This window comes from Bradyrhizobium sp. CCBAU 45394, assembly GCF_028128655.1.
Classification (GTDB): Bacteria; Pseudomonadota; Alphaproteobacteria; order Rhizobiales; family Xanthobacteraceae; genus Bradyrhizobium; species Bradyrhizobium diazoefficiens.
The window spans coordinates 168,170-280,064 of record NZ_LBIX01000175.1 but is presented as its reverse complement, the minus strand read 5'-3'; the positions used below and the strand labels follow the sequence as shown (position 1 = coordinate 280,064).

Annotated in this window: 109 protein-coding genes and 1 riboswitch (2 of these 110 cut by a window edge); of the genes, 59 read left to right on the top strand and 50 right to left on the bottom strand. The window is 65.2% G+C overall.

What is annotated here, in order from left to right:
* The 6 genes in view from soxB to soxX are tightly spaced (at most 44 nt apart) and all read right to left on the bottom strand, a layout consistent with a single transcriptional unit that may run on beyond the window.
* A protein-coding gene (gene soxB / locus WN73_RS36615) for a thiosulfohydrolase SoxB (protein WP_028172675.1) crosses the window boundary here: on the bottom strand, positions 1-1,633 show its 5' portion. It extends 119 nt beyond the left edge of the window; the window shows 1,633 of its 1,752 coding nt (coding positions 1-1,633); it begins with the start codon at positions 1,631-1,633; the stop codon falls past the left edge of the window.
* 44 nt (positions 1,634-1,677) lie between these two features.
* Entirely contained in the window at positions 1,678-1,983 is a 306-nt protein-coding gene (locus WN73_RS36610; RefSeq protein WP_271557096.1) for a hypothetical protein, read from the bottom strand.
* A complete protein-coding gene (soxA, locus tag WN73_RS36605) occupies positions 1,980-2,843 on the bottom strand; it encodes a sulfur oxidation c-type cytochrome SoxA (RefSeq protein WP_271557094.1) in 864 nt (287 codons plus the stop codon). Before soxA ends, WN73_RS36610 begins: the two co-directional genes overlap by 4 nt.
* On the bottom strand, positions 2,843-3,154 hold the full coding sequence (gene soxZ / locus WN73_RS36600; protein ID WP_011083832.1) for a thiosulfate oxidation carrier complex protein SoxZ: 312 nt from the start codon (positions 3,152-3,154) through the stop codon (positions 2,843-2,845). Before soxZ ends, soxA begins: the two co-directional genes overlap by 1 nt.
* A 10-nt stretch (positions 3,155-3,164) precedes the next feature.
* Positions 3,165-3,656 carry a thiosulfate oxidation carrier protein SoxY gene (gene soxY / locus WN73_RS36595; RefSeq protein WP_011083833.1) on the bottom strand — a complete coding sequence of 164 codons (492 nt, stop codon included), beginning with the start codon at positions 3,654-3,656 and terminating at the stop codon, positions 3,165-3,167.
* Between the two features lie 25 nt (positions 3,657-3,681).
* Positions 3,682-4,035 carry a sulfur oxidation c-type cytochrome SoxX gene (gene soxX / locus WN73_RS36590; RefSeq protein WP_028172677.1) on the bottom strand — a complete coding sequence of 118 codons (354 nt, stop codon included), beginning with the start codon at positions 4,033-4,035 and terminating at the stop codon, positions 3,682-3,684.
* A 261-nt stretch (positions 4,036-4,296) separates the two neighbouring features.
* Between soxX and WN73_RS36585 the strand changes: the two genes are divergently transcribed.
* Positions 4,297-4,968 carry a DUF938 domain-containing protein gene (locus tag WN73_RS36585; RefSeq protein ID WP_038965227.1) on the top strand — a complete coding sequence of 224 codons (672 nt, stop codon included), beginning with the start codon at positions 4,297-4,299 and terminating at the stop codon, positions 4,966-4,968.
* A 251-nt stretch (positions 4,969-5,219) separates the two neighbouring features.
* Here the strand turns inward: WN73_RS36585 and WN73_RS36580 are convergent, their stop codons facing one another.
* Positions 5,220-7,289 (bottom strand): prolyl oligopeptidase family serine peptidase, encoded by a 2,070-nt coding sequence (locus WN73_RS36580; RefSeq protein ID WP_271557091.1) that lies wholly within the window; start codon positions 7,287-7,289, stop codon positions 5,220-5,222.
* 197 nt (positions 7,290-7,486) lie between these two features.
* Here WN73_RS36580 and WN73_RS36575 point away from each other — a divergent pair, with 197 nt between their 5' ends.
* On the top strand, positions 7,487-8,734 hold the full coding sequence (locus tag WN73_RS36575) for an MFS transporter (protein ID WP_271557089.1): 1,248 nt from the start codon (positions 7,487-7,489) through the stop codon (positions 8,732-8,734).
* Between the two features lie 220 nt (positions 8,735-8,954).
* Positions 8,955-10,199 (top strand): MFS transporter, encoded by a 1,245-nt coding sequence (locus tag WN73_RS36570; protein WP_271557087.1) that lies wholly within the window; start codon positions 8,955-8,957, stop codon positions 10,197-10,199.
* Between the two features lie 74 nt (positions 10,200-10,273).
* On the opposite strand, the gene WN73_RS36565 is transcribed toward WN73_RS36570, so the two are convergent.
* Positions 10,274-10,768, bottom strand: coding sequence for a VOC family protein (locus WN73_RS36565; protein ID WP_011083839.1), 495 nt, complete (start codon positions 10,766-10,768; stop codon positions 10,274-10,276).
* A 90-nt stretch (positions 10,769-10,858) separates the two neighbouring features.
* Positions 10,859-11,404: a carboxymuconolactone decarboxylase family protein gene (locus WN73_RS36560; protein ID WP_271557085.1), complete on the bottom strand. Its 546-nt coding sequence runs from the start codon at positions 11,402-11,404 to the stop codon at positions 10,859-10,861.
* Between the two features lie 137 nt (positions 11,405-11,541).
* Here WN73_RS36560 and WN73_RS36555 point away from each other — a divergent pair, with 137 nt between their 5' ends.
* Positions 11,542-12,756 carry an acyl-CoA dehydrogenase family protein gene (locus WN73_RS36555; protein ID WP_161532974.1) on the top strand — a complete coding sequence of 405 codons (1,215 nt, stop codon included), beginning with the start codon at positions 11,542-11,544 and terminating at the stop codon, positions 12,754-12,756.
* 123 nt (positions 12,757-12,879) lie between these two features.
* The gene (locus WN73_RS36550) at positions 12,880-14,019 is read left to right on the top strand and encodes an acyl-CoA dehydrogenase family protein (RefSeq protein WP_060909439.1); all 1,140 of its coding nucleotides are present in this window, start codon (positions 12,880-12,882) and stop codon (positions 14,017-14,019) included.
* A gap of 276 nt (positions 14,020-14,295) precedes the next feature.
* On the opposite strand, the gene WN73_RS36545 is transcribed toward WN73_RS36550, so the two are convergent.
* From WN73_RS36545 to WN73_RS36500, 10 genes are all read right to left on the bottom strand, one after another.
* The gene (locus WN73_RS36545; protein ID WP_011083843.1) at positions 14,296-15,333 is read right to left on the bottom strand and encodes an amino acid ABC transporter substrate-binding protein; all 1,038 of its coding nucleotides are present in this window, start codon (positions 15,331-15,333) and stop codon (positions 14,296-14,298) included.
* Between the two features lie 57 nt (positions 15,334-15,390).
* Positions 15,391-15,984: a L,D-transpeptidase gene (locus WN73_RS36540; RefSeq protein ID WP_011083844.1), complete on the bottom strand. Its 594-nt coding sequence runs from the start codon at positions 15,982-15,984 to the stop codon at positions 15,391-15,393.
* 365 nt (positions 15,985-16,349) lie between these two features.
* Positions 16,350-17,324, bottom strand: coding sequence for a hypothetical protein (locus tag WN73_RS36535; protein WP_271557081.1), 975 nt, complete (start codon positions 17,322-17,324; stop codon positions 16,350-16,352).
* Between the two features lie 103 nt (positions 17,325-17,427).
* Positions 17,428-17,991 (bottom strand): thioredoxin family protein, encoded by a 564-nt coding sequence (locus WN73_RS36530; protein WP_271557079.1) that lies wholly within the window; start codon positions 17,989-17,991, stop codon positions 17,428-17,430.
* 30 nt (positions 17,992-18,021) lie between these two features.
* A complete protein-coding gene (locus tag WN73_RS36525) occupies positions 18,022-18,720 on the bottom strand; it encodes a cytochrome c biogenesis CcdA family protein (RefSeq protein ID WP_011083847.1) in 699 nt (232 codons plus the stop codon).
* Positions 18,721-19,205: 485 nt separating this feature from the next.
* The gene (locus WN73_RS36520; RefSeq protein WP_011083848.1) at positions 19,206-19,817 is read right to left on the bottom strand and encodes a sigma-70 family RNA polymerase sigma factor; all 612 of its coding nucleotides are present in this window, start codon (positions 19,815-19,817) and stop codon (positions 19,206-19,208) included.
* 447 nt (positions 19,818-20,264) lie between these two features.
* Positions 20,265-21,002, bottom strand: coding sequence for a response regulator (locus WN73_RS36515; protein WP_011083849.1), 738 nt, complete (start codon positions 21,000-21,002; stop codon positions 20,265-20,267).
* Between the two features lie 10 nt (positions 21,003-21,012).
* On the bottom strand, positions 21,013-22,758 hold the full coding sequence (locus tag WN73_RS36510; protein ID WP_011083850.1) for an ATP-binding response regulator: 1,746 nt from the start codon (positions 22,756-22,758) through the stop codon (positions 21,013-21,015).
* Positions 22,728-24,806, bottom strand: coding sequence for a sensor histidine kinase (locus WN73_RS36505; protein ID WP_271557074.1), 2,079 nt, complete (start codon positions 24,804-24,806; stop codon positions 22,728-22,730). The genes WN73_RS36510 and WN73_RS36505 overlap by 31 nt, the downstream gene beginning before the upstream one ends.
* A 6-nt stretch (positions 24,807-24,812) precedes the next feature.
* Complete coding sequence (locus tag WN73_RS36500; protein ID WP_333925636.1) at positions 24,813-25,808, bottom strand: TRAP transporter substrate-binding protein; 996 nt, start codon at positions 25,806-25,808, stop codon at positions 24,813-24,815.
* Between the two features lie 186 nt (positions 25,809-25,994).
* Here WN73_RS36500 and ugpB point away from each other — a divergent pair, with 186 nt between their 5' ends.
* The 12 genes from ugpB to WN73_RS36440 all read left to right on the top strand — a co-directional run bounded on the left by ugpB (position 25,995) and on the right by WN73_RS36440 (position 38,785).
* Positions 25,995-27,335, top strand: coding sequence for a sn-glycerol-3-phosphate ABC transporter substrate-binding protein UgpB (gene ugpB, locus WN73_RS36495; RefSeq protein WP_028172691.1), 1,341 nt, complete (start codon positions 25,995-25,997; stop codon positions 27,333-27,335).
* A 205-nt stretch (positions 27,336-27,540) separates the two neighbouring features.
* Complete coding sequence (locus WN73_RS36490) at positions 27,541-28,572, top strand: M4 family metallopeptidase (protein ID WP_161532981.1); 1,032 nt, start codon at positions 27,541-27,543, stop codon at positions 28,570-28,572.
* Positions 28,573-28,598: 26 nt separating this feature from the next.
* On the top strand, positions 28,599-28,874 hold the full coding sequence (locus WN73_RS36485; protein WP_060909434.1) for a protealysin inhibitor emfourin: 276 nt from the start codon (positions 28,599-28,601) through the stop codon (positions 28,872-28,874).
* A gap of 24 nt (positions 28,875-28,898) precedes the next feature.
* A complete protein-coding gene (locus WN73_RS36480; protein ID WP_271557212.1) occupies positions 28,899-29,906 on the top strand; it encodes an aminoglycoside phosphotransferase family protein in 1,008 nt (335 codons plus the stop codon).
* 406 nt (positions 29,907-30,312) lie between these two features.
* Positions 30,313-31,935, top strand: a complete 1,623-nt coding sequence (locus WN73_RS36475; protein WP_271557068.1) for an ABC transporter substrate-binding protein — start codon at positions 30,313-30,315, stop codon at positions 31,933-31,935.
* Between the two features lie 269 nt (positions 31,936-32,204).
* Positions 32,205-33,218, top strand: coding sequence for an ABC transporter permease (locus WN73_RS36470; protein ID WP_271557067.1), 1,014 nt, complete (start codon positions 32,205-32,207; stop codon positions 33,216-33,218).
* Between the two features lie 3 nt (positions 33,219-33,221).
* A complete protein-coding gene (locus WN73_RS36465) occupies positions 33,222-34,121 on the top strand; it encodes an ABC transporter permease (RefSeq protein WP_271557065.1) in 900 nt (299 codons plus the stop codon).
* Positions 34,122-34,231: 110 nt separating this feature from the next.
* A complete protein-coding gene (locus WN73_RS36460; protein ID WP_028172696.1) occupies positions 34,232-36,067 on the top strand; it encodes a dipeptide ABC transporter ATP-binding protein in 1,836 nt (611 codons plus the stop codon).
* Between the two features lie 15 nt (positions 36,068-36,082).
* Complete coding sequence (locus WN73_RS36455; RefSeq protein ID WP_028172697.1) at positions 36,083-36,262, top strand: DUF4089 domain-containing protein; 180 nt, start codon at positions 36,083-36,085, stop codon at positions 36,260-36,262.
* 7 nt (positions 36,263-36,269) lie between these two features.
* On the top strand, positions 36,270-37,664 hold the full coding sequence (locus WN73_RS36450) for an AtzE family amidohydrolase (RefSeq protein WP_028172698.1): 1,395 nt from the start codon (positions 36,270-36,272) through the stop codon (positions 37,662-37,664).
* A 1-nt stretch (position 37,665) separates the two neighbouring features.
* On the top strand, positions 37,666-38,058 hold the full coding sequence (gene hpxZ, locus WN73_RS36445; RefSeq protein ID WP_028172699.1) for an oxalurate catabolism protein HpxZ: 393 nt from the start codon (positions 37,666-37,668) through the stop codon (positions 38,056-38,058).
* Positions 38,059-38,062: 4 nt separating this feature from the next.
* The gene (locus WN73_RS36440) at positions 38,063-38,785 is read left to right on the top strand and encodes a GntR family transcriptional regulator (RefSeq protein ID WP_028172700.1); all 723 of its coding nucleotides are present in this window, start codon (positions 38,063-38,065) and stop codon (positions 38,783-38,785) included.
* A gap of 114 nt (positions 38,786-38,899) precedes the next feature.
* On the opposite strand, the gene atzF is transcribed toward WN73_RS36440, so the two are convergent.
* Both atzF and WN73_RS36430 read right to left on the bottom strand, forming a co-directional pair.
* On the bottom strand, positions 38,900-40,708 hold the full coding sequence (gene atzF, locus WN73_RS36435; RefSeq protein ID WP_028172701.1) for an allophanate hydrolase: 1,809 nt from the start codon (positions 40,706-40,708) through the stop codon (positions 38,900-38,902).
* A gap of 217 nt (positions 40,709-40,925) precedes the next feature.
* Complete coding sequence (locus WN73_RS36430; protein ID WP_074076513.1) at positions 40,926-41,441, bottom strand: MarR family winged helix-turn-helix transcriptional regulator; 516 nt, start codon at positions 41,439-41,441, stop codon at positions 40,926-40,928.
* A gap of 147 nt (positions 41,442-41,588) precedes the next feature.
* Between WN73_RS36430 and WN73_RS36425 the strand changes: the two genes are divergently transcribed.
* A complete protein-coding gene (locus WN73_RS36425) occupies positions 41,589-43,445 on the top strand; it encodes a feruloyl-CoA synthase (protein ID WP_028172703.1) in 1,857 nt (618 codons plus the stop codon).
* 409 nt (positions 43,446-43,854) lie between these two features.
* On the opposite strand, the gene WN73_RS36420 is transcribed toward WN73_RS36425, so the two are convergent.
* On the bottom strand, positions 43,855-44,361 hold the full coding sequence (locus tag WN73_RS36420; RefSeq protein WP_028172704.1) for a MarR family winged helix-turn-helix transcriptional regulator: 507 nt from the start codon (positions 44,359-44,361) through the stop codon (positions 43,855-43,857).
* Positions 44,362-44,444: 83 nt separating this feature from the next.
* Here WN73_RS36420 and WN73_RS36415 point away from each other — a divergent pair, with 83 nt between their 5' ends.
* The 3 genes from WN73_RS36415 to WN73_RS36405 are packed head-to-tail and all read left to right on the top strand — an operon-like array spanning position 44,445 to position 47,253.
* Positions 44,445-45,653, top strand: a complete 1,209-nt coding sequence (locus tag WN73_RS36415) for a cytochrome P450 (protein ID WP_028172705.1) — start codon at positions 44,445-44,447, stop codon at positions 45,651-45,653.
* Between the two features lie 12 nt (positions 45,654-45,665).
* A complete protein-coding gene (locus WN73_RS36410) occupies positions 45,666-45,989 on the top strand; it encodes a 2Fe-2S iron-sulfur cluster-binding protein (RefSeq protein WP_028172706.1) in 324 nt (107 codons plus the stop codon).
* A gap of 52 nt (positions 45,990-46,041) precedes the next feature.
* Positions 46,042-47,253 carry an ABC transporter substrate-binding protein gene (locus WN73_RS36405; RefSeq protein ID WP_028172707.1) on the top strand — a complete coding sequence of 404 codons (1,212 nt, stop codon included), beginning with the start codon at positions 46,042-46,044 and terminating at the stop codon, positions 47,251-47,253.
* 290 nt (positions 47,254-47,543) lie between these two features.
* Here the strand turns inward: WN73_RS36405 and WN73_RS36400 are convergent, their stop codons facing one another.
* A complete protein-coding gene (locus WN73_RS36400) occupies positions 47,544-48,809 on the bottom strand; it encodes an NAD(P)/FAD-dependent oxidoreductase (protein WP_028172708.1) in 1,266 nt (421 codons plus the stop codon).
* A 300-nt stretch (positions 48,810-49,109) separates the two neighbouring features.
* Between WN73_RS36400 and WN73_RS36395 the strand changes: the two genes are divergently transcribed.
* Positions 49,110-50,282, top strand: coding sequence for an ABC transporter substrate-binding protein (locus tag WN73_RS36395; protein ID WP_028172709.1), 1,173 nt, complete (start codon positions 49,110-49,112; stop codon positions 50,280-50,282).
* A 301-nt stretch (positions 50,283-50,583) separates the two neighbouring features.
* Here WN73_RS36395 and WN73_RS36390 read toward each other — a convergent pair whose 3' ends face one another.
* The 9 genes from WN73_RS36390 to WN73_RS36350 all read right to left on the bottom strand — a co-directional run bounded on the left by WN73_RS36390 (position 50,584) and on the right by WN73_RS36350 (position 59,592).
* Positions 50,584-52,455 (bottom strand): bifunctional sugar phosphate isomerase/epimerase/4-hydroxyphenylpyruvate dioxygenase family protein, encoded by a 1,872-nt coding sequence (locus WN73_RS36390; RefSeq protein WP_271557051.1) that lies wholly within the window; start codon positions 52,453-52,455, stop codon positions 50,584-50,586.
* A complete protein-coding gene (locus tag WN73_RS36385; protein WP_271557049.1) occupies positions 52,452-53,189 on the bottom strand; it encodes an ABC transporter ATP-binding protein in 738 nt (245 codons plus the stop codon). The genes WN73_RS36390 and WN73_RS36385 overlap by 4 nt, the downstream gene beginning before the upstream one ends.
* A gap of 11 nt (positions 53,190-53,200) precedes the next feature.
* Positions 53,201-53,944, bottom strand: coding sequence for an ABC transporter ATP-binding protein (locus WN73_RS36380; RefSeq protein ID WP_025576614.1), 744 nt, complete (start codon positions 53,942-53,944; stop codon positions 53,201-53,203).
* Positions 53,941-54,939, bottom strand: coding sequence for a branched-chain amino acid ABC transporter permease (locus WN73_RS36375; RefSeq protein ID WP_011083876.1), 999 nt, complete (start codon positions 54,937-54,939; stop codon positions 53,941-53,943). The genes WN73_RS36380 and WN73_RS36375 overlap by 4 nt, the downstream gene beginning before the upstream one ends.
* Complete coding sequence (locus WN73_RS36370) at positions 54,936-55,811, bottom strand: branched-chain amino acid ABC transporter permease (protein ID WP_011083877.1); 876 nt, start codon at positions 55,809-55,811, stop codon at positions 54,936-54,938. The genes WN73_RS36375 and WN73_RS36370 overlap by 4 nt, the downstream gene beginning before the upstream one ends.
* A gap of 202 nt (positions 55,812-56,013) precedes the next feature.
* On the bottom strand, positions 56,014-57,144 hold the full coding sequence (locus tag WN73_RS36365) for an ABC transporter substrate-binding protein (protein ID WP_271557044.1): 1,131 nt from the start codon (positions 57,142-57,144) through the stop codon (positions 56,014-56,016).
* A gap of 60 nt (positions 57,145-57,204) precedes the next feature.
* A complete protein-coding gene (locus tag WN73_RS36360) occupies positions 57,205-58,083 on the bottom strand; it encodes a shikimate dehydrogenase (protein ID WP_011083879.1) in 879 nt (292 codons plus the stop codon).
* A gap of 144 nt (positions 58,084-58,227) precedes the next feature.
* Positions 58,228-59,166 (bottom strand): LysR family transcriptional regulator, encoded by a 939-nt coding sequence (locus WN73_RS36355; RefSeq protein ID WP_011083880.1) that lies wholly within the window; start codon positions 59,164-59,166, stop codon positions 58,228-58,230.
* A gap of 249 nt (positions 59,167-59,415) precedes the next feature.
* Positions 59,416-59,592 carry a hypothetical protein gene (locus WN73_RS36350; RefSeq protein ID WP_165448134.1) on the bottom strand — a complete coding sequence of 59 codons (177 nt, stop codon included), beginning with the start codon at positions 59,590-59,592 and terminating at the stop codon, positions 59,416-59,418.
* Between the two features lie 166 nt (positions 59,593-59,758).
* Here WN73_RS36350 and WN73_RS36345 point away from each other — a divergent pair, with 166 nt between their 5' ends.
* From WN73_RS36345 to WN73_RS36315, 7 genes are all read left to right on the top strand, one after another.
* Positions 59,759-60,487 carry a helix-turn-helix transcriptional regulator gene (locus WN73_RS36345; protein WP_011083882.1) on the top strand — a complete coding sequence of 243 codons (729 nt, stop codon included), beginning with the start codon at positions 59,759-59,761 and terminating at the stop codon, positions 60,485-60,487.
* Between the two features lie 83 nt (positions 60,488-60,570).
* The gene (locus tag WN73_RS36340) at positions 60,571-61,230 is read left to right on the top strand and encodes an acyl-homoserine-lactone synthase (RefSeq protein WP_271557041.1); all 660 of its coding nucleotides are present in this window, start codon (positions 60,571-60,573) and stop codon (positions 61,228-61,230) included.
* A 1-nt stretch (position 61,231) separates the two neighbouring features.
* Positions 61,232-61,450, top strand: a complete 219-nt coding sequence (locus WN73_RS36335; protein ID WP_060909418.1) for a hypothetical protein — start codon at positions 61,232-61,234, stop codon at positions 61,448-61,450.
* Between the two features lie 312 nt (positions 61,451-61,762).
* Positions 61,763-62,680 carry a branched-chain amino acid ABC transporter permease gene (locus WN73_RS36330; protein ID WP_011083884.1) on the top strand — a complete coding sequence of 306 codons (918 nt, stop codon included), beginning with the start codon at positions 61,763-61,765 and terminating at the stop codon, positions 62,678-62,680.
* Positions 62,677-63,621, top strand: coding sequence for a branched-chain amino acid ABC transporter permease (locus tag WN73_RS36325; RefSeq protein ID WP_011083885.1), 945 nt, complete (start codon positions 62,677-62,679; stop codon positions 63,619-63,621). Before WN73_RS36330 ends, WN73_RS36325 begins: the two co-directional genes overlap by 4 nt.
* A complete protein-coding gene (locus WN73_RS36320; RefSeq protein ID WP_271557037.1) occupies positions 63,614-64,381 on the top strand; it encodes an ABC transporter ATP-binding protein in 768 nt (255 codons plus the stop codon). The genes WN73_RS36325 and WN73_RS36320 overlap by 8 nt, the downstream gene beginning before the upstream one ends.
* Positions 64,374-65,087, top strand: coding sequence for an ABC transporter ATP-binding protein (locus WN73_RS36315; RefSeq protein ID WP_271557035.1), 714 nt, complete (start codon positions 64,374-64,376; stop codon positions 65,085-65,087). Before WN73_RS36320 ends, WN73_RS36315 begins: the two co-directional genes overlap by 8 nt.
* 192 nt (positions 65,088-65,279) lie before the next feature.
* Here the strand turns inward: WN73_RS36315 and WN73_RS36310 are convergent, their stop codons facing one another.
* From WN73_RS36310 to WN73_RS36300, 3 genes are all read right to left on the bottom strand, one after another.
* The gene (locus WN73_RS36310) at positions 65,280-65,693 is read right to left on the bottom strand and encodes a hypothetical protein (protein WP_271557033.1); all 414 of its coding nucleotides are present in this window, start codon (positions 65,691-65,693) and stop codon (positions 65,280-65,282) included.
* Between the two features lie 332 nt (positions 65,694-66,025).
* Entirely contained in the window at positions 66,026-67,462 is a 1,437-nt protein-coding gene (locus WN73_RS36305; RefSeq protein ID WP_271557031.1) for a glutamine synthetase family protein, read from the bottom strand.
* Between the two features lie 136 nt (positions 67,463-67,598).
* On the bottom strand, positions 67,599-68,957 hold the full coding sequence (locus WN73_RS36300; protein ID WP_271557029.1) for an aromatic ring-hydroxylating dioxygenase subunit alpha: 1,359 nt from the start codon (positions 68,955-68,957) through the stop codon (positions 67,599-67,601).
* A gap of 115 nt (positions 68,958-69,072) precedes the next feature.
* Here WN73_RS36300 and WN73_RS36295 point away from each other — a divergent pair, with 115 nt between their 5' ends.
* Together WN73_RS36295 and WN73_RS36290 are read left to right on the top strand one after the other, a co-directional pair.
* Positions 69,073-69,858: an IclR family transcriptional regulator domain-containing protein gene (locus tag WN73_RS36295; RefSeq protein WP_011083891.1), complete on the top strand. Its 786-nt coding sequence runs from the start codon at positions 69,073-69,075 to the stop codon at positions 69,856-69,858.
* Between the two features lie 71 nt (positions 69,859-69,929).
* Positions 69,930-70,262, top strand: a complete 333-nt coding sequence (locus WN73_RS36290) for a PRC-barrel domain-containing protein (protein ID WP_028172723.1) — start codon at positions 69,930-69,932, stop codon at positions 70,260-70,262.
* 91 nt (positions 70,263-70,353) lie between these two features.
* Here the strand turns inward: WN73_RS36290 and WN73_RS36285 are convergent, their stop codons facing one another.
* The 4 genes from WN73_RS36285 to WN73_RS36270 form a co-directional block, all read right to left on the bottom strand.
* Positions 70,354-70,863 carry a VOC family protein gene (locus tag WN73_RS36285; protein ID WP_333925646.1) on the bottom strand — a complete coding sequence of 170 codons (510 nt, stop codon included), beginning with the start codon at positions 70,861-70,863 and terminating at the stop codon, positions 70,354-70,356.
* A gap of 13 nt (positions 70,864-70,876) precedes the next feature.
* Positions 70,877-71,722: a helix-turn-helix domain-containing protein gene (locus WN73_RS36280; protein ID WP_271557026.1), complete on the bottom strand. Its 846-nt coding sequence runs from the start codon at positions 71,720-71,722 to the stop codon at positions 70,877-70,879.
* Positions 71,723-71,780: 58 nt separating this feature from the next.
* Positions 71,781-72,173: a group II truncated hemoglobin gene (locus WN73_RS36275; protein WP_161533006.1), complete on the bottom strand. Its 393-nt coding sequence runs from the start codon at positions 72,171-72,173 to the stop codon at positions 71,781-71,783.
* 266 nt (positions 72,174-72,439) lie between these two features.
* Positions 72,440-73,348, bottom strand: a complete 909-nt coding sequence (locus WN73_RS36270) for a helix-turn-helix transcriptional regulator (protein ID WP_011083896.1) — start codon at positions 73,346-73,348, stop codon at positions 72,440-72,442.
* Between the two features lie 121 nt (positions 73,349-73,469).
* Between WN73_RS36270 and WN73_RS36265 the strand changes: the two genes are divergently transcribed.
* The 5 genes from WN73_RS36265 to boxB all read left to right on the top strand — a co-directional run bounded on the left by WN73_RS36265 (position 73,470) and on the right by boxB (position 79,766).
* Entirely contained in the window at positions 73,470-75,011 is a 1,542-nt protein-coding gene (locus WN73_RS36265) for a benzoate-CoA ligase family protein (protein ID WP_011083897.1), read from the top strand.
* Positions 75,012-75,141: 130 nt separating this feature from the next.
* Positions 75,142-75,960 carry an alpha/beta fold hydrolase gene (locus WN73_RS36260; protein WP_171463734.1) on the top strand — a complete coding sequence of 273 codons (819 nt, stop codon included), beginning with the start codon at positions 75,142-75,144 and terminating at the stop codon, positions 75,958-75,960.
* 21 nt (positions 75,961-75,981) lie between these two features.
* On the top strand, positions 75,982-76,500 hold the full coding sequence (locus WN73_RS36255; protein ID WP_271557023.1) for a DUF309 domain-containing protein: 519 nt from the start codon (positions 75,982-75,984) through the stop codon (positions 76,498-76,500).
* A 111-nt stretch (positions 76,501-76,611) separates the two neighbouring features.
* A complete protein-coding gene (boxC, locus tag WN73_RS36250; protein ID WP_271557022.1) occupies positions 76,612-78,300 on the top strand; it encodes a 2,3-epoxybenzoyl-CoA dihydrolase in 1,689 nt (562 codons plus the stop codon).
* A 14-nt stretch (positions 78,301-78,314) separates the two neighbouring features.
* Positions 78,315-79,766 (top strand): benzoyl-CoA 2,3-epoxidase subunit BoxB, encoded by a 1,452-nt coding sequence (gene boxB / locus WN73_RS36245; protein WP_011083901.1) that lies wholly within the window; start codon positions 78,315-78,317, stop codon positions 79,764-79,766.
* 196 nt (positions 79,767-79,962) lie between these two features.
* Here the strand turns inward: boxB and WN73_RS36240 are convergent, their stop codons facing one another.
* Positions 79,963-80,763 carry an SDR family NAD(P)-dependent oxidoreductase gene (locus tag WN73_RS36240; protein ID WP_060909410.1) on the bottom strand — a complete coding sequence of 267 codons (801 nt, stop codon included), beginning with the start codon at positions 80,761-80,763 and terminating at the stop codon, positions 79,963-79,965.
* A gap of 122 nt (positions 80,764-80,885) precedes the next feature.
* Positions 80,886-81,944: a polysaccharide deacetylase family protein gene (locus tag WN73_RS36235; protein ID WP_271557017.1), complete on the bottom strand. Its 1,059-nt coding sequence runs from the start codon at positions 81,942-81,944 to the stop codon at positions 80,886-80,888.
* Positions 81,945-82,109: 165 nt separating this feature from the next.
* Here WN73_RS36235 and WN73_RS36230 point away from each other — a divergent pair, with 165 nt between their 5' ends.
* From WN73_RS36230 to phoB, 14 genes are all read left to right on the top strand, one after another.
* Positions 82,110-83,504, top strand: coding sequence for an OmpA family protein (locus tag WN73_RS36230; protein WP_011083904.1), 1,395 nt, complete (start codon positions 82,110-82,112; stop codon positions 83,502-83,504).
* Between the two features lie 2 nt (positions 83,505-83,506).
* Positions 83,507-83,803 carry a hypothetical protein gene (locus WN73_RS36225; protein ID WP_028172731.1) on the top strand — a complete coding sequence of 99 codons (297 nt, stop codon included), beginning with the start codon at positions 83,507-83,509 and terminating at the stop codon, positions 83,801-83,803.
* Between the two features lie 202 nt (positions 83,804-84,005).
* On the top strand, positions 84,006-84,596 hold the full coding sequence (locus tag WN73_RS36220) for a TetR/AcrR family transcriptional regulator (RefSeq protein ID WP_028172732.1): 591 nt from the start codon (positions 84,006-84,008) through the stop codon (positions 84,594-84,596).
* A complete protein-coding gene (locus tag WN73_RS36215; protein WP_028172733.1) occupies positions 84,593-85,525 on the top strand; it encodes a haloalkane dehalogenase in 933 nt (310 codons plus the stop codon). Before WN73_RS36220 ends, WN73_RS36215 begins: the two co-directional genes overlap by 4 nt.
* A 10-nt stretch (positions 85,526-85,535) precedes the next feature.
* Positions 85,536-85,763, top strand: coding sequence for a SelT/SelW/SelH family protein (locus tag WN73_RS36210; protein ID WP_028172734.1), 228 nt, complete (start codon positions 85,536-85,538; stop codon positions 85,761-85,763).
* 17 nt (positions 85,764-85,780) lie between these two features.
* Positions 85,781-86,212 carry a GNAT family N-acetyltransferase gene (locus WN73_RS36205; RefSeq protein ID WP_028172735.1) on the top strand — a complete coding sequence of 144 codons (432 nt, stop codon included), beginning with the start codon at positions 85,781-85,783 and terminating at the stop codon, positions 86,210-86,212.
* 422 nt (positions 86,213-86,634) lie between these two features.
* The gene (locus WN73_RS36200) at positions 86,635-87,690 is read left to right on the top strand and encodes a lysylphosphatidylglycerol synthase domain-containing protein (protein ID WP_011083909.1); all 1,056 of its coding nucleotides are present in this window, start codon (positions 86,635-86,637) and stop codon (positions 87,688-87,690) included.
* A 73-nt stretch (positions 87,691-87,763) separates the two neighbouring features.
* Positions 87,764-89,062 (top strand): ATP-binding protein, encoded by a 1,299-nt coding sequence (locus tag WN73_RS36195; RefSeq protein ID WP_028172736.1) that lies wholly within the window; start codon positions 87,764-87,766, stop codon positions 89,060-89,062.
* 144 nt (positions 89,063-89,206) lie between these two features.
* Positions 89,207-90,220, top strand: coding sequence for a phosphate ABC transporter substrate-binding protein PstS (gene pstS, locus WN73_RS36190; protein ID WP_028172737.1), 1,014 nt, complete (start codon positions 89,207-89,209; stop codon positions 90,218-90,220).
* A 129-nt stretch (positions 90,221-90,349) separates the two neighbouring features.
* Positions 90,350-91,339 carry a phosphate ABC transporter permease subunit PstC gene (gene pstC, locus WN73_RS36185; RefSeq protein WP_028172738.1) on the top strand — a complete coding sequence of 330 codons (990 nt, stop codon included), beginning with the start codon at positions 90,350-90,352 and terminating at the stop codon, positions 91,337-91,339.
* Between the two features lie 4 nt (positions 91,340-91,343).
* Positions 91,344-92,189 carry a phosphate ABC transporter permease PstA gene (gene pstA, locus WN73_RS36180; RefSeq protein WP_011083913.1) on the top strand — a complete coding sequence of 282 codons (846 nt, stop codon included), beginning with the start codon at positions 91,344-91,346 and terminating at the stop codon, positions 92,187-92,189.
* Entirely contained in the window at positions 92,186-93,007 is an 822-nt protein-coding gene (pstB, locus tag WN73_RS36175) for a phosphate ABC transporter ATP-binding protein PstB (RefSeq protein ID WP_011083914.1), read from the top strand. Before pstA ends, pstB begins: the two co-directional genes overlap by 4 nt.
* Before the next feature lie 11 nt (positions 93,008-93,018).
* Positions 93,019-93,735, top strand: coding sequence for a phosphate signaling complex protein PhoU (gene phoU, locus WN73_RS36170; RefSeq protein ID WP_011083915.1), 717 nt, complete (start codon positions 93,019-93,021; stop codon positions 93,733-93,735).
* A 22-nt stretch (positions 93,736-93,757) separates the two neighbouring features.
* The gene (gene phoB / locus WN73_RS36165; RefSeq protein ID WP_008143479.1) at positions 93,758-94,465 is read left to right on the top strand and encodes a phosphate regulon transcriptional regulator PhoB; all 708 of its coding nucleotides are present in this window, start codon (positions 93,758-93,760) and stop codon (positions 94,463-94,465) included.
* A gap of 233 nt (positions 94,466-94,698) precedes the next feature.
* Here the strand turns inward: phoB and WN73_RS36160 are convergent, their stop codons facing one another.
* A complete protein-coding gene (locus WN73_RS36160; protein WP_011083916.1) occupies positions 94,699-95,208 on the bottom strand; it encodes a GcrA family cell cycle regulator in 510 nt (169 codons plus the stop codon).
* 454 nt (positions 95,209-95,662) lie between these two features.
* Here WN73_RS36160 and WN73_RS36155 point away from each other — a divergent pair, with 454 nt between their 5' ends.
* From WN73_RS36155 to WN73_RS36145, 3 genes are all read left to right on the top strand, one after another.
* A complete protein-coding gene (locus WN73_RS36155) occupies positions 95,663-96,871 on the top strand; it encodes an aspartate aminotransferase family protein (RefSeq protein WP_028172739.1) in 1,209 nt (402 codons plus the stop codon).
* Positions 96,871-97,794, top strand: a complete 924-nt coding sequence (gene argF / locus WN73_RS36150) for an ornithine carbamoyltransferase (RefSeq protein WP_011083918.1) — start codon at positions 96,871-96,873, stop codon at positions 97,792-97,794. Before WN73_RS36155 ends, argF begins: the two co-directional genes overlap by 1 nt.
* A 158-nt stretch (positions 97,795-97,952) precedes the next feature.
* On the top strand, positions 97,953-98,960 hold the full coding sequence (locus tag WN73_RS36145; protein ID WP_028172740.1) for an Hsp33 family molecular chaperone: 1,008 nt from the start codon (positions 97,953-97,955) through the stop codon (positions 98,958-98,960).
* 218 nt (positions 98,961-99,178) lie between these two features.
* On the opposite strand, the gene apaG is transcribed toward WN73_RS36145, so the two are convergent.
* Positions 99,179-99,571 carry a Co2+/Mg2+ efflux protein ApaG gene (apaG, locus tag WN73_RS36140; RefSeq protein WP_028172741.1) on the bottom strand — a complete coding sequence of 131 codons (393 nt, stop codon included), beginning with the start codon at positions 99,569-99,571 and terminating at the stop codon, positions 99,179-99,181.
* 196 nt (positions 99,572-99,767) lie between these two features.
* Here apaG and WN73_RS36135 point away from each other — a divergent pair, with 196 nt between their 5' ends.
* Genes WN73_RS36135 through WN73_RS36125 form a run of 3 tightly spaced genes read left to right on the top strand, consistent with a single transcriptional unit; the run spans position 99,768 to position 102,799 of the window.
* Positions 99,768-101,015: an OpgC domain-containing protein gene (locus WN73_RS36135; RefSeq protein ID WP_011083921.1), complete on the top strand. Its 1,248-nt coding sequence runs from the start codon at positions 99,768-99,770 to the stop codon at positions 101,013-101,015.
* The gene (locus tag WN73_RS36130; protein ID WP_028172742.1) at positions 101,015-101,794 is read left to right on the top strand and encodes an SGNH/GDSL hydrolase family protein; all 780 of its coding nucleotides are present in this window, start codon (positions 101,015-101,017) and stop codon (positions 101,792-101,794) included. The genes WN73_RS36135 and WN73_RS36130 overlap by 1 nt, the downstream gene beginning before the upstream one ends.
* A 12-nt stretch (positions 101,795-101,806) precedes the next feature.
* The gene (locus WN73_RS36125) at positions 101,807-102,799 is read left to right on the top strand and encodes an SGNH/GDSL hydrolase family protein (protein WP_028172743.1); all 993 of its coding nucleotides are present in this window, start codon (positions 101,807-101,809) and stop codon (positions 102,797-102,799) included.
* 126 nt (positions 102,800-102,925) lie between these two features.
* Here the strand turns inward: WN73_RS36125 and WN73_RS36120 are convergent, their stop codons facing one another.
* Positions 102,926-104,113, bottom strand: coding sequence for an O-succinylhomoserine sulfhydrylase (locus tag WN73_RS36120; RefSeq protein WP_028172744.1), 1,188 nt, complete (start codon positions 104,111-104,113; stop codon positions 102,926-102,928).
* Positions 104,114-104,187: 74 nt separating this feature from the next.
* Positions 104,188-104,267: riboswitch (SAM riboswitch) on the bottom strand.
* An 80-nt stretch (positions 104,268-104,347) separates the two neighbouring features.
* On the opposite strand from WN73_RS36120, the gene WN73_RS36115 reads away from it, so the two are divergent.
* From WN73_RS36115 to WN73_RS36105, 3 genes are all read left to right on the top strand, one after another.
* Positions 104,348-105,484, top strand: coding sequence for a 2'-deoxycytidine 5'-triphosphate deaminase (locus WN73_RS36115; protein ID WP_011083925.1), 1,137 nt, complete (start codon positions 104,348-104,350; stop codon positions 105,482-105,484).
* Positions 105,485-105,676: 192 nt separating this feature from the next.
* Complete coding sequence (locus WN73_RS36110; RefSeq protein ID WP_271556994.1) at positions 105,677-106,729, top strand: hypothetical protein; 1,053 nt, start codon at positions 105,677-105,679, stop codon at positions 106,727-106,729.
* 347 nt (positions 106,730-107,076) lie between these two features.
* On the top strand, positions 107,077-108,522 hold the full coding sequence (locus WN73_RS36105; RefSeq protein WP_028172747.1) for an MATE family efflux transporter: 1,446 nt from the start codon (positions 107,077-107,079) through the stop codon (positions 108,520-108,522).
* On the opposite strand, the gene WN73_RS36100 is transcribed toward WN73_RS36105, so the two are convergent.
* The 6 genes from WN73_RS36100 to WN73_RS36075 all read right to left on the bottom strand — a co-directional run.
* Entirely contained in the window at positions 108,519-109,019 is a 501-nt protein-coding gene (locus WN73_RS36100) for a hypothetical protein (RefSeq protein WP_028172748.1), read from the bottom strand. The two genes, WN73_RS36105 and WN73_RS36100, sit on opposite strands and share 4 nt — an antisense overlap.
* A gap of 113 nt (positions 109,020-109,132) precedes the next feature.
* On the bottom strand, positions 109,133-109,534 hold the full coding sequence (locus WN73_RS36095; RefSeq protein ID WP_028172749.1) for an SRPBCC family protein: 402 nt from the start codon (positions 109,532-109,534) through the stop codon (positions 109,133-109,135).
* Between the two features lie 124 nt (positions 109,535-109,658).
* Entirely contained in the window at positions 109,659-110,018 is a 360-nt protein-coding gene (locus WN73_RS36090; RefSeq protein ID WP_028172750.1) for a VOC family protein, read from the bottom strand.
* 103 nt (positions 110,019-110,121) lie between these two features.
* On the bottom strand, positions 110,122-110,481 hold the full coding sequence (locus tag WN73_RS36085; RefSeq protein ID WP_039186574.1) for a hypothetical protein: 360 nt from the start codon (positions 110,479-110,481) through the stop codon (positions 110,122-110,124).
* Between the two features lie 130 nt (positions 110,482-110,611).
* Positions 110,612-111,451, bottom strand: a complete 840-nt coding sequence (locus WN73_RS36080) for a helix-turn-helix transcriptional regulator (protein ID WP_028172751.1) — start codon at positions 111,449-111,451, stop codon at positions 110,612-110,614.
* A 10-nt stretch (positions 111,452-111,461) separates the two neighbouring features.
* On the bottom strand, positions 111,462-111,895 hold the 3' portion of the coding sequence (locus WN73_RS36075; RefSeq protein ID WP_028172752.1) for a methylated-DNA--[protein]-cysteine S-methyltransferase. It continues 145 nt past the right edge of the window; the window shows 434 of its 579 coding nt (coding positions 146-579); its start codon lies beyond the right edge, outside the window — the gene reads right to left on this strand; the stop codon is at positions 111,462-111,464.

The window sequence follows — 111,895 nt, the reverse complement described above, 5'->3', positions numbered from 1 at the left end:
GTGCGCCCTGCTGGCCGTTGACCGAGGCCCAGCCCGCGACCTTGTAGCGGTGGTTGGCGCTGATCGCCTTGCCGTTGTTGAGCTTCAGCTCAGAGATGCGGCCGCCGATCGCACCCGCCGGCGTGCAGGTGTAGCTGAGGCCGCCGGCGCGCACCATGTCGCCGCCCTGCTGGTAATAGGGATCGGCGTTGAAGAGATTGTCGCAGATGTCCTCCAGCACGTCCTTGATCTGGGCGCCGGTCATTTCCTGCACATAGGTCTCGGGATAGCTGATCGCGGTTTCCGCGAGCACGTCCTCCATGGTCAGCGCCTGGCCGGACAGCGCGGTGACGCCCCAGCGGAAGCCCGGCGACAGCGCGATCTCGGCGTCGAGCTCGCTGCGCAACGCGGTGCAGATCAGCTCGTCGACCGGGCCGGAGAAATTGCCGCGGCGATAGAGCAGGCGGTCGAGCGTTGCGATCTTCTCCGACCAGTCGGCCACGTGCGGCGCGCGAACCCGGCCGATCAGCTCGGCCATCGCCGGATCAGGCTTCAGCAGCTCGGAATAGACCGGCAGCAGGTGATATTTGACGCCACTGACCTTGCCCTTGTCGAGCGCGAGATCGAGCACGCCCAGAAATTTCCCGTTGGAGCCGGCATTGGTGACGAGTGTCGTGCCGCCGGCGTTCGTCACGGGAATCGGCTGCGGCACGGCGTCGTGGGTGTGGCCGCCGAGGATGACGTCGATGCCGGTGACGCGGCTCGCGAGCTTGAGGTCGACGTCCATGCCGTTGTGCGACAGCAGGATGACGGCATCGACCTTCTCGGCGGTGCGCAAGGCATCGACATGCTTCTGGAGCTCTTCCTCGCGGATGCCGAAGGTCCAGTCCGGCGTGAACCGCTTTGGATGCGCGATCGGCACGTAAGGGAAGGCCTGGCCGACGATCGCGATGCGATGACCGCCGAGCTCCTTGATCACGGAGGGCTTGAAGACGCGCCCCGTCGCCTTGTCGAAGGCGCGGGCGTCGTTGAACGCGGCTTCCTCGGTCAGGAACACGTTCTGCGCCAGGAACTCGCCCTTGAAGCGCTCGAGATTGTCGCGCAGCGCCTGCTCGCCATAGGTGAATTCCCAATGCCCGGTCATCGCCTCGATGCCGAGCAGATTGGCGACCTCGACCATGTCGCGGCCCTGCATGACGTTGGCAAGCCCCGTGCCCTGCCAGAGATCGCCGCCGTCGACGAGCAGCGAATCTCTTTCGCCGACATCGCCGCGCAAGCGATCGACCAGCGTCTTCAGATGGGCAAAGCCACCGAGCTTGCCGAAGCGCGCCGCAGACTTCTCGAACTCGAAGCAGGTGAAGGCATAGGCATCGGCGCTGTCGGGCCGGATTCCGAACCGCTCGAGAAAGGCGCGGCCGACCAGATGCGGCGGCCGTCCCGCCATCTCCCCGATTCCGATATTGACGCTGGGCTCGCGGAAGTAGACCGGGTTGAGCTGCGCATGCGTGTCGGTGATGTGCAGGATCCGGGCATGGCCGAAACGTTCGAGGTCGTAAATGCTCGCCGCTTCAGTGCCGCGCGCAAGCCGCGGCAGGCCGAGCGATGCTGCGGCAACGCCTGCACTCTTCAGGAAATCACGGCGGCGGATCGCCATCCAGAATCCTCCGCGCCTCATCGGCAGTTCAACTGAGGTCCAGTCTAGCGGATTTCCATCGCCTTCCAGGCCTCTTTTTCGGACGTGGCCTGGAAGATCGACGCCTTCGCCAGCGCCTCGGACTCCTTGGCTGCGGCCAGGGCGCGGTCGAAATCGCCGCCATCGGCTGCCTTCTTCGCCGCCGCCAGCGTCGAGACGGTCACGGTCCACTGATTGCGCATGCCGGCTGCCTCCTTGGAGGCGGCTTCGGCGGCGGCATAGGCCGCCTTGTAATCCGCCTCATTCGCCGCGCGCGCCGTTGGCGCGAGGCTAAGGGCGAGCAGCATGGCGAGAGGAAGTGACCGCTTCATGGCCGCGCTCCCGGTCCTGATATCGGCAGTCCGTTGGCGACGTAGGACAGGAAATATTCGACGTCGCGATATTCATCCGCCTGCGGCTCCAGCGGAACCGCCCGGGTCTGGCTGTTGCAGGTGACGAAGCGGCGGCTGGTCGTGCCCATGCCGCTCCATTCGGAGCGGTAGATCGGCATCGCGTTCAAAATGCCGAGCGCAGGCGCCAGGATCTCGGCGCGGATGCGCTCGCCCGGGCTCTGCACATGGCAGCTGGCGCAGGAGAAATTCATCTGGCCGCGCCGCGTGTAGAAATAGCGCTTGCCGTTCTCGAACGCGGCGAGCGCGCGGGGATCGTCCGGGATCTTGATGTCCATCGGCTTGCCGCGCGAGGTGAAGGCCATGTAGGCGGTCAGCGAGGCCATCTCGTCCTTGACGTAGGAATAGGGCGCCTCGCCATTGGCCTCGCGGCAGCGGTTGAGCGCGAGCTCCAGCGTGACGACCTTGCCCTCCTTCTCATCGAAGTAGGGATAGTTCTGGCGGATGCCGATGCCGCCATTCGGGAAGCAGTCGGCATAGGTCTTGCCGTTCTTGAACGGGGTGGCGAACATCTCCTTGCCGGCGTCGAGCGCGAACTCGTAGGGCGGGAATTCCTCCTTCTCCTGCCACTGCCGCTTCATGTCCTCGTTCATGGAATAAGGGCCGTTGACGAAATCCTCGTGCTTCACGGTCGGAAACTTCTGGAAGAAGAAGTTCTGGAACGCTTTTGCGTCGGCAACTGGATCGACCTTGTCGGCCGCGATCACGCGCGGCGAGGTGAGGGCGACCGCGACGAGCGCGGCGCTGAGCGAACCAAGCAGGAGGGCGGAGCGGGCCTTCATCACGCGATCTTCGCGGTGGTCGTATCCGACCCGCCCTTGTTGTCGGTCCAGGAGATCTTGATGTCGTCGCCCTTCTTGGCGCCCTTGAAGCTGAACTTCACATAGGGGTCCTTGGAGATGGCGGTGCCCCAATCGGCGACGAAGACGTCCTTGCCGTTACATTCGAACTTCAGCTGCTGGATGAAATGCGCGGGGATCACCTCGCCCTTGGCGTCCTTGACCAGGCCGGTGTCCATGGGGTGCTGGATCAGCGCCTGCACCTCGGTGATGTCGCCGTTTGCGGTCGCGCGCACGCGAATGCTGGATGCCATGTCGATCTCCTTAGCCGCCGCAGCCGCCGACGGTGACTTTGACTTCCTTGGTCGCGCTGTAGAGCTTGCCGTCGGCTTCCACGATCGCGGTCACGTTGGTGGTCTTCGCCATCTTCAGCCGGTTGGCGACAGCAGGGATCGTGCCGTCGGGAATCTTGTAGGACGCGGCGAGCGCGTTCGGGTTCTCGGCCACGAAGAACGAGATCGAGGTCACCTTCTCCAGCGTCGTCGTCACCGAGATCGGAACCACGCCGCCATTCTCGGCGATCTCCGGCGCATCCAGCTTGACCTTGTCGGAGGGCTCGGCGGTCTTGCCGTAGAGCGCCTTGATCGCGTCCGCTTCGTTCTTCAGCTTGAACGCTTCTTCCGGATATTTGTCGTTGGCCGCGGCGTACGCGGGCGCCACGCCGAACGGCAGATTGCCGAGGCCGAGCAGCGCGACGGAGGCTGCGCCCTGAAGGATCAGGCGCCGCGTCGCAAGGGGGCCGGTGGTCGTGGTCATCTGAGCTCTCCTGGCGTGCCTGAAGTCACAGGGTTTGCAGGAAATCAACGATTGCGCTGATCTCCTGGTCGGTCAAAATCCGGTTCCGGCCGAACGGCGGCATCATGGTCTGCGGATTGCGTTTGGTCTCGTCGAAGATGATCGCGGCCAGCTCGTTGCGATCAGGGTATTTCGCCTTGAGGTCCTTCAGCTCCGGGCCGATCGTTCCCGGCAGGTCGCCGCCCTTGATGACGTGACAGGTCAGGCAATTGCCTTTGCCACGGTCGAAGGCGAGCTTCTGGCCCTCGGCCACGGCGGATTGCGCCCGCGCCGGGCTGGCGAGGCCGGCGGCGAAGGCCAGCAAAAGGAGCAGGGCAGGCATCCGGGAAAAGGCGGTCAAGGCGTCATTCCGAGGCGTTATGGCGATGCACTCGATCGCGGAAATAGCAGCGTTCCAAAGCACAAAGGGCATCACCTGACAATCAGGACTATGCACGCGGCAAAATGGAGTTAATATCTTCCGCATTGCAACTAAAGAGATTATTTGTTCGGCCGATTTGGCCGCGAGAGTAAGGTCCGTGAGCGCGGGCCGGCTGTTTCGAGGGCGTTTGGGCGCTCCTGCTGTTTTCATCGTGTTCTCGTTTTTTCAAGGGGACGTCACTTGGCTGAATATGTCGTCGAATTTGGCAGGGACGGCGGACGGGTCGAGCCCGATGGGCGGCTCGATGCACCGGCATTCCATCGCAATCACGAGCCGCTCCGGGCGGCTCTGGAAAAGCACCTTGCCGGCTGTTCCGGAAACGTTGTCGAGGTCGGCAGCGGAACCGGCCAGCACGTGGTCCATTTCGCCCGCCATACGCCCGACCTGGTCTGGTGGCCGAGCGACCTCAACCAGCGGCACGTGAAGAGCATCGAGGCCTGGCGCGTCCATTCGGGCCTGCCAAACATCCGCTCGCCGTTGCGGATCGATCTCTCCGATCCCGGCTGGTGTCCGGAAATGCGAAGCGGGCAGGGGCCGACGAACCTCGCCGCCGTGTTCTGCGCCAACGTCATCCATATCGCGCCATGGACCGTGGCCGAAGGCCTGTTCGCCGGCGCCGGTCGCTATTTGAGGGCCGACGGCAAGCTGTTCCTCTACGGCCCGTTCAAGCGCGACGGCAAGCATACCGCGCTCAGCAACGCCGTGTTCGACACCTCATTGCGCGAAGGCAATCCCGACTGGGGCGTGCGCGACATCGGCGATGTCGAGACGCTCGCGCGAGGCGCCGGCCTTGGTCTCGTCGATACGATCGAGATGCCGGCGAACAATCTGACGCTGGTGTTTGCGCGCTAGGTTGGCGCTTCTGACTTGGGTTCGGGTGCACGCCACAGCGGCGGTGCGCTCCCTCCCCCCTTGTGGGGGAGGGCGGGGGAGAGGGGTGGCCCAGGAAACGGTCTATCCATCTGCGACCGTGCCGCGCGTGCAAGTCGAGAGAGTCCCCGTGTGATACCCCTCTCCCTGCCCCTCCCCCGCAAGGGGGGAGGGAATGAGAGAGTGGTGCCCGCCTCACATCGTGATGGTGAGAGTTCGAAGAGGCAGCGCAATCACGCCTCCCCATCCTTCCATCCGATCTTGTCCCTGAGGAATCGAAAGCCCAGCACCTCAAAACCGGCGCGCTCCTTGTTGTCCTTGCCGTAGCCGTGACCGCCGGCTGCCGGCTCGTAGAACCAGGCCTCATAGCCCATCGCCTGGAGCTTTGCCGCCATCTTGCGGGCGTGGCCGGGATGGACGCGGTCGTCGCGCCGCGTGGTGGCGATCAGGATCGGCGGATAGGCCTGGCCGGGCTTTGCGTTGTGATAGGCGGAGTAGGTCTTCAGCCACTCCCATTCGTCGGGCTTGTCGGGGTCGCCATATTCCGCGATCCAACTCGCGCCTGCGAGCAGCTTGGTGTAGCGGCGCATGTCGATCAGCGGGATGGTGCAGAACAGCGCGCCGAAGCGTTCGGGGTAGCGCACCAGCATGTTGGTGATGAGGATGCCGCCGTTCGATCCGCCCTGCGCTGCGATGCGCTTCGCGCTTGTCACGCCGCGGCGGACGAAATCGGCGGCAACGGCGGCGAAATCGTCATGCGACAGCTTCTTGCCGGCGAGCCGGCCGGCATCGTGCCAGCGCGTGCCGAATTCGCCGCCGCCGCGCAGATTCGCCTGCACCGTGGTGCCGCCGCGCTCCAGCCACAGCTTGCCGAGCGATGGATTGTAATACGGCTTCACCGCGACGGCGAAGCCGCCATAGGCGCTCATATAGACCGGCGCATCGCCGGTCTCCTTGGCAGGACCGGTCTGCACATAGGGAATGCGCTCGCCGTCGATCGAGATCGCCTCGTGTTGCGTCACCACGAGGCCGTCGGCGGTGAACGTCTTCGGCGCCTGCTTCAGCACGGTCGGGCTTGCGACGCCGCGCTCCAACAGCAGCAGCGAGGGCGGCGTGAGCGGATCCTGCACGTTGGCGAGCAGGTCGCCATTGCTCTCGGAGGGATGACGGTCGAGCGGCCAGATATCGACGACACCGATCTGCGGGAGGCCGGGAAGCGTGGCGCGGCTCCAGCCCGCGGCGGACGGCGTGCAGATCTCGAATTGCGGCTTGAGCTCGTCGAGGATCGACAGCACCAGCTTGCTGCCCGCCCAGAACAGGCCCTGCAATGCGCGCCGCGGGCCGGGCTCGAACAGGACCGCGAAATCGCGGCTGCCGGCGAGGAACGCCGAGAGCGAGATGCCGAGCACGGTGTCGGTGGCAAAGGTTCGGCCTCCGGCCGACCAGTCCTTGCGCAGCTTCATCGCGAACCAGTCGCCATGCGCCTGCATCCAGACGCCGGTCGGCAGGTCGAGCTTCGTCGTCGCACCGGTCGCATCGCGCAGCCAGATCGCGTGATTGAAGAAGTCGATCTGATCGACGATCCAGACCCGCGGCACCGATCCGGTGTCGTCGGCCATGCCGGAGACCGCCATGTGATCGGCGGTGGTCTCGATGATCACCTGCGCCTGATCGGCAGGCTGGCCACGCCGCCACAGGCGAACGGTCCGCGCATATCCGGAGCTCGTCGCCATGCCCTCGCCATGCGCGCTCGACAGCAGCAGCGTGTCCTGATCGAGCCAGTCAACGCCGCCCTTGGCTTCCGGCAGCGTAAAGCCGTCCGCCACGAAGCTCTTCGTGTCGAGGTCGAATTCCCGCAAGGTGACGGCGTCGCTGCCGCCGCGCGACAGGCTCAGAATCGCCCGCGAGCTTGCCGGCATCGTGACGATCGAGCTCAGCAGCCAATCCTCGCCCTCCTTTGCCGCGAGCTGGTCGATGTCCAGCACGATCTCCCACGCCGGGCTTGCTTTGCGAAACTCCGCCAGATTGGTTCGCCGCCACAGGCCGCGCGGGTTGGTGGCGTCCTTCCAGAGGTTGTGCAGATCGCTGCCGCGCCGGCTGACATAGGGGATGTTGTCGGGACGATCGTAGATCGCCGCGAGGATATCGCGGTCGCGCGCGAAGGCCGCTCCGCCGAATGCGTCGAGCGTCAGGCTGTTCTGCCGCTCCACGAAATCGAGCGCGTGCTTGCCTTCGATCTCCTCCAGCCAGAGCCAGGGATCGTCGTCGGGAGCGCTGAGCGTAGGCCTGTCGTCGACCGTCATGAACGAAACTCCCAAAAGTCGCGGCGGATAGGATTTGATCGAGCGCAAGCCGTCAAGAGCGCAGCCCGCTATCATCTGCCCGATTGCGTCAGAGGCATGGCCTGCGCCCGTTTGCGCCGGTTGCCCGCCCTCCCGCGCCGCTCCATAGTGCCGGGAATCAACAAAGCCCTTGTGAGCCCGTTGGGGCGGAAATGCCGATGCTTGACGTGACTTCAGCCAATCAGATCGCCGCCGACGCCCGCGTGCGTGCCAATGTGGTGCGCCTTGCTGCCGCGCAGGCGCTGACCGGCGCCAACTCGGCTGTGATCTTCGCCACCGGCGCGATCGTCGGCGCCACGCTCGCGCCCGACATGTCGTTCGCGACCGTGCCGATCTCGATGTATGTGGTGGGCCTTGCCGCCGGCACGCTGCCGACCGGCGCGATCTCGCGCCGCTTCGGCCGCCGCGCCGCCTTCGTCATCGGTACCGGTCTGGGCGCGCTCACCGGCCTGCTCGGCTCGTTCGCCATCCTGCACGGCTCGTTCGCGCTGTTCTGCATCGCGACCTTTCTCGGTGGCCTCTATGGCTCGGTGGCGCAGTCCTATCGCTTCGCCGCCGCCGATGGCGCCAGCGCGGTCTACCGGCCCAAGGCGGTATCCTGGGTGATGGCGGGCGGCGTGTTCGCCGGCGTGCTCGGTCCGCAGCTCGTGCAGTGGACCATGGATGTCTGGCAGCCCTATCTGTTCGCCTTCAGCTTCCTGGTGCAGGCTGCGGTGGCGCTGGTCGCCATGGGCATCGTCGCCGGCGTCGACATGCCGAAGCCGGCGCCGGCCGATCTGCATGGCGGCCGGCCGCTGCTCACGATCGTGACCCAGCCGCGCTTCATCGCGGCGGCGCTATGCGGCGTCATCTCCTATCCCATGATGAATCTGGTGATGACCTCGGCGCCGCTCGCCATGAAGCTGTGCGGCCTCAGCGTTTCCGATTCCAATTTCGGCATTCAATGGCACATCGTCGCCATGTACGGGCCGAGCTTCTTCACCGGCGCGCTGATCGCGCGCTTCGGCGCACCGAAGATCGTCGCCGCCGGCCTGCTGCTCGAGGCCGGCGCGGCCACCATCGGTCTCTCCGGCCTCACGGCGATGCATTTCTGGGCCACGCTGATCGTGCTCGGCGTGGGGTGGAATTTCTCCTTCATCGGCGCCTCCGCCCTGGTCTTGGAGACGCACCGGCCGCAGGAGCGCAACAAGGTGCAGGCCTTCAACGATTTCCTGGTGTTCGGCATGATGGCGATCGGCTCGTTCTCGTCAGGGCAATTGCTCGCCAATTACGGCTGGTCCGCGGTGAACATGGTGGTGTTCCCGCCGGTCGTGCTGGGGCTTGCCGTGCTCTCGCTCGTCTCCTGGGCGCGCCGCCGCAAGGCGCGGCTGGACGCCGCCATGGGCGAGTTCCCGGACGCGGTCTGATGGCGGGAGGCTGTCAGCAACGTTGATACTTCGATCCAGGTCGAAGTGATTTTTGGGAGCCGCGTTGTTACATGATGCTCGTCATGAACAGGCTCGTCAGGCCAGCAACGTCCTTCATTTTCTGCCGTCATTCCGGGGCACCCGAAGGGTGAACCCGGAATCTCGAGATTCCGGGTTCGATGCTTTGCATCGCCCCGGAATGACGGCGAGGAGCAAAGAAATGCTCGACAATCCCCGCCACGCAGCTCCGATCGACGAATCCTCCCTCCGCTATGAAGGCTGGCGCATCGTCGCGGTCTGCTTCCTGCTCGCGACCTTCGGCTGGGGGCTCGGCTTCTATGGCCAGAGCGTCTATGTCGCCGAGCTCCAGCGCGCGCGGGGCTGGCCCGCCTCGCTGATCTCCGCAGGGACGACGTTCTTCTATCTGTTCGGCGCGCTGCTCGTCGTCTTCGTCGGCGAGGCTGTCCGAAAATACGGCCCGCGTCTCTGCCTGATCGCGGGCACGCTGGCGATGGCCGCCGCGGCGGTCGCGATCGGCGCGGTGCGCGAGCCCTGGCAGCTTTATCTCGCCGACGCCGTGCTCGCCTTCGGCTGGGCCGGCACCAGTCTCGCCATGATCACCAACACGATCAGCCTATGGTTCGACCACAAGCGCGGCATGGCGATCAGCCTCGCGCTGAACGGCGCCAGCTTCGGCGGCATCGTCGGCGTGCCGCTGCTGGTGACCATGATCAGCCATGTTGGATTCGCGACGGCGATGTACGCCACATCAGGCGCCATGCTGGTGCTGCTCGTGCCGGTGATCCTGCTCGCCGTCGGCCGGCCGCCCGAGCACCATGGCTGGCATGCGGCAGCGAAGGCAAAGCCGCAATCGTCGGCGCAAATCCGCGCGCACGCGCTGCGCGACGTCGGCTTCCTCACGGTGACGATTGCCTTCGCGCTGGTGCTTTTCGCGCAAGTCGGCTTCATCGTGCACCTGATCTCGTTCCTCGACCCCGTGATCGGCCGCGAGCGCGCTGCGGTAGCCGTCGCCGTGCTGACGGCCATGGCGGTGGTCGGCCGCGTGCTGTTCTCGATGGTGATCGACCGGCTCAACCAGCGCCTCGCCTCGGCGCTGTCGTTCCTCAGCCAGGCCGCGGCGCTCCTCGTCGTCATCAACCTGCACAACGACTACGTGCTGATCGCGGCCTGTGCCGTGTTCGGCTTCTCGGTCGGCAACCTCATCACGCTGCCCTCGCTGATCGTGCAACAGGAGTTCGATTCCGCCGCGTTCGGCGTGCTGATCAGCCTGAACACCGCGATCAACCAGGTGACCTACGCGTTCGGCCCCGGCGTGGTCGGCTTCCTGCGCGATTTCTCCGGCGGCTATGCGCTGCCGTTCTATCTGTGTATCGCGCTGGAGGTGGCGGCGGCGGCGCTGATCATGGTGCGGGGGAAGCCTCGTAGGGTGGGCAAAGGCGCATAGCGCCGTGCCCACCATCTTCTCAACGAGTGCCGCGAGAATTGGTGGGCACGCTTCGCTTTGCCCACCCTACGACATCACGCCTCCCGCTGCCGCAACAACGCCTCGACATCCAGCCGCTTCGTAATCATCGCAAGCTTGCCATCCGGCCCGAACGGCCATTGCTCCCTCGGCCGATCCCAGTACAGCTCGACGCCGTTCTGGTCGGGATCGCGCAGGTAAAGCGCCTCGCTGACGCCGTGGTCGCTCGCGCCGTCGAGCGCAATGCCGGCCGAAAGCACCCGGTGCAGCGCATCCGCCAGCGCGGGGCGCGTCGGGTAGAGGATCGCGGTGTGAAAGAGCCCGGTCGTGCCCGGCGGCGGCGGCGAGCCGCCCTTGCTCTCCCAGGTGTTGAGCCCGATGTGGTGATGATAGCCGCCGGCCGAGATGAAGGCCGCGCCCGAGCCCATGCGCTGCATCAATTCGAAGCCGAGCACGCCGCAATAGAAGCCGAGCGCGCGATCGAGATCGGCGACCTTGAGGTGAACGTGGCCGATCCGGGTGCCGGCATGGACGGCTGGGTTCTGCGACATGGCAATGCTCCGTTGATCAACCCCACATAGGCCGCGCCCCGGGACAGTGCCACTGGCCTATCCCGAAACCCAGCGTTTCCGGACGGGAAACTAAGACAGCTCCGGCACCTCGCCCTCCGGCAGCCCGAACTCGAACGCGTTCAGCGTCATCGACACCATTGTGTAGTAGCCGCACAGCCCGATCACCTCGACCACGCCGCGTTCGCCGAGCAACTTCACCGCCTCATCATAGAGGCCCTTCTCGACGCCGCGGCCCTCATGCAGCGACTTCGCGACGTCGTAGATCATCCTGGCCTTGGGGTCGTCGAACTCAGGCGTGCGGCGGTCGCGGATCGCGTCGATGATTTTTGGATCCATGCCGCCTGCAAGCGCGAGGCGCTTGTGCGCGTACCATTCGTAATGCGCGGTCCAGTGCCGCGCCGTCACCAGGATCGCGATCTCCGAGAGCTTGGCAGGGAATATCGTGTCGAAGCGCAGGACTTCGCCGAGCCGCGTCGCGTGACGGGCCATCTCCGGGCTGTTGAGCCAGGCCATCATCGGTGCCGGCGGCTTGCCGCGCTTGCCGGCAATCGACTCGTCATAGGTCTGCCGCTGGCTCTCGTTCATTTCGCCAGGCGAAAGAAGTGTCAGGCGCATTCTCGTTTCCTCTTTGTTTTCAAGCACCGTCGTGGTCGCGACTATAGCCGAATGCGCCTGCGGAAGTGGTTGAATTCCACGGTGCGATGGCCCAGAGTCGCGCCCAACAAGTCGATTTTGATTGATGGAAACGACCAATGACTGACTCTAAAACCAGCGATTCTGAAACGGCCGATCTCGAAACATTCCGCAACGAGACGCGCGCCTGGCTTGAAGCCAACTGCCCGCCGGAAATGCGCAGGCCCGCAACGTCGGACGCCGACGTGTTCTGGGGCGGGCGCAACGCAAAGTTCTCGTCCGAGCCGCAGCGCATCTGGTTCGAGCGCATGCGCGACAAGGGCTGGACCGTGCCCGACTGGCCGAAGGAATATGGCGGCGGCGGATTGAGCGCTGCCGAGCACAAGGTGCTGCGCGCGGAGATGGCCAAGATGGGCGCGCGTCCACCGCTGTCGAGCTTCGGCATCTGGATGCTCGGGCCGGCGCTGCTGAAATACGGCAACGAGGCGCAGAAGAAGGAGCACCTGCCAAAGATCGCGGCGGGCCTGATCCGCTGGTGCCAGGGCTATTCCGAGCCGAACGCCGGCTCCGATCTCGCTTCGCTCCAGACCCGCGCCGAGAGCGACGGCGATGATTTCGTCATCACCGGCTCGAAGATCTGGACCTCCTACGCCAACTATGCCGACTGGATCTTCTGCCTCATCCGCACCGATCCCGCCGCTAAGAAGCACGACGGCATCAGCTTCATCCTGTTCGACATGACCTCGAAGGGCGTGACGACCAAGCCGATCCTCCTGATCTCCGGCTACTCGCCGTTCTGCGAGACCTTCTTCGACGGCGTCCGCGTGCCGAAATCGCATGTGGTCGGCACCGTCAACCGCGGCTGGGACGTCGCGAAATATCTGCTCCAGCACGAGCGCGCGATGATCTCGGGCATGGGCGAGCGCGGCGTCGGCCGTCCGCTCGGCCAGATCGCAGCCGATTCCGTCGGCAGCGATGCGCAAGGTCGCCTCGACGATGCGATGCTGCGCGGCAAGATCGCGAGCTTCGATGTCGATGAAGCCGCGCTCGCCGCCTGCGCCGAACGCGCGGTCGATCTCGCCAAGGCGGGGCAGGCGCATCCGGCGTTCTCGTCCGCGATGAAATATTACGGCACCGAGCTCAACAAGCGCCGCTACGAGATCCTGATGTCGGCCGGCGGCGTCGATGCGCTGGAATGGGAGAGCGAACGCTCCAAGCAGGGCGCCCGTCCGCGCGCCTGGCTGCGCACCAAGGCCAACTCGATCGAGGGCGGCACGTCCGAAGTGATGCTCGGCATCGTCGCCAAGCGCATCCTCGATCTGCCGGGGGCCTAACTCCGCCGTCGTTCCGGGGCGGTCCGCAGGACCGAACCCGGAACCTCGAGATTCCGGGTTCGCGTCTTCGACGCGCCCCGGAATGACACCAACAGATTTACAAAGACGCTAGAGACTGAAGCCATGGCCCTCGTCCTCACCGAAGAACAATCGATGCTCCGCGACTCTGCGCGCGGGCTGATCAGCGACAAGGCGCCGGTGTCGCACCTGCGTCACTTGCGCGACTCCAGGGATCCGACCGGCTTCTCCAAGGAGTTCTGGCATTCCTTTGCCGAGATGGGCTTTGCCGGCCTGCTGGTGCCGGAAGAGTTCGGCGGCTCCGGCCTCGGCTTCGTCGAGGCCGGCGTCGTGATGGAGGAGATCGGCCGCACCTTGATGCCGTCGCCCTTCCTCGCCACCAGCGTGGTCGCAGCCTCGGCGTTGAACCGCGGCGGCAATGCCGCGCAGAAGTCGGAATATTTGCCGAAGATTTCCAACGGCTCGCTGCTGGCGACGCTCGCGATCGACGAGGGCGCCAAGCATCGCCCGCTCCGGACCAGCCTCCAGGCCGTGCGTGCCGGCAACGGATTCAAGCTCTCCGGTGCCAAGGCCCTGGTCGTCGACGGTCACGTCGCCGATCTCCTCATCGTCGCCGCACGCACCGCGGGCTCCGCCGGTGAGCGCGACGGCCTGACGCTGTTCCTGGTCAACCCCAAAGCCAAGGGCGTCGCGATCGAGCGCACCATCATGGTCGATGCGCACAACGCGGCGCGGATCGAGCTTGCCAATGTCGAGGTCAATGCCGACAGCGTGCTCGGCGAGGTCGATCAGGCTGCCGGTCTGCTCGACGGCGTGCTCGACATCGGCCGCGGCGCGGTGGCCGCCGAAATGGTGGGCCTTAGCGACGAGGTGTTCAATCGCACCGTCGAGTACCTGAAGAGTCGCAAGCAGTTCGGCAAGCTGATCGGCGAATTCCAGGCGCTGCAGCATCGCGCCGCCGAGCTCTATGTCGACATCGAGATCACCCGCGCCGCGGTGATGAAGGCGCTCCAGGCGCTGGATGCTGACGTCGCCAAAGCCACGTCAGCCGTCGCGGTCGCAAAAGCCCGCGCCGGCACCACCGCCACGCGCGCGGTCCAGGAAGGCGTGCAGATGCATGGCGGCATGGGCATGACCGACCAGTTCGACATCGGCTTCTTCATGAAGCGCGCACGGGTGTGCGAGGAGCTATTCGGGGATGCGAATTACCACACCGAGCAGTTGGCAAGGGCGCGGGGATATTGAGGCGGGTGGACGTGAGGCGCAGGACGCCGCCTCACAATCAGTGTCGTCGCCCGGCTTGACCGGGCGACCCAGTACGCCGCGGCGTCTCGATCAACAACAACTGGCTCTGGAATACTGGATCGCCCGCCTTCGCGGGCGATGACGGTTGAGAGTGTGGAAAGCTCGTGCCTCATCTCGTCATTGCGAGCGCAGCGAAGCAATCCAGACTGTCACCGCAGAGGGATTCTGGATTGCTTCGTCGCTGCGCTCCTCGCAATGACGGCGGAGGAACCGCCGTTACCGCATCGGCGGCGCGTACTGCACGCCACCGGCGTTCCACAGCTGGTTCATGCCGCGCGGGATCTTCAGCTTCGACTTCTCGCCGATATTGCGCTCGTACATCTCGCCGTAATTGCCGACATTGCGGATGATGCGGACGACCCAGTCCTTGGTGAGGCCGAGCTGCTCGCCGTAATTGCCTTCGGTGCCGACGAGGCGCATCACTTCCGGCTTTTTCGACTTCAGCGCCTCGTCGATGTTCTCGGAGGAGACGCCGAGCTCTTCGGCGTTGATCATCGCGTAGAGCGTCCACTTCACGATCATCATCCAGTCGTCGTCGCGCTGGCGCACCACGGGGGCGAGCGGCTCCTTGGAGATCATGTCCGGCAGGATCATGTGATCGCCGGGCTTCGACAGGTTCAGCCGCAGCGCGTAGAGCTGCGAGACGTCGGCGGAGAGCGTATCGCACTTGCCGGTGTCGTAGGCCTTCACCACGTCGTCCAGCTTGTCGAACTTCACCTCTTCGTACTTCATGTTGTTGGCACGGAAGTAGTCGGAGACGTTGAGCGCCGTCGTGGTTCCGGTCTGCACGCAGACCTTGCTGCCGGTCAGGTCCAGCGACGTTTCCTTGTTGCGCGAACGCGGCAGCATGAAGCCTGCGCCGTCGTAATAGGCGACGGCGGGGAAATAGAGGTCGTAGTCGAGCTCACGCGCCATGCTCCAGGTCGAGTTGCGCGAGAGGATGTCCACCTTCCGGCTCTGCAATTCCTTGAAGCGCTCGCTGGCGTCGAGCGCGACGAACTTCGCCTTGGCCGGATCGTTGAAGATCGCCGCCGCCACCGCGCGGCAGAAATCGACGTCGAAGCCGGTCCAGTTGCCCTTGTCGTCGGGGATCGAGAAGCCCGGCAGGCCCTTGTTGACGCCGCACAGCACTTCGCCGCGGCGAACCGTACGCTTCAGGGTGCGGGTGTCGTAGAACTCGTAGATGACGGCGAGCACGCCGACCAGCACGGCGACCGCGAGCCCGATGAGCAGGCCGCCTCGAAAAGTGCGCATGATGTCTCTCTCTCGAAATAATCGGGAAGAAAAGGAAGTGTTGCGAAGGCGGGGAACTTAGAGTTCGGGCTTCTGCCGGATGACCACCTTGGTGCCGACAGGGACGCGATCGTAGAGATCGGCGACGTCGTTGTTGACGAGACGGAAGCAGCCCGAGGACACCTTGGTGCCGATCGTATCAGGGCGGTTGGTGCCGTGAATGCGGTACACGGTGGTGCCGAGATACATGGCGCGGGCGCCGAGCGGATTGCCGGGGCCGCCGGCCATGAAGCGCGGTAGATAGGGCTGGCGCTGGATCATCTCGGGCGGCGGCGTCCAGTCCGGCCATTCCTTCTTGTTGGTGATGTTCACCAGCCCCTGCCACTGGAAGCCGTCGCGGCCGACGCCGATGCCGTAGCGGATCGCGCGCCCGCCCGGCTGCACCAGATAGAGGTGGCGCTCTGCGGTGGAGATGATGATGGTGCCCGGCGTCTCGGTGGTGCGGAAGTAGACCACCTGCTTCTGCCATTCCGGCTCGAGCTGGTAGGCGTCGTCAGCGACCAGACCCGGCTCGTCGCCGCGGTCGGGCTGCTGCGCGATGGCCTGTGGTGCGGACAGGATCAGGCCGATCGTGGCCACGAACATCCCGGTCAGGCGACGAAAATCCGTCATTTCAAGCTCTCCCCGCTGCCACAGCGCAAATCATTCAAAGCCATCAAATCTCAGGGGCATGTTCATGGCAAGTTGATGGCGCCCCCGGCTGGTATGTCACGAGAATGCTTTGCTTTTTTGACGGGCCCACGGCAATGCCACAAACAGGGGATGGCGCGAAAAGCCTAGATGGCGGCCGCGAGGCCGGTGCGCTCCCTCCCCCGCTTGCGGGGGAGGGTCGGGGAGAGGGTGCTTCTACAATCAAGGACCCCAAGAGGAGAGAGCCCTCACCCGCCGCGCTCGGGACGATGCTTCGCATCGACCGGGGCGCGTCGGCCTCTCCCGCAAGCGGGAGAGGCAAAGGGACCTCGCCAGGCGGCGACCCGTCAGATCTTGTTGTTCTCCGCCGCGATCCCGAGCCGGCGCACGATTTCGGCTCCCACGGCGCGGGCCTCGAGCCGCGAGCCGATGCGGGGGCTGCGAAAGCGTCGGCCCGAGCGCAACCGGATCGTGACGATGCAGTGCTCGTCCTCGGACCGGCCGCGGCGGTCGACGGTGATGGTCTTCACCTCGTGCCCCTCGATATGGTCGGTGCGCGGCCGGCCGTCGCCCCACAGGCGTTCGACGCGGATGTCGCCCTCGCGGATGATCCAGAACGCGCCGGTCACGAGGTTGGCGTAGCGATACACGGCGAACGCCGCGATCGCGCCGAGCGGCAGCAGCAGGATATCGACATGGCTCGGCGGCCATCCGCGCCAGAGCTTGTAGGCGTAGGGCACGGCGGACAAGGCGACGGCGATCAGTGCGACGATCCTTATGTCCCGTGCGGAAAACGCCTCGAGCGGCTCGCCGAGATGCATCTCGGAATTGCTGGCATCGAGCGGATTGACCGGCTCCTCGACGTGGGGAACGTCGAATTGCGTGGCGATCCGTGCCACGGTGTCGCGCACATGCGTGACATCCGAGATCGGCGGCGACGTCAGGCGCTCGCCCGAGACAAGCGTGAAGACCAGCTGAAAGCGGGCCTTCACCCGCTTGCTGCCGGGAACTTGCAACCCCGTGATGTCGTCCTTCGGAACGATCCGCGTCTGGAGTTTTCCGAAGGGACGCTGATGCCCGATCAGGATCTCGTCGGGTGTGATGATCCACACCACCGCCGGCGCCATCATGATGCCGACGACAAATCCCGCTCCCACCAGCAGCGCGACCACCGAGATGATGATTTCCAGCGTGTCGTGCGTGAACAGGCCGGGCGTGAAGCAGAGCGCAACGGCCGCCGCAGAGCCGGCCACGACCAGCCGCTGCGCGATCGATGAGCCTTCACGAAGGCGGATGTCGTTGCTGGTGGTCGCGTCGTCCATTGCGGGCGGCTGATTGCGTCGGTTGCGAAACTCCACGGACGGGTCCGTGGAGTCAAGCAACAAGGCCGTCAGGTGAAACCAGCCGCGCGATGTCCGTGCCGCGTCAGCCGCTGGTGTTCAGCAGCCTCGCCACCGTCCGGTCGATCTCGTCGTAGCGGCCTTCACCGGCATGCTGGAACACGATCTTGCCGGTCTGGTCGATGATGTATTGCGCCGGCCAATACTGGTTGCTGTAGGCGTTCCAGGTCTTCGAATCGTTATCCTGCGCCACCGGATAGGTGATGCCGTGACGCTTCAGGGCGGCCTGCACATTGGAGGCAGAGCGCTCGAACGGGAATTCCGGCGTGTGCACGCCGACCACGACCAGGCCCTTGTCCTTGTATTTTGCATAGAGGTCGGTGACGTGCGGCAGCGTGTTGACGCAGTTGACGCAGCCATAGGTCCAGAAATCGACCAGCACGACCTTGCCGCGGAGATCGGCGATGCTCAGCGGCTTCGAGTTGAACCAGGTGTTGATACCGGTGAAGTCGGGCGCGGTCTGCTGGCTTGCGGCCGCGCTGACGACAGGCGCAGCGCGTGCGGCCTCGTCGCAGATGCCGGGGATCACGGCGCCGGTCACGGCCATGCCGATCAGGGCTGCGGATACGGCGAGCAGTTTCAAGGTCATGGAAGCGTCCTCCGTTGAGATGCGAAGCAATCACAGGCCGATCTGGCCGGTGGGATAGAAGCCGGTGAGCCACGCCACGATCAGCGTGTCGTATTGGAAGTAGGCGGCGACCGCGAAGCCGATCACGACGACGCCAAAGCCCTGCTGCAGGCGTGGCGAAATGCGCGCGAGGCTGCGCACGCGCGTCGTCGCGGCCTGTCCGCCATAGGCGATCGCGAGCATCGGGATCGCCGCGCCGATGGCGTAGGCGACCAGCAGCGTGCCGGCCCAGGTCGCATTCTTCGTCGTCGCCACCAGCGTCAGGATCGAGCCGAGCACGGGCCCTGCGCAGGGCGTCCAGACCAGGCCCAGCGTGGTGCCGAGGATGAGCCCGCCAAGCGCGCCCTCGCGCTGCGCGGCGCTCGCAGCACCAAGATCGAGCCAGCCATTGAGTCGGATCGACAGCCATTCGAACGGCGCCGGCCACAGCATCAACAGGCCGAAGCCGAGCAGCAGGATGGACGCCGCTTCGCGCAGCACGTTCGGATCGAAGTCGAACAGCCGGGTGATCGCGCCGAGCAGCAGCGCTGTCGCCGAGAACGAGATGACGAATCCGAGCGCGATCATCGCCGGCCGCAGATGCCCCGCGCGTCCGATCGAAGCGCCAAGCAGGATCGGCAGCATCGGCAGCGTGCACGGCGCAGCGATGGTGAGGACGCCGGCAAGGACGGCGAAGATCAGGTCGAGCATGGGCCACTCGCGAGGGAGGTCACGAGGGCAGTTCGGGATGGGAGGGGCAGTCGTTACGTGGCGTCACGGCTTCGTGACGGGGTGCCCATCAGGGTGACGGTGCGCTCCCTCCCCCGCTCGCGGGGGAGGGTTGGGGAGAGGGTGTCTCCGCAACGGGATACTCCCCGAGAGGAGAGAGCCCTCACCCGCCGCGCGCGGGACGATCCTTCGCATCGCCCGGGCACGTCGGCCTCTCCCGCAAGCGGGAGAGGCGGGGCTCGCGGTGGCCACCTCAGGCCCAAACACAAAACGACCCGGAGGGGGGCATCCCGTCCGGGTCGTTGGAAGTCTTGGGAGGTTTAAGCAAAACCGTATGTGAGCTTTATAGGAGTGAAGTTTTTCCGCCTGATGTTGTGGTTTGTTTCAATTGTTTCGTCCGCGGTAACACTTCCGTGTCCGGGAATAGGGCCGCTGGTCAGGTCCTATCCCTTTGAAATCATGAGCTTTCAGGCAGCGAAGCGGTCGACGCCGCAGCCCTTAAGCAAATCCGCCAATTGCTTGCGGGCATAGAACATCCGCGTCTTCACCGTGCTCTGGGGGATGCCGATGATCCGACCGACCTCCTCCACGGACTTCTCGTGGTAGTAGACGAGGGTGATGATCTCGCGATGCGCGGGCGACAGTTTCTGCACGCAGGCGCGCAGGATGGCGCTGGTGTCGCTGCGGTCGAGCGAGGTCTCCGGGGTGTCGGTGTCGTCAGGGATCTGGCGCACGTCTTCCTGGTCGATGTCCTCGAAGCGGCGCTGGCGCATCGCGGTCAGCGCCTTGAAGCGGGCAATCGACAGCAGCCAGGTCGAGACCTGCGAGCGGCCCTGGAACTGGCCGGCGGTCCGCCACACGTCGAGGAACACCTGGCTGACAAGGTCTTCCGCGGTGGTGGCATCACGCACGATACGCAGGATGAAGCGGTAAACCCGCACATTGTGCCGGCAATACAGGATGTGCATCGACGTCCGGTTGCCGTCGGCAATGCTTTCCAGAAGCATATCGTCCGAAGTCGCCTGAGCGGCGATGATGCTCTGGCTGGCCTGGGCGTTGATGGCGATGACGTTCGGCATAGACTTGGCTCCCCGTAGCGCCGCAACCGAGCGGCGTTTCCTTGGACCAAAGTGTTAATCAGCCACCGTTTCGGGACGTCTGCGCGAAAAGCGGAAAATGGTTTCGTGCGCCGCCAAATTGTTTCGTCGGACAGGGCGCGACGAAACATTCGGGGCAAAAAAGCGTGGAATTTCAATGTACGGAAAATACGGGGGTGGGGATTTGGCAGCGAGCGGAGGCGCCGGGAACGAATTTTCGGGGTTTGCGTTCAGTCGCGCCCCGCACTCCGCCGTCGTCCCGGACAAGCGCGCCAAAAGCGCGCGCCGATCCGGGACCCATAATCACAGGGAGGCGTTGTGGCGCGAAGCTGGTAACTCCGAGTCTTCGCCAAACCCAATTTCGTGGCTATGGGTCCCGGATCTGCGCTGGCGCTTGTCCGGGACGACAGCTGTATTTGCCGCGCGCCCCTACGTCTTCTCGCCAGCCGGCGAGAACAGATAGCCGCCGCCGCGGATGGTGCGGATTACGGCGGGTTTTGCCGGGTCGGGCTCGATCTTGCGGCGGATGCGCATGATGCGCAGGTCCACGGCGCGGTCGAACGCCTCGGCGTCGCGCGCATTGGCCAGTTCGAGCAGGCGCTCGCGCGACAGCACGCGCTTCGGATTGGCCGCGAACACCTTGAGCAGCCCGAACTCCGATGCGGTCAGCGGATGCTCGTTGCCCTCGTCGTCGCGCAGCGCCTGGGCTTCGAGGTCGAGCCATTTGGTGCCGAAGCGGACCAGCTGATCCTTGTCCGATTTCGCCGCCGCAGCCTCCGGCGCCGCGGCCTTGGCCGGCCCGCTTCTGCGCAGCACCGAGCGGATGCGCGCCATCAGCTCGCGCAGCTCGCAGGGCTTTGCCACGTAGTCGTCGGCGCCAAGCTCAAGCCCGACGACGCGGTCGATCGGGCTCGCGGTCGCCGTGAGCATGATGACAGGCACGTTGATGCGGCTCTTGAGGTCGCGGATGATCGACAGCCCGTCTTCCTCGGGCATGTTGAGGTCGAGCACGACGAGATCGGGCATGCCGCCGTCGATCGCGGCGCGCAACGACTTGCCGCCGTCGCACAGCGTCACGGTGAAGCCGTGCATCTTGAGGTAATCGCCGACCATCTCCCGGGCCGGGGCCTCGTCGTCGACGATCATGATGTGCTGGCTTTGGGTCATGGTCTTGAGATCACGGCAGTTCGGTCGCGGGGAGGGTGATGGTGAAGGTCGAGCCCCTGCCGGGGCCGTCGCTGTCGGCGGTCACCTCGCCGCCATGCATGTCGATAATACGCTTGACGATGGAAAGCCCAAGCCCCGTCGAGCTCTCGCCGGCGGTCGGTTTTGCCGACAGCCGCTGGAACCGGCCGAACAGGCGGCCGAGATCCTCCGGCGACAGGCCGGCGCCCTCGTCGCTGACGCGGACGATGGTCTCGCTGCCCTCATGGGCGACGGCCACGCTGATCTTGCCGCCGATCGGTGAGTACTTGATGGCGTTGCTGATGAGGTTGTCGATCGCCTCCCGGATGCGGTCGGTGTCGCACATGGTGACGATGTTGGACGGCGCGGCGACGCTGATCGCCTGCTGCTTGTTGACGGCGAGCGGCTGGTTGGCGTCGGCGACCTCCTTGACCAGGGCGGCGACGTCGACCGGCTCGCGGCGGATGGTGATGTCGAAGGCATCGGCCATCGCGTCCGAGATCAGGTGATCGACCATCGTGGTCAGGCGCTTGGTGGCGTCGCGGATGTGATCGACCTGGGCGACCACGCCGCTGGACGAGGCGCCGGTCGAGATCAGCTCCTTCAGCATCTCGGTGCGGCCGAGGATGACGCCGAGCGGATTCTTCAGATCGTGCGCGACGGTGCCCAGGATCTCGTTCTTGAAGCCGTTGGCGCGCTGCAGCCGCAGCCACTGCGCCGAGAGGCGGCGGTTGGCCTGCATCAGCGCGCGGGTGCGCTGGGCGACGCGGTCTTCCAGCTGCGTGTTGGCGTCCTGGAGCTGCTGATAGAGGATGACGTTGTCGAAGGCGATTGAGAGCCGGCTGGAGAAGATCTCGACCAGCGAGCGGTCGGTCTCGGACAGCTCGCGCTCGGCCTGCAGCAGCACGACCACCTCGCGGCCGCTTCCGGTGCGCAAGTAGATCACGCTGCGGTGGTCGGCGAATTCGTTCTTGCGGCGCTGGAAGGCGGCCTCGACCATCTCGCGCAGGTCGGGGTCGAGCGCCTTCGACGTCGTGGTGCCGATGAAGCGGCTGTAGCAGCCGCTGCCGGCGAGTACCGAGAGCTCGGGGTCGACGCCGCCATTGTCGCGCAGGACCAGTATTCCGGCGCAATCGACATTGAGCAGCGAGGCGAGCTGGGTCAGCACGCCCTCGGCGAGCCGCTGCATCGACTTGAAGTCGTACAGCGTCGAGGCCGCGTCGATGATGATCTCGAGCCCGCGCCGCGTCTGCACCATGCGCTCGAGCTGCTGATAGGAGCGCAGCGCCGCGGTCAGCGAGGTGAACAGCTTGTCGGCGGTGAGCTCGGTCTTGGCCTTGTAGTCGTTGATGTCGTACTGCACGATCACGCGCCGCTCCGGCGCCTGGCCGGGCTGGCCGGTGCGCAGGATGATGCGCACGGTCTCGTTGCGGATCTCGTTGCGGATGAACTCGACCAGCTCGAGGCCGGCGACGTCGGTCTCCATGATGACGTCGAGCAGCACCGCGGCGATGTCGTTGTGCGCGGCCATCAGCTTGCGGCCTTCGGCCGCGGAATAGGCGGAGAGGATCTCCAGGCCCTGGCCGTTGAGGCTGTAATCGGACAGCGCGAAACGGGTGCCGTCATGCACGGCCGGATCGTCGTCGATGACGGCGATCTTCCACTTCCGGGCGTCCGTATCCTCCGACGCGGTGCCGGTGTCGTCGATCAGGTGGAGGACATCGTCCTGTTCGGCCATTGAGAAGTCCCGTCAGTCTCTGTGCTTTGCGCGCCGCCCTTGGCGACCCGGGGCATGATAATGCGAAAAGTAGTGCCTTGTCCCAGCTTGGATTCCAGCATCATCCGCCCGCCGAGCTGCTGGGTGACGAGGTTATAGACGATATGGAGGCCAAGTCCCGTACCACCTTCATTGCGCCGGGTGGTAAAGAATGGGTCAAAGGCCTGGCGCTGCACGTCCGGGGTCATGCCGGCCCCGTCATCGGTGAAGATGATCTCGATGTCGTCGGCCCCGCGCGGCCGCGCCGAGATCGTGATCGTGCCGGCGCGCCCGTCGGCGAAGGCGTGGTTGGCGGCGTTGAGGAAGAGGTTGGTCAGGATCTGGCCGTAGGAGCCGGGGTAGCCGTCGAGCAGCAGGCCCTCGGGTACGTCGACCTGGAGCGTGATCGGCGAGCGCTTCAGCACCGGGCGCAGGCTGGCGATGATCTGGTCGGTGGCTTCGCTCAAGCTGAACTGCCGCCGCTCGGCATGGGAGCGGTCGACCGCGACCTGCTTGAACGACTGGATCAATTCGCCGGCGCGCTGGAGGTTGGCGACCAGCTGCTGCGAGGCATCGCGCGAGGCCTGCACGAACTCTTCGAGCTGCGAGCGGCGCAGGCCGCCCTCGCCCTTGAGCTGGGCCTCGAAGATATCGCTGCGCCGGGCAAAGCTCGACGCAACGGTGAGGCTGATGCCGATCGGGTTGTTGACCTCGTGCGCGACGCCGGCAACGAGGCCGCCGAGCGCCGCGAGCCGCTCGGCGTCGATCAGGTTCTGCTGCGCGGTGTTGAGCTCGAGCAGCGCGCTCTCGGCCTTCTCCTTGGACGCGCGCAGCTCGTCCTCGGTCTCACGCTTGGCGATCGCGTTCTCGCGGAACACCTCCACCGCGCGGGCCATGGCCCCGACCTCGTCGCGTGCCTTGGTGCCCTGCACCTCGCGGTCGAGGTCGCCGAGCGTGATCGCGCGCATCGCCGCCATGATCTGCTGCAGCGGCAGGCGGATCGACAGCGCGATCAGCACGCCGGCGGTAAGGATGATGCCGAGGAAGATCACCGCGATCGACAGCACGCGCCGCGAAATATCCGCCAGCGTGCGGTCGAACGTCTCCTGCGCCTTCTGCTCGCGCTGGCGCATCTTAGTGGAGAGGTCGTCGATGGCGCCGATCGCCTCGGCCTGGCTGGCGTCGATGGTGTTGCGCAGCAGCTCGGTGCGGCTCATCAGCTGCTCGGAGAGTTTTGCAAAGCCCTCGCGCAGCGCCACGGTGCGGGTCGCGAGCCGTTGCAGCGCCATGCGCTGGAGGTCGTTGTCGGCGAGGTCGATCATCACGGGGATGGTCTTCTCGATCGTCTCGGTGTTGTGGCGCGCGTCGTCGGCCGCGCCTGATGACTGCGACAGATAGTAGGAGTTGGCCGCGACCAGCATCGCGGTGAAGGCCTCGCGCGACTTGCCGAGCGAGGGCCAGATGAGCGCGTCGCGATGGCCGGTGGCGCCTTCGATGATGGAATACAGGCCCGCCATGTCCCTGGCCGGGCCCTGCACCTGGTCCTCATAGGTCTTGGCGATGGTGGCCTGGACGCTGCGCAGCTCGCCGAAGCCGTTGAGGAAGCGGTCGGTGGTGCGCTCCAGCTCCTCGACCGAGCCCGACAGCATCGGGTCCTTGGCGGCGCGGTTGGCGAGGGTCCCCAGCACCGCCTCGCGCAGCAGCAGGATCTCGGCGAACAGGTCCGGGCTCGGCTGGTTGATGTAGCGGTGGATCAGATTGTGCAGCCGCCCGGTCTCGCTTTCGAGCAGCGCCAGGATCCGGTCGGACTCGCGCACCTGGCGCACGTCGTCCCAGGCCGAGCCCAGCACTTGCGAGCCGTTCCAGATCAGCGCCACCAGCACCACCACCACGGCGGAGTTCAGCGCCGCGATCGACAGGATGCGCCAGCGGATCGGCACCGCCCGGAGCGCGCCGACGAGGCGCGCGCGCAGCCGCCCGAGCGGCCCGGGCTGCCTGTCTGCGTGCTCGCTGTGTCCAGCTGCGGGCAACGAGGCTCACTCCACCTTGCGAATGCGTTCGATCAGTGCGGCCGCGGCGGGATCGCGCCCGGCCTTGGCGTAGATCGCCGCCATCGCGTCCCCGAACGGCTTGCGATCGATATCCCTGACGATGGTGACGCCGGCTTCCTCCGCCTTGCGCTGCGACTGCTCCTCGAGGTCGCGCCACTTCTCGCGCATGAAGCGGCTGGAGCGCTGCGCGGCCTCCCGGAAGATGGTCTGGTCGTCCGCCGACAGGCTGCTCCAGGCCTTGAGCGAGATCACCAGCACTTCGGGGCTCATCGTGTGCTCGGTGAGCGCGAGGTAGCCGGCATGTTTGTAATGGTCCGTCGTCACGAAAGATGGCCAGTTGTTCTCGGCGCCGTCGATCAGATGATTGGCAAGCCCGGCGAGCACCTGCCCATAGGGCATCTCGACGGGCTCGGCGCCGAGCGAGCGCATCATCTCGCTCATCAACTCCGATTGCTGCACCCGGATCCGCAGGCCCCGGAGGTCTGCGATGTTTCTGACGGGGCGGGCGCCGTTGTAGATCGAGCGCGCCCCGGAATCGTAGAAGGCGAGCCCGACGAAACCGTAGGGCTCGAAGCTGCCAAGGATCTCGCTGCCGATCGGCCCGTCCAGCACCTTCTGCATGTGCTCGATGGACCGGAACAGGAACGGCATGGCGAGCACGTTCATCGCCGGGACGAAATTGCCGATCAGCGCCACATTGGTCCGGTTGAGGTCGATCGCGCCGGCCCGGGTCTGCTCGATGGTCTCCTTCTCCTCGCCGAGCTGGCGGGAATGAAAAACCTTGATCTCGTGCCGGCCGCCGGTGCGCTCGGCGATCAGCGCGCCCATGTAGCGCAGCGCCTGGACGGTCGGGTAATCCTCGGTCTGGGTGTCGGCGGCGCGAAATTCACGCGCAACGGCGCTCGTCGCGCAAATGGCGAACAAAAGCGCGACGAAAACCACCCCGGTCCGTGAGAGTTCGGCACGGTTCAACACTGGCACACTCAACCCCTCAGTGGTGGAGTCTATGGCGAGACCAAAAGGTTCAATGCAATCTAGCAGATGGTTAAGGGAAGGCCATCCCGCCCGGCCCGCGGGGTGATTGTGCGGCGCGGCCGGCCCTCATTCCCGGTTGAAACTGGAAATGCCGCGCCGTAAGCAGGACGGGGTCGCCTTTTGCCGCGCGACATGGAAAGAGCCATCGTGATTTCAGCATTGCGCTGTTTGCAGGTCGTTGCCACCGCCGCGGCCTTCACGTTCACCGCGCAGGCCAACGCCGCCACCGACATCGCGTGGTGGCACGCCATGTCGGGCGAGCTCGGCCGGCAACTGGAAAAGCTCGCCGCCGACTTCAACGCCTCGCAGTCCGATTACCGGATCGTGCCTGCTTACAAGGGCAACTATACCGAGACGGTGACGGCGGCGATCTTCGCCTTCCGCTCGCGCAGCCAGCCCGCGATCGTCCAGGTCAACGAGGTCGCCACCGCCACCATGACCGCGGCCAAGGGCGCGATCTATCCGGTGTTCAGCCTGATGCGGGACCAGGGCGAGCCGTTCTCGCTCAACGACTACCTTCCCGCCGTCTCCGGCTACTACACCGATGCGGCCGGCAATCTGTTGTCGTTCCCGTTCAATTCGTCGACGCCGATCCTCTACTACAACAAGACCATGTTCCGTGACGCCGGCCTCGATCCGGAGGCGCCGCCGAAGACATGGCCCGAGCTTGGCGCGATCGCAAAGCGTCTGCGCGACCGCGGCGCTCCTTGCGGCTTCACCACGTCCTGGCCGTCCTGGATCCACATCGAGAATCTCTCCGCCTTCCACAACCTGCCGCTCGCGACCCGCACCAACGGTTTTGCCGGGCTCGATGCCGAGCTGACCATCAACAATCCGGTCGTCGTCAAGCACGTCGCCCAGCTGGCTGAGTGGCAGAAGACCAGGCTGTTCGACTATGGCGGCCGCGGCCAGTCGGCCGAGCCGCGCTTCCAGAACGGCGAATGCGGCATCTTCATCGGTTCCTCGGCGACGCGCGCCGACATCAACGCGAACTCGAAATTCGAGATCGGCTACGGCATGATGCCGTACTGGCCCGAGGTGAAGGACGCGCCGCAGAACTCGATCATCGGCGGCGCCACGCTGTGGGTGCTGCGCGACCGGCCGCGCGCGGAATACAAGGGCGTGGCGCGGTTCTTCGCTTATCTGTCGCAGCCCGGCGTGCAGGCTGCCTGGCACCAGAACACCGGATATCTGCCGATCACCCGCGCCGCCTACGAGCTGACGCGTGCGCAAGGCTTCTACGAGCGCAATCCGGGCTCGGCGATCTCGTTCGAGGAGATCACGCTGCATCCGCCGACGTCGAACTCGAAGGGCATCCGGCTCGGCTCCTTCGTGCTGATCCGCGGCGCGATCGAGGACGAGCTGGAGCAGGCCTTTGCCGGCCAGAAGAGCGCGCAGGGAGCTCTGGATTCCGCCGTCGAGCGCGGCAACAAGCTGCTGCGCCAGTTCGAGCGCGCCAGCCCGGAGCGATAGGCGCTGCTCGGCCCGCTGCGCGCGCACGCGACTCCACATCACGAAATTTGAAGCGATGCGCGGACCCGCGGGCGGGCCGCAAATCCACGCTCTCGAAACAATGACGCCCGTGTGAGCCACATCACTTGTGCCGCGGGCGCGCAGCGATAATCTTCAGGTTGTTTCATCTATCATTTTTTCGGAAAAGTTGTGATGGAGATCGCTTATGTTTTGCTCATGTTGCATCATCCCGAACGACGTTCTGACCAGACTTTCCCAGGACAAGAAGCTGTCCGCCGTGCTTCGCAAGCAGATGGTCGACACCGTCCAGGTCAGTCATGAACTGCGCGAATTGCGGACGCAGACGGCGAAATTGACCAGCGTCGTGGCGGCGCGCGCCGCAGGTCTGGTCACGCTGGCCGCGGCGCCGTCGGTCACGGTCTACGACTGCAAGCACACGCAGACGCTGCCCGGCACGCCCGTGCCGAAGCCGAAGACGTCCTCGGACGGCTCCGTCAAGCGCACCTTCAACCAGACCACCAAGGTGGCCAGGTTCTACCAGCAGGTCTTCAACCGGAATTCGATCGACGATCACGGCATGACCATGATGTCGTCGGTTCATTTCGGCGAGAAGTACAACAACGCGATGTGGAACGGCTCGCAGATGGTCTATGGCGACGGCGACGGCAGCATCTTCCTCGACTTCACCCGCGGCAACGACGTCATCGGCCACGAGCTGACCCATGGCGTGACCCAGCACAGCCTCCAGCTCGCCTATAGCGGCGATGCCGGCGGCCTGAACGAGAGCATCTCCGACTGCTTCGGCTCGATGTTCCGGCAGTGGGAGGCCAAGCAGGACGTCAAGAAGGCCGACTGGCTGATCGGGCGCGACATCATGGGGCCGGCGGCCAAGAAGAAGGGGTTCGCCTGCCTGCGCGACATGGCCGATCCCGCCGCCAAGCACTGCCTGGCGCCGCAGCCGACCAAGTATTCGCAAGTGACGCCCGGCATGGACCCGCATTACGCGAGCGGGCCGCCGAACCTCGCCTTCTACACCGCCTGCACGACGCTTGGCGGATACAGTTGGGCCAGGATCGGGCAGGTGTGGTACCATTCGCTCACTGGTTTCGGGCCGACGCCGAACATGACGATGAAGGCATTCGCGGCGCGGACCCGGCAGGGTGCCCACACATTGTACCCTGGTGATGCCGCAGTCCTCGCCGCCGTCGATACCGGATGGAAGAAGGTCGGGCTCTAAAGCGTGCGATACGAAAGGAAGGAAGCGTGGATCGCTTGAAGATCGAGCGCGTCGGAGGGTTCGCCGGCTTCGGCGGCCCTCACCTGAAAAGTCGTGGTGAAGTGGCGCTGTCGGATCTGTCCGCCGCCGATCAGAAGACGGTGGAGCAGCTGTTTGCCGATCCGAAGAAAGTCGCGCCCGCACATCCGGGTCAGGCCGACGCGTTCAGTTACCGGATCACGCGCGGTGCGCAGACCATCGAAGTCCCCGAGCATGCGGTCCCCTCGGCCATCAAGAACAGCGTCAAGGATGTCCTGGAATAACACCGGGCGGAGCCGGGCGCTGTGATGGAGGAGATGCTGCCGCCGGATTCCGCCGCTGCTTGTTCGGCAGGTGCTTGTTCGGCGGGTGCCTGGGGCGTGTCCGCGTCGACGAGCCTCGAGGCCTACCGTGCCTTGCGCGCCGACCAGTCCCGATGGCTGCCGATCGCGCTCGACATCGCGCGCAGCCACGGCCTCGACGTCGGCGCGCCGCAGGTGTTTGTAACAGGTACCAATCTCGTGGTCGGCCTCGGTGAGCGCCTGATCCTGAAGATCTTCCCGCCGCTGCTCCACGCGCAATTCGTCTCCGAGCGCGGTTCGCTGACGCAGCTTGCGGGACGTCTTTCCTTGCCAATTCCGCAGGTCGTCGCGGAAGGGATGCGCGACGGCTGGCCCTATCTCGTCATCACGCGTCTTGCCGGCACGCTCGGCTCGGAGGTCTGGCCGTCTCTGCCGGAACAGCAGAAGGAGCGCCTGCTGCGCCAGATCGGCGAGACCATCGCGGCCGTGCAGCGCGCGCCGCTTGACCCTCTCGCAGCAATAGAGCCGCGCTGGGACGCGTTCATGCGCAGGCAGATGCAGGGGTGCCGCGCCAGGCACCAGCGTCTCGGCCTTGCGCCCAAATTCCTTGGAGGCCTCGACGATCTGCTGCGCGATGCGGCGCGCCTCATTCCGATGGACGCGCCGCCGGTGATCCTGACCGGCGAATACATTCCGGAGAACTTTCTGCTCGCCTGCCATGACGGGCAATGGTCGCTCGCCGGCCTGTTCGACTTCGGCGACGTGCGGGCTGGATGGCGCGACTACGACCTGCTCGGCCCCAGCGCCTTCATGGCGGCGGGCCGGCCGGGGAGGGTGCGCAGCCTGCTCGAAGGGTTTGGCTATGCGAAGCTGGACTATGCGCTCAAGCGGCGCCTGATGGCCCTGATGCTGCTGCACCACGCCAGCGATCTCAACAGCCACATCTGCATCGAGGGCTGGCAGGACAAGGCGAAGGATCTCGTCGAGCTGCAGGACCTGATCTGGGCGGAGTGAGTGCTCCGGCCCCACCCCTCTCCGTCATTCCGGGGCGCCGCGAAGCGGCGAGCCCGGAATCCATTTTCCCACGCATTCTGTGGCCCGATGGATTCCGGGCTCGATGCTGCGCATCGCCCCGGAATGACGGCCGGGCCTGGTGGCTTCAGCACGGGCGCCGCGCTACCTGCGCGATGAGTCCTGCCGTCGCCTCCCGAATGGGCTCTCACGCTTTATCGATGAAATTTTGAGCAATTCTCCGTCTTTGTATGCAAGCAGGAACTGCGCCGCTCTCCGGAAAATCAGGCAAAAATCAAAAAGATCAAGTGATATCAGTTGATTAGCGCGAGACTAACGCCTCGTTAAGCTCTGGCACGAACCTTGCGAATCCAGTTCCAACCAGAAACTTTTGTGTTGGAGCGATTTCATGAAGCGCCGCGATTTCCTCAAGTCCGTTTCCGGATTGGCCGCAGGCGCGGCGCTTCCGGCCATGCCGTCCGTGATCTCCTCGGCCAAGGCCGATGCGCGTTCGGAGACGCTGCTGATCGTCTCGGAGGGCGGCCCCAACAATCTCGATATCCACGGCGTCGGCACCAACGTGCCCGGCTATGAGGTGTCCTGGAATTGCTACGACCGGCTGATCAGCCACGAGATGAAGAGCGGTCCCAGCGGCGTGCCCTATTACGACCGCGACAAGTTCAAGGGCGAGCTCGCCGAGGACATGAAGATCGACGACATGTCGGTCACCTTCAAGCTGAAGAAGAACGCCAAATTCCACGATGGCGCGCCGGTCACCGCCAAGGACGTGAAGTGGTCGTTGGACCGTGCCGTCAGCGTCGGCGGCTTCCCGACCTTCCAGATGAGCGCGGGCTCGCTGACCAAGCCCGAGCAGTTCGTCGTGATCGACGACTACACCGTGCGCGTCGATTTCCTGAAAAAGGACAAGCTGACGATTCCCGATCTCGCGGTGATCGTGCCCTGCATCGTCAACTCCGAGCTGGTGAAGAAGAACGCCAGCGAGAAGGATCCCTGGGGTCTCGAATTCACCAAGCAGCAGACCGCGGGCTCCGGCGCCTACAAGGTGACGAAGTGGACCGCCGGCACCGAAGTGATCATGGAGCGCAACGAGGATTGGGTCGGCGGGCCCTTGCCGAAGATCAAGCGCGTGATCTGGCGCATGGTGCCGCAGGCGGGCAATCGCCGTGCGCTGCTGGAGCGCGGCGACGCCGACATCTCCTACGAGCTGCCGTTCAAGGATTTCCAGGAGATGAAGGCGAGCGGCAAGCTCAACGTGGTGTCGCTGCCGTTCTCCAACGGCATCCAGTATATCGGCATGAACGTCACCAAGCCGCCGTTCGACAACGTCAAGGTGCGGCAGGCGATCGCCTATGCGCTGCCCTACCAGAAGATCATGGACGCGGTGCTGTTCGGGCTCGGCAATCCCATGTTCGGCGCCGCCAAGGACAAGCCGACCGAGGTCGCCTGGCCGCAGCAGCACAAATACAACACCGACATGGAGAAGGCGAAGGCGCTGCTGACGGAGGCCGGCTACGCCAACGGTTTCGAGACCACGATCTCGTTCGACCTCAATTTCGCCGGCGTCAACGAGCCGCTCTGCGTGCTGGTGCAGGAATCGCTCGCCCAGCTCGGCATCAAGACCACCATCAACAAGGTGCCCGGCGCCAACTGGCGCACCGAATTGAACAAGAAGGAGATGCCGCTCTTCACCAACGTGTTCTCGGGTTGGCTCGATTACCCCGAGTACTTCTTCTATTGGTGCTATCACGGCAACAATTCCGTCTTCAACACCATGAGCTACAAGTCGGCGGAGATGGACAAGCTGATCGACGGCGCGCGCGTCGCGGCCGCGAGTGGCGACACCGCGACCTACGACACCGACGTGAAGGGTTTCGTCGATCTCGCCTACAGCGACATCCCGCGCATCCCGCTGTACCAGCCCTTCGTCAACGTCGCGATGCAGAAGAACATCAGCGGCTACCAATACTGGTTCCATCGCCGCCTGGACTACCGCGCGATGGCAAAGGGGTGAGGTGTCATGCTGATGGTCGGCGACGCATCGGCATGTGTTGGTCTCTTCCACTGGAGTGAGGTGGGCACTGTCATCTCATTCCCTCCCCCCTTGTGGGGGCCGAGGCGAGCGAAGCTCGCTCTCGAGGGCAGGGAGGGGGGTAGCCACGAACTCCGACCCCTCCCGGAGCCACCCCCCTCCCTAGCCCTCCCCCACAAGGGGGGAGGGAACGCAGCTGAGCAGGTCGTTCGAATTTGCTTCCAATGGCTAGGCAGAAGGAGAGCACTCCCATGCTGACCATGATCGGCAAGCGCCTGATGTTCGCGATACCCTCGCTGATCGGCGTCGTCATCGTCACCTTCCTGCTGACGCGCGCGCTGCCTGGTGATCCCGCCGCGTATTTCGCCGGTCCCGCCGCGACGAAGGAGGCCGTCGAGCAGATCCGGAAGAAGCTCGGTCTCGACCGGCCGCTGATCGAGCAGTTCTTCCGCTACACCACCGATCTCGCCCATGGCGATTTCGGCAACTCGCTCACCACAGGCCAGCCGGTCGCGGCCGAGATCCGCAACCGCCTGCCGGCCTCGGCCGAGCTGACGCTGCTCGGCCTCATCGTCTCGATCGTGATCGCCATTCCGCTGGGCGTGCTGGCGGCGACGCGGCCGGGGTCATGGGTCGATCACCTCTGTCGGGTCACGACGACGGCGGGCGTCTCGCTGCCGGTGTTCTTCACCGGCCTCGTTCTCGTTTACGTTTTCTATTTCCGGCTCGGCTGGTCGCCCGCGCCGCTCGGCCGTCTCGACGTGTTCTACAGCGCGCCGCCGACGGTGACCGGTTTCTATCTGATCGACACCCTGATCGCGCGCGACCTCGAGGCGTTCCGCTCGGCGCTGAGCCAGCTCATTTTGCCGGCCACCACGCTTGCGATCTTCTCGCTGGCGCCGATCGCGCGCATGACCCGCGCCTCGATGCTGGCGGTGCTGTCGTCGGAGTTCGTCCGCACTGCGCGCGCCAGCGGCCTGTCGCCGGCGACCGTCATCGTCACCTATGCCTTCCGCAACGCGATGCTGCCCGTGATCACCACGCTCAGCATGGTGTTCTCGTTCCTGCTCGGTGCGAACGTGCTGGTGGAAAAAGTGTTCGCCTGGCCCGGCATCGGATCCTATGCGGTGGAAGCGCTGATCTCGTCGGACTTCGCGCCGGTGCAGGGTTTCGTGCTGACGATGGCGGTCATGTACGTGCTGCTCAATCTGGTGATCGACATTTTGTACGGCGTGATCGATCCGCGCGTCAGGTTGGAGGGCTAAACCATGAGCTCCGTTGCGCCTGCTGTCGAACCCGTCGGTCCCGCCCGTACCTCGGGACTGACCGCGATCCTCGAACAGACCCGCTACGTTCTCGGCGAAAACAAGGTCACGGGTTTTGCCTTCGCCCTGCTGATTGTGATCCTCATCGCCGCGATCTTCGGTCCCTATGTGGTGCCGTATGATCCGCTCGCCTCCGACACCGCCGCGGCGTTGAAAGCGCCATCGGCCGCGCACTGGTTCGGGACCGATCAGCTCGGCCGCGACATCTTCAGCCGCGTCGTCGTGGCGACGCGGCTCGATACGTTCATCGCGGTCGCCTCCGTCGTGCTGGTGTTTTTGATGGGCGGCCTCGCCGGCATCGCAGCGGGCTACTTTGGCGGCTGGACCGACCGCATCGTCGGCCGCATCGCCGACACCATCATGGCGTTTCCGCTGTTCGTGCTGGCGATGGGCATCGTCGCGGCGCTCGGCAACACGGTGCAGAACATCATTCTTGCGACCGCGATCGTGAACTTCCCGCTCTATGCCCGCGTCGCGCGTGCCGAGGCCAATGTCCGCCGCAATGCCGGCTTCGTGCAGGCCGCGCGCCTGTCCGGCAACGGTGAATTCCGCATCCTGCTGGTGCACATCCTGCCCAACATCATGCCGATCATGATCGTGCAGATGTCGCTGACCATGGGCTACGCCATCCTCAACGCCGCCGGCCTCTCCTTCATCGGCCTCGGCGTCCGCCCGCCGACCGCCGAATGGGGCATCATGGTCGCGGAAGGCGCGGGCTTCATGGTCTCAGGCGAATGGTGGATCGCCCTGTTCCCCGGCCTTGCTTTGATGATCGCCGTGTTCTGCTTCAACCTCCTCGGCGACGGCCTCCGCGACATCGTCGATCCGCAGCGGAGGACGTAGGTGATGGTTCCTTCACCTCCAAATTCCCCGTCGAAATTGTCCAATGAATCCAACGCCCTTCTACTGTGCATGGGGTTGTTTTCGACCTTTTTGAGTGACGGGAGCCATCCATGACCGCCCAGCCGCTGCTCGACGTCCAGGACCTCACGGTCGAATTCACCACCCGCCGCGGCACCGTGAAGGCGGTGCAGCACGTCAACATCTCCGTCGCCAAGGGCGAGACGCTCGCCATCGTCGGCGAGTCCGGCTCCGGCAAGTCGGTGACGTCCTATGCGGTGATGCGCATCCTCGACCGTGCCGGGCGGATCGCCGATGGCTCGGTGATGTTCTCCGGCATCGACGTGAAGGCTGCGACCGAAGACCAGATGCGCGACCTGCGCGGCCGCGAAGTCTCGATGATCTTCCAGAACCCGCGCGCCGCACTCAATCCGATCCGCAAGGTCGGCGACCAGATCGAGGACGTGCTGCGCACCCATGTGCAGCAGGCCCAGGTCGCCGATCACGGTGAGAAGGCGATCGAGGCGCTGGAGCAGGTCAAGATCGCCCGCCCGCGCGAGCGCTACCACGCCTATCCGTTCGAACTGTCCGGCGGCATGTGCCAGCGCGTCGTCATCGCGCTGGCGCTGGCCTGCAACCCGCAACTCCTGATCGCGGACGAGCCGACCACCGGCCTCGACGTCACCACCCAGAAGGCGGTGATGGACCTGATCGTCGAGCTGACTAGGCGCCGCGCGATGTCGACCATCCTGATCACGCATGATCTGGGTTTGGCCGCCGCCTATTGCGACCGCGTCGTGGTGATGGAGAAGGGCCGCGTGGTCGAGACCGCCAAGGCCGCCGATATCTTCGCCAATCCGCAGCACCCCTATACGAAGAAGCTGATGCGCGCGACGCCGCGGCTCGGCGTGAGCTTGCGGGATCTGTTGCCGGAGGAGGAGGGGGCTTCCTTCGCCTCTCCCCGCGTGCGGGGAGAGGCCGACGCACGAAGTGCGGGGGGTGAGGGGGACTCTCCAAGCACCGTGCTCGCGGAGACGCCCCCTCACCCCAACCCTCTCAGCGCGAGCGAAGCTCGTCGCGACCCCGCAAGCGGGGAGAGGGGGAAGAGCGAACAGCCTCTCCTTCTCATCGAAAAGCTCGTGAAAGAGTATCCCCGTCAGGGCGCCACCGCCACGCTCGGCAAACTGTTCGGCCGCAAGCCGCCGGTGGAGCCGGATGTATTCCGCGCCGTCGACGGCATCAGCTTCTCGATCGGCCATGGCGAGAGCGTCGGGCTCGTCGGCGAATCCGGCTGCGGCAAATCGACCACCTCGATGATGGTGATGCGGCTCCTGGACCAGACCTCCGGCCTGATCCAGTTCGACGGCGAGGACATCGGCGGCATCGCGCCGGCCTCGTTTGCCCGGCTGCCGCAGCGCAGCCGCATCCAGATGGTGTTCCAGGACCCGACCGACAGCCTCAATCCGCGCTTCACCGCCGCGCGCGCCATCGCCGACCCGATCATGCAGCTCGGCGACGTCAGGGGCCGCGATGCGCTGCGCGCCCGCTGCGAGGAGCTGGCCACCATGGTCGGCCTGCCGCACAATCTGCTGGATCGGTTTCCGCACCAATTGTCCGGCGGCCAGAAGGCCCGCGTCGGCATCGCCCGGGCGATTGCCCTGCACCCGAAACTCGTCATCCTGGACGAGCCGACCGCGGCGCTCGACGTCTCGGTCCAGGCCGTGGTCCTCAATCTGCTCCAGGACCTCAAGGCGCGGCTAGGTATGAGCTATCTGTTCGTCTCGCATGATTTGAACGTAGTGCGCTTGCTGTGCGATCGTGTCATTGTGATGCGGACGGGTCGAATCGTCGAGGAAGGCTCTTCCGAGAGGGTTTTGAGCGATCCGCAGGACGACTACACCAAGGAGCTGCTGACGGCGATCCCGCATCCGCCGTTGCCGGTACACTGATTGTTTGGGAGCGTGATGGCCGAGCCGCTGGACGATTATATCGACGCCGTATCGAAAGCGCTGGCATTGCCGATCGAGGAGGCCTGGAGGCCGGCGGTTCGCGCCAATCTCGAAGTGTCGCTGCGGCTCGCCCGCCTCGTCGACGAATTCGCGCTGCCGGACGAGACCGAGCCGGCGCCGATCTTCTCCGTCTGACGCCGCCATGACCACCAAGCCAGAGATGAGTGCTGCCGACATCGCGAAAGCGGTGGCAGGCGGCAAGATGTCCGCCCTCGCTGCCACCGAAGCCGCGCTCGCGCGCATCAAGCAGCACGACACCATCCTCAATTCCTTCACCGACGTCACCGCCGAGCGCGCCCGCGCCAAGGCGCGTGCGATCGACGCCGACATTGCCGCCGGCAAGGAGGTCGGCCCGCTCGCCGGCGTGCCCTTCGCGGTGAAGAACCTGTTCGATGTCGCGGGCCTCTCGACCCGTGCCGGCTCGAAGATCAACCGCGACCTCGCACCCGCCAAGCGAGACGCCACCTTGATCGAGCGGCTGGAAGCGGCCGGCGCGGTTCTGGTCGGCGCGCTCAACATGGGCGAGTACGCCTACGACTTCACCGGCGAGAACATTCACGACGGTCCATCGCGCAATCCGCACGATACGACGCGCATGAGCGGCGGCTCCTCCGGCGGCTCCGGCAGCGCCGTCGGCGGCGCGCTGGTGCCGATCGCGCTGGGCTCGGACACCAACGGCTCGATTCGCGTGCCGTCCTCGTTCTGCGGCATCTTTGGCCTGAAGCCGACCTATGGCCGGCTGTCGCGGGCGCGGTCGTTTCCGTTCGTCGCGAGCTTCGATCATCTCGGCCCGTTCGCGCGCTCCGTCACCGATCTCGCGCTCGCCTACGATGCGATGCAGGGGCCGGATGCGGGCGATGCCGCCTGCACCACACGCGGTCTGGAGCCGACGGTGCCGCTGCTCGCCAATCCGGTCTCGGACCTGCGCATCGCGATCGCCGGCGGCTACTTCCAGAAGAACGTGTTTCCCGAGGCCGTCGAAGCCGTGAGCCGCGTCGCCAAGGCGCTCGGCGCGACGCAAATCGTGGATGTGCCCGAAGCCGCGCGTGCCCGCGCGGCGGCTTACGTCATCTCCACCACCGAAGGCGCTTCGCTGCATCTCGATCGCCTGCGCAAGCGTCCGAACGATTTCGATCCCGCCGTGCGCGACCGCCTGATCGCGGGCGCCATGGTGCCCGCGCCGCTGGTCGATCGCGCGCAAAAATTCCGCCGCTGGTATCGCGCGCAGTTTTCCGAAATCTTCAAATCGGTCGACGTGCTGCTGGCGCCGGCGACGCCGTGCACTGCGCCAAAGCTCGGGCAGGTGAATTTCAATCTCGACGGCGTCGAACTGCCGGTGCGCGCCAATATCGGCATCCACACCCAGCCGATCTCCTTCATCGGCCTGCCCGTGGTCGCGGTGCCGGTGCCGCTCGAGCCGCTGCCGATCGGCGTGCAGATCATCGCCGCGCCCTGGCGCGAGGACATCGCGTTGCGCGTCGCGCATGCGTTGGAACGGATGGGCGTTGTCGCGGCGCCAGCCCCGAGAGGATTCTGAGATGGAGATCGATCTCCCAGAGGTGATCGCGGAAGTCAAAGCCGCATTCGATCGTTATGAGCAGGCCCTGGTCACCAACGACGTAACCGTGCTCGGCGAGCTGTTCCGCAACGATCCCCGCACGCTGCGCTACGGAATCGGCGAGAACCTCTATGGCTATGAGGCGATCTCCGGCTTCCGCGCCGGCCGCTCGCCGGTCGGCCTCAACCGTCGCACCGCGAAAACCGTCATCAGCAGCTATGGCCGCGACACGGCCGTCGCCTCCACCCTGTTCTATCGCGACACGGCGCCCGGCAAGGTCGGCCGGCAGATGCAGACCTGGATTCGCTTCCCGGAGGGCTGGCGCGTCGTCGCCGCCCATGTCAGCATCATCGACGAGTCGAAAGAGAACTGATCGTATGACGCTTGACGACCTTCCGCAGGGAACACTGCCGGCCGAGCCGGTGGTGCCCCGCGTCGACCGGGCCCTGCCGTCGGTGCAGAAGGTCACGCGCGCCGAGGAGCTGCGCCTTCAGCTCGCCGACGAGATCGTGCGCGGAGCCCTGGCTCCCGGCTCGCCGCTGGACGAGACCGACATCGCGCGGCGTTTCAACGTCTCGCGCACGCCGGTGCGCGAGGCCCTGCGCCAGCTGGTGGCGAGCGGCCTCGTCGAGGCCCGGCCGCACCGCGGCGCGGTGGTGGCGCAGCCGTCGATCGAACGGCTGAAGAGCATGTTCGAGGCGATGGCGGAGCTGGAAGCGCTGTGCGCCGGCCTTGCCGCCGAGCGCATGTCCGCCGCCGAACGCCACGGCCTGGAGGCCATCCACGAAGAGCTGCGTGTCCTCAGCTACACCGGCAATCCTGATCGGTTCCACGAGGTCAACGAGCGCTTCCACAACGCGATCTATGCCGGCTCGCAGAACGGTTACATCGCCGAGATCACGCTGGCGACCCGCGTCCGCGTGCAGCCGTTCCGCCGTGCCCAGTTCCGCAACCTCGGCCGTCTCGCCAAGTCGCAAGCCGAGCACGACCGCGTCGTCGTCGCCATCATGCGCGGCGACAAGCAGGGCGCCGCCGCCGCCATGCGCGCCCATATCGAGTTGGTGCGCGGGGAGTACGAGATCTACGCGGTGTCGGTTTAGCGCCGCGCATTCCGTGCCGTAGGGTGGGCAAAGGCGCAACGCGCCGTGCCCACCACCCATCCGCAATGATGTTGGAATTGGTGGGCACGCTACGCTTTGCCCACCCTACGAGAGCTACGCCGTGGCCGCCTCCGCCATATACGCGCGCCAACCGCCGTAGCTTGTGATGTCTCGCGCTTCGCCGAGCACTTCCGGCTCGACGAGAAAGCCCTTCACGCTGCGGCCGTCGGCGAGCCTGATGGTGCCGATCGCCATCGGCGCCGGAATCGCGTTGACGAACTTGCCGAACGCAGCCGCAGAAAGCGACCAGATCTCCAGCTCGATGGCCGCGCCTTTGCCGGCTGCGACGCGCAGCATGCCCGGCTTCGGTGGCGTCGTCGGAAGCGCATAGAGCTTGTAGTCCGGTGCGGTTTTGGTCGCCTCGATCAGCTTTCCGTTCAGCGCCTTCAACTCGCCGTTCAGCGCCATGCCGGACAGATGCGCGCCGACGACGGCGATCGGAATCTCGTCGATGCCGCCTGCGGCAAGCGGCGCGAGCGCGGGTTGCGCGACGCCCTTCGCGCCGACGCTCAGCCTGGTATCCGCATGGAATACGCGGCCGATGCTCGCCAGCAGCGCATCGCGGCCGGCCGGCGCCAGCAGCGTGATGCCGAACGGGATGCCGTCGGCGCGCATCGATGCCGGCACGGCGAGGCCGCAGAGGTCGAGCAGGTTGACGAAATTGGTGTAGGTGCCGAGCCGGCTGTTGAGCTCGATCGGGTTGGCCAGCACCTGCGCGGTCGTATACGCGGTCGGCGCCGTCGGCAGCACCAGCGCGTCGATATTGGCAAAGGTGCGCTCGGCGATCTTGCGCAGGCCCTGCAGGCGATAGAGCGCGGAGAAGGTGTCCGCCGCCGTCAGCCGCGCACCGGCCGCGGTGATCTCGCGCGTCACCGGATGGATCATATCGGGCGCGGACGCCAGCAGGTTCTTGATCACGAGATAGCGCTCGGCAACCCAGGGCCCTTCGTAGAGCAGTCGCGCCGTCTCGTAGAACGGCTCGAGGTCGAATTCGACCAGCGTCGCGCCAAGCGCGGTCCAGCGCTTCAGCGCCTCGCCATAAGCGGCTTCCGCCTTCTTGTCGCCGAAGAAGATCAGCTGCCCGTTGCGCGGCACGCCGAGGCGCAGGTTTGCGGGGAACGGCGTGAGCGCGCCGAGCGGCCGGTCGCGCGAGAATGGATCGGCCTGGTCAGGTCCCGCCATCACGGAGAGTGCGAGTGCAGCATCGTCCACCGTCAGGGCGAATACCGAGATGCAGTCGAGCGTGCGGCAGGCCGGCACGAGGCCCGCGGTCGAGATCATGCCGAGGCTTGGCTTCAGCCCGACGATGTTGTTGAGCATGGCCGGCACGCGGCCGCTGCCGGCGGTGTCGGTGCCGAGCGACAGCGGCACGAGGCCGGCGCCGACGGCGGTCGCCGAGCCTGAGCTGGAGCCACCGGGAATCAGATCCTCGCGAATCGAATTTTTGGGAATGCCGTAGGGCGAGCGCACGCCGACGAGGCCGGTTGCGAACTGGTCGAGATTGGTCTTGCCGATGATGATGGCGCCGGCTGCGCGCAGGCGCTCCACCGCGGTCGAGTCATGGGTCGGTGTGTAGGAGAAGGCGGGGCAGGCCGCCGTGGTCGGAAAGCCCAGCGCGTCGATGTTGTCCTTCACCGCGACCGGGACGCCATAGAGCGGTATGCTGGCGGCATCCGCGCGCGCGGCAAGCTTTTCAGCTTCCGCGATCGCGTCCTTCTCGTCGCGCAGGCTGATGAAGACGGCGGGATCGTTGTGGTCGCGGATGCGTTGATAGGTGCGCGCGATGGTCTGTGCCGGCGTGAGCGTGCCCGCGCGATGCGCGGCCACAATCGCGGCGATCGTTTCAGGCTGTTCAGCCCCCATTTTCAGCCCTCATGGCGACAAAACTCCGGCAACATGTCCTCACCCGGATTGAAGCAAGCGATGTGCCATTGTGTACAGAATCGTACAGAATCCGGGCAGCGCGGCTGCTCCGGATATTATCGGGAGATCAGTAGGTTGGGGGATATTTCGGCGGCCGGGCGGGGCATCGCGCCAACGCCTTGTTCCGGGCATTTGCGCAAATTTTGGGCAGTCTGGATCAGGTGAAGCCAGCGAGGATCTGGAGCAGCCGCTCCCGGTTCTCCTTGCCGATCTTCGCCTCGACATGGCGCTCGTGCTCGTCGGCGAGCCGCTTGAACTTCGCCAGCGCCGTCTCGCCCTGGGCGGTCAGGTGCAGGGCGTGGGAGCGCCGGTCCGCCTTCGACTTGACCCGTTTCACCAGCTTGCGCTGTTCGAGGCTGTCGAGCAGATGCACCAGCCGGGCGCGCTCGATGCCGAGGCGCTTGGCCACCGCCATCTGCGACAGGCCCGGATTGGCGCCGATTACCGTCAGCACCGAATATTGCGTCGGCCGGATGTCGACCCCGCCCAGCGTCTTGATGAAGTCCTGAAAGATCCAGATCTGGAAACGCCGCACCGCGTAGCCGGCGTGTCCGACCAGCGCGTCGAGCCCTATCTCGTCCGCGTCGTTCCGCCGCGCCGCGCCGTTGCCGGCGCGTTTGCGTGGGGAAGTTTGGGCTACCGTGGCTGTCACGTCGCGTCTCCTGCCATGCATCCCTTGTAGCGCCTCGGACGGCCGTGCGGAAGATTGTTGTTGACGACAACAATTGTCGTGCCCAACATTATGGCCAAGGCAGAATGGCCAAGGCAGTCCGGAACGAGGCTGCGGCCGATCCGGACATCCGGGCGGAGGAGGAAACACATGACAGCCGCCTTACGCGGTGACGCGTCAAGTCTGTTCGCAGCGCCCAAGACGATCGCCGAGCATCGCACCGACGGCAGCATCGTGCTGCGCTCGCCGGAGCCGTTGCGCGACAGCGCGCGCTGCATCGGCGACTGGCTGGAGCAATGGGCGCGGCAGACGCCCGATGCGATCTTCCTCGCCGAGCGCGGCAATGCCGAAGCGCCATGGACCACCGTCACCTACGCGCACACCTTGCGCCAGGTGCGTGGTGCGGCGTCGTGGATCCTGGCGCAAGGCCTCAGCGCCGAACGCCCGCTCGTGATCCTCTCCGATAACAGCATCGACCATGCGCTGCTTGCGCTTGCCGCGCAGCATATCGGCGTGCCCTCCGCCGCGATCTCACCGGCCTATTCGCTGATGTCCAGAGATTTCGACAAGCTCAAGAGCATGATCGCGCTGCTCGAGCCGGGCGCGATCTACGTCTCCGCGACGAAGCCGTTCGCGGCGGCGCTGGCTGCGATCGAGCCGCTGCACAAGGCGCAGATCATCAGCGGCAACGGCGCTGACGCCGACGCACTCGCCTTCAGCGCCGTTGCGGCAACGCCCGAAATTGTCGACGTCGCAAAAGCCTTTGCCGCGGTGACGCCGGACACGATCGCAAAGTTCCTGTTCACGTCAGGCTCGACCGGCACGCCGAAAGCCGTCATCAACACCCAGCGCATGCTGACCTCGAGCCAGCAGGCCAAGGCGCAGACCTGGACCTTCCTCGAACAGGCTGGCAGCGATCTCGTCATTCTCGACTGGCTGCCCTGGAGCCACACCTTCGGCGCCAACCACAATTTCAACCTGGTGCTGCGCAACGGCGGCTCACTCTATATCGACGGCGGCAAGCCTGCGCCCGGTCTCTTTGCGACGTCGCTCGCGAACCTGAAAAGCGTGATGCCGACGGTCTATTTCAACGTGCCGCGCGGCTTCGACATGCTGATCGCGGCATTGCGCGGTGACGAAGCGTTGCGCCGCCGCTTCTTCAGCGAGGTGAAGTTCGCCTTCTATGCGGGCGCAGCGCTGCCGCAGAACCTGTGGGACGCGCTCGAACAATTGTCCGTCGAAACCGTCGGTCGCCCGCTGCCGATGGTGTCGGCCTGGGGCTCGACGGAAACCTCGCCGCTGGCGACCGACTGCCATTTCCTCGCCGAGCGCTCCGGCAATATCGGCGTGCCGATACCCGGTACCGAGCTGAAGCTCGTCACCTCCGGCGACAAGCTGGAAGTGCGCGTGCGCGGCCCCAACGTCACGCCGGGTTACTGGAAGGCGCCCGAGCTGACCAGGCAGGCGTTTGACGACGAGGGCTTTTATCTCATCGGGGATGCGGTGAAGCTTGCTGATAGCGCGCGGCCGGAGCGCGGCCTGTTCTTCGACGGGCGTGTCGCGGAGGACTTCAAGCTCAATTCCGGCACCTGGGTCAGCGTCGGCACGCTGCGGCTCGCCGGCATCGCCGCGCTGGCGCCGCTCGCGCAGGACATCGTCGTCGCCGGTCATGGCGGAGACGAAGTGCGCTTTCTGGTGTTCCCGAACATCCCGGCGTGCCGTGGGCATGCCGGTTTGCCGGAGACGGCCGATGTGAATGATGTGCTGGCACATGACAAGGTCAGGACTGCGATCGCTCAGGGCCTCGCAAGGCTGAAGCAGCAGGGCGCCAATTCCTCCGGCCACGCCACCCGTGCGCTGCTGCTCGCCGAACCGCCATCGGTGGACGGCGGCGAGATCACCGACAAGGGCTACATCAACCAGCGCGCGGTGCTGACGCGGCGTGCGGAGGCGGTGGCGCGGTTGAATGACGATGCGTCGGGGGAATGGATTGGGTGCGTCGGGTGAATTGACCGCGGAGGCGGCGCCTCATCGAGACGATGAAGCAACCGCGTAATAGCGCAGTCGAGGTCGTCTCGCCGTCATTCCGGGGCGCGCCTCTTGGCCCGAACCCGGAATCCGTTTCACTGCAGGGGCTGTTGCACGATGGATTCCGGGTTCGCGCTACGCGCGCCCCGGAATGACGAGCTGAGTGTGAGACAGACTGCCCATAGGCCAGCCAACCTGCCGCAATATCCTGCCAGATTCTTTTGTTGCCTAAGCAACTAATTTGTGCGAACCGTTCCGGACAAGGATGACGGTGGACGAACCGCCGCGCCTGATCTCGGAGGAAACGATGCTCGGCAGGAATGGTGCCGCGGGCAAATGCCGGCGCATGCCTGAAAGCGGCGATGCGGCGCGCTTCACGCGCGGTGCGTCAGGCGGTGCTGCTGCCCGTCACCGCGCCGAGATTTTCGTGCAGCCGGCGGAGCAGATCGATCAGCACCTCGCGCTCGTCCTTGCTCAGGCAGGACAGCAGGCGCCGTTCGCGCTCGAACGCTGCGACGATCACCTTGTCATGGGTGGCGCGTCCTCTCGCCGTCAGCGCGATCGAATGGGTGCGACCGTCATTCGGGTCGGTGCGGATCGACACCAGCCCGCGCTTCTCGAGGCCGGCAAGCGTCCGGCTCACCGGCCCCTTGTCGAAGCCGATGACGTGGCAGATGCGCGAGGCGGGAATGCCGGGCTCGATCGCCAGCAGCGACATGATCCGCCATTCCGTGACGTTGACGCCGAACTCGCGCTGGTAGAGCGCGGTCGCGCTGTTCGAGAGCTTGTTGGCGATGAAGGTGATGAACGCCGGGACGTAACGATCGAGATCGAGCGTCGGCCCGGTCTCGGCGGGCGCGGGCTTTTGGCGGGCTCTGGTCGAAGACGTCGGCATATCGGGCTTTTGACTCGCGTGGTGCCCGGAGACCTAAGGGCAAGCGCGGCCCTTTCACAAGATCAAAATGAGGGAGGACTTCCATGAGCGTACCCGGCTCCGCCGCATCAGGCGTCCCGCATCTCGACGTCGATCCCTTCGACATGAATTTTTTTGCCGACCCCTATCCCACGCACGAGCTGCTGCGGGAGGCGGGGCCGGTGGTCTATCTCGACAAGTGGAACGTCTATGGCGTGGCGCGCTATGCCGAGGTCCACGCCGTGCTGAACGATCCCGCGACGTTCTGCTCCAGCCGCGGCGTCGGCCTCTCCGATTTCAAGAAGGAGACGCCGTGGCGGCCGCCGAGCCTGATCCTCGAGGCCGATCCGCCCGCGCACACCCGGACCCGCGCCGTGCTGTCAAAGGTGCTGTCGCCGACGGTGATGAAGCAGGTGCGCGACCGCTTTGCCGCGGCGGCCGAGGGGCGGGTGGACGCGTTGATCGAAAAGCGCAGCTTCGATGCGATCGCCGACCTCGCCGAGGCCTATCCGCTCTCGATCTTCCCGGATGCGCTCGGGCTGAAATCCGAGGGGCGCGAGCATCTGATTCCCTACGCGAGCGTCGTGTTCAACGCGTTCGGGCCGCCCAACCAGCTGCGCCAGGAGGCGATCGCGCGCTCGACGCCACACCAAGCCTATGTCGCCGAGCAATGCCAGCGCGAGAACCTCGCGCCCGGCGGGTTTGGTGCCTGCATTCATGCCCAGGTCGACGAGGGCGCCATCACGGCGACCGAAGCGCCGCTGCTGGTGCGCTCGCTGCTGTCGGCCGGCCTCGACACCACCGTCAACGGCATCGGCGCGGCCGTCTATTGCCTCGCGCGCTTTCCGGAGCAATGGCAGCGCCTGCGCGGCGATCTCTCACTCGCGCGCAGCGCCTTCGAGGAAGCGGTTCGTTTCGAAAGCCCGGTGCAGACCTTCTTCCGCACCACCACACGTGAGGTCGAACTGTCGGGCGCGACGATCGGCGAAGGTGAGAAGGTGCTGATGTTTCTCGCCGCCGCCAATCGCGATCCGCGCCGCTGGGACAAGCCCGACAGCTATGACGTCACCCGCCGCTCGTCCGGCCATGTCGGATTCGGCTCCGGCATCCACATGTGCGTCGGCCAGCTCGTCGCGCGCCTCGAAGGCGAAGTGATGCTGACGGCGCTGGCGCGGCGCATCGCGAAGATCGAGATCACGGGCGAGCCGAAACGCCGCTTCAACAACACGCTGCGCGGGCTCGACAGCCTGCCGGTCACTATCACCCCGGCCTGACGAGGAGCCTCGATGCCTGCCATTACTTTCATTCGTGCCGACGGCAAGTCCGATCGTGTCGAAACGTCAGCCGACGAAAGCGCCATGCAGGCCGCGACCCGCCATGGCCTCGACGGCATCCTGGCCGAGTGCGGCGGCAATGCCATGTGCGCGACCTGCCACGTCTATGTCGATGAAGCCTGGCTCGCGCGCCTGCCCGCGATGGCAGATGACGAAGACGCGCTGCTCGACGGCACCGCCGCCGAGCGGCTGCCGAACAGCCGGCTGTCCTGCCAGATCATGATCACGCCCGCGCTCGACGGGCTCGTGCTGAGACTGCCGGAACGACAGGTCTGAATTCCAAACGTGCCGGCGACGACCGGCGCGACACACATAAGGGGAGGGAACAATGAAACACCTGAAATGGACGCTCGCGCTGGCCGCAAGCCTCGTGAGCGGCGCAGCAAGCGGCGAAATCTCCGACAATGTCGTGCGCATCGGCGTGCTCAACGACATCTCCGGCATCTTCCAGGACACCAACGGCATGGGCTCGGTCGAAGCCGCGCGCATGGCGGCCGAGGATTTCAACGGCGGGGGTAAGAACATCAAGGTCGAGATCGTCTATGCCGACCACCAGAACAAGGCCGATGTCGGCAATGCGATTGCGCGCAAATGGCTCGATGTCGAGGGCGTCGATGCCATCGTCGACGTGCCGAATTCTGCGGTCGGCCTCTCCATCAACACGCTGCTGCGCGACAGCCGCATGACTTTCCTGGCGTCGTCCACGGCGAGCTCGGATCTGACCGGCAAGGCCTGCTCGCCCAACACCATCCAGTGGGTCAACGACACCTGGGCGACCGGCAACACCACGGCGGCCGCGATGGTGTCGCGCGGCGGCAAGGACTGGTACTTCCTCACGGTCGATTTCGCGCTCGGCAAGGGTATCGAGGCCGAAGCGCAGAAATATATCGAGGCGCATGGCGGCAAAGTGATCGGCTCCTCCAAGCACCCGCTCGGCACGTCTGACTTTGCCTCCTTCCTGTTGCAGGCGCAGAGCTCGAAGGCGCAGGTGATCGGCCTTGCCAATGCCGGCGGCGACACCATCAATGTGGTGAAGCAGGCCGCCGAGTTCGGCATTCAGCAAAGCGGGCAGAAGCTCGTCGCCTTCCTGCTCTTCATCAACGACGTCCACGGCATGGGCATCAAGGTCGCGCAGGGGCTCCAGCTCATGGAAGCCTTCTACTGGGACATGAACGACGACACCCGCGCGTTTGCCAAGCGCTTCGGTGCGCGGCCGGGGATGAACGGCAAGATGCCGAGCGGAAACCAAGCCGGCGTCTATGCCTCCACGCTCGCTTATCTCAACGCGGTTGCCGCCACCGGCAGCGACAATGCGAAGGACGCCGTGCCCGAGATGAAGAAGTTCAGGGGCAAGGACAAACTATTCGGCGACACCGCCATCCGTCAGGACGGCCGCGTCGTGCATCCCATGTATCTGTTCGAGGTGAAGAGGCCGGAGGAGTCAAAATACCCTTACGACTATTACAAGCTGGTCTCGACGATTCCGGCGGAGCAGGCGTTTCGCCCGCTTGCGGAGGGCGGGTGCGAGTTGGTGAAGTAATTGCTCTTTGCCTCTCCCCGCTTGCGGGGAGAGGCCGGATTGCATCGAAGATGCAATCCGGGTGAGGGGGTGCTTCCGCGAGTCACATGTCCGCGGGAACGACGATCTTTCAACGCGTCATTGCGAGCGCAGCGAAGCAACCCAGAATTCCTCCGCGGGAAGACCTGGATTGCTTCGCGGCGCTCGCAATGACGGTGGGGGAGCATCGAAGGATTCGACTCCTACTGTCCCCGCGGAGACTCCCCCTCACCCCCGACCCTCTCCCCGCAAGCGGGGAGAGGGAGAAGCCGTCACCCCACCACCTTGCTCGATCCCTGCGTAATCAGCCTCGCCGCGCGCTGATCTCGCGCGTAGATCCAGAGCCAGCTCAGGGCGACGCTGAGGCGGTGGCGGAGGCCGATCAGGAAGTAGATGTGGGCGATGCCCCAGATCCACCACGCGATGGTGCCGCGCAGCTTGATGCGGCCGAAATCGATCACCGCGAGGCGCTTGCCGATCTGCGCGAGGCTGCCAGAGTGCTTGTAGCGGAACGCTCCCTTCGTCTCTCCGCGCAGGCGCGCCTTGACGGTCTCGGCGACGTGCCGCCCCTGCTGTTTGGCGGCGGGCGCGATTCCGGGCACCGGCTTGCCCTCCCAGGCACTGATCGTCACGGTGTCGCCGATGGCAAAGATCTCGGGATGGCCGGGGATCGTCAGGTCGGCCTCGACCTGCACACGGCCGGCGCGATCAGCCGGCACGCCCAGCCATTCGGCGGCGGGCGAGGCGCGCACGCCCGCGGCCCAGATCTTGGTCTTCGCGTCCAGGCGCGTGCCGCCATAGACCACGCCGTCGCGGTCGATCTCGGTGACGGGCTGGCCGAGCACGACCTCGACGCCGATCTTCTCCAGCGACGCCTGTGCATAGGCCGAGAGCTCGTCGGCGAAGCCTGCGAGCACGCGCGGCCCCGCCTCGATCAGCACCACGCGCGCCTTGGTCGTATCGATGTTGCGGAAATCTTCCGGCAGGGTGTGATGCGCCATTTCGGCGATGGTGCCGGCGAGCTCGACGCCGGTGGGGCCGGCGCCGACGATGACGAAGGTCAGCCGCGCCGCGCGCTTGGCCGGATCGGTCTCGCGCTCGGCGCGCTCGAACGCCACCAGGATATGCCGGCGCAGCGTGGTCGCGTCCTCCAGCGTCTTCAGGCCGGGCGCGAACTGCTCCCATTCGTCATGGCCGAAATAGGCGTGACGCGCACCGGTGGCGAGCACCAGCGTGTCGTAGGGCACCTCGCTGCCGTCGTCGATCAGCACGCAGCGCCTGTTAGCATCGACGCCGCTGACCGTCGCGAACAGCGTCGTCACCTCGCGCCGGTCGCGCATGAGATGGCGGACCGGCCAGGCGATCTCGCTGGTCGCAAGCGATGCGGTCGCGACCTGGTAGAGCAGCGGCTGGAACAGATGATGGTTGCGGCGGTCGATCAGCGTGATGTCGACCGGGGCGCCCGCCAGCCGGTAGGTCGCCTCCAGCCCGCCGAAGCCGGCGCCGACGATGACGACACGATGGGGTGTGGTGGTCATGATGCGCCCTCGACTCTTGCTGCTTCTCCGCTTCATTTAAGTGCGGAAAGTGACCCGCGGTCCAATAGCCGTCATCAATCGCGGAATAGGCTGGGCGTATCGTCGTGCCGCGAAAAAGCGCCGCAGCCTCCACCGAAGTGAGTAGAATTATATTTCTTGCCATCGCCGATGGGGGCGAAATATGGTGCAGGGACGGGTGCTGAGCCATTGGCGGCTCGACAGATTTTGCGTTCAATAGAGACAGGCCCCGGGGCGGCGATCACCCCGTTTCCGGGATCAATAATAAGGAGGGGAGTGGTTATGAGGACGGCATTCTGGCTGGCGGGCGCAGCGGCGCTGGTGCTGGCAAATCCGGCATTCGCCGGCGACACCATCAAGATCGGTTTCGTCTCGACCTTCAGCGGCCCGACCGCCGTGATCGGCAACGACATGCGCAACTCGTTCGAGCTGGCGCTGGATCATCTCGGCCGCAAGATGGACGGCAAGCCGGTCGAGGTGATCTACGAGGACGACGGCCAGAAGCCCGATGTCGGCAAGCAGAAGACCGAGAAGCTGGTGCAGTCCGACAAGGTCGATTTCATCGTCGGCTATATCTGGTCGAACGTGCTGCTGGCTTCCTTGAAGACCGCGGTGGACTCGCAGACCTTCCTGATCTCGGCCAATGCCGGCCCGTCGCAGCTCGCCGGCGAGCTCTGCTCACCTTACGTGTTCTCGACCTCCTGGCAGAACGACCAGACGCCGCAGGCCATGGGCCTCTACATGAACCAGAAGGGCGTCAAGAGCGTCTTCCTGATCGGGCCGAACTACGCGGCCGGCAAGGACATGCTCGCGGGCCTCAAGAACACCTTCAAGGGTGAGATCAAGGGCGAAGAATACACGGTCTGGCCGAGCCAGCTCGACTTCTCCGCCGAGCTCTCCAAGGCCCGCGCTTCCGGCGCCGAGTCGATCTTCGTGTTCTACCCCGGTGCCGCCGGCGTGCAGTTCCTCAATCAATATACCCAGGCCGGCCTGAAGAGCACGATGCCGCTCTACACCGCCTTCACCGTCGACGAGCTGTCGTTGCCGCTCCAGAAGGAGAACGCGTTAGGGGTTCCCGGCGCGCAGCAGTGGGTGAACGACCTGCCCAACGAGCAGAACAAGCGCTTCGTTGCCGACTACCGCAAGAAGTACCCCAATCTGCGTCCGACCTATTACGGCGCCCAGACCTACGACGCCGCCCAGCTCATCAACAGCGCCGTCGTCGCGGTGAAGGGCGACACCAGCAAGAAGGACGCGATGAAGGCCGAGATGGAGAAGGCCAACTTCAAGTCGCTGCGCGGTGCGTTCAAGTACGGCAACAACCACATCCCGGTGCAGAGCTTCTATCTCCAGGACGTGGTCAAGGACGCCGATGGCCAGCTCGCGCTGAAGACGGTCGCCACCATCGTCGAGAACGACCAGGATCGCTTCCATCAGAAGTGCGCGATGAAGTGAGCTGGTTGGGCGAGCTCTCTCCTCTCCCTCTCCCCGTTGTTACGGGGAGAGGGGCGGGGTGAGGGGCTGTCTCCGCGAGGACGGAGCGAGTCGAATTCCTCGAAATTCCCCACATCGTCATTGCGAGCGCAGCCAGAGCCTTTCCGCGGAGGGATTCTGGATTGCTTCGCTGCGCTGGCAACGACGTATTGAGAGAGTGGTGCTCCCGATTGTCATGTCTCTCGCGGAGACTCCCCCTCACCCGGAATCCGCGCTACGCGCGAATTCCGGCCTCTCCCCGCGAGCGGGGAGAGGTGAAGAGCTACACCCGCGGCATGCTCGCGGGCCGCACTTCGCGTGATTGCGCCGCGAGCCTGATCCCGGCATTGGCCGCGCCGAAGCCCTGATAATTCCTTCGTTCGACGATCTCAAAGAAGAAGCGCTCGTCGAAGATGTGGGTGTAGACTTGGAAGAACTCGCCGTCGCCCTCGCGGTCGTAGAGGATGTGGTTGGCGCGCAGCTGCGCCATCAGGTCGGGCGCGAGGTCGTATTTGGCTTCGATGTCGTCGTAGTAATTGTCGGGAATATCCAGAAAGCCCGCGCCGCGGGCGCGCATCGCGGCGACCGCTGCAAAGATGTCCCGGCAGGCAAACGCGACGTGCTGCACGCCCGAGCCGAAGAACTCCGAGATGAAGCGGGCCGGCAGGGTGCGGTTGGCGGAGGAGCCGTTGAGCACGAAACGCAGGCTCTGGTCGCCGTTGATGATGGCCTGGCTCTGCACGAGGCCCCTGGGATCGGCGATCTCCATCTGCGGCAGGCGCTTGAGGTCGAGGATGCCGGTGTAGAACAGCAGCCAGGACAGCATCTCGTCATAGGGCATCGACTGCGCGATATGGTCGACGGCGAGCAACGCGTCCGCGCTCGCCTCGCTCGCAACCGGTTCGAAATCGGTGTCCCAGTTCTTGCCGGCCTGATCGAGGAAATAAAGCAGGCTGCCGCCGACGCCGTGGATCGCGGGAATCTCCAGCTCGCCCGGCCCGACCGGCTGATAGAAGGTGCGCGCCTTCAATGCCTCGGCGCGCTGCATGGCAAGGCCCGCATTGTCGACGTCGAGCGCGATGGCGCAGACGCCGGGGCCATGCGTGACGTAGTGCGAATGCGCAAAGCCGTCGGTCTCGCAATTGATGACGAGCTCGACCTTGCCCTGCGACCAGCGCTCCACCGCCTTGCTGCGATGCTTGCCGGTCTTGCGGAATCCGAGCTGCGACAACAGGCGGGCGAGTTCGCCGGCCTTGGTCTCGTTGACGGCGAACTCGATGAAGCCGGTGCCGTGACTTTTGGCCTTCGGCGCCAGTGGTTCGCTGACGAGCTTCGGCCAATCCGGTGCAAGCTGGTCCTCCAGCAGGATCAGCGACCGCAGGCCGTCGATCGCGGTCTGGGCCGCCGAGCCGGCGCGGAACTGGTCGTTGAAAATCTCCAGCGACAGCGGTCCGGCATAGCCGGTCGCCGCGACCGCCGCCATGAATTCGCCGACCGGCAGGTCGCCCTGGCCTGGAAACGAGCGGAAGTGCCGGCTCCAGGACAAAATGTCGAGCTCGAGCTTCGGCGCGTCGGCGAGCTGCACCAGAAAGATCTTGTCGCCGGGGATCGAGGCCATCGCGCGGACCGGAAAGCCCGGGGCGAGTGCATGAAAACTGTCGAGGATGACGCCGATCGCGGGATGATCGGCGCGCCGCACGATCTCCCAGGCATCGCGGTAGTCGTTGACGTGCCGTCCCCAGGCCAACGCCTCGTAGCCGACGCGCAAGCCCCGCTTGGCCGCGCGATCGCCGAGCTCGCGAAAATCGTCCGCGGCGCGGTCGATGCCGCCGAGCGAGCTGGGGGAGACGTTGGAGCAGATCAGCAGCAGGTCGGTGCCGAGCTCCTGCATCAAGTCGAACTTGCGCTCGGCGCGGGCAAAGTTGCGCGCGCGCTGCGGCTCCGGCATGCCCTCGAAATCGCGGAACGGCTGGAACGCGCAGATCTTGAGGTTGAGATCGCGGCAGAGCTTTGCGATGTCGCGCGGGCCTGCGCCGAACGACAGCAGGTCGTTCTCGAAGATCTCGACCTCGTCGAAGCCGGCGGCTGCGATGGCGCGCAGCTTTTCATCCAGCGCCCCTGAGAGAGAGACGGTCGCGATCGAGCGCTTGTTCATGCTGCTGTCTCCTCCATGGCTCCCCCGAGGAAGAGCTGGCCGATGCGGGGATCGTTCAGGATGCGCTTCGCGCCGTCGACCATGCGGGTCTGGCCGAGCTCGAGCACGATGCCGATATCGGAGATCTCCAGCGCCGAGCGCGCGTTCTGCTCGATCATCAGGATAGTGACGCCGCGGTCGCGCAGGCTCTTGAGGATGTCGAAGGTCTGCTGCACCATCAGCGGCGACAGGCCGATCGAGGGCTCGTCGATCAGCACGAGCTTCGGCTCGAGCAGCAGCGAGCGGGCGATCTCGAGCTGCTTCTGCTCGCCGCCCGAGAGCGTCGATGCCTGCTGTGCCGACTTGCGACGGAGCGCCGGAAACAGGTCGAGTGCCGCCTCGATCCGCTTGGGCAGGTCGAGACCCTTTCCGGCGGCGACGCCGCCGAGCTCGACATTGTGGCGCACCGACAGCTCGGGGAAGATGTTGCGGCCCTGCGGAACGTAGCAGATACCGGCATTGAGCAGCCCGCGCTGGCTTAAGTTCGTGACGTCGCGACCGGCAAAACTGACCTTGCCCTCGCGCAGCCTGAGCAGGCCGAAGATCGCCTTGAATACGGTCGACTTACCGGCGCCGTTGGGGCCGATGATGGTGGTGATGGTGGCCTGCGGAACGGAAAACGTCGTGCCGTTCAGGATCGTCATCTTGCCGTAGCCGCCGACGAGATTGTGAACCGAGAGGATCGGGTCGCTCATGGCTCGTGCCCTCAATGCCCCAGATAAGCTTCGATCACGGCCGGGTTCTTGCGGACCTCGTCCGGCCGTCCCATCGCCAGCACCTTGCCTTCCGCCATCACCATCACGCGCGAGCACAGCGACATCACGAACTCCATGTTGTGCTCGATCACGACGAAGGTCGCGTTCTTCTCGCGGTTGATCGCGACCAGCCGGTCCTTCAGGTCCGCCAGCATCGACGGGTTGACGCCGCCGGCGGGCTCGTCGAGCAGCACGAGGCGCGGTCCGCCCATGAAAGCCATGGCGGCATCGAGCAGCTTCTGCTGGCCGTAGGACAGGCCGCCGGCAGGTTCAGCCGCGAGGTGATCGAGCTTGAAGAAGCCGATCATCTGGTTGGCGGCCTCCGTCAGCCCGGCATCGGAGCGGCCGACCAGGCGCGAGGCCATGTTGCCCTGGTGCTCCTGTCCCGCGAGGATCAAATTCTCGCGCACCGACAGTTTTGGAAACACCTGCAAGAGCTGGAAGGTGCGGCTGACACCGAGCTTGTTGAGCTCGGAGGGGCGCAGCCCCGTGACCACCTTGCCGTCGAGCTTCACTTCGCCGCCTGATGGCGTGAGCTGGCCAAGAATGCAGTTGAACAGGGTCGACTTGCCGCAGCCGTTCGGCCCGATCAGGCCGAGGATCTCGCCTTCGCGGACGTCGAAGCTGACGTCGGCGACCGCGCTGATGCCGCCAAAATTCTTCTTGATGTTGGTGACTTCGAGGACCGCACTCATTGCACCGTCTCCAGCCGGGATTTTGCCACGGCGCGCAGCGCGGAGGCCGCCTTGGTGCGGCGCTCGGCGAGGTAGCGGTCGAGGATTCCCAAAATGCCGGTCGGCGACCAGATCAGCAGCAGCATCACCGCGATCGCATAGAGCATCAGGTAATACCCTTCCGTGAAGCGCAGCCATTCCGGCAGCAGCACCGCGATCATCGCGCCCAGGAAGGGACCGAAATAGAAGCCGGCGCCGCCGACGATCACCATCATCAGGAGATCGAGCGACAGCGACAGGTTGAACGGCACCGGATCGATATATTGCGTCAGCGGCGCGTAGAGCGCGCCGGCAACGCCGCCAAGCGCCGAGCCGATCGCAAACGCCATCAGCGTGTAGCGCCTTGTGTCGATGCCGAGCGATTGCGCGCGCAGCGGGTTTTCGCGCAGCGCCATGAAGGCGCGGCCCCAGGGCGAGCGGATCAGCCACCACACCGCGAGCGAGACGATCGCGAGCGAGCCGAGGCAGACATAGTAGAAGGGCAGCGGCTTGTTGGTCGCGATTCCGAAGAAATGCGGGCGCGGAATGTTGGAGATGCCGTAGATGCCGCCCGTCAGCCAGCTCTCGTTGCGGAACACGAGGAAGGCCAATGTCGAGAAGGCGAGCGTGACGAAAGCGAGGTAGTGGTGCTGCACGCGCAGCGCGGGATAGCCGAGCACCCAGCCGACGCCGAAGCTCAAGACGATCGCAACCAGGATCGCGACCGGCAGCGGCCAGCCATGGGTGGTCATGATCGCCGCCGCATAGGCGCCGATGCCGACGAAGGCGCCCTGGGCGAGCGAGACCTGGCCGGCATAGCCGAGCGTGAGGTTGAGGCCCATCGCGGCGATGGTCATCACCGCCCACTGGCTCAGGATGAACAGGCCGTAGCGGTTGAAGTTCATGGGGACGATGATCAGGCCGGCGATGACGATGAGGCCGAGCGCGATCTTCAGGGGTTTGCCAAAGCTGCTCATACCGTGCGCTCCTCGGCGCGGCCGAGCAGTCCTTGCGGCCGGAACAGGATGACGACGATCAGGAAGATCAGCGGCACGGCCGCGCGGTATTGCGTCGAGACGTAGCTTGCCGCGAGATTGTCGAGCACGCCGATCAACAGGCCGCCCGCGATCGCGCCGCGCACCTGGTTGAAGCCGCCGACGATCGCCGCGATGAAGGCAGCCTGGCCCAGCACCTCGCCGGACGAGAATTTCGCGAGGTAAATCGGCGTGATCAGCAGCGAGGCCAGCGCGACCAGGAAGGCGTTGATCAGGAAGGTCAACAGGATCATGCGCTCCACCGGCACGCCGATGATGCGCGCCACCGTCGGATTCTGCGCCGCCGCCTGCATCTGGTGGCCGAGCGAGGTGCGGTTGAGGAGCGAGGTCAGGCCGAAGACTGCAAGAATGGCGACGACGAGGACGCCGATGCTTTGCAGCGAGACGGCGTGGCCGAGGATGGAGATATCGCCGGTCGGCACGATCGAGGGGAACGGCGAGGCCTCCGCGCTGAAGAACTGCTTCACCGATTCCTTGATGCCGATCGCCAGCGCCATGGTCGCGATCGCCAGCGGCAGCACGCCATGGCGCATCATCGGATCGACCAGCAACATCTTGAAGGCGAGGCCGAGCAGGATCATCGAGAGCAAGATGCCGAGGATGATCGCGAGCCAGAACGGCGCGCCAACATGCATCGTCGCGAGCATCAGGAACGCCGGCAGCATCACGAACTCGCCCTGCGCGAAATTGATGGTCTGCGAGGTCTGCCACAGCAGCGTGAAGCCGACCGCGACCAGTGCGTAGATGGCGCCGGTGGCAAGTCCTGCGACCAGAAGATCGAACAGATTGGACATTTTCCCCTCTCGTGTCCCTAGCGCTGCTCAGTCGTCGCCCTCTCCCCGTTCTCTTTTTTCTCCCTCTCCCCGTTCTTACGGGGAGAGAGCTGGGGTGAGGGGCCTCTTTCCGCGAATACCAGCGACAGTTGGATTCGCAGAAGCACCCCTCACCCCGACAGGAGAGATCCCCGCGAGCGGGGAGAGATGAAAGACCAGAGCCTCACTTCACCTTCGGCAGCACCTGCTTCACCACCTGCTTGCCTTCGACCACTTCGACCAGAAAACTCTGGCGGTCGATGTCGCCGGTCTCGCTGAAGGTGACGTCCATCAGGATGCCCGGCTCGTCGGCGGCCTTGATGGTCAGGCCGTGCAGCGTGTCGGCGAACGCCTTGGAATCGATTTTGCCCATCTTTTCGGTGGTGGCCTTCACCATGTAGACGGCGAGGTAGCCCTTCAGGCCGTTGTGGTCCGGCACGTAATTGTACTTCTTGGAAAACTTCTCGCGGAACGCCTTGATCAGGTCGACCGGTGCGTCCGTGGTGAGGCCGACATGGCCGCGCGCGCCGTTGGCGGCGTCGCCGGCGAGCTCGATCACCTTCTGGCCGATCAGCGTGGTCTCGCCCATCAGCGGCGCGGTGACGCCCTGGCGCTTCAACTCTTTCAGGATGCGCGCGCTCTCTTCCTCGTTGAGATAGACGAACACGGCATCGGGATTGGCGGACTTGATCTTGCCGACGTCGGCGGCGAAGTCGGCCTGGCCTGCTTCGGTGGAGAGATCGGCGACGACCTTGGAGCCGAGCCGGTCGAGCTCCTTCACGACGACGTCGCGTCCGCCGCGGCCGAAGTCGTTGTTGACCCAGACCACCGCGACCGACTTCGCCTTCATCTCGTCGTGGATGTATTTCGCGACCTTCGGCATCGAGGATTGCTGGCCGAACGAGGTGCGGAACAGGAACTTGTTGCCGGCTTGCGTCAGCTCGGCGGCTTCGCCGCCCATGATCTGCGCGATGCCGGCTTCGGCCGCGAGCGGTGCGGTGACCTTCACCGAGCCGGAATAGCCGGGTCCGAGCAGCACATAGGGCTCGGCATCGAGTGCCTTCTGCACTTGCGCGCGGGCAACGCCCGGATTGGATTGCGAGTCGGCATGGGTGACCTCGAGCTTGCGGCCGAGCACGCCGCCCTTGGCGTTGATCTCCTCGATCGCGAGGTCGATGCCGTTCTTCCAGTTGGTGCCGACGGTGGCGCCGCCGCCCGACAGCTCGGCGACGTCGGCGAGCTTGATCGCCTGTGCGTGGACGCTGGTTGCAGTCGCGAAGGCAAGCAGGGCGCCTGCCAGAATAGTCGATTTCATCGTCTCTCCTCCCGTTCCCTCTGATGTTGTTGTCCGCGGCCTTGTGTCCGGCCGCTTCGGTTACGCTGCGTGATAGGCTGAGCTTCGTGCCGCCATCACCTCGTCAAAAGCCTCTCCCATGACTTCGGTCGATGGGGCAAGGCCGGTGAACAGTTCGAAAGCGTCGGCGGCCTGGTAGATCGCAAGCTCCCGCCCGGTCATGATCTTCGCGCCGCGCTCCTGCGCCGCGGCCAGCAGCGGCGTGATCAGCGGCGAATAGACGGCGTCGGCCACCCAGAGCTTCTCGTGCAGCAGCGCAGCCGGAACAGGCATGCCGCGGTTCGGCAGCATGCCGACCGGCGTGCCGTTGACGAGGCCGGTCGCGCCGTCGAGCGCGTCCTCGACGCTTTTCGCGACCCTGGCGCCGCCATGCTTGGCAAGCAGTGCGGCAAGTTTTTCGGCCCGCGCCGGTTCGGAGTCGAAGATGCGGAGGTCGGCGACCTCAAGGCTCGCCAGTGCGAAGGCGATCGCCTTGCCGACGCCGCCCGTGCCGATCACGGCAACCGCATTTCCAGACGGCGCCAGCAGCGGCGCCACCGCGCGCGCAAAGCCGGTGGTGTCGGTGTTGTGGCCGGTCAGGCGGCCGTCCCTGACAACGACGGTGTTGACCGCGCCCATCGCGGCGGCGCCCGGCGCCAGTGCGTCGAGCAGTGGGACCACCGCTTCCTTGTAAGGATAAGTCACGTTGACGCCGGCAAAGCCGAGCCGCCGCACGCCTTCGAGCATCAGCCTCAGTCCGGCCGCGTCGGCGCCTGCGACCTCGATCAGCTGGTAGTGACCGCGCAGGCCGAGCGCCTCGGCGGCGCGCTCATGCATGGCGGGGGAAGCGGAATGCGCGATCGGCGCGCCGATCAGGCCGGTGAGGAGTTTCTTGCTGGCGGCGTATCCGCGCTTCGACATGGTTCGCTATCGTCTCGTTGGGAGCGTTCGGTCCCGGCCATTAGCGGGGAAACCTGCGCAATTCCAAGGGGGCTTCCGCGTGCGACGATAGCCTTTCCCTCGCCTAACACAATTACCCTTATGCCCCGCAAACCTAACATCATGTTATTTCTTCCGTCCGCGTGCAGGCGCAGCCCTGCCGTTGCCGCGGGACGGCTCGACCGCGCGCATCTCGGCGCGCAGGGATTCGATGAAATACTCGACGTGAAGCGACAGCGGTGCGCCGCGCTTCACCGCGATATAGGTGTCGAACCGCGTCGGCTCGGTGATCTTGAGCAGCTCGATCCCGGGATAGCCGCCATGGGCCACCGTGAACTGGTCGATGACGGCGATGCCGAGCCCCGCTTTCACCAGCGCGCAGACCGTGGTGCCGAAGCGCGCGCGGATGGTGATGTTGTAATCGAGCCGGTTGCGCGAAAAGATCCCGGCCATGATCCGGCCGTAGGGGTCGTTCGGATCGATGCCGATCAGCGGATAGCGGGTGATCTCGGCCGCCGACACCTGCTTGCGGCCGGCGAGCTCGTGGCCGGGCGGCACGATGCAATAGAGCTCGCCCGAGGCGAGCGGCAGGAAGTCGAGCCCGGAATGCTCGAGCCGGTAGCTCATCGCCACGCACTCGCCGCGGCCGAGCAGGAGATAGTCGATGGCCTCCTCGAGCTTGAGGATGTTGATGTCGATGCCGAGATCGGGATAGCGGCGCCGGACGCGCTCGATCGCGCGCGGCACCATCACCTGCGAGATGCTCGGCACCGAGCCGATGCGCAATTCCGACAGGCCGCCGCGGCCGATCTTGGAGATGATCTCGGAGAGGTCGTCGACCTTCTTGTAGACGCCGTTGATCTGCTCGAAGATGTTCTCGGCTTCCGGCGTCGGGAAGTAGCGGCCGTTCTGGCGCTGGAAGAAGCGGATGCCGAGCGAGCGCTCGGTGTATTTGACGAGGCGGCTGATCCCCGGCGCCGAGACGTTGAGCAGCTTCGCCGCACCGCCAATGGTGCCCGTCACCATAACGGCACGGATCACTTCAACCTGGCGCAGCGTCATCATGTCCCGGGCTTCCGAAAGAGGATCGTGCGGCGATCATCTCACGAGAGAAGCGAGGTCAGCCAGCGGCAAATGGCGAGCCATGGCAGCGCAGCGAGCGATTCCCCTGCCCTCCAGGGGAGGGTAAGGGCGCCGCTCATTCGCTGACGATGATGGCGGAGTAATTTCGCGGTTGGCGTGTTTCGACTAAAATCTGCGCGTTCAAATGGAAGGGCGGCGGCGTGGCGCGATCTGTTGCATCGGCGTCGTCTGCTAGCTCGCCGGCCCTTCGGGCGATACGCTGTTCGCGAACTCGGCGCGCTCGCTCTGTAGCACCTCGCGCGCGAACTCGATGATCCTCTGCTTGTTTGCCGTTTCACGGACGGCGAAAAACACGCGGTTCAATTCCAGGCCGAGCACGCTGTTGAGGGCGATGTTCTCGTCGTCCATCGTGGTTTTCCCGCTTTGTACGTCACAGGTGTAACTTGACGTCCCTTCTTCCACAAGTAGATTAAAGCTTCGGAGCAGGCGGATACCGGAGAACTACGGAAGCAGCGAATTGAGGCAGCCCCCAAATACGTGCTATAGCGGACGACGAGGGTCAGGAAACGCACCGATGTCCGCCGTCGATTATGGCCGGGAAGCGCTCGACTTCATCGAAGGCCTGGGTGTCTATCGCAAGGTACCGGACGCCATGAACGCGCTTGAAGCGGCCTTCGGCCGTTTCGGCTTCGAAACTATCATTGTGACGGGATTGCCGAATCCCGATCAGCGGTTTGCGCAGATGGTGCTCGCCAAGCGCTGGCCGGCGGGATGGTTCAATCTCTACACTCAGAACAACTATGACCGCTTCGATCCCGTGGTGCGGCTGTGCCGGCAATCGGTCAATCCGTTCGAGTGGTCGGAGGCGCCCTATGATGCCGAGCTCGAGCCGAGCGCGGCCGAGGTGATGAACCGCGCCGGCGATTTTCGCATGTCGCGCGGCTTCATCGTGCCGATCCACGGGCTCACCGGCTATGAAGCCGCGGTGTCGCTCGGCGGCGTCCATCTCGACCTCAATCCCCGCAGCAAGCCGGCGCTGCACCTGATGGCGATGTATGGCTTCGACCACATTCGCCGTCTGCTCGAGCCGACGCCGTATCCGTCGACGCGTCTCACCCCGCGCGAGCGCGAGGTGATCTCCTGGGCCTCGCAGGGCAAGTCGGCCTGGGAGATCGGCGAGATCCTGCACATCACGCAGCGCACCGCCGAAGAGCATCTTGCAACTGCTGCGCGCAAGCTCGGTGCGGTCAACCGTACGCATGCGGTTGCGCTGGCGATTCGCCACAAGATCATCAATCCCTAAGCGACGTACTGGGAAATTTCCCAATATCGAACCTGCCTCTTTTCGCAGAGGCTGCCCCCCATTGAGGCTGAATGGGGGTTTCCATGATTCACGCAATTTCCGCGGTCAATCGCCACTTATACGAGGACGTAATCGAGCAGCATTTCCGGCTGCGTCATGACATCTTTGTCGAGGAGCGGCACTGGGAGACGCTGCGCAGGCCGGATGGCCGCGAGGTCGATTCCTATGACGACGAGGATACCGTCTATCTGCTTGCGCTGGAGGGACGACGCGTCGTCGGCGGCCACCGGCTCTACCCCACGACCAAGCCCTCGATGATGAGCGAGGTCTTCCCGCATCTGGCGGCGGTTCGCGGCTGCCCCTCGGATCCGCTGATCTGGGAATGGTCGCGCTACTTCGTTGTCCGCGATCGCCGCGACGGTGCGCTCAACCTGCAACTGATGGCGGCGGTGCAGGAGTTCTGCCTCGACCAGGGAATCGCGCAGGTCAGCGCGATCATGGAAACCTGGTGGTTGCCGCGCTTCCACGAGGCCGGCTTCGTCGTGACGCCGCTCGGCCTGCCGGCTCTGGTCGAGAACGCCTGGACCATGGCGGCCACCATCGACATTCGTCGCCAGACGCTCGATGTCCTGCATGATCGCATCGGCATGCCTTCCATCGTGCAACAGGACGGCCCGCGTCTGGACGCCGTCGCCCGTGCCAACCTTTGCGGCCTCGCTGCCGCGCAACGAAAGAGCGCCTGAAATGTCGAATATGATGCGGGACAGCCAGATCATGGCGCAAATCAAGGACGAGAATCTCGGCTACATGTCCGACATGGCGCTCGAGCTGGCGCAGATGGCGGACGACTCCGGACTGACGACGCTTGCCTATCTGTTCCGGATGGCCGCACTGGAGGCCTCGACGGCAAACAGCGTGCTCGCCGAGCCGGACGATCTTCCCCGGCAGATGACGTCGCACTAGACGCAACCTTCTTCACTTCTTTCATTCCGACGACGTCCTCACCCTCTCCCCGGCCTACCCGGGGGGAGGGTGATCGTTTGGGTGCGGCAGGTTGCCCCATGCTGCGCGGCAGCCTTCTTGCATCGCAGGACAGGTTTCGGCCGTGTGCGCCGGGATGCAACAAAGTGCATGTTTGGTGTCAAATCGCTCTTGCCTCTGAACGATACTGCCATTACCCATTTTTCGGCCTTGAAGAGGCAGGGGGAGCTCTTTCACTGATGGCGACCGTGTTCGAACATCGGCGCGACGCTGCGTGCGCCTGAAAGAGTCTTGATGCTGCTCGTCGTCGAACAGTTTCTGAACGGATTGCAGTTCGGCCTGCTGCTGTTCCTGCTCGCCGCCGGCCTGACGCTGGTGTTCGGGATCATGGATCTCGTCAACCTCGCGCACGGCTCGCTCTACATGATGGGCGCCTATTTCGCCGCGACCTTCGCGGCCTGGACCGGCAGCTTCCTGCTCGGTGCGCTGATGGCGCTCGGCGCAACGCTCGTGCTCGGCATCGTGCTCGAGATGACGGCGCTGCGGCATCTCTACGGCCGCGACCATCTCGACCACGTGCTCGCGACCTTCGGCCTGATTCTGTTCTTCAATGAAGCCGTGCGGCTGATCTGGGGCCCGGCAGGCCTGGCGCTGCCGCTGCCGGCCTGGCTCACCGTGCCGGTGCCGATCCTGCCCGGCATTCACTATCCCGCCTATCGCCTCGCCATCATCGTGGTGGCGCTGCTGGTCGCGCTGCTGCTCTATCTCGGCGTGATGCGCACCCGCATCGGCATGCTGATCCGGGCCGGCGCCTCCAACCGCGAGATGATCGGCGCGCTCGGCATCAACATCAAGCTGCTCTACACGCTGGTGTTCGGTCTCGGTGCCGCGCTCGCCGGCCTTGCCGGCCTGATGCAGGCGCCGATCCTCACCGTGCAGATCGGCATGGGCGAGAACATCCTGATCCTGGCCTTCGTCATCATCGTGATCGGCGGCATCGGCTCGATCCGCGGCGCGTTCCTGGCCGCGATCTTCGTCGGCATGATCGACACGCTCGGCCGCGCCTTCCTGCCGAACCTGCTGCGGCAGGTGCTCAGCGGCGCCGCTGCCTCCACCGCCGCGCCCGCGCTGTCGTCCATGCTGATCTATCTTGTGATGGCGATCGTGCTGGTGGTGCGGCCGGAGGGGCTGTTTCCGGCCAACCGTCGATGAAGGCTTTCACGGTGAGCAAGGCCGTCACGGCCCTGATGCTGGCAGGCCTCGTGCTGCTGCCGCTCTATTCGCAAGCATCCGGCAACGTCTTCATCCTGACGCTGTTCACCCGCATCGTCATCCTAGCGCTGGCCGCCGCGAGCCTCAACCTCATCATGGGTTTTGGCGGCATGATGAGCTTTGGCCACGCCGCCTATCTCGGCATCGGCGGCTACGCCGTCGGCATGCTCGCGCAGGAAGGCGTCGGAAGCGGCTTCATCCAGTTTCCGGTCGCGCTGGCGGCCTCCGCGATCTACGCACTGGTGATCGGCGCGCTCTCTTTGCGCACCCGCGGTGTCTATTTCATCATGATCACGCTCGCCTTTGCGCAGATGGCCTATTACGTCGCCTCGGGGCTGGCGCGTTACGGCGGCGACGACGGCCTCACCGTCTACAAGCGCAGCGACTTCTCCGGGCTGATCAATCTCGGCAATCGCGTGCAGTTCTATTATCTCTGCCTCGCCTGTCTTCTCGGCGTCCTGTTCCTGATCTGGCGCATCGTCAATTCGCGCTTCGGTCTCGTCGTGCAGGGTCTGCGCTCCAACGAGCAGCGCATGCAGGCGATCGGCTTTCCCGCCAAGCGCTATCAGTTGGTCTGCTTCGTCATCTCCGGCATGATGTGCGGACTCGCCGGCGCGCTGCTCGCCAACAACACCGACTTCATCAGCCCGGCCGTGATGTACTGGACGCGTTCCGGCGACCTCATGGTGATGGTGATCCTCGGCGGCATGGGTACGCTGTTCGGCCCGGTGATGGGCGCGGTGGTGTTCCTGCTGCTGGAGGAATTCCTGTCGCAGATCACCGAATATTGGGCGCTGATCATGGGGCCGCTACTGCTGCTGATCGTGCTGTTCGGGCGCGGCGGCATCATGGGCATGCTCGGGAGGGCTGGCCGTGGCTGAACCGTTGCTCCGCGTCGAGAAGCTGGTTCGCCGCTTCGGCGGCATCATTGCAACGGACAACGTCTCGCTCGACGTCGCGGCCGGCGAGCTGCACGCCATCATCGGCCCGAACGGCGCCGGCAAGACCACGCTGATCAGCCAGCTCACCGGGCATCTCGAACCGCATTCCGGCAGCGTCTCGCTCGGCGGGCGCGACATCACCTACCTGCCGGCCTATCGCCGCTGCGCGCTGGGGCTGGCGCGGTCGTTCCAGATCACCTCGCTGCTGCTCGACTTCACCGCCGCCGACAACGTCGCGCTGGCGGCGCAGGCCCATGCCGGCACCTCGTTCCGCTTCTTCGCCAGCGCGCGCAAGGAAAAGGGCCTGCGCGACGCCGCCCATTCCGCGCTCGATCGCGTCGGTCTGTTGCATCGCGCCGACGTCGTGGTGTCGAGGCTCAGCCATGGCGAACGCCGGGAGCTGGAGCTTGCGGTCGCGCTGGCCAGCAAACCGAAATTACTCCTGCTCGACGAGCCCATGGCCGGCCTCGGCGTCACCGAATCCCAGCGCATGGTCAAGTTGCTCCAGGAGCTGCGCAGGGAGGTCTCGATCGTGCTGGTCGAGCACGACATGCCGGCGGTGTTCGCGCTGGCCGACCGCATCTCGGTGCTGGTCTATGGCCGCGTCATCGCCTCGGGCGATCCGGCCGCGATCCGCGCCAACGAGGACGTCAGGCGCGCCTATCTCGGCGACCAGCATGTGGTGACGCACCATGGCTGACCTGCTGCTCGACGTTGACGGCATCGAGACCTGCTACGGCCTCTCCCAGGTGTTGTTCGGCCTGTCGCTGTCGATCAAGCCGGGCGAGATGGTCTCGCTGATGGGCCGCAACGGTATGGGCAAGACTACGACCATCCGCTCCATCATGGGCCTGACACCGGCGCGCGCCGGGAGCATCCGTTTTGCGGGCTCCGAGGTGCGAACGCAGCCGTCCTACAGGATCGCAAAACTCGGCGTCGGCCTGGTGCCCGAGGGACGCCAGATCTTCCCGAACCTCACCGTGCGCGAAAACCTGGTCGCGGCGGCGGCCGACCGCTTCGGCAGCAGCAATCCCTGGACGCTCGCGGCCATCTACGTGATGTTCCCGCGCCTCGCCGAACGCGCGTCGAACATGGGCAACCAGCTCTCCGGCGGCGAGCAGCAGATGCTGGCGATCGGCCGCGCGCTGATGACCAATCCGAAGCTCCTCATTCTGGACGAAGCGACCGAGGGCCTTGCGCCATTGATCCGCGAAGAAATCTGGAACTGCCTGTCGCTGCTCAAAAGCCGGGGCCAGTCGATCCTGGTCGTCGACAAGAACGTCGATCACCTCGCCCGCATCTGCGACCGCCACTTTATCATCGAGCGCGGCAAGACGGTGTGGAGCGGCACGTCGGACGAACTGATGGCCGAGCCGGATCTGCAGCACAAATATCTGGGGATCTAGCGGGCTCGGCGAGGTGAGGGGCAGAGCGCTCCCGCCGATCTCTCGGTGTCGTCCTGGCGAAGGCCAGGACCCATACCGCGAGGTCTATCTATTTCATGTGGTATCAGTTCCGAACCGCCAGTCTTCGCCAAACCCCTCCCTGGCGTAATGGGTCCTGGTTTTCGCCAGGACGACGCCGGGGTGCGAACCAAGTCACCAATAAATCCCATGCCGGTGCAGCTCGCGGATCACGCGGGCCTCGGTGGACGGCTGGCGGCGCTTTGGCTTCGCCGTTTCGGTCGTGCTGGCCACCGGTGCGGCAGTGGACTGAGTGGGGGGCGTGGCAACCGGGCCGGTCGCGACCGGTGCGGCTGCTGTCGGCGGCGTCGTAGCAGTGATTGCGGCTGGCGGTGTTGAGGTCGGCGCGGTCGTCGCCGTCTGCAGATTTGGCGCCTGCGTTGCCGCCGGAGCCTGCGTCGTCTGCGCCGGCACGGTTGCCGTCGCGGCCGGCGGCTCGGTGGCCTGCTGGTTCGAATTGGTTGCCGCAAGGCTCAGGCTCCGCGGACCACCGGCATAGGCCTCGGTTGCGAGCAGCGACATCACGGCGATCAGGATCAGCTTGCGCATGAGAACCCCCGTTATCTGGCCAATATGTCTTACCCAATTCGCATGCGCCGGCGCCTAACGCGACAGGTGGTGCGTGCCGATTTCGATCAGGGTGGCCCGGCAGGACAAGCGATAGATCAGACTGAACAATCGACCCAACATGACCGAACTCCGTTGTTGATCATCGGCAGGAACTCTAGACCCCGTGTCTTTCCGGCGGTTTTCGAGGGGGGAGGAAAATGGCTTCGTCGGATGGTGCGGAGATGTCGTCGGAACAGGCGGGACGAAGTCGCCTCACAGCGGCGTGAGCCGTGCGCTATGGTGCTCCCCAGGGCCGCCCGTCGAGAGGGGTGTCAGAATATCTCGAAATATTCGCGGTGCTCCCAGTCGGTGACCTCGGCGAGGAAGCGGTCGATCTCGGCGTTCTTGATGTGGGTGTAGTAGTCGACGAACTCCGCACCGAACTTCTCGCGGAAGAACGGATCGTCCTTCAGCGCCGCAACCGCATCGCGCAGTGACTTCGGCAGCAGCGGCGCCTTGGTCTCGTAGGGGGTGTCGGCCGACGGGCCGGGATCGAGCTTGCGATCGACGCCGTCGAGGCCGGAGAGGATTTGCGAGGCCATGTAGAGATAGGGATTGGCAGCCGGCTCGCCGATGCGGTTCTCAAGGCGCGTGGCGGCATCGCCGGCAGCCCCGAGCACGCGGATCATCACGCCGCGATTGTCGCGGCCCCAGATCGCGCGGTCGGGCGCCAGCGAATAGGAGCGATAGCGCTTGTAGCCGTTGATGGTCGGGGTGGTGAATGCGGTGGACGCGCGGGCGTGGTCGAGCAGGCCGGCGAGGTAGGCGCGGCCGAACGCGCTGAGCGGCTCGCCGCCTGCCTGCGCCATGAACTGGTTTTCGCCGCTGGTGCGCGAGACGATCGACTGGTGCAGATGCCAGCCGCTCGCGAACAGGTTCGGCAGTTTGGGGCGGCACATGAAAGTGGCGTGATAGCCGTGGCGCCGCGCGATCTGCTTCACGGCCGAGCGGAACAGCACCATGTTGTCGGCGGGCTCGAGGCCCTTCCTCGGCGCGAAGGTGAACTCGCACTGGCTTGGCCCGAACTCGACCTCGACCGATCGCAAGGGCAGGCCGAGTGCGACGACGTCGCGGCGCAGGATCTCCAGCACCGGCTCCATCTGATCGAAGCGCTGCTCGGTGAGGTACTGGTAGCCGTGGCTGAGCAGGCTCACCGAGGGCGGCGTCCCGGGCTGGCCGGCGTCCTCCGCACGCATATGCGGATCGTCGAGCTTGAAGATGTGGAACTCGACCTCGAGCCCGGCGACGAAATCGTGGCCGCGGCCAGCAAGCTCATCGAGCACCTTGCGATAAAGCCCGCGCGTTGCGAACGGCACCGGGCGGCCATCATTGAAGTAGAGGTCGCACAGCACCCAGCCCGTGGTCGACGCCCAGGGCAGCACGCGGAAGGTGGTGGGATCGGCGACCATCAGCACGTCGGCTGCGCCCTCCATCTCCTTCATGCCGAAGCCGCCGCCCGATGTGAACACCGGGAACACCGTGCGGTGCGAGGTGTCCTTGGCGAGCATGGTGGTGGTGATGGAGCAGCCGCTCTCCAGCGAGGCGATCGCCTCCGCGGCGATGATGGTCTTGCCGCGCAGGATGCCGTGCTGGTCGGGGAAGGCGAGGCGGATGACCTCGAGGTTCTTCTCCTCGACGATGCGGCGCATGCGTTGCGCCGCGTCCTTCTGTTCATCCGACCACAGCGCATGACGCGCGACGAAAGTCACTGCTATTGCTCCCCGATAGCTGTCGTTCCGGGATGGTCCGAAGGACCAGACCCGGAACCTCGAGATTCCCAGGTGCGCAAGTGCGCACCATAGTTCGATGCTATCGCATCGCCCCGGAATGACGATGCCCCAAAAATCACTCCGCCGCCGTCAGCCGATGCACCTTGCCTTCGATCTCCTTGGGCACCGGCGCGGTCCACGGCGCGCCGCGGCGGCGCTTAACGTCGACTTCCATCCAGTAGGTCTCCCAGCCCCGCGTCGGCCCGATGCCGTCCATGGTCGCCGGTCCCTGGATGCTGCGCGCGTTGGCCTCGTCGAGGAACAGCATCGGCTTCTCGCCGCCGCTGACTTTCTCGATCTCCTGCCGCAGCAGGCGCCGGTATTGCACGATTGCCTTGTCGCTCTGGCCGAGGTGCTCCTTGGTGCGGTCCTGGATCGCGCCCATCGACTCCACCGCCCACTGGTCGTGGACGTTGATGTCGTTGCCCATGCCGGTATAGGTCGCGGTCTGCTGCTCGTGCGGATCGAAGCCGTAATCGTTGCTGCGGTTCTTGCGCGACTTGTAATCGGGCAGCTCATAGAGCTCGAGCCGCTGGTCGCGCATCTTCTGCTTGTCGACCGGATTCGAATAGCTGGTGAAGATCGCGTACCAGTAGCAGTTCTCGTCATCGATAGGCACGTGCCACTGCGTGATCGTCATCTCCGTGCTCATGGGGATGACGAAGCCGTGCGGGAACAGCTGGTTGGTGACGCGCACATGGGTGCGCTCCTCGTCGATCTCGCGCAGCGCGATCAGCCGGAGGCCGTATTCGGTGTGCTCGACATTGATGATCGGACGGTCGTATTCGCGCAGGATCTTCGTCATCGGCAGGTCGCTGCCCGCGGAGGCGCCGCGGAACTGCTTGCCGTAGGCGGTGGAGGTGTCCTCGTCCTCGAAGAAGCGATGCAGGTAGGATGCGTGCGCGGGATCGATCCCGACCTCGAGCGCCTGGAGCCAGTTGCAGGCCATGTGGCCCTTGAACGCGAACGTGTGAGTATCAGGCGCGACGAAGCAGTCGATCTCGGGGAATGCAGGCGGCTCACCCTCGCCGAGATAAGCCCAGAGGATGCCGCTCTTCTCCACGACCGGATACGAGCGCTGGCGGATGTTCTGGCAGAGCTTTGAATCCTTCGGCTCTGCCGGCGTCTCGATGCACTGGCCGGTGGCGTCGAACAGCCAGCCGTGGAAGGCGCAGCGCAGGCCGCCATGCTCGAGCCGCCCGAAGGCGAGGTCGGCGCCGCGATGCGCGCAGTGGCGATCGATCAGGCCGTAGCGCCCTCGCTCGTCGCGGAACAGCACGAGATTTTCGCCGAGCAGTCGCACGGGGCGGATCGGCCGCGCGCCTTCCAGCTCGTCGACCAGCGCCGCCGGCTGCCAGTAGCTCCGCATCAGCTTTCCGCAGGGGTCCTTGGGCCCGGTGCGGGTGATCAGGTCGTTCTGCTCCTGGCTCATCATGGCGAGTGCATCCCATATCTCGGAGTGGCGTTTGTTCGCCTATTGAACGAATGGGCGAATTATGACATGCCTAGGATCGGCAGCAAGCACTATTTTGCAGGAAAGTCCCGACGCCATGCCCAAGCTGAAGCGAAGCGAGACCGATGAGCGTGCGACGGATTTCGTCGAAAGCCTCGATCGCGGCCTGCGCCTGCTTCAATGCTTCGGCACGACGGTCGGCCCGATGACCCTGAGCGACCTCGCCCGCGCCGCTGATCTTCCGCGCGCCACCGCCCGGCGGATGCTGTTCACGCTCCAGCGTGGCGGCTTCGTCGGTGGTGACGGCAAGCTGTTCACGTTGACGCCGCACGTGCTGACCCTTGCGGCCTCGTATCTGCGCTCCAACCAGCTCGTCGCGGTTCTGCAACCGGTGCTCGATCGCGTTGCGACCGCGGCAAATGAAATTTCATCGCTCGCGGTGCTCGATGGCGACGACGTCGTGTTCGTCGCGCGCAGCAGTCCGGCGCGGATGTTTTCAGGCGGGCTCGAGATCGGCTACCGCCTGCCGGCGTTCTGCACGTCGGTCGGCCGCGCCATGCTCGGCCAGCTCGATGATGCCGAGCTCGCCCCGCGCCTGAAGACAATGACGCGCGAAGCGCTGACGCCGCAGACGGTGACCGATCCCAAGGCGCTGCTCGCGCGCATTACGGCCGACCGTGCGCAGGGCTATTCGCTGGTCGATCGCGAGGCCGAGCCGCATTTCCGCTCGATCTCGGTTCCCGTGCGGCGCTACGATGGTGTGATCGTCGCCGCCGTCAACATGGGCGCCCATGTCGACCGCGTGCCGGCGCAGGAGCTGATCGACCGCTTCCTGCCGCTGCTGCGCGAGGGCGCCGAAGCAGTGCGTTCGCAGTTGCTGTAGCTACAGCGCACTTCGCTCTTCCTGCCTGGCAGGCTATAATGCGCGCGGCACAAGAGAACAGGGAGGATGCCATGCAACACACCATGGTTCCCAGTGATCGCGTGGAGCACGTCGCCGTCTACGGGCGCGACGGCACGAAGCTCGGCACGATCGAGCGGCTGATGCTCGACAAGGTCAGCGGAATGGTCGCCTATGCCGTGATCAAGACCGGCGGGCTGCTCGGTGCTCATCACCATTATCCGGTGCAGTGGAGCGCGCTGAAATACGATCGCGGCCGTCAGGCGTTCCAGGTCGAGCTGACGATGGACGAGTTCAGCAGCGGTCCATGCGAGTTCGATGGCGACGAGTTCGATTGGGGCGACCGCTCGCGGTCCTACCCGCATCCGAATTACTGGTCGGTCTGAAGAGCCGGACGGGTTCGCAGCCGCATCGCTCTTGCGGGCTCGATTGAGCATTGCCCCGCCCACCGAGCGGCATCCGAAGCAACCGTCTGGCCTATCCCGGCAGCGACTCTTCGCCGACCTTGGGCCAATAGGTTCCAAAGCTCCAGAGGCCGCCCTCGGGATCGCGCGCCGCGAAATCGCGGCTGCCATAATCGGTATTGTAGGGCTCCATTTCGATCGTCGCACCGGACGCCTTCACCTTCTCATAGAGTGCGTCGGGATCATCGACAGCCAGATAAATGGCATCCGTACGGTGGCCGCCGATGTCGCCGACCCGCTTTGCGTACGCATCATCGCGATGCGCACCGAGCATGAGGATTGATGATCCAAATGCCAATTCGGCGTGAACGACCGTGCCCTCCTTGCGATAGACCACGCGTTCGGCGAAGCCGAGAACGTTTTTCAGCCAAGCGATCATCGCCTCCGGATCCTTGCAGCGCATGGTGTGGTACAGGCGCGGTGCTTCATAGCCATTCTGCTGGTTCATGAAATTCTCCGGGAAATTATCCAGGTCTATTGCAGCGCCAAGCCTAGTTCGATCGCACCAGTCCGGCTTGAACAAATGGGACCGGACGCTACCCGCCGCCGTCCCGCATCAGGCGTGGATCCGCAAGATCGAGCCGCGCGGCCCATCCGGTCGGCGTCTCGCCGCTGAATAGCCGGAAGTCGCGGGCAAGATGCGCCTGGTCGGCATAGCCGGCGTCTGCCGCGACGGCTGCCCAGCCGCCTGTCCCGTCCGTGCGGGCCAGTGAGCAGGCCCGATGAAAGCGCAGCATCTGGGCCATTGTCTTCGGCGGCACGCCGATCTCGTTGTGGAAGCGGCGCGCCAGATGCTTGCGGCTCCAGCCTATGTCGGTGGCAAGCTCGGTGATCCGGACCGCGCCTGCCCGTCGCCAGAGCGTATCGAGGGCGAAAGCGATCGCCGGCGAGGGCTCATGCACGGCGCGACGATGCACGAAGTCTTCCACGATCTCAAATCGTCGCTGCCATCCGACCGCCTCGGCAACCCTGGCGCGGAGGTTCTCGCCTTCCCGTCCCAGAATGTCGTCCAGACCGACCATGCGCGCGGTCAGATCCGGCACTGCTCCTCCGAAGAAGCGATACGCTCCAAGCGGGGTGAAATCGACCTGAACGCATTCGGCGCGGCCATCGGATTCGATAAGGACCGGTCCGGGAAAGAGACCAGCCGCGAAACTCGGCTGAGCGTCGGCAACATCCGGCTCGCGCCCAAGTGCAATACGGAAGGGTGTCCCCAAATTCACGAGAAGAGGCAGCGCAAGCGGCGCTGCGTGCCGGAAGCCGGCCAACCCGACGCCGCGCTCGCGATAGAACGAGATGCTGGAGACCAGCCGCGCAAGGCGTGGCGAGGCGGGCCGACGGATGACATCGGGGTTTGCGGCAGCGTCCATCGCGCGCAGCATAGCGCCGCAGCGGTGCCCCTCCAAGTGGACGGCGCGCCCCGCCTTGCCCGTGTGGTGGCTAGCGGTTGCGCATCCAGTCGGCGAGGCCGGACAGCGCCTTGTCGAGGTCCTGCCGCGCGGCAGCGTCCGTGACCGTCTCCTCCAGCGCGCCGCGCATGCAGGTGAGCCACGCATCGCGTTCGGCATCGCCGATGGCAAAGCCGATGTGACGCTGGCGCAGCCGTGGGTGTCCCTTGTCGACGGAATAGAGTCTTGGGCCGCCGGTCCATTCGGTGAGATAGCGCTTCAGCACGTCCCTGATCAGGCCGAGATCGGCTGCATGCATGGCGCGGATGACTTGCGCCTCCGGCAGCGTATCCATCCGTTCGTAGAAGCGATCGACCAGAAGGTCGATCGTGGCACTGCCGCCGATCCGCTCGAACATGGAGATTGCGACGTCGCTATCGGTCATCATTTGTCTCGAGGCTTGCTTGCTGGTCGTTGATACAGTGTTGCCGGAGGTCGCGCAAAATCCTTGCTGTCGTCCCGGACAAGCGCAGCGAAGCGGAGCGCTGATCCGGGACCCATAACCACAGGGGGTAGTTTTGCGATGACTCGTGGTTACCAGCTCGCGCAACAACTTCTCCCTGGGGGTATGGGTCCCGGATCGGCGCGCGCTTGTGGCGCGCTTGTCCGGGACGACAGTGGAGTGTGTAGCTGTAGCGAGCTCGAAACGACCTACAGCGCCACGCTGCGCAGACCAAAGCTGCGCGCTTCGTTCTGGAGCACCGGGCGCACCGCGTCGATCAGGCGCGCGGCGGCGGCATCGACGGAGAGGCCCGCCGTGTCCACCACCGCCGTCGCACGCGAGTACAGCGGCTCGCGGCTCAAGAGGATGTTGCGCAGCTCGGCCATCGCGGAGCGGTCGTCCGCCATCGGGCGCAGGTCGCCCTGGCGGCGGACGCGAGCCATGTGCTCCTCGGGCTCGGCCTTCAGCCAGATCGTGTAGAACGACGACAGGATCTGGTCGAAGGTCAAAGGCTCGGAGACGATGCCGCCGCCGGTCGCCAGCACCATCAGCTCGTTGCGCGCGAGCAGCTGTTGCAGCGCCGCCTGCTCCATGCGGCGAAAGCCTTCCTGGCCGTACAGCGCGATGATCTCGGCGACCGAGAGGCCGTTCTGCTGCTCGACCTCCTTGTTTAGCTCGACGAAGCTCCAGCCGACCTTCTTCGCCAGGATCTTGCCGAGCGTGGACTTGCCGGCGCCGCGCAGGCCGATCAGCGCGATGCCGCAGAACGGGGCGCGCCGCGGCGCGGATGCGCTGCCGCCGGCGAGCACGTCCTTGGCCTGCGCGATCTGCGCGGGCGTCGCCTTGCGCAGGAGATCGCGAAACATCTGCCAGTCCGGCGTCGGATCGGCGCTGGGCAGCAGATCTTCGAGATGCGCGCCCATCGCGTCGGAGACGCGGCGGAGCAGCACGATCGAGACATTGCCCTTGCCGCTTTCGAGCTGCGCGATGTAGCGCTCCGAGATTCCTGATACCTTGGCGAGCACTTTGCGCGACATGCCGCGCAGTGCGCGCGTGGTGCGCACACGCTGGCCGAGCTGTTCGAGGAAGCGGGATTCAGCGTCGGGACTGTCGGTCATGAGCCTTCTTTACAGATGTCCTGCGGCGCGTTTTAATGAAACATAATGCCTGCTGGCATTGACAGCAAGCCGCCGCGGTGTCTTTCTATGAATTATAATTCTAAATTCAGGGGAGAAGTCCGTGAGCGAGGGATCCTATAACGCGGTGACCTGGCTGCTCGACCGTAACGTCGAGGAGGGGCGCGGCAACAAGCTCGCCTTCGACGACACCGTCTCGCGGCTGACCTATGGCGAGCTCCAGCGCGAGAGCCGCCGCGCCGCCAACATGCTGCGCCGTCTCGGCGTCCGCCGCGAGGAGCGCGTGGCGATGATCATGCTCGATACGGTCGATTTCCCGATCGTGTTCCTGGGCGCGATCCGCGCCGGCATCGTGCCGGTGCCGCTCAACACGCTGCTGACCGCGGACCAGTACGCCTACATCCTCGCCGACTGCCGTGCCCGCGTGCTGTTCGTTTCCGAAGCGCTCTATCCCGTCATCAGGGACGTCGTCGGCCGCATGCCGGATCTCGAGCATGTCGTCGTCTCCGGCGCCAAGCAGAATGGCCACAAGCAGCTCGCCGAGGAGCTCGCTGATGAGAGCGACCAGTTCACCACCGCCGCGACTCATCCGGACGAGCCGGCATTCTGGCTGTATTCGTCCGGCTCGACCGGCATGCCCAAGGGCGTGCGCCATCTGCATTCGAACTTGCAGGCGACTGCGGACACCTACGCCAGGCAGGTGCTCGGCATTCGCGAGAGCGACGTCTGCCTCTCCGCCGCAAAGCTGTTTTTCGCCTATGGTCTCGGCAATGCGCTGACCTTCCCGATGTCGGTCGGCGCAACCGTCGTGCTGAACAGCGAGCGCCCGACTCCGGCGCGCATGTTCGACCTGATGAACCGCTATAACCCGTCGATCTTCTACGGCGTGCCGACCTTGTTCGCGGCGATGCTCAACGACGAGACGATGAAGAGCGAGCGTGGCGGAAAGAGCTTGCGCATCTGCACCTCGGCCGGTGAGGCATTGCCCGAGTCTGTGGGCAACAGCTGGAAGGCGCGCTTCGGCGTCGACATTCTCGACGGCGTCGGCTCGACCGAGCTCTTGCACATCTTCCTGTCGAATGCGCCCGGCGACATCAAATACGGCTCCTCCGGCAAGCCGGTGCCGGGCTATGCGGTGCGGCTCGTCAACGAGGCCGGCCAGGACGTCGCCGACGGCGAGGTCGGCGAGCTGCTGGTCGATGCGCCCTCCGCCGGCGAAGGCTATTGGAACCAGCGCCACAAGAGTCGCCGCACCTTCGAGGGCCCGTGGACCCGGACCGGCGACAAATATGTCCGCGACGCCGAGGGCCGCTACACCTTTTGCGGCCGTGCCGACGACATGTTCAAGGTCTCCGGCATCTGGGTCTCGCCGTTCGAGGTCGAGAGCGCGTTGATCACGCACCCGGCGGTGCTGGAAGCCGCCGTCGTGCCCGAGGCCGATCCGGAAGGCCTCTTGAAGCCGAAAGCCTTCGTCGTGCTGCGTCAGGGCGCGAAGACCGCGAACTTGCAGGAGATGCTGAAGGAGCACGTCAAGCAGAAGATCGGCCCGTGGAAATATCCGCGCTGGATCGACGTGGTGGACTCGCTGCCGAAAACGGCGACGGGGAAGATCCAGCGGTTCAAGCTGCGGGAAGGGGCGAATTGATTGGCTTCGTCATTCCGGGGCGCGCGAAGCGCGAACCCGGAATCTCGATCCGCAGACTGCAATCTCGGGATTCCGGATCAACTCGCTTTGCGAGTTGTCCGGAAATGACGGAATGAATGGAACCGACAGCATGACCAACCTCACCCCCACGGGCTTCCTCAGCGTCAGTGGCGCCAGCCTCGAATATAAATGGCTCGCGCCGCAATCAGCGGAGGCACCGACCATCGTCATGCTGCACGAAGGTCTCGGCTCGGTCGGGCTCTGGGGCGACTTCCCGGAACAGCTTCGAGAGGCGACCGGTGCCGGCATCTTCGTCTATTCGCGTGCGGGCTACGGGCAGTCGAGCCCGGTCGCGCTGCCGCGGCCGCTGGATTACATGCACCGCGAGGCGCTGGAGGTGCTTCCGAAACTGCTCGATGCGATCGGCTTCAGGCGCGGCCTCCTGCTCGGCCATTCCGACGGTGCCTCGATCGCGACGATCTACGCCGGCGCGCACCAGGATCATCGCCTGAACGGCCTCGTGCTGATCGCGCCGCATTTCATCGTCGAGGACATCTCGGTGAAATCCATCGCCGCGATCAAGACCGCCTATGAGACCACCGATCTCAAGCCGAAGCTCGCGCGCTGGCACAAGGACGTCGACAACGCCTTCTACGGTTGGAACGGCGCCTGGCTCGATCCGAAATTTCGCGACTGGGACATCTCCGAATACCTCGCCTATATCCGCGTCCCTGTCATGGTCCTGCAAGGCGTGGACGACCAATATGGCACACTGCGCCAGGTCGAAATCGCGCAGGAAGAGTGTTATTGTCCGGTAGATTTGAAAATTATTTCAGGCGCGGGCCATTCCCCGCATCGTGAAGCGCCGGGGGCGACGCTTGACGCAATTGAGCAATTTGCAAAGGCGGCCCTGCGCGACGATCAGGGACTTCAGGGACGCGCCGCATGATGTTGCGGAGGCGCACCTCGCATGAGTGCGCCGCCGAATGCGAGCGGCCCGCTGCCGTGGCCGCAATGGGCCTATGTGCCGGGCGAGGCCGGGCTCGATGCCGACTACGAGACGCTCGCCATGGCCAAGGCGCTGGTGCCTTCGGCGTTTCGCGGCCATGTGCCGGCGCGCCATCCGGCGCTGCGCTACGGGCTCGCGCTCAACGACCGCGGCTATTTCTGGGAAGCGCAGGAGGTGCTGGAGGCGGTGTGGGCCGCAGCGCCCCAAGGCGGCCGCGAGCGCATTCTGCTGCGGGCCTGCATCCGCATCGCCAATGCGAATTTGCGGCTGCGCATGCAAAGGTCGCATTCGGCGGCACGGCTGTTTGGCGATGCGCTGGCGGAGCTGCGCGCGCTGAGCTCGCGCAAGGCGGCGGCCGGCGACGGCTTTGTCGAGAGCTTTCCCATTGCTGCGCTGACGGCCTTGCTCCAGGCCAAGCTCGGTCGTCCCCAGCTCTCCAAGGCCGACTGGATCGCACTCGGCGCCATCGTGCGATCCTAGGCGCTGGCATGAAACAAAGTGCATGTATTGGCTGCTAAGGACTAGACGCGCTCTGAAATATGCACTATTGTGCATCTAACGTTAAAACCAAGACGAACTCAAGGGTGGCCCATGGCCGGGGAAGATCGGCGCCTCGCAGGCGGCGCGACATTCATCGATTTCCAGACCGAACCGTCCCGCTACAAGCACTGGAAGCTCGCGGTCGACGGTGACGTCGCGACCCTGACCATGGACGTCGACGAGAACGGCGGCCTGTTCGAGGGCTATCTGCTCAAGCTCAATTCCTACGACCTCGGCGTCGACATCGAGCTTGCCGATGCGATCCAGCGGCTGCGCTTCGAGCATCCCGAGGTGAAGGTCGTGGTGATGCGCTCGGCCAAGAACCGGGTGTTCTGCGCCGGCGCCAACATCCGCATGCTCGCGGGCTCGACCCACGCCCACAAGGTCAATTTCTGCAAGTTCACCAACGAGACCCGCAACGGCATGGAGGATTCGTCCGAGAATTCCGGCCAGCGCTTCATCACCGTGGTGAACGGCTCGGCCGCCGGCGGCGGCTATGAGCTCGCGCTCGCGACCGACCACATCCTCCTCGCCGACGACGGTGCCTCTTCGGTGGCGCTGCCCGAAGTGCCGCTGCTCGCGGTGCTGCCGGGCACCGGCGGCCTCACCCGCGTCGTCGACAAGCGCAAGGTGCGCCGCGACCATGCCGACTTCTTCTGCACCATCGAGGAAGGCGTGAAAGGCAAGCGCGCCGTGCAGTGGCGTCTCGTCGACGAGATCGCGCCGAACTCGAAGCTGGAAGGCAGGATCGCCGAGCGCGTCAAGGAATTTTCCGCGGCCTCCAGGCGCAGCGGCAGCGGCAAGGGCATTGCGCTGACGCCGCTCAGGCGCATCATCGACGAGACCAGCCTGCGCTACGGCTTCGTCACCGTCGACGTCGATCGTGCCGCCCGCATCGCCACCATCTCGATTAAGGCGCCGGAGGCGGCGCCGCCGGCCGACATCGACGGCATGATGGCGCAGGGCGCTGCATTCTGGCCGCTCCAGGTCGCGCGCGAGCTCGACGATGCCATCCTGCACTTGCGCATCAACGAGCTCGAGATCGCCATGCTGGTGTTCAAGAGCCATGGCGACCGCGCCCATGTGCTCGCATCCGATGCCTTCCTTGAAGCCAACAAGGCGCACTGGCTGGTCAACGAGATCAGGCATTACTGGAAGCGCGTGCTCAAGCGTATCGACGTCACCTCGCGCACGCTGGTGACGCTGGTCGAGCCCGGCTCCTGCTTTGCCGGCACGCTCGCCGAGCTCGTCTTCGCCGCCGACCGCTCCTACATGCTGATCGGCACCCGCCAGGGCGACAACCGCCCGCCGCCCGCGATCGAGCTGTCGGCGATGAATTTTGGCCCGTATCCGATGAGCCATGGTTTGACGCGGCTTCAGTCTCGCTTCCAGGCCGACCCGGCCGATCTGGAACGCGCCGAAGCCACCATCGGCACGAGCCTGGACGCCGAAGAGGCCGAGGAGCTCGGCCTCGTCACCTTCGCGCTCGACGACATCGACTGGGACGACGAGGTCCGCGTGTTTCTGGAGGAGCGCGCCAGCTTCTCGCCCGACAGCCTCACCGGCATGGAAGCGAGCCTCCGCTTCGTCGGCCCGGAGACGATGGAATCAAAGATCTTCGCGCGCCTCACTGCCTGGCAGAACTGGATCTTCCAGCGCCCGAACGCGGTCGGCGAGGAGGGCGCGCTCCGCCGTTACGGCAGCGGCCAGAAGCCGAAATTCGATATGACAAGAGTTTAGGGAGAAGCACGGCCATGAACATGAACATCATGAACGTCGACTACTCGACCAAGATTCCGAACAACGTCAACCTCGCCGAAGACCGCCAGGTGCTGAAGGCACTCGAAGGCTGGCATCCCGGCTACATGGACTGGTGGAGCGACATGGGGCCGGAAGGCTTCCAGGAGTCGCTGGTCTATTTGCGCACCGCTTATTCCGTCGATCCGCGCGGCTGGGCCAAGTTCGACTATGTCCGCATGCCCGAATATCGCTGGGGCATCCTGCTTGCGCCGCAGGAAGAAAATCGCGTCGTTCCGTTCGGCGAGCATTTTGGCGAGCCGGCCTGGCAGGAAGTGCCGGGCGAGCATCGTGCCATGCTGCGCCGCCTGATCGTGATCCAGGGCGACACCGAGCCCGCCTCGGTCGAGCAGCAGCGCCATCTCGGCAAGACCGCGCCCTCGCTCTACGACATGCGCAACCTGTTCCAGGTCAACGTGGAAGAGGGTCGTCACCTCTGGGCGATGGTGTATCTGCTGCAGAAATATTTCGGCCGCGACGGCCGCGAGGAGGCCGACGATCTGCTCCGCCGCCGCTCCGGCGACGCGGACGCGCCGCGCATGCTCGGCGCCTTCAACGAGGCGACGCCGGACTGGCTGTCCTTCTTCATGTTCACCTACTTCACCGACCGCGACGGCAAGATGCAGCTGCACAGCCTCGCGCAGTCGGGCTTCGATCCCTTGTCGCGCACCTGCCGCTTCATGCTCACGGAAGAAGCCCACCACATGTTCGTCGGCGAGACCGGCATCACCCGCGTCGTGCAGCGCACCTGCGATGCGATGCGCGAAGCCGGCATCACCGATCCCACCGACATCGCAAAAGTCCGCGCGCTCGGCGTCATTGATCTTCCGACCATCCAGAAGAAGCTGAACCTGCACTACACGCTGTCGCTCGACCTGTTCGGCTCGGAGGTCTCGACCAACGCGGCCAACGCCTTCAATGCCGGCATCAAGGGCCGCTATCACGAGACCCAGATCGAGGACGATCACCAGCTCAAGAACGCCACCTATCCGGTGCTGAAGTTCATCAACGGCGAGATCAAGCTGGTCGACGAGCCGGCGCTGACTGCGCTCAACATGCGCCTGCGCGACGATTATAGCCAGGATTGCGTCAAGGGCATGCTGCGCTGGAACAAGGTGATCTCGACCGCGGGCTACGACTTCAAGCTGACCTTGCCCAACGTCGCCTTCCACCGCCACATCGGCGAGTTCAAGGACGTCCATGCGACGCCCGATGGCATTTTGATCGACGATGCGACCTGGGCGAAGCGCAAGGACGAGTGGCTGCCTTCGACAGCCGACGGCGACTTCATCACCTCGCTGATGCAGCCCGTCACCGAAACCGGCAAGTTCGCCTCCTGGATCTCGCCGCCGAAAGTCGGCATCGACAACAAGCCCGGCGATTTCGAGTACGTGAAGATCGAGTCGTAGGCGCGGCCTGCGAGACGCGACGACCGCGCCATACGAAGACTGTCATCACCCGCGAAAGCGGGTGATCCAGTATTCCAGAGACAACGCAAGGATACCGAGAAGCCGCGGCGTACTGGATGCCCCGGTCAAGCCGGGGCATGACAGCGGAGTGTGAGGCGCCGCCGCCTGCCCTCCCTAATCCCCTGACGCGCGACGCCTACCCCGCGATCTCCAGCCCGGCATTGGCGTAGACCACGCCGCCGTCGACGGCGATGGTGTTGCCGACCACGTAATCGCCCGCACGCGAGGCGAGATAGATCGCGACCCCTGCCATGTCCTCGTCGGTTCCGATGCGCCGCGCCGGAATGCGCTTGGCGACGTCGTCCGCATGGTCGCGCGCGGCCCGGTTCATGTCGGACTTGAACGCGCCCGGCGCGATCGCGGTGACGTTGATGTTGTCCTTGATCAGTTTCGTCGCCATGCGCCGGGTCAGATGGATCACGGCGGCCTTGCTGGCGGCGTAGGAATAGGTCTCGCTCGGATTGACGAAGATGCCGTCGACCGAGGCGATATTGATGACCTTGGCCGGATGTTCCGCGCTTGCCGCCGCGCGCAGCGGCTTCGCCAGCGCCTTGGTCAGGAAGAACAGCGACTTGACGTTCAGGTCCATCACCTTGTCCCAGCCGCTTTCCGGGAATTCGTCGAACTCAGCGCCCCAGGCGGCGCCGGCATTGTTGACGAGGATGTCGAGCTTCGGCTCCAGCTTGATGATTTCGCCGGCGAGCTTGTCGCAGCCTTCGACGGTCGAGATGTCGATCGGCAGCGCGATGCACTCGCCGTCATAGAGAGCCGAGAGCTCTTTCGCCGTCGCCTCGCACGGGCCGGCCTTGCGCGCGGTGATGTAGACCTTCGCCGCGCCTTGCGCGAGGAAGCCCGCCGCGATCATCTTGCCGATGCCGCGCGAGCCGCCGGTCACGAGTGCGATGCGGCCTTTGAGCGAGAACAGATCGTTGAACATGGTACCTCCCTTTGGTGGCGCTCGTTTTGGGCGGGGAGGGGGAGGGAGTCAATCTTGTCGTCGACCTGGCCTTCGCCAGAACGACGGCAGAGATTGCGGTGATAGCGGTGGACGACAGAAACTTAAGCCGCCGCAATCCGGCGAAAGCCGTTCCACATCGCGGTCGCGGCGCCCGAGGTCAGCACCGGCAGGATCCGCGTGTCCTGGTAGTTGCCGTTGAGCGAGATGCGCGGCAGCGCGGTCATGTGGCCGGCGTTCTCGGCGAACAGCATGCCGGGCCGCGTCGTCACCGCGGTCTTAAAGCCGGCCGATGCGGCCAGCGCAAATTCGCGCATCCCGGCCGCCTCGCGGTCGCCATAGGGATAGGCGAAGTGCAGCACGGGACGCTCCAGCACCCGCTCGATCCGCGTGCGGCTCACCGCCATCTCCTGCGCGGCGATCTCCTCGCTCTGCCTGGCGAGATTGCAATGGCTGATGGAGTGCGCGCCGATCGTGACCAGCGGGTCTGCGGCCAGCTGCTTCACCCCGTCCCAGGACAGGCAGAGGGTGTGGCACAGCGCTTCCATGTCGACGCCGTGCCTGGCGCAGAGCGCTGCGATCTCGCGCGCGAGATCGTGCTCGCCCGGCAGCGCGCGCAGCCAGTCATGCAGGCGGTCGAACGCCGCCTGTTTCGCGGCAGGCGTCGTCGCGTCGAGCCGCAGCGCGGAATTGCCGATCTGCACCTCGATCTGCTCGGCCCTGGCGATCACGGCCTCCAGCGCGGTCCACCACAGCCGCCCCGTGCCCTCGGCGAAATCGCTGGCGACGTAGACCGCCAAAGGCGCGTCAAATTCGCGCAGCACCGGCAGCGCATAGTCCAGATTATCGCGATAGCCGTCGTCGAGGGTGAAGGCGGCGAAGCGGCGGGTGAACCTGCCCTGCACCAGCCGCTCATGCAGCTCGTCCATGCTGACGATGTCTATGTCGCGCGAGCGCAGATGGCTCAGCGTCGCGCGCAGGAAATCCGGAGTGACTTCGAGATGTCGGTTCGGCTGGAACGTGGCCTCGCGAGCCGGCCGCACGTGGTGAAGCATGAAAATGGCGCCGACGCCCGACAAAAGCGGGCGCAACAGGTGGTGCGCCCCGCTGAAATAGAGTGCTCCCAGCCCGGCGCGGATGACGTTGTTACGAAGTTGTTTCATGACCCGCTGGCGGACTCTGGCATTCCGTCCTCAACTTACGGAAGAACCCTTGAAGAAAAAGTTATTCCAATTGTCCACGCAAAGGCCTTGCGAGGGCCGCCATTTCCGGTTTGACAGCCTGCCAAGGGTTTGTTTTGTCTCCGGTTCCAGAGTTCGGGTCGTCGAATGCAGAAGCTTTTCAGGTGGGCCAGCAAATGGTGGCCAGGGCTGATCCCCCTGGCCGTCATGTGGGGATTTGCGGCCTGGAATAACACCTTACCGGTCGAGGCGGACCTGTCCGCCCGCAGCTCGGCGGCGCTCAAGGAGACCGTTCTGGACAAGACCCGGATCGCGGTGGACGGCCGCGATGTCAGCCTGGCCGCGGACGCCTTTTCCGAGGAAGGGCGCCGGGACGCGGTAATGGCGGTGGAGATCGTCCCGGGCGTGCGCCTGGTCGACGACCGGACCCGCCTCGTTGCCGAGGCAAAACCCTTCGTCTGGAACGCCGAGCGTGACGTGGTGCGGGTGACGCTGTCGGGCTCCGCGCCCTTGCCGTCGATCAAGGCCCGCCTGACGGAGGCGGCACGCAAGGAGGTCGGCGGCGTCGAGGTCGCCGATCAGATGGGGCTGGCACGTGGCGCGCCGCCGCGCTTCGAGGCCGCCGCGATGCTGCTGCTCGACCAGATCGGCAAGCTCAAGGACGGCAAGATCACGATCTCCGACACCAAGATCAACCTGTCGGGCATGGCGCGCGATCTCGGCGGACGCGAGGCGATCGCGGCCGCGCTGAAGAACTTGCCGGAAGGGTTCTTGATCGCCGCCAACGACATCAAGGCGCCGCCCTATATCTTCCAGGCCTACAAGGATCCGGTTGCCGCGACCGTGACGCTGACCGGCTATGTTCCCGACAACAACGTCCACGCGGCGATCGCAACCAGCGCGTCGCGAAAATTCTTCAACGAGAAGGTCGTCGACAATCTCAAGGCCAGCCTCGGCGCCCCCGGCGCCTTCAACCCCGCCGTGGTCGCAGCGCTCGGGGCGCTGTCGCGGCTGTCGACCGGCACGCTCGTGGTGTCCGATCGCGAGGTGAAGCTGTCGGGCGATGCGCTCTATGAAGGCGCCGGCAACGATATCCGCGCGGGCCTTGGCAAGGACTTCCCGAAAAACTGGCAGTACAAGCCGGAAATCACGGTGAAGCCCGCGGCAGGCCCGGTCGACGGCACCGTCTGCCAGCAATTGTTCTCCGAGCTCCTGAATAAGGGCAAGATCCGCTTCGCCACCAAGCGCGCCGACATCGATCCGGACTCGGCGGGAATCCTCGACCATCTGATCGAGACGGCGCTGCGCTGTCCCACCACCAATATCGACGTCGCCGGGCACACTGATGCCGACGGTGAGGACGCGTTCAACCAGGCACTCTCGGAGAAGCGCGCGCAGGCGGTGATCGACTATCTGGTCAAGGCCGGCCTGCCCGCCAGCCGCTTCACCGCGATCGGCTATGGCAGCACGCAGCCCGTCGCCGGCAACGACACCGACGACGGCAAGGCGCAGAACCGCCGCATCGAATTTCTGGTGAGGTGACGATGCCCTATCTCGTTTCGTTCCATCTGGGCTGGCTGATCGGATCGCTGGTGCTGGGCTTTTGCATGGGCTGGATCTCGGTGGTCCAGCGCGGCAACGGCACCTCGAAGGTCACCGCGCGCTGGCTCGCCGCGCTCGCCGTAGCGCTGGTCGCGGCCTCGCTCGCGCATGTGGTCCCCGGCCGCTTCGGCTACTGGCTCGACCTCGGCCTCATCATGTTCGCCTGCTACCTGGTCGGCTGCACCATCGGCGCCTGGTTGCGCGACCGGGTGGTCTCGCGGAGCCAGCCGGCGGCTTGAGTCCTTGGTTCGCGTGAGGCCATCGCTCTCTCGCTCCCTCCCCCCTTGCGGGGGAGGGAGCGTACCGCCATCGGCGCGCTAGGCGAGGCTCATCCCATCAGTTCCAGATCCAACATTGCGATAACAGCCTGATCGGAGTGCGAAATCGCCGAGCGATGAAACTACGCTTGACATTAATACGTACGTACGTATTCTTTTGCTCATGCCAAAGCCTTCGCTCAAAGACGCCATCCTCGACGCCGGCCTCAAGGTCATGTTCCGAACCGGCTATCACGGCACCAGCGTGCGCGACGTCACCGCTGCGGCGGGCGCGCCGCAGGGGTCCTTCACCAACCATTTCCGCTCCAAGGAAGCGTTCGCTTCGGAGGTGCTCGACCGCTACTTCGACGTCACCAGGGGGCTGGTCGCAGAAGCGCTTGAGGACACGACGCTGACGCCGCGCGCGCGCCTCAAGCGCTATCTCGACATCATCACCGGCCGGCTCGAGGCCGACGGTTATGGCCGTGGGTGTCTGATCGGCGATCTCAGCCTGGAGGCGACCGGCAGCAGCGAAATGCTGCGTACGCGCCTGACCGAGATTTTTGCCGAATGGCGCGTGCCGTTCGCGGCCTGCATCGCCGAGGCTCAGGCGCGCGGCGAGATCGCATCCGATTTCGAGCCCGGGGAGCTTGCCGACTTCCTGCTCGCGTCCTGGCAGGGCGCGATCCTGCGCATGAAGGTCGATCGCAATCCGAAAGCGCTCGAACGTTTCAAGACCATCGCATTTCAGACCGTGTTCAAGGAGCTGACATGAGCAAGCCAATCGAGATCGAGATTCGCAGAGCGCCCGTGCTGGGAAGCAGCATAGCTTACCGCGAGACGGGTGCGCAGGATGCGCCGGTCGCGCTGTTCCTGCACGGCAACCCAACCTCGTCGCACATCTGGCGCAACATCCTGCCGTTGGTGTCACCGGTCGCGCATTGCATTGCGCCCGATCTCATCGGCTTCGGCCAATCCGGTAAGCCTGACATCGCCTACCGCTTCTTCGACCATGTCCGCTATCTCGATGCGTTCATCGAACAGCGCGGCGTCACATCGGCCTATCTCGTCGCGCAGGACTGGGGCACGGCGCTCGCATTTCATCTCGCCGCGCGCCGGCCGGATTTCGTACGCGGATTAGCCTTCATGGAATTCATCCGCCCGATGCCGACCTGGCAGGATTTCCACCATACCGAGGTCGCGGAGGAGCAAGATCATGCCGAGGCAGCGAGGGCGGTCTTTCGCAAGTTCAGGACGCCGGGCGAGGGTGAGGCCATGATCCTCGAGGCGAATGCGTTCGTCGAGCGCGTTCTGCCCGGCGGAATCGTCCGCAAGCTCAGCGACGAAGAGATGGCGCCCTATCGCACGCCGTTCCCGACGCCTGAGAGCCGTCGCCCCGTTCTTGCGTTTCCCCGCGAACTGCCGATCGCAGGCGAGCCTGCCGATGTCTATGAGGCGCTCCAATCCGCCCATGCGGCGCTGGCCGCATCTTCCTATCCGAAACTGCTGTTCACGGGCGAACCGGGCGCGCTCGTCTCGCCGGAATTTGCCGAGCGGTTTGCGGCCTCGCTGACGCGTTGCGCGTCGATCCGGCTCGGCGCGGGATTGCACTATCTGCAGGAGGACCACGCTGACGCAATCGGCCGATCGGTGGCCGGCTGGATCGCCGGCATCGAAGCGGTGCGTCCGCAGCTCGCCGCGTGAGGAGGATGAGATGTCGGATGTGACGATCGTCTATTGCCGTCCCTGCGGCTACGAGAAGCGTGCGAAGGAAGCCGCCGCAGCGCTGCGCCGGCAACTGGCGCTGGAGGCGGATCTCGTGGCTGGCAAGGGCGGCGTCTTTCAGGTCAAGCTCGGCGACAGGATTGTCGCCAGCCGCAGCAAGGGCCATTTTCCCGGCACCGACGAAATCGTCGCAGCCGTCACCGCGGCGCGGCATTGATCCGGGGAGGCACGCAGATGCCGGTCGTCTGGAACGAAGATCCGGCGGCAATCGACTGGAACGAGCTTTCCGCGCTCTACCGCACCGCACCGCTCGGCAACAAGACACCAGCCGATCTCGCGCTCGTGTTCGGCAACAGCATGTTCTGTGCCTTCGCTTACGACCAAGGCCGGCTGGTTGGTGCCGGCCGAGCGCTGGCGGACGGCCGCGACTGCGCCTACCTCTGTGATGTCGCGGTGCGCCCGGACTGTCAGGGGCAAGGCCTCGGCCGCGAGATCATCGAGCGGCTGCTGGCGCGATGCCGCGGACATCGCAAAATCATCCTCTATGCGGTGCCTGGCAAAGAGGGCTTTTATGAGCGTCTCGGCTTCCGCCGGATGACGACGGCCATGGCGATTTTCGACGACCAGGCCAGTGCCTATCAGCGCGGCTATCTGACCGCCCCTTAAGCTACTGTTGCGCCGCACCTGTTTGGTGCATCGGAAAATCCGTCCAGAACGACCCCGTCGCCCCTCTTTCAACAGCCGGGCGCGGCCCATAGATTGACGTCGGCTTAAAACGTGACGGAACATTGCGCGGCCGAAATCATCAAAACTTCATGGCGTCTGCGCAGGATTGCCATGGAGATTCGCGTCAGCCTTGCCGCCGAAAGCGCCAAACCGTGCATCCAGAGCCCGCAACCCTGCCTAAAATATTGAAGGCACGTGATTTTGTTCGAATTGGCGAATTCCACTCCGCCCCAAAACGCGCTAGTGGAGGGTTAGGGGGCATGCGCGATGCCGGAGCCGGCGGCGAGGGTTCGTTGAGTGCCTGTGCGTCGTTTGCCTGTTCGCCGGCCGTCCTGGCCGCTGAAGCGTTGTTCGAGGTCTAGATGCTGGAAGCCATACGCAGGGCGATGACGTTTCTGCGCCAGAAGCAAGTCCTGCATAAGCTTGGAGTTGTGATCAGCGTCGCGGTCATCGGCATCGCTTGCTATGTGCTCTACCACATGCTGCGCGGCATCGACTTCAACGAGGTGATCGAGGCGATCAAGAGCACCGAGCCGAGCCAGATTGCGATGGCGGCACTGTTCGTGGCCGCGGGCTATTTCACCCTGACCTTCTACGACCTGTTCGCCGTGCGTGCGATCGGCCACGCCCATGTGCCTTACCGCATCAATGCGCTCGCCGCCTTCACCAGCTATTCGATCGGCCACAATGTCGGCGCCAGCGTCTTCACCGGCGGCGCGGTGCGCTACCGCATCTATTCGGCCTATGGGCTGAACGCGATCGATGTCGCAAAGATCTGCTTCCTCGCCGGCCTGACCTTCTGGCTCGGCAATGCCGCCGTGCTGGGCCTCGGCATCTCCTACCATCCGGAGGCGGCGGCCTCGATCGACCAGCTTCCGCCCTGGCTGAACCGGACGCTGGCGCTGATGATCATCGTGGGACTGGTCGGCTATGTGGTCTGGGTCTGGACCCAGCCGCGGGTGGTCGGCCGCGGGCCCTGGACCGTGGTGCTGCCAGGCGGACCGCTGACGCTGCTCCAGATCGCGATCGGCATCATCGATCTCGGATTCTGCGCGCTCGCGATGTACGTGCTGGTCCCGGACGAGCCCAATCTCGGATTCGTCGTGGTTGCCGTGATCTTCGTCTCGGCCACCCTGCTCGGCTTTGCCAGCCACTCGCCCGGCGGCCTCGGCGTGTTCGACGCCGCCATGCTGGTCGGCCTCTGGCAGATGGACCGGGAGGAACTCCTGGGCGGCATGCTCCTGTTCCGCGTCCTCTATTATCTGTCCCCCTTCGTCATATCTGTAATCTTGCTGACGTTTCGCGAAGTTATAATCGGCGCCCGATCGAAGCGTTTGCAGCAGGCGGCGCTCAAGCTCGACCCCGGCCCGGCGCGTGAAGCCGCCTATGTGAGAGAGCGCAGCGACGGCACCGCCTGACGGCGCCAAGCCTTTAGGACCAAGCCTTTAGGACGAAGCCGTTAGGACAAGCCCCTAGGAGAAGCCCGCCCCGATGGCGATTGACGCCCCATCTTCTCCCACCGCGCAGCCCTGGTCCGACCGGCTGCGGCACTCGACGATCATCCTGATCGCCGCGGCGCTGGCGCTGTCGGTCGTGGTCTCGCTCGGCGAATTGTCGGTGTTGCACGCCGTTGCCGTGTTCCTCTGCATCGCCGCTGCGGCGCTGATCCCCTGGCGACTGCACGACACCGCCGCCTCGCGCGACGATGTCAGGCGCATCAACCCGGTCGAGAGCGCCGCAGTGGCCGCGGTCGTCGCCGGCATGCCGGATCCGGCGGTGCTGCTCGACCGCGCCGGCCGCGTCATCCATCTCAATGCGGCTGCCGCCCAGCTTGCCCCGGCGCTGCGCAGGAACGAGCTCGCCCAGTTCGCGCTGCGCTCGCCGGAGATCATCACCGCGCTGCGCGAGTCGATCGCGACCACCGAGCCGCGGCGCGCGACCTATCTCGACCATGTCCCGGTCGATCGCTGGATGGAGCTGATCATCACGCCGGTGCCGGTGCCGACCACCTTCGGCGGCGCCGACAAATGCATGCTGATGACCTTCCACGACCAGACGCCGCTGCGCCGGGTCGAGGAGATGCGCGCCGACTTCGTTGCCAATGCCAGCCACGAGCTGCGCACGCCGCTCGCCGCGCTGTCCGGCTTCATCGACACGCTCCAGGGCCAGGCCAAGGACGACCCCAAGGCGCGCGAGCGCTTCCTCGGCATCATGCACAACCAGGCCACCCGCATGGCGCGCCTGATCGACGATCTGCTTTCGCTGTCGCGGGTCGAGCTGTCGGCCCATGTGCGCCCCGACACCCTGGTCGACCTGCTGCCGATCATCCGCCAGGTCGCCGACGGGCTCGAGCCGCTGGCGCGCGAGCGCCAGGTCGAGGTCGAGATCCATCTGCCGGAGCCGCCGGTGATGATCGCGGGCGACCGCGAGGAGCTGCTCCGCCTGTTCGAGAACCTGATCGAGAACGCGCTCAAATACGGCGCCTCGGGCGGACGCGTCATCGTGTCACTAACCTCAGGCGCCGCCACTGATGGAACTCAGGAAATCCGGGTCATGGTCCGGGATTTCGGCCCCGGTATCGCGCCCGAGCACCTGCCGCGGCTGACCGAGCGGTTCTACCGGGTCGATGTCGGCGACAGCCGCTTGCAGGGCGGGACCGGGCTCGGATTATCGCTGGTGAAACATATTCTTAACCGGCATCGCGGCCGGCTTTTGATCGAAAGCGTGCCCAAACAGGGCGCCACTTTCACCGCCTGTTTTCCCCAGGCCAGGGCTCCGGCGACGACATGAAACTCAAGCGATTTCAATTGCTTGTGGTTGTCATCCGACTGTCACGAAACCTTCGTAAAAGCACAGCCGACCGCTCCTAAAGGGGCGGCACGGGGAGCGCGATCGGGCGCGGATGGCGCTTCGCTCCCCTGTATGGAGACCAGCATGAATTTCCTCAAAACGATCGTCGCTGCCGGCTTGGTCGCCGCATCGACGACGGCAGCCTTTGCTGCCGATATCACCGGCGCCGGCGCGACGTTCCCGTTCCCGATCTATTCCAAGTGGGCTGACGCCTACAAGAAAGAGACCGGCAACGGTCTGAACTACCAGTCGATCGGCTCCGGCGGCGGCATCAAGCAGATCCAGGCCAAGACCGTGACCTTCGGCGCCAGCGACGCGCCGCTCAAGGCCGAGCAGCTCGAGAAGGACGGCCTCGTCCAGTGGCCGATGGTGATGGGTGCCATCGTTCCGGTCGTCAACATCGAGGGCGTGAAGCCGGGCGAGATGGTGTTCGACGGCGAGACGCTCGCCAGCATCTATCTCGGCAAGATCACCAAGTGGGACGATGCCGCGATCAAGAAGCTCAATCCGAGCCTGAAGCTGCCCTCGGAGGCGATCACCGTCGTCCGCCGCTCCGACGGTTCGGGCACCACCTTCAACTTCACCAACTACCTCTCCAAGGCCAGCGCGGACTGGAAGAGCAAGGTCGGCGAGGGCACGGCCGTCGAGTGGCCGGTCGGCGTCGGCGCCAAGGGCAACGAGGGCGTGTCCGGCAACATCGGCCAGACCAAGAACTCGATCGGTTACGTCGAGTACGCCTATGCCAAGCAGAACAAGCTGACCTACACCGGTCTCGTCAACAAGGCCGGCAAGCCGGTGCAGCCGACCGTCGAGGCCTTCCAGGCGGCCGCCTCGAACGCCGACTGGGCCAAGGCGCCCGGCTACTACGTCATCCTGACCGACCAGCCCGGCGAGAAGTCCTGGCCGATCACGGCGGCGACCTTCATCCTCATGCACAAGGATGCCACCGACAAGGCGGCCTCGCAGGAAGCCATCAAGTTCTTCCGCTGGGCCTTCAAGAACGGCGGCAAGGCGGCTGAGGAGCTCGACTACATCCCGATGCCCGAGGGCGTCGTGACCCTGATCGAGAAGACCTGGGCTGCCGAGATCAAGAGCTAAGCGCTGCTGTCCCGGCCTGGGTGCCGGGATCTCAAAAGACCTCCGCTCCGGATCGGCCCCGTGCCGCATCCGGAGCGCAAGACCAACAACAAGCGTATATAACGGGTACAGGGGATCGGCGTGGCAGAGATGGCCGTTCAGAGCGATGTAATCGACGACGCCGGACCGTACGATCGCGCCAAGGCCTTGAGCGCGTTCAAGCTCGGCGACGTCACCTTCTACTGGATCACGCGGCTCTCCGCGATCTCGGTGCTGCTGATCCTCGGCGGCATCATCGTTTCGCTGATCGTCGGCGCTTTCCCGGCGATCAAGGAATACGGCTTCTCCTTCCTGTGGACGCAGCGCTGGGCGCCGTCGGCGGATCCGCCCGTGCTCGGCGCGCTCGGGCCGATGTACGGCACGCTCGTCACCTCGTTCATCGCGATGCTGATTGCCATTCCCGTTGGCCTCGGCATTGCGATCTTCCTCACCGAGCTCTGTCCGCAATGGCTGCGCCGCCCGATCGGCATGGCGATCGAGCTGCTCGCCGGCATTCCCTCGATCATCTACGGCATGTGGGGCTTCTTCGTGCTGGGCCCGTTCCTGGCCAACACCTTCCAGCCCTTCATGATCAAGATCTTCGACGGCGTTCCTGTCTTGGGCGCGATCTTCGCGGGTCCCCCGTCCTATCTCAGCCTGTTCAACGCCGCGCTGATCCTCGCCATCATGGTGCTGCCCTTCATCACCTCGATCTCGGTCGACGTATTCAAGACGGTGCCGCCGGTGCTGAAGGAGGCCGCCTACGGCGTCGGCTGCACCACCTGGGAAGTCGTGCGCAGCGTGGTGATCCCCTACACCCGCGTCGGCGTCATCGGCGGCGTCATGCTGGCGCTGGGCCGCGCGCTCGGCGAGACCATGGCGGTGACGTTCATCATCGGCAACTCGTTCCGCATCTCCTCCTCGATCTTCGCGCCGGGCACCACGATCTCGGCGGCGATCGCATCCGAGTTCGCCGAGAGCGACGGCCTGCACCAGTCCGGCCTGATCCTGCTCGGCCTGCTGCTGTTCGTGCTGACGTTCTTCGTGCTCGCAGCGGCACGGCTGATGCTGATGCGGCTGGAAAAGAAGGCGGGGAACTAACGCCATGAACCCGATCTATTCACGCCGCCGCCGCAAGGACATCGTCGTTCGCGGACTCTGCATCGCCGCCGCCGCCTTCGGCGTCACCTGGCTTGCGCTGATCCTGATCACGCTGCTTTACAACGGCATCGCCGGTCTGAACCTCGAGATTTTCGTGGCAGATACGCCGCCGCCGGGCTCGACCGAAGGCGGCCTGCGCAACGCCATCGTCGGTTCGATCATCATGACCGTGCTCGGCGTCGGCATTGGCGCGCCGCTCGGCCTGTTCGCCGGCACCTATCTCGCCGAATACGGCCGCAACGACCGCCTGACCTCGGTGATCCGCTTCATCAACGACATCCTGCTCTCGGCGCCCTCGATCATCATCGGCCTGTTCATCTACGGCGCGGTGGTGGTGCCGATGCGCGGCTTCTCGGCGATCGCAGGCAGCCTCGCGCTCGCCGTCATCGTCATCCCGGTGGTGCTGCGCACGACCGAGGACATGCTGCTGCTGGTGCCGAACGCGCTGCGCGAGGCGGCGTCCGCGCTCGGCCTGCCGCGCTCGCTGGTGATCAAGCGGATCGCCTATCGTGCCGCCCGCTCCGGCCTCATCACCGGCGTGTTGCTAGCCACCGCCCGCGTCGCCGGCGAGACCGCGCCGCTGCTCTTCACCGCGCTGTCGAACCAGTTCTTCAGTCTTGGCCTGAACAAGACGATGGCGAACCTGCCGGTCACCATCAACAACTTCGTCCAGAGCCCCTACGCCTATTGGAAGCAGCTCGCCTGGAGCGGCGCGCTGCTGATCACGATTACCGTGCTTGCCCTGAATATTGGCGCACGCATCCTTGGCGCCGAGAGGACCGCAAAATGAGTGAGCTTTCCGTATCGATGAGCGCGGCCGGTGGGCTGCCCCAGGCGCCGCTGCTGCCGGAAGCGCCGGCCAAGGTGACGGTGCGCAACCTCAACTTCTATTACGGCGAGCACCACGCGCTGAAGAACATCAACCTGACGCTCGGCACCAACCGCGTCACCGCGTTCATCGGCCCGTCCGGCTGCGGCAAGTCGACCCTGCTGCGCATCTTCAACCGGATGTACGACCTCTATCCGGGGCAGCGCGCCACCGGCCAGCTCATGCTCGACCAGACCAACATCCTCGACGGCAAGCTCGACCTCAACCTGCTGCGCGCCCGCGTCGGCATGGTGTTCCAGAAGCCGACGCCGTTCCCGATGACGATCTACGAGAACATCGCCTTCGGCATCCGCCTCTACGAGAAGATCTCGAAGTCCGAGATGGACGACCGCGTCGAGAAGGCGCTGCGCGGCGGCGCGCTGTGGAACGAGGTCAAGGACAAGCTCAACGCCTCCGGCCTGTCGCTCTCCGGCGGCCAGCAGCAGCGCCTCTGCATCGCCCGCACCGTCGCGGTGCGGCCCGAGGTGATCCTGTTCGACGAGCCCTGCTCGGCGCTCGACCCGATCTCGACCGCCAAGGTCGAGGAGCTGATCCAGGAACTGTCCGAGAACTACACGATCGCGATCGTCACCCACAACATGCAGCAGGCGGCGCGCGTCTCCGACAAGACCGCGTTCATGTATCTCGGCGAGCTGATCGAGTTCGACGACACCAGCAAGATCTTCACGTCGCCGAGCGACCGGCGCACGCAGGATTACATCACCGGCCGGTTCGGCTGAGGAGACGGGACATGGGTTCTGAACATACCGCAAAGGCCTTCGACACCGACCTCCAGGAGCTCACCCGGCTCGTCGCCGAGATGGGCGGGATCGCCGAGCGCATGATCGTCGATTCCGTCGACGCGCTGATCCGCCGAGACGTCGCGCTCGGCCAGCGCGTCGTCGCCACCGACACCGAGCTCGACGCGCTGCAGAAGCGCATCGAGGAGCGCGCCGTGCTCACCATCGCCCGCCGCCAGCCGATGGCGGTCGATCTGCGCGAGATCGTCGGCGCCATGCGCGTTGCGACCGATCTCGAGCGCATCGGCGACCTTGCCAAGAACATGGGCAAGCGCGTCGCGGCGCTGGAGACGGATTTCCATCCGCTCAAGCTGTTCCGCGGCCTCGAGCACATGACCGACCTCGTGCAGCAGCAGGTCAAGTCGGTGCTGGACGCCTATGCCGCGCATGATCTGCCGGCGGCGATGGCGGTGTGGAAGGGCGACGAGGAAGTCGACGCCATCTGCACCTCGCTGTTCCGCGAGCTCCTCACCTACATGATGGAGGATCCGCGCAACATCTCGTTCTGCATCCATCTGATGTTCTGCGCCAAGAACATCGAGCGGATCGGCGACCACGCCACCAACATCGCCGAGACCGTGTTCTACATGATCGAGGGCCAGGCGATCACCGACAAGCGACCGAAGGGCGACATGACGACCTTCGCCACGACGGTCCCGAATACCTGAAGACTTAAGGAGCGACGACACCATGGGCGCACGCATTATGGTGGTTGAGGACGAGGAAGCTCTCACCGAGCTTCTCCGCTACAACCTCGAAGGCGACGGCTATGATGTGGAGACGGTGATGCGCGGCGACGACGCCGACACCCGCCTCAAGGAACACATCCCCGATCTGATCGTACTCGACTGGATGCTGCCGGGCCTGTCGGGCATCGAGCTGTGCCGCCGGCTGCGGACCCGGCCCGAGACCAAGCAGCTCCCGATCATCATGCTCACCGCGCGCGGCGAGGAGAGCGAGCGGGTGCGGGGTCTTGCGACCGGCGCCGACGACTACATCGTCAAGCCGTTCTCGGTGCCGGAGCTCTTGGCACGCGTGAAGGGCCTGCTGCGGCGCGCAAGCCCGGAGCGGCTCGCCACGGTGCTGGCCTATGGCGACATCGAGCTCGATCGCGACAAGCGCCGCGTCGCGCGCTCGGGCCGGCCGATCGACCTCGGCCCGACCGAATATCGCCTCTTGGAGTTCTTCCTGGAGCATCCCGGCCGCGTGTTCTCGCGCGAGCAGCTGCTCGACAGCGTCTGGGGCCGCGACATCTACATCGACGAGCGCACCGTCGACGTCCACATCGGCCGCCTGCGCAAGCTGCTCAATCTCGGCCGCGAGCAGGATCCCATCCGCACCGTCCGCGGCGCCGGCTACGCGCTGGATGATCGCTTTGCGAAGGCGGAGCAGACGTAAGCTAGGGGCGAGTTGGTTTGGCGAGCTGTCGCCACGATATCGGTGTCGTCCCGGCGAAGGCCGGGACCCATAACCCCAGGGCGCAATTGTTTGCGCGACAAGGGTAACTCCGTGTCCCCGTAACCACATCTGCTGGTGGTTATGGGTCCCGGCCTTCGCCGGGACGACATCGGAGTGTGTCGATCCGTCATCGCGTGACGGCGCCGTCTTTGCAATCAGCTAGAGCGACAAACTCACCGCGAGGGCTTCGCCGGTGCGCGCCGGCGATCCGCGGCGGGCTGATATGCCACGCGCGAGTGCTGCGCGCAGTAGGGCAGGCCCGACAGCGCCCTGCCGCCGCAGAAGAAGAAATCCGGGCTCGAGGGATCGCCGACCGGCCAGTGGCAGGTCGCCTCGTTCAGCTCCAGCAGCGACAGCCGCTGGCTCATCGGCACCACGTTGTCGTAGGTGACCGGTTCGGCCTCCACCTCGACCTCGAAGGCCTGCGCCAGCGCGGTGTTGCCGCGCGCAATGGGGCGGCTCACCCGCATCATGTGCTGCGCGGGGCGCGCCTTGCGCGGCCGCGGAGCCGCCGATGAGGGGCTCTTGGCGCGGCCGGATAGGCCGAGCCTGTGTACCTTGCCGATCACGGCATTGCGGGTCACGTTCCCGAGCTCGGCTGCGATCTGGCTGGCCGATAATCCGGCCTCCCAGAGCTTTTTCAACTGCTCGACGCGATCGTCGGACCAGGTCAAAACCGTCATTGCACCCTTTCCCTCGCCGTGCGGCTGCCATCCTGGCGCCTCGCGGCGAATGCCTAAGCCTCGAAAAACCCGTGCCGTCAGAATCCCTTAAGGCTCGCCGGGCGCGCCGATAACGCCCGAACGTCTACGCCGGTACATGAGGACTTAGAGGATCAGAAACACTGCACGAGATGTCGTATCTGACAAGCCAAACGCTACAATATGGCGTGACTCACGCGCAAGAGTCCGCCGACTCGCTTCCACATGTTCCGTGGCGAAAACCCCGCAATTTCGGCTCCGCAAGACTACGGATTCAGCGTTTCGCGAGGCTTTCGGGCGGCATTGACACCGGTTTCACCAGGCATAAGATAGTGTCACGTGCCGCCCTTAAAAGGCGGCACGTTTCGTTTTCCGGGCCGGTCAATGGTGCGCTGCGTGAGCGTGTTCAGGCCGTCCGCAACATCAAGTGATCGTCATGACTAACAGCGCAGCGCCGCATTTGCTTCCCGTTTTCGCCAGATCCGACCTCGGTTTCGAGCGCGGCGAAGGCTGCTGGCTGATTGCGACCAATGGCGATCGCTATCTCGATTTTACCTCGGGCGTCGCCGTGAACGCGCTCGGCCATGCCCATCCCGCGCTGGTCAAGGCGCTGCAGGAGCAGGCCACAAAACTCTGGCACATGTCGAACCTGTTCCAGAGTCCGGACGGCGAGAAGCTCGCTGCGCGCCTGTGCAATGAAAGCTTCGCGGACTTCGTGTTCTTCTGCAATTCCGGCGCCGAGGCGCTGGAAGGTGTGATCAAGCTGGTCCGCCATCATCACTTCTCCAAGGGGCATCCGGAACGTTACCGCATCATCACCTTCGAAGGCGCCTTCCATGGCCGCACGCTGGCGACGCTGGCTGCGACGGGATCTGCAAAATATCTCGAAGGTTTTGGTCCGCCGATGGATGGCTTCGACCAGGTCCCGCATGGCGACATCGAGGCCGTGAAGAAGGCAATCGGTCCGCAGACCGCCGGCATCCTGATCGAGCCGATTCAGGGCGAGGGCGGCGTGCGTTCCGCAACGCCTGCGTTCCTCAAGGCATTGCGCCAGCTTTGCGACGAGAAGGGCCTGCTGCTCGCCTTCGACGAGGTGCAGACCGGCATGGGCCGCACCGGCGATCTGTTCGCGCATCGGCGTACCGGCGTCACACCTGACGTGATGTCGCTGGCCAAGGCGCTCGGCGGCGGCTTCCCGATCGGTGCGATCCTGGCCACCGCGGACGCGGCGGCCGGCATGGGTCCCGGCTCGCACGGATCGACCTTCGGCGGCAATCCGCTCGCGATCTCGGCTGCGAATGCCGTGCTCGACGTCATGCTGAAGCCCGGCTTCTTCGATCACGTGCAGAAGATGTCGCTGCTGCTCAAGCAGAAGCTCGCCTCCGTGATCGACCGTCATGGCGATGTCGTCAGCGAGGTGCGCGGCGAGGGCCTCCTGATCGGCATCAAGGCCGTGGTGCCATCAGGCGATCTCGTCGCGGCGCTGCGCAACGAGAAGCTGCTCACGGTCGGCGCCGGCGACAATGTCGTGCGTTTCCTGCCGCCCTTGATCGTCACCGAAGCCGAGATTGAGGACAGCGTCGGGCGGCTCGAACGCGCCTGCGCCGCGATCTCGTCCAGTCAGACCAAGCGGGCGGCAAGCTGATGAGCAAGTCGCCGAAGCACTTCCTCGATATCAACGAGCTCCCGCTGTCGGAGCTCAAGAGCATGCTCGATGCCTCCTCCGCCATGAAGGCGAAGCAGAAGGCGCATCAGCCGGTGAGGCCGCTCGAAGGCAAGACGCTGGCGATGATCTTCGAGCGCCCGTCGACCCGTACGCGGGTGTCGTTCGACGTCGCCATGCGCCAGCTCGGCGGCGAGCCCATCATGCTCACCGGCGCCGAGATGCAACTCGGCCGCGGCGAGACCATCGCCGACACCGCGCGCGTGCTGTCGCGCTATGTCGACGCCATCATGATCCGTATCCTCAACCACGACGCCTTGCTCGAGCTTGCGGCCAACGCGACCGTGCCCGTCATCAACGGCCTGACGCGGCGCTCGCATCCCTGCCAGGTGATGGCCGACCTTCTGACCTATCAGGAGCACCGCGGCCCGATCGAGGGCCGGACGGTGGCCTGGACCGGCGATGACAACAACGTGCTGGCGTCCTGGGCGCATGCCGCGGAGCGCTTCAAGTTTCAGCTCAATGTCGCAACGCCTCCGGAGCTTGCGCCGAAGAAGGCGATGCGCGACTGGATCAAGGCTTCAGGCGCGCCGATCATGCTCGGCACCGATCCGGAAGCCGCCGTGCGCGGCGCCGATTGCGTCGTCACCGACACATGGGTGTCGATGGGCGACAAGGAGGGCGAGCACCGCCACAACGTGCTCAAGCCCTACCAGGTCAATGCCAAACTGATGTCGCTGGCCAAGCCCGACGCGCTGTTCATGCACTGCCTGCCCGCCCATCGCGGCGAGGAGGTCACCGACGAGGTGATCGACGGTCCGCAATCGGTCGTGTTCGACGAGGCCGAAAACCGCCTGCACGCGCAGAAGGGTATTCTGGCCTGGTGTTTTGACGCGGTGAAGTAAGTTTGGCGTAGGCTTGGCGGCCGCCTCACATGCAACTGTCGTCCTGGCGAACGCCAGGACGACGCGGAGGTTGCCGTCCTTGCATACGTCCATTCTGCATTGCCGGATGCAGCCGGAACCCCTTCCATTTCCCACCCACCGACCCCAGATAGACGGCCATGGATTCCCAATCCCCTGACATGAAAACCAGGCCGGAAGGCCCGGTTCGCGCACCATCAGCGGTTCCGATCGACGACGCCGCGCTGCCCTACGAGGTCGACGCGCTCGACGTGCGCGGCCGGCTGGTGCGGCTCGGTCCGGCGCTCGACGACATCCTGACCAAGCACGATTATCCCGCGCCCGTCGGCAAGCTGCTCGGCGAGGCCATCGTGCTGACGACGCTGCTCGGCTCGGCGCTGAAATTCGAGGGCCGCTTCATCCTCCAGGCCCAGACCGACGGCCCGGTGTCGTTCCTGGTGGTGGACTACAAGGCGCCGGACCAGCTTCGCGCCTATGCCCGCTTTGACGCCTCGCGCCTGGGCACGGCGAAGGATTCCGGCGCGCTGCTCGGCCGCGGCCATCTCGCCATGACCATCGACCAGGGCCCCGACATGAGCCGCTACCAGGGTCTGGTCGCGCTCGACGGCGGCAGCCTCGAAGACGCCGCCCACGAATATTTCCTGCGCTCCGAGCAGATCCCGACGCGCGTGCGTCTTGCGGTCGGCGAGGAGTGGCGCTCGAACGACGGCGGCAGGCATCGCTGGCGCGCCGGCGGCATGTTGATGCAGTTTCTGCCGAAGGCGCCGGAGCGCGCGCGGCAGGCGGACTTGCATCCCGGCGATGCGCCCGAGGGCGCCGAAGTGCACGCCGTCGCCGAAGATGACGCCTGGGTCGAGGCGCGCTCGCTGGTCGAGACCGTCGAGGACGTCGAGCTGATCGATCCGGAACTGTCCGGCGAGCGGCTGCTCTACCGCCTCTTCCACGAGCGTGGCGTGCGCGTGTTCAAGCCGCTGGTCCTGAAGGCGCAATGCTCCTGCTCGCGCGATGCGGTCGCCGCGATGCTGAAGAGCTTCTCGCCGGACGATCGCGCCGCGATGGTCAAGGACGACAAGGTCGTTGTCACCTGCGAGTTCTGCTCGTCGGTGTACGATTTCACGCCCGATGAGGCGGGCGTGGAGGACGCGTAACTCTATCGTCCGTCATTGCCAGCGCAGCGAAGCAATCCAGAGTCTTTCCGCAGTGGCAGTCTGGATTGCTTCGCTGCGCTGGCAATGACGACGGGGAAACAGCCTGCCAAGTGCTCGGACATCGTAGGGTGGGCAAAGCGTAAGCGTGCCCACCATCTTTCCGCGTCACCACCGAAATGGTGGGCACGCTTCGCTTTGCCCACCCCACGGCCCCGCCCCTAGTTCAACACCCGCTTGTTGTCCGGGCTATCCAGCGAAAACGTCGGCACGTCGATCTCGAAGCGTTCGCCGCTTTCGCTGACCATCTGGTAGCGGCCGGTCATGAAGCCGGAGGCGGTCGAAAGCGGCACGCCGGAGGTGTATTCGAAGCGCTCGCCGGGGGCCAGGGTCGGCTGCTCGCCGACCACGCCCTCGCCCTTCACCTCCTGCTGGCGGCCGGTGGCATCGGTGATGATCCAGTGCCGCGTCTTGAGCTGCACGGTCTCCTCGCCCGAATTGGTGATGACGATGGTGTAGGACCAGAAGTAGCGGGAGCGGTCGGCCGACGACTGTTCCGGAACAAAGTTCGGCTCGACGGTCACTTCGATCTGGCGGGTCACGGCGCGGTACATGGCTGCCATCATAACGAAAACCCGGCCGGGAACCAAACGCCGCAAGCGGCTTTCGCGACATCGTCCCGCCAGAATTCGCGGAGAAAGACACCCCAAAGAAAGACACCCTTATGTGATCCGGCCGCTTTGCGAGACGACGGCCGGACCGGTACAATCCCTATAACGTCGCGATTTGTGTGAGGGTTTCCAGGCCCCGATGACCATTGCGGACCAAGTGACGGGATCGACGATCGCGGGGGCCAAGCCTGCGGATGCAAAGCCGCGTGCGGCCGCGCCGGCCATCTCTCTGCCCGCCATCGGCGAGCGCGAGCTCCGGCTCGACCTGTTCCGCGGCCTCGCGCTGTGGCTGATCTTCATCGACCATCTGCCGTCGAGTCTTTTGACTTGGTTCACGATCCGCAATTACGGCTTCAGCGACGCCACCGAGATATTCATCTTCATCTCCGGCTACACCGCCGCCTTCGTCTACGGCCGCGCGATGCTGGAGAGCGGCGTCGTCATCGCCACCGCGCGCATCATGCGCCGGGTCTGGCAGATCTATGTCGCCCACGTCTTCCTGTTCACGATCTTCCTCGCCGAGATCTCCTACGTCGCGACCAGCTTCGAGAACCCGCTCTACACTGAAGAGATGGGCATCATGGACTTTCTCAAGCAGCCCGACGTCACCATCGTGCAGGCGCTGCTGTTGCGCTTCCGTCCCGTCAACATGGACGTGCTGCCGCTCTACATCGTGCTGATGCTGGCGCTGCCTTTGATCCTGTGGTCGATGAAGTGGAAGCCCGATGTCACGCTCGGCCTCTCGGTCGTGCTCTACGCGGTCACCTGGGAATACGACCTCTACTTCTCCGCCTATCCGAACGGCTTCTGGGCGTTCAATCCGCTGGCCTGGCAATTGCTGTTCGTCTTCGGTGCATGGTGTGCGCTTGGAGGTGCGCGGCGCATGTCGCGTATTCTGGCTTCACCGGTGACGATGTGGATCGCGATCGCCTATATCGTCGCGGCGTTCTACGTGACGCTGACCTGGTATGTGCCGCAGCTCTCGCATCTGATGCCGAAGCGGCTCGAGCAGTGGATGTATCCGATCGACAAGACCGACCTCGACGTGCTGCGCTTCACGCATTTCCTGGCGCTGGCAGCGCTCACCGTGCGCTTCCTGCCGCGCGACTGGCCGGGCCTGAAATCGCCCTGGCTGCGGCCGCTGATCCTGTGCGGCTCGCATTCCCTGGAGATCTTCTGCCTCGGCGTGTTCCTGGCCTTCGCCGGTCATTTCATCCTGGCCGAGGTCTCCGGCGGCGCCGTCATGCATGCGGTGATTAGTCTCTCCGGAATCCTGATCATGTGGGGCGTGGCCTGGGTGATTTCGTGGTACAAGCGCGTAGCTGACAAGAGCGGTGCGAAAACCAAGAACGCCGTCGGCAACGCCGATCTGGCGGGAGGGGGCTGATGAAGGCGAAGGTTCTCCTGAGCCTGATCCTGCTATGCGGTGGCCTCGCCGCGCCGTCGGCGCGCGCGGAGGATGCTGCGCCGCCCGCTCCGGCCGCGCCCGCAGCCTGCGAATTGCCGTCCTATCTGCTCACCAGCGAAAGCCAGCTTCCCAAGGTCGCCGACGCCATCAAGGCCGGCAAACCGCTCGAAATCCTGGTCATCGGCAGCCGTTCGACCACGATTCCGGCCTCCGAGGACGCTTCCTATCCGGCACGCATGCAGGCCATTTTGAAGGACAAGCTGTCGCCATCGGAAGTTGTGCACGTCTCCGTAGAAATACAGAGCAAGAAGACGGCAGAGGAGGCGGCCGCCAGCTTCGTTAAGCTGATGGAAGCAAAAAGGCCTACTTTGGTCATCTGGCAGACCGGGACCGTGGATGCTATCCGAGCAATCGATCCCGACGATTTTCGCGGTGCGGTGACCGGAGGGGTTTCCGCATTGCAAAATGCAGGGGCTGACGTCGTGTTGATGAACTTGCAGTACAGCCCGCGTACCGAAACCATGATCTCGGTGCCGCCCTATCTCGACAATATGCGGGTGGTGGCACAGGAGCACGACATCCCGCTGTTCGACCGTTTCGCGATCATGCGGCAGTGGAATGATCAGGGTCAGTTCGACCTGTTCAGCCCGTCCCGCGGGCCTGAGCTCGCGAAACAGGTCCACGATTGCCTTGGCCGGGCGTTGGCACAGTTCGTGATCGACGCAGCCCATCTGGGGCCGGCCCAGCAGCAAAATTGAGGTCTAGTGTTAATGAGTTCTATCCGCCCTTTTTGCCTGACGGCATGGCTGGCAGCACCCGTGGCGGCGGCGCTGCTGTTGCTGACTCCTGTTTCGCAGTCGCGCGCGCAGGCGCAGGCCGCGCAGGCAACGCCCGCGCCCGCGCAGGCCGCTAATCCCGCTCCGGCATCGCCCTCCCAGACCACCGTCGCCGCGACATCTCCCGAACAGCGCGGCATCACCGCGCGCGCCATCGACAAGGTGAAGCAGGTCGCGAAATCCGCCGGTGACGTCTTCAACCGCGTCCCCTGCCTGCCGCCGAAGGGCGGCGCGAAGGCGATGGGCTCGCTGCCGCATGTCGCGGGCAAGCTCGTCGCCGGCAAGCCTGTCGTGATCGTCGCGTTCGGCTCGTCGTCGACCGCCGGCTACGGCGCAAGCTCGCCCGATTTCAACTATCCGAACCGTCTTGCGGCGCAGCTGCGCCGGCAATATCCGACCGCGGACATCACCGTCATCAATGCCGGCGTCGGCGGCGAGGACGCGCCCGAGATGATGAAGCGCCTCCAGAAGGAGGTGATCGACGTGCATCCGGACATGGTGATCTGGCAGGTCGGCACCAACGCCGTGCTGCGCAATCTCGATCCCGGCGACACCGCCAAGATGGTCGAGGACGGCATCGCCCGCATCCAGGCCGCCGGCGGCGCCGATATCGTGCTCGTCGATCCGCAATATTCGCCGGCCGTCAACCAGCGCAAGGAGAGTGCCGGCAAGATGGTGAAGCTGCTCGGCAAGGTCGCTGAGCTCCGTCACGTCGGCATCTTCCCGCGCTTCGAGGTGATGCGCGACTGGCACGAGAATCAATCGATCCCGGTCGAGAGCTTCGTGATCGCCGACGGCCTGCATATGAACGATTGGGGCTATGCCTGCTTCGCCCAGCTCCTCGGCGACGACATCATCCGCTCCGTCGGCCAGATCAAGCTCGGGGTCAACGTGCCCGGGGACGTGCGGGCGTACCGGCCGATGTAGTTCGGCTGCGTAGCCGTAGGGTGGGCAAAGGCGCGCTCTTCGCGCGCCGTGCCCACCATCTATCGCCAGCTCGGTGGTGAATGGTGGGCACGCTTCGCTTTGCCCACCCTACGGAGCTCGATCGCCTCACGCCCTCTCCAGCGCCGCCGTCAGATCCTCGATCAGATCGTCCGCATGCTCCAGCCCCGCGGAGAAGCGGATGAAGCCCTCGCTGATGCCGAGCGCGGCGCGGTCTTCCGGCTTCAGGCGCTGATGCGTCGTGGTCGCCGGATGGGTGACGAGGCTCTTGGCGTCGCCGAGATTGTTCGAGATCTTCGCAAGCTTGAGCTCGTTGAGCACGCGGAACGCGGCCGCCTTGCCGCCCTTGACCTCGAAGCCGACCAGCGTCGAGCCGCCGCGCATCTGCTTCTTCACGAGCGCTGCCTGCGGATGATCGGCGCGGCCGGGATAGATCAATCGCGAGATCTTCGGATGGCCGGCCAGCACTTCCGCAACGCGTGCCGCGGTGTCGGTCTGCGCGCGCACGCGCACGGCCAGCGTCTCCAGGCCCTTGAGCAAGACCCAGGCGTTGAACGGCGAGATCGACGGCCCGGTCTGGCGCATGAAATTGTGGAGGTGCTCGGCGACGAAGGCTTCCGACGACAGGATGATGCCGCCGAGGCAGCGGCCCTGGCCGTCGATGTGCTTGGTCGCGGAATAGACCACGACGTCGGCCCCTAGCGCGAGCGGGCTCTGCCAGATCGGCGTCGCAAACACGTTGTCGACGACGAGCCGCGCGCCGCCCTTGTGCGCGATCTCGGCGATGCCGGGGATGTCGAGCACGTCGAGCGTCGGGTTGGTCGGGCTCTCCAGGAAGAACGTCTTGGTGTTCGGCCGCAAGGCCCGCTGCCACTGGTCGAGATCGAGGCCGTCGACCAGCGTGGTTTCGATGCCGTAGCGCGGCAACAGATCCTGAATGACGTAGAGGCACGAGCCGAACAGCGCGCGGGAGGCGACCACGTGGTCGCCGGTCTTCAGCGGCGCCAGGATCGCGGTCGTCACCGCGGCCATGCCGGTCGCCGCCGAACGCGCCGCTTCGGCGCCTTCTAGCTCGATCATGCGGCGCTCGAACATCGAGATGGTCGGGTTCGAATAACGCGAATAGATGAAGCCGGGATCCTCGCCCTTGAACCGCGCCTCGCACTCCTCGGCGCTGTTGTAGACGTAGCCCTGGGTCAGGAACAGCGCCTCCGACGTCTCGCCGAATTGCGAGCGCAGGGTGCCGGAATGGACCAGGCGGGTTTCGGGACGGTAAGTGGCAGGCGACTTCGACATAGGTACCTCCGACATGACCGTCTCGTCGAAAACGGTCACAAAAAAACCGGCCTGGATATATCCACGGGCCGGGATCACAGAGGTCCCCGGCCTGTTTAGCGACTTATTTAACGTGGCTGCAAGCCGGCCGGCTCAAATCACCACGGGATAAGTGATGCTCATATTCCGCAATGGCCTTTCCGTCAAGGCGTCCATCGGATAGCCGTAAAAGGCTAGTATTTCCCGCACGTCCGGATGCGTTTGACCCCTGACGAGGACCCCCGGTTGAGCTTCACGATCGCCGCCGACGCCAATGGTATCCTGCCCGACCGCATGATCGCGGCGATGGCGGAGGCGGGCCTCATCCTGCCCGCATACGATTTCGTCGAAAGCCAGATCCAGCCGGCGAGCCTCGACCTCCGCCTCGGAGACATCGCCTATCGCGTCCGCGCCAGCTTCCTGCCTGGTCCCGGCGCCACGGTGGCCGAGCGCATCGACGAATTGAAGCTGCACGAGTTCAGCCTTGCCGACGGCGCGGTGCTGGAAACCAACTGCGTCTACATCGTGCCGCTGCTCGAGAGCCTGGCGCTGCCGCCGGAGATCGTCGCGGCTGCGAACCCCAAGAGCTCCACCGGCCGGCTCGACGTCTTCACCCGCGTGATCGCCGACGGCACCCGCCGCTTCGACATGATCGGCGCCGGCTATCACGGCCCGCTCTATGCCGAGATCAGCCCGAAGACATTTCCGGTGCTGGTGCGCGAGGGCTCGCGCCTGTCGCAGGTGCGCTTCCGCACCGGTGACGCCATCCTCAATGCCGACGAGCTCGATGCGCTGCATGCGTCCGAGCGCCTTGTCGACATCGACGATGCCGATCTGGCCGGCGGCGTCGCCGTCTCCGTCGATCTCTCCGGCGAGAAGGCGAGCGGCTTCGTCGGCTACCGTGCCAAGCGCCACACCGGCGTCGTCGATGTCGATCGCCGCTCCGGCTATTCCGTCGAGGACTTCTGGGAGCCGATCTCGGCCCGGCCCGACGGCAGCCTGATCCTCGATCCCGGCGAGTTCTACATCCTCGCCTCGAAAGAGGCCGTGCAGGTGCCACCCGACTTTGCAGCCGAGATGGTGCCGTTTGATCCGCTGGTCGGCGAATTCCGCGTGCACTATGCCGGCTTCTTCGATCCCGGCTTCGGCTATGCCGGTGCCGGCGGGTTGGGATCGCGCGCCGTGCTGGAGGTGCGCTCGCGCGAGGTGCCGTTCATCCTCGAGCACGGCCAGATCGTCGGCCGCCTCGTCTACGAGAAGATGCTCGCCCGCCCCGACGCGATGTACGGCCAGCGCATCGGCTCGAACTACCAGGCGCAGGGCTTGAAGCTCTCGAAACATTTTCGGGTGTAGCGACATCTCCAACTGTCATGCCCCGGCTCGACCGGGGCATCCAGTACGCCGCGGCGTCTCGATTCAATCATAACTGTCTCTGGAATACTGGATCGCCCGGTCTTCGCCGGGCGATGACACCGAGTCTGTGGCTGGTTGCGCCGCCCCAGCCGCGATGACACACTCCCGTAAAACAACAAGCCGGGAGCGAACATGACCGCCGCAGCTGACTCCGCGCAGGAAGCCCAATGGAAGCGCTGGCGCGCGGTCGCCGATCTCTATCACGCCTATTTCACCGGCCTTATCCTCACCGTCGTCACGCGGCGCGGCACCGCGGATGCCGCGGAGTTCGTCTTCCGCGTGTTCCGCCGTCAGCAGCAGGAGCGCTTCCTGCCGGGGCTGGAAAAGCTCGGGCTCAGCCATCTGCCGCCGGCGGTCGCGGCTGCGCAATATCACTACCTCTCCAACTGGATCGGCGGCGTGCATGTCGAATACATGTATGAGAGCGACGTCAAGGCCTGGATCCGCTATCCGCCGCCGCGCTGGATCTGGAAGGGCACCGCGATCTGCGGCGTGCCGGGCGAAGTCTCACGCGCGATGCTGCGCGGCTGGCACGCCAATAACGGGGTTGCGCTCGGAGATCTTCGCCTCGGCTTCGTCTGCACCAAGCAGAGCGTCGACGGCCAGGACGGGCTCGAAGGCTATTATCATCAATACGACCATCCGCTCGAACTCGACCAGCGCCTGGTGTTCGCGCGGCATCTGGAAGCGCCGCCGTTCGATGCGAAGACCGCGCCGGCGCTGCCGGTCGCGAGCTGGCCGAAACCGCGGCTTGAAAAAGCCTATCGCAACTATGCGATGGAATATGTCCGCACCGCCGCGCCCGTGATGGTGCAGCTGTTCGGCCCGGAAGACGCCGGCTATCTGCTGCATCTCACCGGCAAGCTGATCGGGATGCAGTATTTCGACGAGGTAGCGGCCGCACTCGCGACGAGCCGCGGCGGCGCGAGGGAATTCGCATCGTTCCTGAACGCGCTGTTCGCTGCCCAGGACGACAATGCTGAGATGACGCAGTCCGAAGGCACCTTCGAAATCCGCCAGCAGAGCTGGAAGCTGATGGACGACGTCGCTGATTGTCACCGCGCCTGCGCCAAGGTGCTGGAGGGATTGTTCGAGGGATTGGCTGCCGGCTGCGGCCGGCATATCGGCATCCGCATGCGCCCGGCCGCAGGCGGCCGTCCGCCGCTGGTCTGGACGATTGGGTGACGAGAACGGCGCGGCCACTTCGCCTCTCCCCGCGTGCGGGGAGAGGCCGGATTGCATCGAAGATGCAATCCGGGTGAGGGGGACTCTCCGCGAGTCCAACTCGCATCGTTTTCGCGGACGCGGCCCCTCACCCCAACCCTCTCCCCGTAAGAACGGGGAGAGGGAGACGAGAGACCGCAATTCCACGGGCTGAAATGCGCTGCCGCAGGGCACGCCTGCATCAGGCGCAGGAGGAATCGGCAATTGCCGTGCTAACAAGCTTCTCGCTGCGCCTTCTGCGCGAAGAAATTCATTGGCACATCTAGTCATTGCCGCGCCGCAAATGGCGCTCGTGCCCGGGAGAGGACATGTCCGACATCGCCGAAATCCCGGTCGATGAACAAGAGCGCCCGCTGCCGCCGCCTCCGCGGCCGGTGAGGAGCGCGCTGATGGACGGACCGATCCTGCGCACGCTGCTCGGGCTTGCCTGGCCGAACGTGATCGCGCTCTCGGCCGGCACCTGCACGGTGATCGCGGAGACCTCCTATATCGGCCGGCTCGGCGTCGAGGCGCTGGCCGCGATGGCGCTGGTGTTTCCGACCGTGATCCTGACCATGACGATGTCGGGCGGCGCGATGGGCGGTGCGGTGGCCTCCGCCATCGCACGCGCGCTCGGCGCCGGCGATCGCGAGCGCGCCGGCACGCTCGCCGCGCATGCGCTGCTGATCGGCGTCACGTTCGGTCTCGTCTTCATGCTGGGCATGCTGATCTTCGGGCCCAAGGTGCTCGAGATGCTCGGCGGCCGCGGCGATGTGCTGACGCACGCGATCGCCTACACGCAGGTGTTTTTCGGCGGCGCCGTGCTGCCCTGGCTGCTCAACACCATGGCGGGCGTGCTGCGCGGCACAGGCAATATGAGGCTGCCCTCGTTCCTGATCCTCAACTCCGCGGCCTGGCAGATCGTGCTCGGCGGCACGCTGGGTCTCGGGCTCGGACCGGTACCGCAGTTCGGCATGCGCGGCGTCGCGGCCGGCGCGCTGATCGCCTATTGCATGAACATCGGCGTCATGGGCTGGTACCTGTTCTCAGGCCGCGCGCGCGTCGTCCCGAAGCTGCGCGGCCTGCGCATCCAATGGGCGATGTTCTTCGACATCCTGAAGGTCGGCGCCATCGCCTGCTTCTCGCCGCTGCAATCGGTGCTGACGATCTCGATCTTCACCCACATGCTGGCGAAGTTCGGTACCGCGATCCTCGCCGGCTACGGCATCGGTGCGCGGCTCGAATTCCTGCTGACCTCGATCGCGTTCTCGTTCGGCATCGCCTCGGTGCCGATGGTCGGCATGGCCGTCGGCGCCGGCCGCATCGCGCGCGCCCGGCGCATTGCCTGGATCGCGGGTGCGAGCGCCTTCGTCGCCGTCGGTGCGCCGGCGTGCCTGGTCGCGCTCTTCCCCGATCTCTGGGTCAACATCTTCACCGACAGCGCGACCGTCCGCGCGGCCAGTCACCAATATCTGTCGACGGTGGCGCCGTTCTACGCCTTCATCGGCCTTGCCTCGACGATGTATTTCTCCTCGCAAGGCGCGGCCAAGGTGATCGGCCCGGTGCTGGCGCAGACCGCGCGGCTGATCTACATCTCGGCGACCGGCTGGTGGCTGTCGACACATGAGGTGACCGCGCAGAGCTTCTTCTGGCTGGCCGCGAGCTCGATGGTCGTGCTCGGCCTGCTGTCGTGCTCCAGCGTGGTGCTGACGCGCTGGGGACCGCGCAAGAGCAAGCCCGCGATCAGGCCGGCTCTCTCAGGCGTCGCGGACTAGCGATGCCTGTGGCGGCGATGGCCGCCACCACCGCCGACATTGGCGAGCCGCATCAGCTGCGGGATCATCGCCATCATGTCGCCGCCACTGGTGCCGCCGAGCATGCCCATGATGTCGCCGCCGCCCATGCCCGTTGGCATGTAGCCGCCACCGCCCATCGGGGTGTAGCCGCCATAATTGGGCGCACCAAAGCCGCCGCCGAGATTGCTGCCGCCGAGGCCACCGCCGCCCATCATGCCGCCGAAGCCGCCACCACCATTCTCCATCATGCGGCTCATCATCGGGCCCATGGTCTGCATCAGCATGGCGAAGCGGCGCTTGCCCATCTTCGCCTTCATCATCTCCAGCATCGGCGCCATCTGGGTCATCATGTCCTCGCCGCCGGCGCCTCCGCCGCCACCGAAGCCCGCGAGCTGCGCCTCCGCCGGCGTGCTCGCGACCGAGAACAGCAGCAGCACGGCGGCCGCCTGGCAGATCACCTTGTCCGCACCTCTCATGGCATGCTCCTCGCGTGCGTGGCTTCGCCGGAAGAGCGGAGCCAACCGGACGCACGCAGCCATGGTTACGGCCGAGGAGGCGAGGGCTCTGTGAGAAAAGTCACAGAGGTCAGTCAGGCGGCCGCGGCTGGAAACGCCTTGTGCATGGCGGCGACGGCTTCCTTCGTCTGCCCCTGGACATACGGCGCAAGCTCGTTCGGCAGCATGTCGATGATCCAGACCAGGCGGCACCGCGCATCGCCCTCGGCGATCACCTGCACCGAGGCGCTGTAGTGCTTCAGCCGCTCGTTGTTGATGGCATAGACGAGGCGCTGCCGCGCATCATTGCAATCGACCAGCACCTCGCGCGCGACGGAGCCGTTGGCGAAGGTGACGATGCGTGCATCGCCATCGAGCGTGCAGGCCGTGACGAAGCCCGGCACCAGCCGCTGATGCAGCGCGCCGAAATCGCGCACCGCGTCCCAGACCTCGCGCGCAGGGGCGTTGAGGGGAATGTCGTTGTGGATGGAGGCCATGAAGGTGTCCTTGGTTGAAGGGGTCGTAGGGTGGGCAAAGGCGCGCTCTTCGCGCGCCGTGCCTACCATTCATCGGCACCGTCGCACGTGGCACCCTACGAATGCTCGTGCGTGGGGCGCTTGCTCACACGCAAACCGCCTCGACATTGTTGCCGTCCGGATCGATCAGAAACGCCGCATAATAGGTCGGGCTGTAGTCCTTGCGCGGGCCCGCGCCGCCATTGTCGCGTCCGCCGCTCTTGAGCCCCTCGCTGTGGAACGCCTTGACCGCGTCATGATTCCCGGCGCGAAACGCGATATGCGCGCCGTCGGCCTTCCGCCCCTTGTTCAGGTGCAGCCACAGCGCCGGCGCGCCCTTCGGCCCGAAGCCGGCATAGCCGTCGCCGCTCGAGCACAGGACGTAGCCGAGCGGCGCCAGCACCGCGGTGTAGAAGCGCGTGGCGGCATCGAGATCGGCTACGCGAAGTCCGATGTGGTCGTACATGTTCGTCTCCATTGCAAAGCGCGCCGCGCGTGGCGCACGCCGGAGACGAACCTAGTCAATTGAAGGCAAGCCGCTCTTGGAGAATCTTGCGCATCTCGCCCGGCTAGTTCGCCGGTGCCTCCGCCTGCCAGCGGACCACCCGTTTCAGGTGATAGACCTGCACCCACATGTTCGTTCCAATCACGCTGATCGTCGCGACGATCAGGGCTGTGAGCTTCTGCGGTGCATGAAGGGCGAGGACGAGCAGGAACATGGAAAGGGCCGCCGTGACGCCGAAGCTGAACCAGAGCCCAACGAGGCGTGGTGCAAACCAGGCCGGCTGACCGTCGGTGTCCCACTGCATCGGAATCCTGCGCGAGCTGATCTGGCGGCCGTAATAGACGGCACAGCCCGCGATGAAGGCGAGGCCGACGACAAGCGCGATCAGCGTGGTCGCAATCACGTCAATCGAGGTCCTGTCCATTTGCCGGCTCGCCGCCTTGAAGGAGCGCCAAATCGCCCTTCGGTTGTAATACCGCGCGGGGTACCGCAAGTGCCAGTGCATCGCACCCGTCTGGTCAACAGACTGTTACTGGCGAAGCGGCCCGTGTGTCTCAGTTGAGGACGAGTCGTTCCCCGAAGATCCTGCGCTCGCCCTTCGACGCCTGCCGGAACTTCGTCGGCGACACGCCGGCGGCGCGATGGAAGGTGCGGACGAAATTGGAGAGATCGCCGAAGCCGACGTCATAGGCGACGTCGGTGACCGCGATGTCGTCCTCGGAGAGCAGGCGCGCGGCGTGCCGCAGCCGCGAGCGCACCAGATATTGATGCGGGGTGACGCCGAGCACGGCCGAGAACAGCCGCAGGAAATGGAACGGGCTCAGTCCCGCGTGCCGCGCGGCCTGTTCGAGGTCGACCTCGGCATGCGAGTTGGCGTCGATCCACAGCGCGGCTTCGACGGCGCGGCGGCGGTCGCGTGCGGTGGGCGTGGCCGGCTTGCGCGCCTTGCCGGAGACGACATCGACGAAACGGCCGGCGAGGATCTGGCCGATCTCGTCGAGGCCCAGATCGCTGTTGCCATCTGCCGCCGTCTGGGCGAGCTCGCCCAGCACCATCAGCTTGGGCAACGGCGGTGTCGCGCCGACCTTCCAGATCTCGTGCCGTCCCCCGAGGGCATCGACCAGGTCCTCGCTGAAGAAGAAGCCCAGGCAGACGTCGCCGCTGACATGCTCATGCGTGCAGGTGTACTCCTCGCCGGGGGCGCCGACCAGAATCGAGCCTGCCACCAGTTCGAAGAAGCCGGCGCGGCAATGGCAGCCGAAGCTGCCGGAGCGGACATAGGCGATGGAATGCCCGGTGCGGCACTCCGCGAACGGCGTGTCGTCCGGCCCCGCATCGCAGCGGAACTCGGAGACCGTGATCGAGCGTGTCGTCAGCAGCGTGGTCGCATCCATGCGACCTTATCTAGGTGGGCGCCCGAGGCGGGGCAACGGGCAGCAACACCTCGAACAGCGTCTTGCTGGCGACGGGATGGGCACCCTCGAGCGCCAGCAGCCGCCGCTTGGAGATCACCCCGCCATAGGGCGAGAGACGGTCTGTGTAGTTGCCGGCCTCCAGCACCCGGTGGCAGGGCACGATCAGCATGTAGGGATTCTTCGCGACCGCCTGCGCCACCGAATGCGCCGCGCCGGAGGCCCCCAGCGCCTTGGCGATCTCGTGATAGGTGCGCGTCTCCCCGCGCGGGATAGTGCAGGTGTACTCGTAGACCCGCCGGTTGAAGCCGGGCACGCCGCCGGCATCCAGGCTGACGTCGGAAAAATCAGGATCGCTGCCCTGCAGCAGGCCCACGATGCCCTCGATCGCAAGCTCGGTATTCAGCGGAGGCTGCTGCTCGCGCG

Excerpts from the sequence above, each read along its gene's own strand:
- WN73_RS36510 (WP_011083850.1), bottom strand. The coding sequence starts at position 22,758 with ATGGCCGAACAGGACGATGTCCTCCACCTGATCGACGACACCGGCACC.
- WN73_RS36430 (WP_074076513.1), bottom strand. The coding sequence starts at position 41,441 with ATGCATGGCAGGAGACGCGACGTGACAGCCACGGTAGCCCAAACTTCC.
- WN73_RS36275 (WP_161533006.1), bottom strand. The coding sequence starts at position 72,173 with ATGACCGATAGCGACGTCGCAATCTCCATGTTCGAGCGGATCGGCGGC.
- pstA (WP_011083913.1), top strand. The coding sequence starts at position 91,344 with ATGAACCCGATCTATTCACGCCGCCGCCGCAAGGACATCGTCGTTCGC.
- WN73_RS36130 (WP_028172742.1), top strand. The coding sequence starts at position 101,015 with ATGAAGGCGAAGGTTCTCCTGAGCCTGATCCTGCTATGCGGTGGCCTC.
- WN73_RS36340 (WP_271557041.1), top strand. The coding sequence starts at position 60,571 with ATGATTCACGCAATTTCCGCGGTCAATCGCCACTTATACGAGGACGTA.
- WN73_RS36085 (WP_039186574.1), bottom strand. The coding sequence starts at position 110,481 with ATGGACAGGACCTCGATTGACGTGATTGCGACCACGCTGATCGCGCTT.
- WN73_RS36115 (WP_011083925.1), top strand. The coding sequence starts at position 104,348 with ATGCGTTTGACCCCTGACGAGGACCCCCGGTTGAGCTTCACGATCGCC.
- WN73_RS36520 (WP_011083848.1), bottom strand. The coding sequence starts at position 19,817 with ATGCCGAACGTCATCGCCATCAACGCCCAGGCCAGCCAGAGCATCATC.
- WN73_RS36470 (WP_271557067.1), top strand. The coding sequence starts at position 32,205 with ATGCTGACCATGATCGGCAAGCGCCTGATGTTCGCGATACCCTCGCTG.
- WN73_RS36225 (WP_028172731.1), top strand. The coding sequence starts at position 83,507 with ATGCCCTATCTCGTTTCGTTCCATCTGGGCTGGCTGATCGGATCGCTG.
- soxA (WP_271557094.1), bottom strand. The coding sequence starts at position 2,843 with ATGAAGGCCCGCTCCGCCCTCCTGCTTGGTTCGCTCAGCGCCGCGCTC.
- WN73_RS36380 (WP_025576614.1), bottom strand. The coding sequence starts at position 53,944 with ATGAGTGCGGTCCTCGAAGTCACCAACATCAAGAAGAATTTTGGCGGC.
- WN73_RS36215 (WP_028172733.1), top strand. The coding sequence starts at position 84,593 with ATGAGCAAGCCAATCGAGATCGAGATTCGCAGAGCGCCCGTGCTGGGA.
- ugpB (WP_028172691.1), top strand. The coding sequence starts at position 25,995 with ATGGAAAGAGCCATCGTGATTTCAGCATTGCGCTGTTTGCAGGTCGTT.
- WN73_RS36545 (WP_011083843.1), bottom strand. The coding sequence starts at position 15,333 with ATGCGCACTTTTCGAGGCGGCCTGCTCATCGGGCTCGCGGTCGCCGTG.
- pstC (WP_028172738.1), top strand. The coding sequence starts at position 90,350 with ATGGCCGTTCAGAGCGATGTAATCGACGACGCCGGACCGTACGATCGC.
- argF (WP_011083918.1), top strand. The coding sequence starts at position 96,871 with ATGAGCAAGTCGCCGAAGCACTTCCTCGATATCAACGAGCTCCCGCTG.
- WN73_RS36395 (WP_028172709.1), top strand. The coding sequence starts at position 49,110 with ATGAGGACGGCATTCTGGCTGGCGGGCGCAGCGGCGCTGGTGCTGGCA.
- WN73_RS36300 (WP_271557029.1), bottom strand. The coding sequence starts at position 68,957 with ATGATGAGCCAGGAGCAGAACGACCTGATCACCCGCACCGGGCCCAAG.
- WN73_RS36365 (WP_271557044.1), bottom strand. The coding sequence starts at position 57,144 with ATGAAATCGACTATTCTGGCAGGCGCCCTGCTTGCCTTCGCGACTGCA.
- WN73_RS36460 (WP_028172696.1), top strand. The coding sequence starts at position 34,232 with ATGACCGCCCAGCCGCTGCTCGACGTCCAGGACCTCACGGTCGAATTC.
- WN73_RS36415 (WP_028172705.1), top strand. The coding sequence starts at position 44,445 with ATGAGCGTACCCGGCTCCGCCGCATCAGGCGTCCCGCATCTCGACGTC.
- WN73_RS36420 (WP_028172704.1), bottom strand. The coding sequence starts at position 44,361 with ATGCCGACGTCTTCGACCAGAGCCCGCCAAAAGCCCGCGCCCGCCGAG.
- WN73_RS36455 (WP_028172697.1), top strand. The coding sequence starts at position 36,083 with ATGGCCGAGCCGCTGGACGATTATATCGACGCCGTATCGAAAGCGCTG.
- WN73_RS36230 (WP_011083904.1), top strand. The coding sequence starts at position 82,110 with ATGCAGAAGCTTTTCAGGTGGGCCAGCAAATGGTGGCCAGGGCTGATC.
- WN73_RS36280 (WP_271557026.1), bottom strand. The coding sequence starts at position 71,722 with ATGCTGCGCGCGATGGACGCTGCCGCAAACCCCGATGTCATCCGTCGG.
- WN73_RS36480 (WP_271557212.1), top strand. The coding sequence starts at position 28,899 with ATGGAGGAGATGCTGCCGCCGGATTCCGCCGCTGCTTGTTCGGCAGGT.
- soxZ (WP_011083832.1), bottom strand. The coding sequence starts at position 3,154 with ATGGCATCCAGCATTCGCGTGCGCGCGACCGCAAACGGCGACATCACC.
- apaG (WP_028172741.1), bottom strand. The coding sequence starts at position 99,571 with ATGTACCGCGCCGTGACCCGCCAGATCGAAGTGACCGTCGAGCCGAAC.
- WN73_RS36410 (WP_028172706.1), top strand. The coding sequence starts at position 45,666 with ATGCCTGCCATTACTTTCATTCGTGCCGACGGCAAGTCCGATCGTGTC.
- WN73_RS36205 (WP_028172735.1), top strand. The coding sequence starts at position 85,781 with ATGCCGGTCGTCTGGAACGAAGATCCGGCGGCAATCGACTGGAACGAG.
- WN73_RS36525 (WP_011083847.1), bottom strand. The coding sequence starts at position 18,720 with ATGCTCGACCTGATCTTCGCCGTCCTTGCCGGCGTCCTCACCATCGCT.
- WN73_RS36325 (WP_011083885.1), top strand. The coding sequence starts at position 62,677 with ATGAAGGCTTTCACGGTGAGCAAGGCCGTCACGGCCCTGATGCTGGCA.
- WN73_RS36475 (WP_271557068.1), top strand. The coding sequence starts at position 30,313 with ATGAAGCGCCGCGATTTCCTCAAGTCCGTTTCCGGATTGGCCGCAGGC.
- WN73_RS36565 (WP_011083839.1), bottom strand. The coding sequence starts at position 10,768 with ATGTCGCAGAACCCAGCCGTCCATGCCGGCACCCGGATCGGCCACGTT.
- WN73_RS36555 (WP_161532974.1), top strand. The coding sequence starts at position 11,542 with ATGACTGACTCTAAAACCAGCGATTCTGAAACGGCCGATCTCGAAACA.
- WN73_RS36195 (WP_028172736.1), top strand. The coding sequence starts at position 87,764 with ATGGCGATTGACGCCCCATCTTCTCCCACCGCGCAGCCCTGGTCCGAC.
- WN73_RS36540 (WP_011083844.1), bottom strand. The coding sequence starts at position 15,984 with ATGACGGATTTTCGTCGCCTGACCGGGATGTTCGTGGCCACGATCGGC.
- boxC (WP_271557022.1), top strand. The coding sequence starts at position 76,612 with ATGGCCGGGGAAGATCGGCGCCTCGCAGGCGGCGCGACATTCATCGAT.
- WN73_RS36360 (WP_011083879.1), bottom strand. The coding sequence starts at position 58,083 with ATGTCGAAGCGCGGATACGCCGCCAGCAAGAAACTCCTCACCGGCCTG.
- WN73_RS36515 (WP_011083849.1), bottom strand. The coding sequence starts at position 21,002 with ATGACCCAAAGCCAGCACATCATGATCGTCGACGACGAGGCCCCGGCC.
- WN73_RS36095 (WP_028172749.1), bottom strand. The coding sequence starts at position 109,534 with ATGGCCTCCATCCACAACGACATTCCCCTCAACGCCCCTGCGCGCGAG.
- WN73_RS36535 (WP_271557081.1), bottom strand. The coding sequence starts at position 17,324 with ATGGACGACGCGACCACCAGCAACGACATCCGCCTTCGTGAAGGCTCA.
- WN73_RS36155 (WP_028172739.1), top strand. The coding sequence starts at position 95,663 with ATGACTAACAGCGCAGCGCCGCATTTGCTTCCCGTTTTCGCCAGATCC.
- soxY (WP_011083833.1), bottom strand. The coding sequence starts at position 3,656 with ATGACCACGACCACCGGCCCCCTTGCGACGCGGCGCCTGATCCTTCAG.
- WN73_RS36345 (WP_011083882.1), top strand. The coding sequence starts at position 59,759 with ATGTCCGCCGTCGATTATGGCCGGGAAGCGCTCGACTTCATCGAAGGC.
- WN73_RS36350 (WP_165448134.1), bottom strand. The coding sequence starts at position 59,592 with ATGGACGACGAGAACATCGCCCTCAACAGCGTGCTCGGCCTGGAATTG.
- WN73_RS36290 (WP_028172723.1), top strand. The coding sequence starts at position 69,930 with ATGCAACACACCATGGTTCCCAGTGATCGCGTGGAGCACGTCGCCGTC.
- WN73_RS36220 (WP_028172732.1), top strand. The coding sequence starts at position 84,006 with ATGCCAAAGCCTTCGCTCAAAGACGCCATCCTCGACGCCGGCCTCAAG.
- WN73_RS36105 (WP_028172747.1), top strand. The coding sequence starts at position 107,077 with ATGTCCGACATCGCCGAAATCCCGGTCGATGAACAAGAGCGCCCGCTG.
- pstB (WP_011083914.1), top strand. The coding sequence starts at position 92,186 with ATGAGTGAGCTTTCCGTATCGATGAGCGCGGCCGGTGGGCTGCCCCAG.
- WN73_RS36260 (WP_171463734.1), top strand. The coding sequence starts at position 75,142 with ATGACCAACCTCACCCCCACGGGCTTCCTCAGCGTCAGTGGCGCCAGC.
- WN73_RS36570 (WP_271557087.1), top strand. The coding sequence starts at position 8,955 with ATGCTCGACAATCCCCGCCACGCAGCTCCGATCGACGAATCCTCCCTC.
- WN73_RS36120 (WP_028172744.1), bottom strand. The coding sequence starts at position 104,113 with ATGTCGAAGTCGCCTGCCACTTACCGTCCCGAAACCCGCCTGGTCCAT.
- WN73_RS36425 (WP_028172703.1), top strand. The coding sequence starts at position 41,589 with ATGACAGCCGCCTTACGCGGTGACGCGTCAAGTCTGTTCGCAGCGCCC.
- WN73_RS36315 (WP_271557035.1), top strand. The coding sequence starts at position 64,374 with ATGGCTGACCTGCTGCTCGACGTTGACGGCATCGAGACCTGCTACGGC.
- WN73_RS36080 (WP_028172751.1), bottom strand. The coding sequence starts at position 111,451 with ATGGATGCGACCACGCTGCTGACGACACGCTCGATCACGGTCTCCGAG.
- WN73_RS36465 (WP_271557065.1), top strand. The coding sequence starts at position 33,222 with ATGAGCTCCGTTGCGCCTGCTGTCGAACCCGTCGGTCCCGCCCGTACC.
- boxB (WP_011083901.1), top strand. The coding sequence starts at position 78,315 with ATGAACATGAACATCATGAACGTCGACTACTCGACCAAGATTCCGAAC.
- WN73_RS36310 (WP_271557033.1), bottom strand. The coding sequence starts at position 65,693 with ATGCGCAAGCTGATCCTGATCGCCGTGATGTCGCTGCTCGCAACCGAG.
- WN73_RS36560 (WP_271557085.1), bottom strand. The coding sequence starts at position 11,404 with ATGCGCCTGACACTTCTTTCGCCTGGCGAAATGAACGAGAGCCAGCGG.
- WN73_RS36575 (WP_271557089.1), top strand. The coding sequence starts at position 7,487 with ATGCTTGACGTGACTTCAGCCAATCAGATCGCCGCCGACGCCCGCGTG.
- atzF (WP_028172701.1), bottom strand. The coding sequence starts at position 40,708 with ATGGGGGCTGAACAGCCTGAAACGATCGCCGCGATTGTGGCCGCGCAT.
- WN73_RS36610 (WP_271557096.1), bottom strand. The coding sequence starts at position 1,983 with ATGAAGCGGTCACTTCCTCTCGCCATGCTGCTCGCCCTTAGCCTCGCG.
- WN73_RS36100 (WP_028172748.1), bottom strand. The coding sequence starts at position 109,019 with ATGAGAGGTGCGGACAAGGTGATCTGCCAGGCGGCCGCCGTGCTGCTG.
- pstS (WP_028172737.1), top strand. The coding sequence starts at position 89,207 with ATGAATTTCCTCAAAACGATCGTCGCTGCCGGCTTGGTCGCCGCATCG.
- WN73_RS36110 (WP_271556994.1), top strand. The coding sequence starts at position 105,677 with ATGACCGCCGCAGCTGACTCCGCGCAGGAAGCCCAATGGAAGCGCTGG.
- WN73_RS36135 (WP_011083921.1), top strand. The coding sequence starts at position 99,768 with ATGACCATTGCGGACCAAGTGACGGGATCGACGATCGCGGGGGCCAAG.
- WN73_RS36295 (WP_011083891.1), top strand. The coding sequence starts at position 69,073 with ATGCCCAAGCTGAAGCGAAGCGAGACCGATGAGCGTGCGACGGATTTC.
- WN73_RS36335 (WP_060909418.1), top strand. The coding sequence starts at position 61,232 with ATGTCGAATATGATGCGGGACAGCCAGATCATGGCGCAAATCAAGGAC.
- WN73_RS36210 (WP_028172734.1), top strand. The coding sequence starts at position 85,536 with ATGTCGGATGTGACGATCGTCTATTGCCGTCCCTGCGGCTACGAGAAG.
- WN73_RS36405 (WP_028172707.1), top strand. The coding sequence starts at position 46,042 with ATGAAACACCTGAAATGGACGCTCGCGCTGGCCGCAAGCCTCGTGAGC.
- WN73_RS36160 (WP_011083916.1), bottom strand. The coding sequence starts at position 95,208 with ATGACGGTTTTGACCTGGTCCGACGATCGCGTCGAGCAGTTGAAAAAG.
- WN73_RS36490 (WP_161532981.1), top strand. The coding sequence starts at position 27,541 with ATGTTTTGCTCATGTTGCATCATCCCGAACGACGTTCTGACCAGACTT.
- WN73_RS36255 (WP_271557023.1), top strand. The coding sequence starts at position 75,982 with ATGAGTGCGCCGCCGAATGCGAGCGGCCCGCTGCCGTGGCCGCAATGG.
- hpxZ (WP_028172699.1), top strand. The coding sequence starts at position 37,666 with ATGGAGATCGATCTCCCAGAGGTGATCGCGGAAGTCAAAGCCGCATTC.
- WN73_RS36370 (WP_011083877.1), bottom strand. The coding sequence starts at position 55,811 with ATGTCCAATCTGTTCGATCTTCTGGTCGCAGGACTTGCCACCGGCGCC.
- phoU (WP_011083915.1), top strand. The coding sequence starts at position 93,019 with ATGGGTTCTGAACATACCGCAAAGGCCTTCGACACCGACCTCCAGGAG.
- WN73_RS36090 (WP_028172750.1), bottom strand. The coding sequence starts at position 110,018 with ATGTACGACCACATCGGACTTCGCGTAGCCGATCTCGATGCCGCCACG.
- WN73_RS36145 (WP_028172740.1), top strand. The coding sequence starts at position 97,953 with ATGGATTCCCAATCCCCTGACATGAAAACCAGGCCGGAAGGCCCGGTT.
- WN73_RS36125 (WP_028172743.1), top strand. The coding sequence starts at position 101,807 with ATGAGTTCTATCCGCCCTTTTTGCCTGACGGCATGGCTGGCAGCACCC.
- WN73_RS36200 (WP_011083909.1), top strand. The coding sequence starts at position 86,635 with ATGCTGGAAGCCATACGCAGGGCGATGACGTTTCTGCGCCAGAAGCAA.
- WN73_RS36270 (WP_011083896.1), bottom strand. The coding sequence starts at position 73,348 with ATGACCGACAGTCCCGACGCTGAATCCCGCTTCCTCGAACAGCTCGGC.
- WN73_RS36580 (WP_271557091.1), bottom strand. The coding sequence starts at position 7,289 with ATGACGGTCGACGACAGGCCTACGCTCAGCGCTCCCGACGACGATCCC.
- WN73_RS36440 (WP_028172700.1), top strand. The coding sequence starts at position 38,063 with ATGACGCTTGACGACCTTCCGCAGGGAACACTGCCGGCCGAGCCGGTG.
- WN73_RS36375 (WP_011083876.1), bottom strand. The coding sequence starts at position 54,939 with ATGAGCAGCTTTGGCAAACCCCTGAAGATCGCGCTCGGCCTCATCGTC.
- WN73_RS36330 (WP_011083884.1), top strand. The coding sequence starts at position 61,763 with ATGCTGCTCGTCGTCGAACAGTTTCTGAACGGATTGCAGTTCGGCCTG.
- WN73_RS36450 (WP_028172698.1), top strand. The coding sequence starts at position 36,270 with ATGACCACCAAGCCAGAGATGAGTGCTGCCGACATCGCGAAAGCGGTG.
- WN73_RS36400 (WP_028172708.1), bottom strand. The coding sequence starts at position 48,809 with ATGACCACCACACCCCATCGTGTCGTCATCGTCGGCGCCGGCTTCGGC.
- WN73_RS36355 (WP_011083880.1), bottom strand. The coding sequence starts at position 59,166 with ATGATGACGCTGCGCCAGGTTGAAGTGATCCGTGCCGTTATGGTGACG.
- WN73_RS36240 (WP_060909410.1), bottom strand. The coding sequence starts at position 80,763 with ATGTTCAACGATCTGTTCTCGCTCAAAGGCCGCATCGCACTCGTGACC.
- WN73_RS36235 (WP_271557017.1), bottom strand. The coding sequence starts at position 81,944 with ATGAAACAACTTCGTAACAACGTCATCCGCGCCGGGCTGGGAGCACTC.
- WN73_RS36530 (WP_271557079.1), bottom strand. The coding sequence starts at position 17,991 with ATGACCTTGAAACTGCTCGCCGTATCCGCAGCCCTGATCGGCATGGCC.
- phoB (WP_008143479.1), top strand. The coding sequence starts at position 93,758 with ATGGGCGCACGCATTATGGTGGTTGAGGACGAGGAAGCTCTCACCGAG.
- WN73_RS36390 (WP_271557051.1), bottom strand. The coding sequence starts at position 52,455 with ATGAACAAGCGCTCGATCGCGACCGTCTCTCTCTCAGGGGCGCTGGAT.
- WN73_RS36550 (WP_060909439.1), top strand. The coding sequence starts at position 12,880 with ATGGCCCTCGTCCTCACCGAAGAACAATCGATGCTCCGCGACTCTGCG.
- WN73_RS36385 (WP_271557049.1), bottom strand. The coding sequence starts at position 53,189 with ATGAGCGACCCGATCCTCTCGGTTCACAATCTCGTCGGCGGCTACGGC.